85 protein-coding genes and 1 tRNA gene are annotated in these 102,431 nt (G+C 63.9%); 23 read left to right on the forward strand and 63 right to left on the reverse strand.

The window, feature by feature from the left end; genetic code table 11:
* Positions 1-143: 143 nt before the first annotated feature.
* The 17 genes from BN2476_RS17590 to ndk form a co-directional block, all read right to left on the reverse strand.
* Positions 144-728 (reverse strand): phosphoribosyltransferase, encoded by a 585-nt coding sequence (locus BN2476_RS17590; RefSeq protein ID WP_087735437.1) that lies wholly within the window; start codon positions 726-728, stop codon positions 144-146.
* A 3-nt stretch (positions 729-731) separates the two neighbouring features.
* Positions 732-2,078 carry an adenylosuccinate synthase gene (locus tag BN2476_RS17595; protein ID WP_087735438.1) on the reverse strand — a complete coding sequence of 449 codons (1,347 nt, stop codon included), beginning with the start codon at positions 2,076-2,078 and terminating at the stop codon, positions 732-734.
* 223 nt (positions 2,079-2,301) lie between these two features.
* A complete protein-coding gene (locus BN2476_RS17600; protein ID WP_087735439.1) occupies positions 2,302-3,453 on the reverse strand; it encodes an ATP phosphoribosyltransferase regulatory subunit in 1,152 nt (383 codons plus the stop codon).
* Positions 3,454-3,733: 280 nt separating this feature from the next.
* Positions 3,734-3,925: a DUF2065 domain-containing protein gene (locus BN2476_RS17605; protein ID WP_087735440.1), complete on the reverse strand. Its 192-nt coding sequence runs from the start codon at positions 3,923-3,925 to the stop codon at positions 3,734-3,736.
* Positions 3,926-3,968: 43 nt separating this feature from the next.
* Positions 3,969-4,889: a protease modulator HflC gene (gene hflC, locus BN2476_RS17610; RefSeq protein ID WP_087735441.1), complete on the reverse strand. Its 921-nt coding sequence runs from the start codon at positions 4,887-4,889 to the stop codon at positions 3,969-3,971.
* 11 nt (positions 4,890-4,900) lie between these two features.
* A complete protein-coding gene (gene hflK, locus BN2476_RS17615) occupies positions 4,901-6,307 on the reverse strand; it encodes an FtsH protease activity modulator HflK (RefSeq protein WP_087735442.1) in 1,407 nt (468 codons plus the stop codon).
* Between the two features lie 30 nt (positions 6,308-6,337).
* Positions 6,338-7,567 carry a GTPase HflX gene (gene hflX, locus BN2476_RS17620; RefSeq protein WP_173819636.1) on the reverse strand — a complete coding sequence of 410 codons (1,230 nt, stop codon included), beginning with the start codon at positions 7,565-7,567 and terminating at the stop codon, positions 6,338-6,340.
* 73 nt (positions 7,568-7,640) lie between these two features.
* Entirely contained in the window at positions 7,641-7,877 is a 237-nt protein-coding gene (gene hfq, locus BN2476_RS17625) for an RNA chaperone Hfq (RefSeq protein ID WP_007580427.1), read from the reverse strand.
* Between the two features lie 166 nt (positions 7,878-8,043).
* Positions 8,044-9,381 (reverse strand): ribosome biogenesis GTPase Der, encoded by a 1,338-nt coding sequence (gene der / locus BN2476_RS17630; protein ID WP_087735444.1) that lies wholly within the window; start codon positions 9,379-9,381, stop codon positions 8,044-8,046.
* Positions 9,381-9,566, reverse strand: a complete 186-nt coding sequence (locus BN2476_RS45560; RefSeq protein ID WP_143810983.1) for a hypothetical protein — start codon at positions 9,564-9,566, stop codon at positions 9,381-9,383. Before BN2476_RS45560 ends, der begins: the two co-directional genes overlap by 1 nt.
* Positions 9,567-9,891: 325 nt before the next feature.
* Positions 9,892-11,037 carry an outer membrane protein assembly factor BamB gene (gene bamB / locus BN2476_RS17635; protein WP_087735445.1) on the reverse strand — a complete coding sequence of 382 codons (1,146 nt, stop codon included), beginning with the start codon at positions 11,035-11,037 and terminating at the stop codon, positions 9,892-9,894.
* Positions 11,038-11,105: 68 nt separating this feature from the next.
* Positions 11,106-11,735 (reverse strand): YfgM family protein, encoded by a 630-nt coding sequence (locus BN2476_RS17640; protein ID WP_087735446.1) that lies wholly within the window; start codon positions 11,733-11,735, stop codon positions 11,106-11,108.
* Between the two features lie 88 nt (positions 11,736-11,823).
* Positions 11,824-13,164, reverse strand: coding sequence for a histidine--tRNA ligase (gene hisS / locus BN2476_RS17645; RefSeq protein WP_087735447.1), 1,341 nt, complete (start codon positions 13,162-13,164; stop codon positions 11,824-11,826).
* A 33-nt stretch (positions 13,165-13,197) separates the two neighbouring features.
* Positions 13,198-14,511: a flavodoxin-dependent (E)-4-hydroxy-3-methylbut-2-enyl-diphosphate synthase gene (gene ispG, locus BN2476_RS17650; protein WP_087735448.1), complete on the reverse strand. Its 1,314-nt coding sequence runs from the start codon at positions 14,509-14,511 to the stop codon at positions 13,198-13,200.
* Positions 14,512-14,635: 124 nt separating this feature from the next.
* Complete coding sequence (locus tag BN2476_RS17655) at positions 14,636-15,742, reverse strand: helix-turn-helix domain-containing protein (protein ID WP_087735449.1); 1,107 nt, start codon at positions 15,740-15,742, stop codon at positions 14,636-14,638.
* A 210-nt stretch (positions 15,743-15,952) separates the two neighbouring features.
* Positions 15,953-17,101, reverse strand: coding sequence for a dual-specificity RNA methyltransferase RlmN (gene rlmN, locus BN2476_RS17660; RefSeq protein ID WP_087735528.1), 1,149 nt, complete (start codon positions 17,099-17,101; stop codon positions 15,953-15,955).
* 115 nt (positions 17,102-17,216) lie between these two features.
* Entirely contained in the window at positions 17,217-17,642 is a 426-nt protein-coding gene (ndk, locus tag BN2476_RS17665) for a nucleoside-diphosphate kinase (protein ID WP_087735450.1), read from the reverse strand.
* A 300-nt stretch (positions 17,643-17,942) separates the two neighbouring features.
* Between ndk and BN2476_RS17670 the strand changes: the two genes are divergently transcribed.
* Positions 17,943-18,641 carry a Bax inhibitor-1/YccA family protein gene (locus tag BN2476_RS17670; protein ID WP_087735451.1) on the forward strand — a complete coding sequence of 233 codons (699 nt, stop codon included), beginning with the start codon at positions 17,943-17,945 and terminating at the stop codon, positions 18,639-18,641.
* Positions 18,642-18,750: 109 nt separating this feature from the next.
* On the opposite strand, the gene BN2476_RS17675 is transcribed toward BN2476_RS17670, so the two are convergent.
* The 10 genes from BN2476_RS17675 to BN2476_RS17720 form a co-directional block, all read right to left on the reverse strand.
* Positions 18,751-19,524, reverse strand: coding sequence for an MBL fold metallo-hydrolase (locus tag BN2476_RS17675; protein WP_087735452.1), 774 nt, complete (start codon positions 19,522-19,524; stop codon positions 18,751-18,753).
* 8 nt (positions 19,525-19,532) lie between these two features.
* Positions 19,533-20,681, reverse strand: coding sequence for an NlpB/DapX family lipoprotein (gene bamC / locus BN2476_RS17680; protein ID WP_087735453.1), 1,149 nt, complete (start codon positions 20,679-20,681; stop codon positions 19,533-19,535).
* 105 nt (positions 20,682-20,786) lie between these two features.
* The gene (gene dapA, locus BN2476_RS17685) at positions 20,787-21,695 is read right to left on the reverse strand and encodes a 4-hydroxy-tetrahydrodipicolinate synthase (protein ID WP_087735454.1); all 909 of its coding nucleotides are present in this window, start codon (positions 21,693-21,695) and stop codon (positions 20,787-20,789) included.
* A 42-nt stretch (positions 21,696-21,737) separates the two neighbouring features.
* A complete protein-coding gene (locus tag BN2476_RS17690) occupies positions 21,738-22,352 on the reverse strand; it encodes a class I SAM-dependent methyltransferase (protein ID WP_087735455.1) in 615 nt (204 codons plus the stop codon).
* A gap of 19 nt (positions 22,353-22,371) precedes the next feature.
* Complete coding sequence (locus BN2476_RS17695; protein WP_087735456.1) at positions 22,372-23,574, reverse strand: tryptophan--tRNA ligase; 1,203 nt, start codon at positions 23,572-23,574, stop codon at positions 22,372-22,374.
* A gap of 9 nt (positions 23,575-23,583) precedes the next feature.
* Entirely contained in the window at positions 23,584-24,246 is a 663-nt protein-coding gene (locus BN2476_RS17700; protein ID WP_087735457.1) for a site-2 protease family protein, read from the reverse strand.
* A gap of 58 nt (positions 24,247-24,304) precedes the next feature.
* Complete coding sequence (locus BN2476_RS17705; RefSeq protein WP_087735529.1) at positions 24,305-24,940, reverse strand: L-threonylcarbamoyladenylate synthase; 636 nt, start codon at positions 24,938-24,940, stop codon at positions 24,305-24,307.
* A 79-nt stretch (positions 24,941-25,019) separates the two neighbouring features.
* Positions 25,020-25,850, reverse strand: a complete 831-nt coding sequence (locus BN2476_RS17710) for a 3',5'-nucleoside bisphosphate phosphatase (protein ID WP_087735458.1) — start codon at positions 25,848-25,850, stop codon at positions 25,020-25,022.
* Between the two features lie 86 nt (positions 25,851-25,936).
* Positions 25,937-26,821, reverse strand: a complete 885-nt coding sequence (locus BN2476_RS17715) for an alpha/beta fold hydrolase (RefSeq protein ID WP_173819634.1) — start codon at positions 26,819-26,821, stop codon at positions 25,937-25,939.
* A gap of 90 nt (positions 26,822-26,911) precedes the next feature.
* Complete coding sequence (locus tag BN2476_RS17720) at positions 26,912-27,766, reverse strand: ferritin-like domain-containing protein (protein ID WP_087735460.1); 855 nt, start codon at positions 27,764-27,766, stop codon at positions 26,912-26,914.
* A 192-nt stretch (positions 27,767-27,958) separates the two neighbouring features.
* Here BN2476_RS17720 and BN2476_RS17725 point away from each other — a divergent pair, with 192 nt between their 5' ends.
* The 3 genes from BN2476_RS17725 (at position 27,959) to BN2476_RS17735 (ending at position 30,018) form a co-directional block, all read left to right on the forward strand.
* Positions 27,959-28,483 carry a gamma carbonic anhydrase family protein gene (locus tag BN2476_RS17725; RefSeq protein ID WP_087735530.1) on the forward strand — a complete coding sequence of 175 codons (525 nt, stop codon included), beginning with the start codon at positions 27,959-27,961 and terminating at the stop codon, positions 28,481-28,483.
* A gap of 62 nt (positions 28,484-28,545) precedes the next feature.
* Positions 28,546-29,496, forward strand: a complete 951-nt coding sequence (gene hslO / locus BN2476_RS17730) for an Hsp33 family molecular chaperone HslO (protein ID WP_087735461.1) — start codon at positions 28,546-28,548, stop codon at positions 29,494-29,496.
* A gap of 132 nt (positions 29,497-29,628) precedes the next feature.
* On the forward strand, positions 29,629-30,018 hold the full coding sequence (locus tag BN2476_RS17735; protein ID WP_087735531.1) for a hypothetical protein: 390 nt from the start codon (positions 29,629-29,631) through the stop codon (positions 30,016-30,018).
* 149 nt (positions 30,019-30,167) lie between these two features.
* On the opposite strand, the gene ftsB is transcribed toward BN2476_RS17735, so the two are convergent.
* The 9 genes from ftsB to BN2476_RS17780 all read right to left on the reverse strand — a co-directional run bounded on the left by ftsB (position 30,168) and on the right by BN2476_RS17780 (position 41,250).
* Positions 30,168-30,596, reverse strand: coding sequence for a cell division protein FtsB (gene ftsB / locus BN2476_RS17740; protein WP_087735462.1), 429 nt, complete (start codon positions 30,594-30,596; stop codon positions 30,168-30,170).
* 169 nt (positions 30,597-30,765) lie between these two features.
* On the reverse strand, positions 30,766-32,049 hold the full coding sequence (gene eno / locus BN2476_RS17745; RefSeq protein WP_087735463.1) for a phosphopyruvate hydratase: 1,284 nt from the start codon (positions 32,047-32,049) through the stop codon (positions 30,766-30,768).
* A gap of 139 nt (positions 32,050-32,188) precedes the next feature.
* Complete coding sequence (gene kdsA / locus BN2476_RS17750) at positions 32,189-33,043, reverse strand: 3-deoxy-8-phosphooctulonate synthase (RefSeq protein ID WP_087735464.1); 855 nt, start codon at positions 33,041-33,043, stop codon at positions 32,189-32,191.
* Positions 33,040-34,701 carry a CTP synthase gene (gene pyrG, locus BN2476_RS17755; RefSeq protein ID WP_087735465.1) on the reverse strand — a complete coding sequence of 554 codons (1,662 nt, stop codon included), beginning with the start codon at positions 34,699-34,701 and terminating at the stop codon, positions 33,040-33,042. The genes kdsA and pyrG overlap by 4 nt, the downstream gene beginning before the upstream one ends.
* Positions 34,702-34,936: 235 nt before the next feature.
* Positions 34,937-35,731, reverse strand: a complete 795-nt coding sequence (locus BN2476_RS17760) for an alpha/beta fold hydrolase (protein WP_087735466.1) — start codon at positions 35,729-35,731, stop codon at positions 34,937-34,939.
* A gap of 50 nt (positions 35,732-35,781) precedes the next feature.
* On the reverse strand, positions 35,782-38,316 hold the full coding sequence (locus BN2476_RS17765; protein WP_087735467.1) for a DNA internalization-related competence protein ComEC/Rec2: 2,535 nt from the start codon (positions 38,314-38,316) through the stop codon (positions 35,782-35,784).
* 89 nt (positions 38,317-38,405) lie between these two features.
* A complete protein-coding gene (locus tag BN2476_RS17770; protein ID WP_087735468.1) occupies positions 38,406-39,194 on the reverse strand; it encodes a TatD family hydrolase in 789 nt (262 codons plus the stop codon).
* Between the two features lie 54 nt (positions 39,195-39,248).
* Positions 39,249-40,004, reverse strand: coding sequence for a lipoprotein-releasing ABC transporter ATP-binding protein LolD (gene lolD, locus BN2476_RS17775; RefSeq protein WP_087735469.1), 756 nt, complete (start codon positions 40,002-40,004; stop codon positions 39,249-39,251).
* Positions 39,997-41,250, reverse strand: coding sequence for a lipoprotein-releasing ABC transporter permease subunit (locus BN2476_RS17780; RefSeq protein ID WP_087735532.1), 1,254 nt, complete (start codon positions 41,248-41,250; stop codon positions 39,997-39,999). The genes lolD and BN2476_RS17780 overlap by 8 nt, the downstream gene beginning before the upstream one ends.
* A gap of 309 nt (positions 41,251-41,559) precedes the next feature.
* Between BN2476_RS17780 and BN2476_RS17790 the strand changes: the two genes are divergently transcribed.
* The 5 genes from BN2476_RS17790 to BN2476_RS17815 all read left to right on the forward strand — a co-directional run bounded on the left by BN2476_RS17790 (position 41,560) and on the right by BN2476_RS17815 (position 49,133).
* Positions 41,560-42,660 (forward strand): regulator, encoded by a 1,101-nt coding sequence (locus BN2476_RS17790; protein WP_087735471.1) that lies wholly within the window; start codon positions 41,560-41,562, stop codon positions 42,658-42,660.
* A gap of 46 nt (positions 42,661-42,706) precedes the next feature.
* A complete protein-coding gene (gene recJ / locus BN2476_RS17795; RefSeq protein WP_087735472.1) occupies positions 42,707-44,413 on the forward strand; it encodes a single-stranded-DNA-specific exonuclease RecJ in 1,707 nt (568 codons plus the stop codon).
* Positions 44,414-45,233: 820 nt separating this feature from the next.
* Positions 45,234-46,338, forward strand: a protein-coding gene (gene prfB, locus BN2476_RS17805) for a peptide chain release factor 2 (protein WP_143810984.1) whose coding sequence is annotated in 2 segments (ribosomal slippage) — positions 45,234-45,314 and positions 45,316-46,338 — 1,104 coding nt in all. Because the reading frame shifts where the segments join, the coding sequence is not laid out codon by codon here.
* Positions 46,339-46,441: 103 nt separating this feature from the next.
* Complete coding sequence (gene lysS / locus BN2476_RS17810) at positions 46,442-47,983, forward strand: lysine--tRNA ligase (protein WP_087735474.1); 1,542 nt, start codon at positions 46,442-46,444, stop codon at positions 47,981-47,983.
* Positions 47,984-48,359: 376 nt separating this feature from the next.
* Positions 48,360-49,133 carry a glycine zipper 2TM domain-containing protein gene (locus BN2476_RS17815; protein WP_087735475.1) on the forward strand — a complete coding sequence of 258 codons (774 nt, stop codon included), beginning with the start codon at positions 48,360-48,362 and terminating at the stop codon, positions 49,131-49,133.
* 113 nt (positions 49,134-49,246) lie between these two features.
* On the opposite strand, the gene iscX is transcribed toward BN2476_RS17815, so the two are convergent.
* The 10 genes from iscX to BN2476_RS17865 all read right to left on the reverse strand — a co-directional run bounded on the left by iscX (position 49,247) and on the right by BN2476_RS17865 (position 56,337).
* A complete protein-coding gene (iscX, locus tag BN2476_RS17820; RefSeq protein ID WP_087735476.1) occupies positions 49,247-49,444 on the reverse strand; it encodes a Fe-S cluster assembly protein IscX in 198 nt (65 codons plus the stop codon).
* Positions 49,445-49,459: 15 nt separating this feature from the next.
* Positions 49,460-49,801: an ISC system 2Fe-2S type ferredoxin gene (fdx, locus tag BN2476_RS17825; RefSeq protein ID WP_087735477.1), complete on the reverse strand. Its 342-nt coding sequence runs from the start codon at positions 49,799-49,801 to the stop codon at positions 49,460-49,462.
* Positions 49,802-49,988: 187 nt separating this feature from the next.
* The gene (hscA, locus tag BN2476_RS17830; protein ID WP_087735478.1) at positions 49,989-51,860 is read right to left on the reverse strand and encodes a Fe-S protein assembly chaperone HscA; all 1,872 of its coding nucleotides are present in this window, start codon (positions 51,858-51,860) and stop codon (positions 49,989-49,991) included.
* Between the two features lie 91 nt (positions 51,861-51,951).
* Entirely contained in the window at positions 51,952-52,479 is a 528-nt protein-coding gene (gene hscB / locus BN2476_RS17835) for a Fe-S protein assembly co-chaperone HscB (RefSeq protein WP_087735479.1), read from the reverse strand.
* Positions 52,480-52,594: 115 nt separating this feature from the next.
* Positions 52,595-52,918, reverse strand: a complete 324-nt coding sequence (iscA, locus tag BN2476_RS17840) for an iron-sulfur cluster assembly protein IscA (RefSeq protein ID WP_013588922.1) — start codon at positions 52,916-52,918, stop codon at positions 52,595-52,597.
* A gap of 149 nt (positions 52,919-53,067) precedes the next feature.
* A complete protein-coding gene (gene iscU, locus BN2476_RS17845; protein WP_087735480.1) occupies positions 53,068-53,484 on the reverse strand; it encodes a Fe-S cluster assembly scaffold IscU in 417 nt (138 codons plus the stop codon).
* A gap of 57 nt (positions 53,485-53,541) precedes the next feature.
* Positions 53,542-54,765 (reverse strand): IscS subfamily cysteine desulfurase, encoded by a 1,224-nt coding sequence (locus BN2476_RS17850; protein WP_087735481.1) that lies wholly within the window; start codon positions 54,763-54,765, stop codon positions 53,542-53,544.
* A gap of 69 nt (positions 54,766-54,834) precedes the next feature.
* Positions 54,835-55,359 carry a Fe-S cluster assembly transcriptional regulator IscR gene (gene iscR / locus BN2476_RS17855; protein ID WP_054924799.1) on the reverse strand — a complete coding sequence of 175 codons (525 nt, stop codon included), beginning with the start codon at positions 55,357-55,359 and terminating at the stop codon, positions 54,835-54,837.
* 110 nt (positions 55,360-55,469) lie between these two features.
* Positions 55,470-55,997: a low molecular weight protein-tyrosine-phosphatase gene (locus BN2476_RS17860; RefSeq protein WP_087735482.1), complete on the reverse strand. Its 528-nt coding sequence runs from the start codon at positions 55,995-55,997 to the stop codon at positions 55,470-55,472.
* Positions 55,998-56,100: 103 nt separating this feature from the next.
* Entirely contained in the window at positions 56,101-56,337 is a 237-nt protein-coding gene (locus BN2476_RS17865) for a hypothetical protein (RefSeq protein ID WP_087735483.1), read from the reverse strand.
* A 271-nt stretch (positions 56,338-56,608) separates the two neighbouring features.
* Between BN2476_RS17865 and BN2476_RS17870 the strand changes: the two genes are divergently transcribed.
* The gene (locus tag BN2476_RS17870) at positions 56,609-57,085 is read left to right on the forward strand and encodes a hypothetical protein (RefSeq protein WP_087735484.1); all 477 of its coding nucleotides are present in this window, start codon (positions 56,609-56,611) and stop codon (positions 57,083-57,085) included.
* Positions 57,086-57,212: 127 nt separating this feature from the next.
* Here the strand turns inward: BN2476_RS17870 and BN2476_RS17875 are convergent, their stop codons facing one another.
* Both BN2476_RS17875 and BN2476_RS17880 read right to left on the reverse strand, forming a co-directional pair.
* Positions 57,213-58,625: a lactate utilization protein B gene (locus BN2476_RS17875; protein WP_087735485.1), complete on the reverse strand. Its 1,413-nt coding sequence runs from the start codon at positions 58,623-58,625 to the stop codon at positions 57,213-57,215.
* 83 nt (positions 58,626-58,708) lie between these two features.
* Positions 58,709-59,431 carry a (Fe-S)-binding protein gene (locus tag BN2476_RS17880; protein WP_087735486.1) on the reverse strand — a complete coding sequence of 241 codons (723 nt, stop codon included), beginning with the start codon at positions 59,429-59,431 and terminating at the stop codon, positions 58,709-58,711.
* A gap of 200 nt (positions 59,432-59,631) precedes the next feature.
* Between BN2476_RS17880 and BN2476_RS17885 the strand changes: the two genes are divergently transcribed.
* Positions 59,632-60,441, forward strand: a complete 810-nt coding sequence (locus tag BN2476_RS17885; RefSeq protein WP_087735487.1) for an IclR family transcriptional regulator — start codon at positions 59,632-59,634, stop codon at positions 60,439-60,441.
* Positions 60,442-60,539: 98 nt separating this feature from the next.
* On the opposite strand, the gene pbpG is transcribed toward BN2476_RS17885, so the two are convergent.
* Positions 60,540-61,706 carry a D-alanyl-D-alanine endopeptidase gene (pbpG, locus tag BN2476_RS17890; protein WP_143810985.1) on the reverse strand — a complete coding sequence of 389 codons (1,167 nt, stop codon included), beginning with the start codon at positions 61,704-61,706 and terminating at the stop codon, positions 60,540-60,542.
* A 769-nt stretch (positions 61,707-62,475) separates the two neighbouring features.
* Between pbpG and BN2476_RS17895 the strand changes: the two genes are divergently transcribed.
* Positions 62,476-63,060: a phasin family protein gene (locus BN2476_RS17895; RefSeq protein ID WP_012400861.1), complete on the forward strand. Its 585-nt coding sequence runs from the start codon at positions 62,476-62,478 to the stop codon at positions 63,058-63,060.
* A 387-nt stretch (positions 63,061-63,447) separates the two neighbouring features.
* On the opposite strand, the gene lpdA is transcribed toward BN2476_RS17895, so the two are convergent.
* From lpdA to aceE, 3 genes are all read right to left on the reverse strand, one after another.
* Positions 63,448-65,496 carry a dihydrolipoyl dehydrogenase gene (gene lpdA, locus BN2476_RS17905; protein ID WP_087735490.1) on the reverse strand — a complete coding sequence of 683 codons (2,049 nt, stop codon included), beginning with the start codon at positions 65,494-65,496 and terminating at the stop codon, positions 63,448-63,450.
* Between the two features lie 180 nt (positions 65,497-65,676).
* On the reverse strand, positions 65,677-67,317 hold the full coding sequence (gene aceF, locus BN2476_RS17910; RefSeq protein WP_087735491.1) for a dihydrolipoyllysine-residue acetyltransferase: 1,641 nt from the start codon (positions 67,315-67,317) through the stop codon (positions 65,677-65,679).
* Positions 67,318-67,402: 85 nt separating this feature from the next.
* On the reverse strand, positions 67,403-70,102 hold the full coding sequence (gene aceE, locus BN2476_RS17915) for a pyruvate dehydrogenase (acetyl-transferring), homodimeric type (RefSeq protein WP_087735492.1): 2,700 nt from the start codon (positions 70,100-70,102) through the stop codon (positions 67,403-67,405).
* 275 nt (positions 70,103-70,377) lie between these two features.
* On the opposite strand from aceE, the gene fixL reads away from it, so the two are divergent.
* The 6 genes from fixL (at position 70,378) to BN2476_RS17950 (ending at position 80,315) form a co-directional block, all read left to right on the forward strand.
* A complete protein-coding gene (gene fixL / locus BN2476_RS17920; RefSeq protein ID WP_087735493.1) occupies positions 70,378-72,894 on the forward strand; it encodes an oxygen sensor histidine kinase FixL in 2,517 nt (838 codons plus the stop codon).
* A complete protein-coding gene (gene fixJ / locus BN2476_RS17925; protein ID WP_087735494.1) occupies positions 72,891-73,535 on the forward strand; it encodes an oxygen response regulator transcription factor FixJ in 645 nt (214 codons plus the stop codon). Before fixL ends, fixJ begins: the two co-directional genes overlap by 4 nt.
* 510 nt (positions 73,536-74,045) lie before the next feature.
* Complete coding sequence (locus BN2476_RS17930) at positions 74,046-75,389, forward strand: DUF3300 domain-containing protein (protein ID WP_438942885.1); 1,344 nt, start codon at positions 74,046-74,048, stop codon at positions 75,387-75,389.
* A 34-nt stretch (positions 75,390-75,423) separates the two neighbouring features.
* Entirely contained in the window at positions 75,424-76,422 is a 999-nt protein-coding gene (locus BN2476_RS17935) for a DUF2950 domain-containing protein (protein WP_087735533.1), read from the forward strand.
* A gap of 348 nt (positions 76,423-76,770) precedes the next feature.
* Positions 76,771-77,628, forward strand: a complete 858-nt coding sequence (gene folD / locus BN2476_RS17945) for a bifunctional methylenetetrahydrofolate dehydrogenase/methenyltetrahydrofolate cyclohydrolase FolD (RefSeq protein ID WP_087735534.1) — start codon at positions 76,771-76,773, stop codon at positions 77,626-77,628.
* A gap of 572 nt (positions 77,629-78,200) precedes the next feature.
* On the forward strand, positions 78,201-80,315 hold the full coding sequence (locus BN2476_RS17950) for a M3 family metallopeptidase (RefSeq protein WP_087735497.1): 2,115 nt from the start codon (positions 78,201-78,203) through the stop codon (positions 80,313-80,315).
* 125 nt (positions 80,316-80,440) lie between these two features.
* Here the strand turns inward: BN2476_RS17950 and xth are convergent, their stop codons facing one another.
* The 3 genes from xth to BN2476_RS17965 form a co-directional block, all read right to left on the reverse strand.
* Positions 80,441-81,217 (reverse strand): exodeoxyribonuclease III, encoded by a 777-nt coding sequence (gene xth / locus BN2476_RS17955; RefSeq protein WP_087735498.1) that lies wholly within the window; start codon positions 81,215-81,217, stop codon positions 80,441-80,443.
* A 166-nt stretch (positions 81,218-81,383) separates the two neighbouring features.
* Positions 81,384-81,460 (reverse strand) — tRNA-Met (locus BN2476_RS17960).
* A gap of 104 nt (positions 81,461-81,564) precedes the next feature.
* Positions 81,565-82,269: an aspartate/glutamate racemase family protein gene (locus BN2476_RS17965; RefSeq protein ID WP_087735535.1), complete on the reverse strand. Its 705-nt coding sequence runs from the start codon at positions 82,267-82,269 to the stop codon at positions 81,565-81,567.
* Positions 82,270-82,467: 198 nt separating this feature from the next.
* On the opposite strand from BN2476_RS17965, the gene BN2476_RS17970 reads away from it, so the two are divergent.
* Positions 82,468-83,757 (forward strand): amidohydrolase family protein, encoded by a 1,290-nt coding sequence (locus BN2476_RS17970; protein ID WP_087735499.1) that lies wholly within the window; start codon positions 82,468-82,470, stop codon positions 83,755-83,757.
* A gap of 77 nt (positions 83,758-83,834) precedes the next feature.
* Here the strand turns inward: BN2476_RS17970 and ntrC are convergent, their stop codons facing one another.
* The 3 genes from ntrC to glnA all read right to left on the reverse strand — a co-directional run bounded on the left by ntrC (position 83,835) and on the right by glnA (position 88,184).
* Complete coding sequence (gene ntrC / locus BN2476_RS17975) at positions 83,835-85,349, reverse strand: nitrogen regulation protein NR(I) (RefSeq protein WP_087735500.1); 1,515 nt, start codon at positions 85,347-85,349, stop codon at positions 83,835-83,837.
* Between the two features lie 35 nt (positions 85,350-85,384).
* Positions 85,385-86,527, reverse strand: a complete 1,143-nt coding sequence (gene glnL / locus BN2476_RS17980; protein ID WP_087735536.1) for a nitrogen regulation protein NR(II) — start codon at positions 86,525-86,527, stop codon at positions 85,385-85,387.
* 241 nt (positions 86,528-86,768) lie between these two features.
* Complete coding sequence (gene glnA, locus BN2476_RS17985; RefSeq protein WP_087735501.1) at positions 86,769-88,184, reverse strand: type I glutamate--ammonia ligase; 1,416 nt, start codon at positions 88,182-88,184, stop codon at positions 86,769-86,771.
* Positions 88,185-88,631: 447 nt separating this feature from the next.
* On the opposite strand from glnA, the gene BN2476_RS17990 reads away from it, so the two are divergent.
* Positions 88,632-89,096, forward strand: a complete 465-nt coding sequence (locus BN2476_RS17990; protein WP_087735502.1) for a rhodanese-like domain-containing protein — start codon at positions 88,632-88,634, stop codon at positions 89,094-89,096.
* A gap of 192 nt (positions 89,097-89,288) precedes the next feature.
* On the opposite strand, the gene BN2476_RS17995 is transcribed toward BN2476_RS17990, so the two are convergent.
* From BN2476_RS17995 to BN2476_RS18015, 4 genes are all read right to left on the reverse strand, one after another.
* On the reverse strand, positions 89,289-90,125 hold the full coding sequence (locus tag BN2476_RS17995) for a competence/damage-inducible protein A (protein WP_087735503.1): 837 nt from the start codon (positions 90,123-90,125) through the stop codon (positions 89,289-89,291).
* Between the two features lie 19 nt (positions 90,126-90,144).
* Complete coding sequence (locus BN2476_RS18000; RefSeq protein WP_087735504.1) at positions 90,145-91,023, reverse strand: EI24 domain-containing protein; 879 nt, start codon at positions 91,021-91,023, stop codon at positions 90,145-90,147.
* Positions 91,024-91,238: 215 nt separating this feature from the next.
* The gene (locus tag BN2476_RS18010) at positions 91,239-92,222 is read right to left on the reverse strand and encodes a sterol desaturase family protein (protein ID WP_087735506.1); all 984 of its coding nucleotides are present in this window, start codon (positions 92,220-92,222) and stop codon (positions 91,239-91,241) included.
* A 102-nt stretch (positions 92,223-92,324) separates the two neighbouring features.
* Positions 92,325-93,338, reverse strand: a complete 1,014-nt coding sequence (locus BN2476_RS18015; protein WP_087735507.1) for a YVTN family beta-propeller repeat protein — start codon at positions 93,336-93,338, stop codon at positions 92,325-92,327.
* Between the two features lie 542 nt (positions 93,339-93,880).
* On the opposite strand from BN2476_RS18015, the gene BN2476_RS18020 reads away from it, so the two are divergent.
* The gene (locus BN2476_RS18020) at positions 93,881-95,332 is read left to right on the forward strand and encodes a YadA family autotransporter adhesin (protein WP_087735508.1); all 1,452 of its coding nucleotides are present in this window, start codon (positions 93,881-93,883) and stop codon (positions 95,330-95,332) included.
* A gap of 156 nt (positions 95,333-95,488) precedes the next feature.
* Here BN2476_RS18020 and hrpA read toward each other — a convergent pair whose 3' ends face one another.
* Positions 95,489-99,844 (reverse strand): ATP-dependent RNA helicase HrpA, encoded by a 4,356-nt coding sequence (hrpA, locus tag BN2476_RS18025; RefSeq protein WP_087735509.1) that lies wholly within the window; start codon positions 99,842-99,844, stop codon positions 95,489-95,491.
* Between the two features lie 23 nt (positions 99,845-99,867).
* On the opposite strand from hrpA, the gene argA reads away from it, so the two are divergent.
* Both argA and BN2476_RS18035 read left to right on the forward strand, forming a co-directional pair.
* Positions 99,868-101,247, forward strand: coding sequence for an amino-acid N-acetyltransferase (gene argA / locus BN2476_RS18030; RefSeq protein ID WP_087735510.1), 1,380 nt, complete (start codon positions 99,868-99,870; stop codon positions 101,245-101,247).
* 62 nt (positions 101,248-101,309) lie between these two features.
* Positions 101,310-101,585, forward strand: coding sequence for an oxidative damage protection protein (locus BN2476_RS18035; protein WP_012400884.1), 276 nt, complete (start codon positions 101,310-101,312; stop codon positions 101,583-101,585).
* The last annotated feature ends 846 nt before the right edge of the window (positions 101,586-102,431 follow it).

A 102,431-nucleotide genomic window follows, 5' to 3' on the forward strand; every position in this document is an offset into this window, starting at 1 on the left:
CGCATGTCAATCACGTGATTGTTAAATCTTCCAGCCTCGCCTTCGCCCAGATTCCAGACGAAAAAAACGGAGCCACGAAGGGCTCCGCTCGATTCGCTGCCGATGATCGCCACAACGATGCGCGACGGCGTTCACAACGCTGGCTAGCTTGCGTCCGACGAACGCTCCTGGCCACGCTTGATCCACGCTCCGAGGTTGTGCGGACGCACCGTGTCCCACTCCTCGAACGGCTGATGGATCCACGGGTTCGTCGCGAGATACTGGACGTGATAGTCCGGCTTCACCTTCGAGCACGCCTTCCACCACAGCACGGCCGAACGCACCGACGTAATGGCGGGATAACGTTCCTTCAGATGCTGCTGCACGCGCGCGAGCGTGACGCCCGAGTCGACCAGATCGTCGACGAGCAGCACGTTGCCCGACAGTTCGCCGCGCGTCATCGTGATGTATTGCGCGATGTCGAGTTCGCCCTGCTCCGTGCCCGCCGCTTCGCGATACGAACTGGTCGCGAGAATGGCCAGCGGCAGATCGTAGATGCGCGAGAGCTGGTCGCCGACACGCAGGCCGCCGCGCGCGAGGCACAGGATCTTGTCGAACTTCCAGCCGGATTCGTGAACGTTCAGTGCGAGCATTTCGATCAGCCGGTGATATTCGTCCCAGCCGACCCACAGATTGCGGTCATCGTTACGGGGGTCTTTCATCGCAATCATCGGTACACCCTGCGTCATGTATTAAGCCTTGAACGGGTGACGGAGGAGGATGGTTTCGTCGCGGTCCGGACCCGTCGACACCATGTCGATCGGCACGCCCGCCACTTCCTGCACACGCGCCAGATACGCCTGGGCATTTGCGGGCAGCTTGTCCCATTCCTTGATACCGACGGTGCTTTCCTTCCAGCCGCCGAACGTCTCGTAGACGGGCTCGCAGCGCGACACTTCATACGCGCCGCGCGGCAGGATGTCGGCATCCTTGCCGTCGACCGTGTAGCCGACGCACAGCTTCACTTCATCGAGACCATCGAGAACGTCCAGCTTCGTCATGCACAGGCCCGACACGCCGTTGATCTGAATCGAGCGGCGCAGCGCGGCGGCGTCGAGCCAGCCGGTGCGGCGCGGACGGCCCGTGACCGAGCCGAATTCCTTGCCGACCTTCGCGAGCGTCAGGCCGACTTCTTCCTGGCGGCTTGCATTGTCCGCGTCGTACAGCTCGCTCGGGAACGGGCCCGAACCGACGCGCGTGCAGTACGCCTTCGTGATGCCGAGGATGTAGTCCAGCTTCTGCGGACCGATGCCCGCGCCCGACGTGGCCGCGCCCGCGACGCAGTTGCTCGACGTGACGAACGGATACGTGCCGTGGTCGATATCGAGCAGCGTGCCCTGCGCGCCTTCGAACAGCAGGTTGTGGCCTGCGTGGTTCTCGTCGTACAGACGGCGGGAAACGTCCGTGACCATCGGCCTCAGACGGTCGGCGTAGCCGAGCATCATGTCGAGCGTCTGCTGATAATCGACAGCAGGCGCGCCGAGGTATTGCGTCAGCACGAAGTTGTGGAAGTCGAGATTCGCGCGCAGACGTTCCGCGAATGCCTTCGGTTCGAACAGGTCCTGCACGCGCAGACCGCGGCGCGCGACCTTGTCCTCATACGCCGGGCCGATGCCGCGACCCGTCGTGCCGATCTTGCCGGCGCCGCTGCGTGCTTCGCGGGCCTGGTCGATGGCGACGTGATACGGGAGGATCAGCGTGGTGGCTTCGGAAATGAAGAGACGCTTCTGGACGTCGATGCCGGCGGATTCCAGCTCTTCGATTTCCTTGAAGAGTGCCTCCGGGGACAACACGACGCCATTGCCGATGTAGCAGGCGACGCCCGGGCGCATGATGCCCGACGGAATCAGACGCAAGATGGTTTTCTTGCCGCCGATGATGAGCGTATGTCCGGCGTTGTGACCGCCCTGGAAACGAACGACGCCTTGCGCGTGGTCCGTCAGCCAGTCAACGATCTTGCCCTTGCCTTCATCACCCCACTGGGTACCCACGACGACGACATTGCGCCCAGGGTTCACATTCACTGCGCTGGCAGACATGTTGATTCTTAAGCTGGTTAAAAACGTATTTTACCTATGTTCGACGACGGTTCCCGATTTTTTCACCGACTGATCGCGGGATTTTTCCGTTTCGGCTCAAAGGCATGGATGCGCCGACGCGCTTTGGCGCTGTCGAGCGCGGCTCGCGGCGGCACACGTCCCGATGGTTGCGGCGTCACGTTTCATATGACGCAGTGCGGATTCACCACACTGAGCACCACACTCAAGGCTTCGCTTCGACGACCCACTGGCCGTCGCGCTCGACCAGCACGCGGTCGCACGCGAATTCGTCGAGCGCATGATCGTGGCCCGGCAGCGCCTGGATCACGACCTCGCCCGCATCGCGCAGCGCGGCGACGCTCGTGCGCAGCGCGTCGTCGTGCTGCCACGGCGCGAGAATGGCGCTGCTGCGCGCCTCGATGGGCGAAATGCGCGCGACTTCGCGCAGGTCCAGCGAAAAGCCTGTTGCCGCGCGGGCGCGGCCATACGCCTGACCGACCTTGTCGTAACGGCCGCCGCGCGCGACGGCATTCGGCACCCCGTCGACATAGGCCGAGAACATCACGCCGCTGTGGTACGCGTAGCCACGCAGATCAGCGAGATCGATCATCACTTCCGCGCCGCCAACCTGTTGCGCGAGGAACGCGAGATCGTCGAGCGCGCGCGAGATTTCCGGCGCGTTCGGCAGTCGAGCGCGCGCTTCTTCGAGCACCGACGCATCGCCATAGAGCGTGGGCAGCGCGCGCAGCGCGTCGCGCGTGACGGACGTGAGATGCGCCGTCAGTTCGTTCAGCAGCGGCACGTCCTTGCCCGCGAGCGCTTCGAACAGCGATTCGCCGAGCGACGCGGCAGCCGGCTCGTTGTCGATCAGCGCAGCGAGCACGGCCGCGTGACACAGATCGAGACGCACCTTGCCGAGACCGGCGAGATGCAGCGCATCGAGCATCAATTGCTGGATCTCCAGATCCGCTTCGAGGCCCGCATGGCCGTAAATTTCAGCGCCGATCTGGATCTGCTCGCGCGTCGCGTGCAGGCCGCGCGGACGCGTGTGCAGCACGTTGCCCGCATAGCACAGCCGCGTCACGCCCTGGCGGTTCAGCAGGTGCGCATCGATGCGCGCGACTTGCGGCGTGATGTCGGCGCGCAAGCCCAAGGTGCGGCCCGACAGCTGATCGACGAGCTTGAAGGTGCGCAGGTTCAGATCGCTGCCGCCGCCCGTCAGCAGCGACTCCAGGTATTCGAGCAACGGCGGCATGACCATCTCGTAGCCGTATGCACGAAAACGGTCGAGCAGCCGGCGGCGCAGTTCTTCGATCTTTCGTGCCTCCGACGGCAGCACGTCGGCAATGTTTTCGGGAAGTAACCAGGTCGACATCGATACAGTCCTACGACGGTGAATCCGGCGTCATGACAAACGCCGTTTGAAATTTGAATGGCGCGCGGTGCATCTCGACACGAAGCTTCGTCCCGTCGTTGCGCGTTGCGTTCGGCCAGCGGCGGCGAATTGCTGGCCGATCGATGCTGCCCGGAAGGCGCCGCAGCGCTCAGCGCGCGATCGGAACTGGCAACGGCGCGCGATGCCGCAAACTCAATGCGTGAAGCTCATGTACGAACCGCGCCTCATGAGCGCCGTTCGAAGCCGCATGGACCCTTCGTCACGTCGCGACCATCAGCAGCAACAGCCCAAGCACCATGACGATCAGTCCGCCGATCCGGATATGGTGCGGCGGGCGCTCCGCTATTTTACGAAACGTGTCGCGCCAGGCGCTCGGAAATACGAACGGGAACATCCCCTCGATGATCAGCATCAGTGCGATCGCGAGCAAAAACGAGCCGGCTATGTCCATGCAATGAGGCCGCCGCGATGCGTTTGCCGCGGCGCTCCCGTAATCAGTGTTTGTTGTGCGCGCCCGTCGACGCGCCGGAAGTCGGTTGAGCAGCGGCTCCTGCGCCGTCCGGGCTGCGCATGAAGCGGAAGAACTCGCTGCTCGAGTCGACGACCATCACGTCGCCCGGCTTGAAGCTGTTCTTGTAGGCCTGCATGCTTTGGTAGAACTGATAGAACTGCGGGTCGCGGCTGAATGCGTCGGCGGCAATCGACGCGGCCTTGCCATCGCCGTCGCCCTTGATCGACTGCGCCTGCTTGTACGCGTCCGCGAGAATCGCCTGCTGCTGATGGCCGGCATCCGCCTTGATCTGATCCGCTTCCGCCGCGCCTTGCGCGCGCTCCTTGCTGGCCGCCTCTTCGCGCGCAGCGATCATCCGCTTGTAGACCGTGTCCGCCATCGCAGCGGGGAAATCGATGCGAGTAAGCTGCACGTCGACGACATCGACGCCCAGCGACGCCGCGCCCTTCTGCATGCCGTCGCGCGCCTCGGTTGCAATCGCGTCCTGCTTCGCGAGCGCGTCGGGCAGCGAGTACTTCGCGAACGCGTCGCCGAGCGCGCCGCGCGTAAGCAGCGCGAGACGATCGGGCAGGCTCTGCAAGTCGCCCTTCGTTTCCGCGATCAGCTTCACGGGATCGGACACACGGAACTTCACGACGGGATTCACGAGCACTTCCGTCTTGTCGGACGTCGCGTAGTGGTCCTCCTCGGGCGAATCGAGCGACTGGATGCGCGTATCCACCGACGTCACCGTCTGCAACGGCGGCGGCAGCTTCACGTGCAAACCGGGACCAGCAAGCGTCGGCACGGCATCACCGCGCGCGGAGACGACGGCCATATGCCGCTGATCGACGACGAACACCATTGACGATGCCGCGAACAGCACGATCACAATGGCTACGACGAGCGCAACGATTTTGTTCATGTTCGCGCTCCTTATTGCAGATCGTCTTCGCGTCCGCGACTGCGGAACGAATCGCGCGAACGGAACGCGTCGCTCGCGGCAGCGGCCTGGCTTGCGCTGCTCACGGGCGCGGCGGGCGGCGCGACGATGGTCGGCGGGTTGCCACCCTGGGTTGCCGGCTGCGCGTTCGACGGATTCGACGCGCCCGGTGCATTGGCTGCGGACGGCGAGGCCTGGGCACCCGGTGCCGGGCCAGCCGCAGCCGCTTCGGCCGCACGCTGACGCGTCTGTTCGACCAGCTTGTCGAGCGGCAGATAGAGCACGTTGCTGCCCGACTTGCTGTCGACGAACACCTTCGTCGTATTCGAATAGATCTGCTGCATCGTTTCGAGGTACATTCGCTCGCGGATCACGGCGGGCGCCTTCGAGTACTGTGCGTACACTTCCTTGAAGCGCTCGGCGTCGCCTTCCGCCTGCGCGACCACGCGGTCGCTATAAGTCTTGGCCTCATCGATCATGCGCGTGGCTTCCGCCTGCGCGCGTGGCAGCAGATCGCTCGCATAGGCCTGTGCATCGCGCTTCGCCCGCTCGCGGTCCTGATGCGCTTTCGCGGCGTCTTCGAATGCTGCCTGCACCTGATCGGGTGCCTGCACGCTCTGGATCGTCACGCCCGTGACGGCGAGACCCGTGCGGTATTCATCCAGGGAATGCTGGATCGCTTCCGTCAGTTGCGCGCGGATGGCTTCGCGGTCCTGAGAGAGGATGTCGTTCGTGCTGCGCGAGCCGACGACCCGGCGCACGGCCGCCTGCGCCGCCTGCATCACGCTGAGGTCGGGGTCGGCGCTGCGGAACAGGTAGTCGGTCGGCTTGCGGATCTGGTATTGAACGGCAAAGCGCACATCGACGATATCTGTGTCGTGCGTGAGCATCGACGCGTCCTTCACGTTCGCGAGCCGCACGACGTTTTTCCGGCCGATTTCGACGGACCGCACCTGGCCGACGTTGACGACTTCATGTGATTCGAACGGATACGGCAGGCGCCAGTGCACGCCCTGCGCAGCCGTGCCGCGCAACTGGCCGAAGCGCAGCACCACGGCCTCCTGGCCGTCCTGCACGACGAACACGCCACTGCCGAGATAGATCGCGATCAACACACCGATGATGATGCCGACGCCGATGCGCGCGCCGCGTCCGTTGTCGGGACGACGGTCGCCGCCTCCGCCCTTGCGGCCGAACATGCGTGACAGGCGCCGGTTGAAGTCGCGCCACATTTCGTCCAGATCGGGCGGGCCTTCGTTTTCCTTGCCGTTGGGCGGACGCTTCGAATCGTTCAGACGTTGGCGGTCGCCATTGCTATCGCCCCGGCCCCACCGCGGGTCGTTCAGCGACAAGATGGCGCGCAGACGCAGCCAGATACTCCGCTCGTTGTAATCGTTCACCTGTGTTCGTTCACCAGAGTAGACAGCGGGTCAATGCAATTGAAACGGGTCGATGCCCGTGTCTGGGATCTTGCGGTCTTCGCGGTGGTCTTCGCCCGCATCATCGCGCTGATCTTGTTGAAATGCCGCCGCTCTCGGGTCTCCCTGCGACAGTAGACCGTCAGATTCCGAAAGATGTTCGGCCGTTGCGATTTCGGCGATGGCAGCGCGCAGTGTGTCCAGCCCTTGCCCCGTGCGCGCGCTCAAAAAGACGCGCGAAATATTACCATACTCGTCCCGCTCGACCGCGTCGCCTCGGGCCGCCAGTTCTGGCACAGCGTCGATTTTGTTGAACACGAGCACTTGCCGGATCGTGTCCGCGCCGATCTCGCGCAAGACGTCATTGACCTGATCGATCTGATCGAGCCGAACCGCACTCGATGCATCCACAACATGCAGCAGCAGATCGGCGTGAATGGTTTCTTCGAGTGTCGCGCGAAATGCGGCCACCAGTTGGTGAGGCAGTTCGCGGATAAATCCTACGGTGTCCGATACGACGATCTGCCCCGCTTCCTCGCCGAGATAGACGCGGCGGGAAGTCGTATCGAGTGTCGCGAACAGCTGGTCGGCGGCATACGCTTGCGCTTTCGTCAGCGCATTGAACAGCGTGGACTTGCCTGCGTTCGTATAGCCGACGAGCGACACCGACATCGTCTGGTTGCGGGCGCGCGCGCGGCGCTGCGTACCGTGCTGGCGACGCAGCTTTTCGAGCCGCCCCTTGAGCATCTTGATGCGATCGCCGATCAGCCGGCGGTCGGTTTCGAGCTGCGTCTCACCGGGGCCGCGCAGGCCGATACCGCCCTTTTGCCGTTCCAGGTGAGTCCACGCGCGAACCAGCCGCGTCGCGAGGTATTGCAGCTGCGCGAGTTCGACCTGCAGCTTGCCTTCGTGACTGCGCGCGCGTTGCGCGAAGATGTCGAGAATGAGGCTCGTGCGGTCGACGACGCGTCTGTTAAGCGCACGCTCCAGATTGCGCTGCTGAGCCGGCGCGAGTGCGTGATTGAAGATGACGATTTCGATGTCGTTCGCCTCGCACGCGACGCGCAATTCCTCGGCCTTGCCGCTGCCGACGAACATGGCGGCATCGGGGCTCGAACGGCGTCCGGTGAGGGTGACGGCAGGATGGGCGCCCGCACTTTGCGCGAGCAGGCTGAGTTCTTCGAGACTGGCTTCGAAATCGATTTTGCCGAAGTCGATGCCGACAAGCGCTGCGTTGATCAAATTGGTGGATGTCAAAATGAAGCGGCCGGTCAGTGTCGCCAGCCGACGACGCTCGACCGGCCGCGACGAGAGGTTAGGACGATTCGGAATCAGGGTGGAAATTGACCGGACGGGCAGGCACGACGGTCGAGATTGCGTGCTTGTACACCATCTGGGTCACCGTATTCCGGAGCAACACGACGTACTGGTCGAACGATTCAATGTTCCCTTGAAGCTTGATGCCGTTGACGAGATAGATCGAGACCGGCACGTGCTCTTTTCGCAGTGCGTTCAAAAACGGGTCTTGTAACAATTGCCCTTTGTTGCTCATAGCAAACTCCGTATTTTTTTGCAGGTTGACTTAATTGCCGGCGAAGAAAAAGAAATCCGCCGTCAATCGCTACACTATAGCCGATTTTTATTGACCGGCGCTCCGCCTGGTCATTCGGCCAGGAGCCAGTCTACATGCGGGTTTCGGGCCCGGTCGCCAGCGCGTTTCAGCCCTTGTCCGCGTAGGGGTTCGTCGACGACCGGAACTCTATCCGCAATGGAGTGCCCGTCAGCGCGAAAGTTTCCCGGAAGCGGTTTTCGAGGTAGCGCTTGTACGTGTCGGTGACGGCATCGAGCGCGTTGCCGTGGATCACGATGATCGGCGGATTCTGTCCCCCCTGGTGCGCGTAGCGCAGTTTCGGACGCACGGGGCCGCGGCGGCGCGGCTGCTGGAACTCGACGGCTTCGATCAGCGCGCGCGTGAGCTTCGGCGTCGGCAGCTTGGACATCGCGGCCTTGTACGCGTCGTCGACGGAGCGCATCAACGGGCCGATTCCCGTCTTTTCGGCTGCGGAAATGAAATGGAACTTCGCGAACTCGAGGAATTTTAGCTTGCGCTGAAGATCGTTTTTCGTGCGCTCACGCACATGCGGATCGAGCCCGTCCCACTTGTTCACGCCGACCACGAGCGCCCGCCCCTGCTCGACGACGAAGCCCGCAATATGCGCGTCCTGCTCCGAAATGTCCTGGCGCGCGTCGAGCAGCAGGATCACGACGTTGGCGTCGGAGATCGATTGCAGCGTCTTCACGACCGAGAACTTCTCGATCGCCTCGAACACCTTGCCGCGCTTGCGCAGGCCGGCCGTGTCGATCAGCGTGTATTTTTTGCCTTGCCGCTCGAAGTCGACGTAGATCGAATCGCGCGTCGTGCCGGGCATGTCGAACGCGATCACGCGGTCTTCGCCGATCAGCGTGTTCACGAGCGTCGATTTGCCGACGTTCGGCCGCCCGACGATCGCGATCTTGATGCCGTGCGCCTGCTTCTCTTCGTCGCTCTCTTCCGGCTGGTCGGCGTACGCTGCGTCGAGCGCCTCGTTGATCATCTCCGCGACGCCGTCGCCGTGCGCAGCGGAAATCGCGCGCGGATCGCCGAGGCCGAGCTCGTAGAAGTCAGCGGCCACGGCCGAATAGCGCATCCCCTCGGACTTGTTGACGACGAGGTAAATCGGCCGGCCCGTCTTGCGCAGATAGTCGGCGATCGACTTGTCCTGCGGCGCGAGGCCGTTGCGGCCGTCGACGATGAAGACGACGATGTCCGATTCTTCGACGGCCTGGCGCGTCTGGCGCGCCATCTCGTGCAGAATGCCGTCCTTCGCGACGGGTTCGAAGCCGCCCGTATCGACGACGAGATACGGCCGGTCGCCGACTCGCCCTTCGCCATAGTGACGGTCGCGCGTGAGACCCGGCAGATCGGCGACGAGCGCATCGCGCGAACGCGTGAGCCGGTTGAACAGCGTGGATTTCCCCACATTGGGGCGCCCGACGAGGGCAATAACGGGTTTCATCAGATGTTGTTCACAGTGAAGCGCGGCGTCGAAAACCCGACCTTCCGCACTGGCAACGCCATGCGGCCGTTGCACGGCTGCGTTTGACGAAAATTATCACGAATTTGACCCGTTTCGGACGCGCGGAGCTTGCGCATACGAACGGATTTCAGGTTGGCTGCCTGGGTGGCTGCGTCGAGTGTCAAGCACAAGGCTCGGCACGCATTGCGTCGAATGCACGCCGCGGCGATTGCGCCGCCGCCTCGTTGCAATCGTTCGCCAACGACAGCAGCACAACGCGCACTGAACGATCGCCGGCACAGCCCGACTGACGATCTCGAATTTTCGACGGCATTGAAGGCGGTCCCCCTGGTCCCGTCCGACGGGACTCGGGCAGCAACCATTTGCCGAGTCATCAGGCGCCATCGACGACCCGTTGGCACCAACAAAATGCATGCGGCCGGCAAAGCCGGCCCACATGTCACCGCGCAACGCGCTGGGAATCAGGCGCGCCGCACAGCCCAACAGCCTTTAACGCGGACGGAAACCGTACAGGTCGCCGTCATGCGTCTGCACGACCAGCGTATCGCCGGCCAGGACCGGCGCAGCCGTGATTGCGCTGCCATCCGTCTTCGCGCGTGCGACGAACGTGCCGTCGTCGCGCGACAGGAAGTGAACGAAGCCCTTGTAGTCGCCGACCACGGCGGCATGGCCGAGCAGCAGCGGCACGCTGACGTCGCGGCTCTTCAACTGGTCGTTGCGCCACAACTGCTGGCCCGTCGTCGCGTCGAACGCCGAGACGATCGCCCAGTCATCGCCCGCCACCACGACGCGGTCATCCTGTGCGAGGCCGCTCGTGCTCGAGAACACCTTTTCCCACAGCGCGCGGCCTGAGTTCGCGTCGAAGCAGCCGAGCTGCCCCTGGAACGTCACCGCGCAGGTTTCGGCGCCAACCAGCGTCGGCGGGCCCGTCACGTCATTGATGCGCTCGACTTCCGTCACGCCCTTCGGATACGACACGGGCGTCGTCCAGTAAGCGTCGCCCGTCTGCAGGTTGATCGCCGCGAACTGGCCGCCCGGGAAGCCTGCCAGCACGGCCGCGTCGCCCGCGAACGTCATGCCCGACGACACGCGCAGATTGAGCGGCACCGCGCGGTTGCGATAGTTCCACTTCTGCTCGCCCGTTTGCGCATTGAACGCGGTGATCTGGCCGTCGACGGTACGCACGACCACGAGGCCGTTGCCGACGAGCGGCGGCGACAGGATTTCGCCCGGCGCCGTGCCTTTCCATGACAGCTTGCCGTTCTGGTCGAGCACGAACACTTCGCCCTTCAGGCCGCCGACAGCCGTGAGCGTGCCATCCGTTCCGACGCCCGCCGACAGGTCGCCGTCGAGCTTCGTGCGCCAGACGTCCTTGCCCGTCTTCGCGTCGATCTTCGCGACGGAGCCGTTCGCACCCGCCGCATACACGGCGTCGCCGACGGCAACGGGCGAGAACATATAGCGCCCGGCCTTGCCGACGCTAGCCGTCCACGTCTGCTGGACATCGAGCACGGGCTTGAACTCGGTGAGCGGCGTGGGCACGCGGCGTTCGTCTTTCGACGATGAGCAGGCCGTCAGAGCGAGCACGGTCATCGCACAGGCAACGGGCACGGCGTAACGTTTCAGCAGATTCATCGGTGAGCGAAGCATGTAGGTTCTAGTGATCAAAAGGAAACGGCAGACGCTGCAACAGCCAGCAACGCTCAGCCGCCCAGCGCGTCGAGCTTGAACTGGATCAGCTGACGGGCGGAAGCATCGTTCTTCGACAGCGAGTCGAGCGCGAGCTTATACGCTGCGCGCGCGTCGTCGCGTTTGCCTGCGGCGGCGAGCAGATCGCCACGGCGGTCGGCGACCACGCCCTTGAACGCATCCGATTGCGGCTCGCTGAGCAACGCGAGACCGGCGTCATAGGCCTTCTCGTCGAGCAGCAGCGACGCGAGACGCAGCTTGGCGATCTGCTTGAATTCGTCGTCCTTCGCGTGGTCGACGGCCCATTGGAGCTGCGCTTTCGCGCCCGGCTCGTCGCCCGCTGCGTACAGCGCCTTCGCGGCCGTGAGCGCCGTCATCTGCGCATACGCGGTGCTGCCGAACTTGTCTTCCATGTCGGTGGCGACGCGCGTAATGATCGCCTTGTCGGTGCCCGCTGCCGCTTGCTGGACCTGGTCGTACAGCACGGCCGCTTCCGCCGCCTGATGACGCTGCCAGTAATTCCAGCCGTTCCAGCCCGCCGCGGCCACGAGCGCCACCAGCACGATCCACGTGGTCGCGTTACCCCATTGCGCCCACCATGCCTTCAGGCTCTCAATCGATTCTTGTTCGTCGTGGTAACTCATCGCGACGCGATTTCCTCTTTCCTGGTGCCTTGTCTGATTGGGGCCGCAGCGCGTGCGGCCCGTTTAACGACGATGCGCGACCTCGCGATCAGTCGTCGCCGTCTTCGGTGGACGCAACCATCGCATTGATTAGATGTTCGGTCAAGTTTTCTAGCGGCACCGTTTGCTGCTCGCTCTTCGCGCCGCTTTGCACCGTGTCGCGCAGCGCCTTGACGCCTGCCGTGCCGTTCGCGATCTCGTCTTCGCCGAGAATCACCGCGAATGCGGCGCCGCTCGCATCGGCGCGCTTCATCTGCGACTTGAAGCTCGCTGCCTGACCGTCAGGACTGCAATGCAGAATCACGTCGAGCCCCGTATCTCGCAGTCGCTCGGCGACGATGAACGCCTGCTCGCGAGCCGCCTCGCCCTGATGCGCGACGTACACATCGCAGCCTTCCGCTTCGGGCACCAGATTTTCTTCCTTCAGCAGCTCGAGAATGCGCTCGATGCCCATCGCCCAGCCGCATGCAGCCGTCGGTTTGCCGCCGAGCTGCTCGATCAGCGGATCGTAACGGCCGCCCGCCGCGACCGTGCCTTGTGCGCCGAGCTTGTCCGTGACCCATTCGAACACGGTCAGATTGTAGTAATCGAGGCCGCGCACCAGACGCGGGTTGATCGTGAACGGAATGTTGTTCGCCTTGAGAAGGCGCTGCAGTCCTTCGATGTGCGCGCGCGATTCCTCGCCGAGAAAATCGATCAGCTTCGGCGCGTTCTGCACGACTTCCTGCATGGCCGGATTCTTCGTGTCCAGCACGCGCAGCGGGTTCGTGTACAGGCGGCGCTGCGCGTCGTCGTCGAGCACGTCTACGTGCTTCTCGAGATACGCGATCAGTTCGACGCGATGCTTCGCGCGCTCTTCCGCCAGACCCAGCGAGTTGATTTCGAGCTTGATGCCAGTCAGGCCGAGGTCGTCCCACAGACGCTGGCACATCAGGATGATTTCCGCGTCCGCATCGGGGCCGGCGAAACCGAGCGCCTCGACGCCCACCTGATGGAACTGGCGATAACGGCCACGCTGCGGGCGCTCGTGACGGAACATCGGCCCGATGTACCACAGGCGCTTCGGGCCGTCGTACAGCATGTTGTGCTCGATCGACGCGCGCACGACGGCGGCCGTGTTCTCCGGACGCATCGTCAGATTCTCGCCGTTCAGCGCATCGGTGAAGCTGTACATCTCCTTCTCGACGATGTCGGTCACTTCGCCGATGCCGCGCGTGAAGAGCTGCGTGTGCTCGACGATCGGCGTGCGGATATTCTGGTATCCGTACGAACGCAGCATCGACTTGACGGTCGTTTCAAAAAATTCCCACAAGCCGGCGTCCTGCGGAAGGATGTCGTTCATGCCCTTCACGCCGGACAACTTTTCAAGCCGTTTCTTCTGTTCAGTCATCTGTCTTCGGTTGACGAATTGGGGTGGCGCGAATCAGTTCGTCGCTTCGGCGCGGACCGCATTGGGACCATAACTGCGCTCGACGTAATCGCTCACGATCTGCTGGAATTCTTGCGCGATGTTTTCGCCGCGCAGCGTCTTGACCTTCACGCCGTCGATAAAAACAGGCGCGGCCGGATTCTCACCCGAGCCAGGCAGGCTGATGCCGATGTTCGCGTGCTTCGATTCGCCCGGGCCGTTGACGATGCAACCCATCACGGCAACATGCATCTTCTCGACGCCCGGATATGTGCCGCGCCAAACGGGCATCTGCGTGCGCAGATACGTCTGGATTTGCGACGCGAGCTCCTGGAACAGCGTGCTCGTCGTGCGGCCGCAGCCCGGGCACGCGATGACCATCGGCGTGAACGAGCGCAGGCCCATCGTCTGCAGGATTTCCTGGCCGACGATCACTTCGCCCGTACGCGACGCACCCGGCTCCGGCGTCAGCGAAATGCGGATCGTGTCGCCGATGCCCTGCTGCAGCAGCACCGACAACGCGGCCGTCGACGCGACGATGCCCTTCGAGCCCATGCCCGCTTCCGTCAGGCCCAGGTGCAGCGCGAAGTCGCAACGGCGAGCGAGTTCCTGGTACACGGCGATCAGGTCCTGCACGCCGCTCACCTTGCACGACAGAATGATCTTGTCGCGGCCGAGACCGAGTTCGACAGCGCGTTCCGCCGAACCGATCGCCGACTGGATCAGCGCCTCATACATCACGCTTTGCGCTTCCCACGGCTCGGCGCGCGCGGCGTTCTCGTCCATCATCTTCGCGAGCAGGTCCTGATCGAGGCTGCCCCAGTTCACACCGATGCGCACCGGCTTGTCGTACTTCGCAGCGGCTTCGATCATCTGCGCGAACTGCGTGTCACGCTTCGCGCCCTGGCCGACGTTGCCCGGGTTGATCCGGTACTTCGACAGCGACTCCGCGCAGCCCGGATAGTCACGCAGCAGCAGATGGCCGTTGTAGTGAAAATCGCCGACGAGCGGCACCGTCACACCCATGCGGTCGAGCTGCTCGCGAATCGCGGGCACGGCCGCCGCCGCTTCCGGCGTGTTCACGGTGATCCGCACGAGCTCCGAACCCGCCTGCGCCAGTTCCTTCACCTGGATCGCGGTGCCGATCGCGTCAGCCGTATCCGTGTTCGTCATCGATTGAACGCGCACGGGCGCGTCGCCGCCGATCGTCACGAGCTGGCCGCCCCAACGGACGTCAACGGCATTCGACCGACGACGCGGTGCGTGACCGCCGAACACCGGCACGTTCGAAACAATCTGACTGCTGGATTTCACTTGATCGGAGTGCATCGATAAACCCGCTTACGCCGCCTGCTTTTGGCCCGGAAAGCGTCCCGGCCAGTCGCTGAATACGACGCATGAATTGAGAAAGCGTCGCGGCCCTAATAGCCGCGACGCACACGATTGGGCTGCGTCAGGGCAACGCGAAGCGTGCCACATTGCCCTTCGCCGACGCATATTTGGCCGGGTCGACCGGCTGGCCGTCCAGCGTGATCGACTCCAGACCCGCCTTGTTGCCGACCGTCACCTTGAGCGGCGGCAACCCGCTTACCTCTTTCGTCTCGCCCGCGTGCACGAGGCCCGAGAACATTTCCTTGCCGTCCTTCTGACGCACGCTGAACCAGCTGTCCTGCTTGACGGCCAGCGCGACGGTCGACGAACCCGCCGGGGCGACCGACGGCTCGCTCGCAGCGGACGCCGACGCAGCAGCCGCGACTGCCGGCGCGGCGCTCGCCGCTTTTGGCGCGGCCGCAGCCGGCGTGGACGCCGACCCGGCCGATCCAGCCGTCGAAGCCGGCGCTGCGCCTGTCATTGGCAGCGGCGCGGGCATCGGCGTGGCCGACGCGCCCTCGGCTGCTGTCGCCTGCGTGTCCGTCTGCGCCTGCGACGCGGCCGTCTCGCCCGTCACGGCTGCACCGCCGGCAGACTCGCCCACGGCCGCCGACGCCTTGTCGGTTGTCGCAGCGGAACCGCCCGCGATTCCCTTCAGCCGTGCGAGCCACGCGGTCGACTCGCCATTGTTCGTATGCCACATGGCCAACGCGATCAGAACGACAATCGCGAGCGCCACGCCCCAGATCCACGAACGGCGGCGCGGCGCGCTGCCGCCCAGCGACAGCGATACTTTCCCGCGCGGCAAGTCCGTGCCCGCGGACGCCGGCATCGTCAGCGCCGGCTCGGGTACGCCTTTTTCGCGGCGCAGCGCCTGGGTCATCGGGGTGGGATCGGCGCCGACGATCTTCGCGTAGCTGCGCACGACGCCGAGGGCGAACGTGGTATCCGGAAACTGGCTGAGATCGCCCGTTTCGAGTCCCCGCAGTTTGCCCGGCGCGACCTTCAGACGCGCCGACACATCCTCTACCGACATGCCCTTCGATTCGCGCAACTGCGCGAGCCTTGCCCCGACGGCAGCCAGCGAGTCAAACCCGGCCGGCTGCGCCGCTGCCGGTGCGGCCGCCGACAGCGGGCGACCCGAATGCGTATCCTCGTCGTGCGGTTGCGGGTGCTGCGGCTCACTCATCCCAAATCCTTTCGCGTCGATTCTTTTTTCACTCGTGCGAACCGGTGGCACCTGGCTTCGTCCGGTTTCGCAGACCGTTTATAACAAAATGCGCGGCTGTGCGTGCCGCTTCCGATCGCTTTTGCAAATTTTCTTTTCACTTCGCGAGACGAGACCCATCCAGACATGCCGGCTGGCTAACGTCTCGGCCCGATGCGGCTGTCACGCGCCTTACACCGCGCGAACTTCGATGACTTTCGCTTTCCCCGTGCGCTCCGCAAGGCGCGTGCGGTCCTTGACCGCGCCGGCAAGCTGGCCGCAGGCGGCGTCGATGTCATCGCCGCGAGTCTTGCGCACTGTCGTGACGACCCCTGCGTCGATCAACACCTGCGCGAACCGTTTGATCTGCTCGTTCTTCGAGCGCAACAGACCCGATTCCGGAAACGGATTGAACGGAATCAGGTTGAACTTGCACGGCACATCACGCGTAACGGCCAGCAACTCGCGTGCATGCGCCTCGCTGTCGTTCACGCCGTCGAGCATGCAGTACTCGAAGGTGATGAAATCGCGCGGCGCGACCTTCAGATATCGCTGGCATGCGGCCATCAGCTCGCGCAGCGGATGTTTCTTGTTGAGCGGCACGAGCATGTCGCGCAACGCATCATTCGGCGCGTGCAGCGAGACGGCGAGCGCCACGGGCAAATCGGCGCCGAGCCGGTCCATCATCGGCACCACGCCCGAGGTGGACAACGTGACGCGCCGGCGCGACAGGCCGTAGGCGTTGTCGTCGAGCATCAGGCGCATCGCCGGCACGACGGCGTCGTAATTGAGCAGCGGCTCGCCCATGCCCATCATCACAACGTTCGTGACGACGCGCTCGCCCTTGCCCTCACCGCCCGTCGCGCGGCCGCCAGCCTCGCCGAGCGACGCACGCAGCGCAAATTCGGCCATGCGAAGCTGGCCGATGATTTCGCCCGTGGTGAGATTGCGTGAGAACCCTTGCTTGCCGGTCGAACAGAACCGGCAGTTGACCGCGCATCCCGCTTGCGACGACACGCACAGCGTGCCCCGCGTCTCTTCCGGAATGAAGACGGTTTCGACGGCGTTGCCGTTGCCGACGTCGACGAGCCACTTGCGCGTGCCGTCGGCGGAAATATGGTCGCTGACGATGCCGGGCATCGCGATCGATGCCCGGCCCTTCAGCTTTTCGCGCAGCGACTTCGCGAGATCGGTCATCCCGTCGAAGTCGGCAGCGTTGTACTGGTGAATCCAGCGCTGCAATTGCTTGGCGCGAAACGGCTTCTCGCCGAGGCTGTCGCAATACGCGACAAGGCCTGCGGCGTCGAGATCGAGAAGGTTGACGGTTGGGCTGCTCGTCATATCGAATCCTGCCATTCAGTGCGAGACTGCGTTCATGCAACAAGCTGCATGAACGCGGATAACGCTCGCGCCCGCTCCTGCTGCTGTTACTGCTGTCCTACTGGAGCCTGTCTGCTTAGCGCGAGTAGACGTTGACTTCCGGGAAGAAGAACGCGACTTCGACGCGAGCCGTTTCTGCTGCGTCCGAACCGTGGACTGCGTTCGCGTCGATGCTGTCGGCGAAGTCAGCACGGATCGTGCCTTTCTCGGCCTTCTTCGGATCCGTTGCACCCATCAGATCACGGTTTTTCAGGATGGCGCTTTCGCCTTCCAGAACCTGAACCTGCACCGGGCCGGAGATCATGAATTCGACCAGATCCTTGAAGAACGGACGCTCTGCGTGCACAGCGTAGAACTTCTCAGCGTCGGCGCGCGACAGTTGAACCATGCGCGATGCCACGACCTTCAGGCCAGCGTTTTCGAAGCGGCTGTAGATCTGGCCGATCACGTTCTTGGCCACTGCGTCCGGCTTGATAATCGACAGGGTGCGTTCGATCGCCATAAAAACTCCAGAAAATTAAGAGGTTACGGATTTAAATGAATCCGCTATTGTAGCATGTTCCCGTGTATGATTGCGATTGAACCCTTACGGCACTGTAAGGGTTGAGGTTCCAATCCCGAAGATTCGGGCCGGCGGGTAACAAAACGTAATAGCGGGTGAATTCCCCAGAGTTGAAACTCCTCGTCCTGGCGTTAATCTTAGGGTTGTGGATTCGCGTGCCGTGGGCAACCCGCCTGTCGGCAGCGTACGAAAACCGTTGCAAGCCACTGAGCAACACTGCGTCCGACGCAAGGAGAGACCATGAACGAATATCCCTATAACTTCGGCCGGGGCGGTTCCGTCACCACGGCCGAAACCCGCAACCGCGTACTGCGCAACACCTATTGGCTGCTCGCGCTGTCGATGGTGCCGACGGTAATCGGCGCGTGGGTGGGCGTCGCGACCGGCTTCTCGCTGTTCGCCGCGACCAGCCCGGCCATGAGCATGCTCGCGTTCTTCGCGATCGCCTTTGGCTTCATGTTCGCGATCCAGAAGACGAAAGACAGCGCCGCCGGCGTATTCGTGCTGCTCGGCTTCACGTTCTTCATGGGCCTGATGCTGTCGCGGCTGCTCAGCTTCATTCTCGGCTTCACGAACGGGCCGTCGCTGATCATGCTCGCGTTCGGTGGCACTGGTGTGATCTTCGCCGCCATGGCGACGGTCGCCACAGTCAGCAAGCGTGACTTCTCGGGCCTCGGCAAATGGCTGTTCGTCGGCGTGATCGTGCTGCTGCTGGCGATGGTCGCGAACCTGTTTCTGCAACTGCCCGCGTTGATGCTGACGGTGTCGGTGCTCGCGATCGTCATCTTCTCGGCTTACATGCTGTTCGACGTGCAGCGCGTCGTGAACGGCGGCGAGACGAACTACATCACGGCCACGCTGGCGATTTACCTCGACCTGTACAACGTGTTCGTGAATCTGCTCGCGATCCTCGGCATCTTCGGCGGCAACCGTAACTGATTGCCTCGGCGCCTGAGCCAAAACGAAACGCCCGTGACGAGCAATCGTCACGGGCGCTTTGCTGTCTACGTATCGAAGACCGCGAGCGCTGCGGCAACGACCCGGATTATCAGAGACTCAGCCAGCCGAACCCTTCGCTTTGCGTCGCGACCACCACTTCCGTCGCCGCCGCGCCGAGCACGGTCGCCATTGCCGCTTGCGCGAGCTCCGGCAGATTGTTCTGCTGACTCAGGTGCGCCGCAACCAGATGCCGCAGCTTCGAGCGATCCAGTGATGCAAGGATTTCCGCCGCCGCGTCATTGTTCAGATGCCCATGATTGCCGCCGATCCGCGCTTTCAGCGATGGCGGATAACGCGAAGCCGCAAGCATTTGCACATCGTGATTGCATTCGAGCACGAGCCCGTCGCAGCCGCTCAGCACGGCGCTGATATGCGGCGTCGACGTACCGACGTCCGTCAGCACGCCCAGGCGCGACGCGCCATCCGAAAACACGTATTGCAACGGCTCGCGCGCATCGTGCGGAACGGTGTACGGCAACACGCTCAGATCGCCGATCGCGACGCTTTCGTCGCTCCACATCACATGCAGATCGACATTGGCTTCGTCCGCGCCGACGGCGCGCGCGGTGCCCCAGCTCATGTAGAGCGGAATCGACAGCTTGCGGGCGAGCGTCAGCGCGCCGCCGATGTGGTCGCTGTGTTCGTGGGTGATGAGAATGGCGTCGACTTCATCGACGCCCGCTCCCAGCCGCTCCAGCCGCCGGGCGATTTCCTTCGCCGAGAAGCCGCAGTCCAGCAGAACCCGCGTGGTGGTCGCCCCGCTTCGGGCCTCGACCAGCAATGCATTGCCTTCACTGCCGCTTCCCAGACTGGCGAATCGCACGACCCGCCTTAGTTCAGTTGCGCGTGCAGCAGCGACACGATGCGCTGCGCGTCCGACGACGTATCCACCTGGCCGTTTGCATCGACGACGGCGACCTGCGTCAACATGTCGCTCTTCGAGCGCACGTTCACGAGAAACTCGTGGGCATCTTTCTTCGTGCTCTTGTCGCTGTAGAACAGCTTGCCGAAAATGCCGTCGCGCTTGAGTTCCTGCATCGAATCCGCGTAACGCACGTAGTAAATGCCCTTTTCGCGATCGCGGTTGTCGACAGTGAAGTTCGTGCGATCGAGCGCGAGGCCCACACGCAGCCAGGCGCGATCGAACGATTCGGGCAGATCCAGCGTCGCGCCGCCCGCGCTGCTGCCGAGCTGCGCCTGTGCCGTCGACGGACGCGCGTCCGTCAGCAATTGCTTCGATTGCACGTCGGTGAGGCCGAACTTCTGCATCAGCTTGGCGAGGAACTCGGCTTCCAGCGCCGGATCGCGCGGACGCTCGACCCAGCGCGACGACGTCTTGTCCTGTCCCGTCAGCACCTCTTCCATCGCGGCGTGTGTGATCGAAATGTCGCTCGCGCCTGTCGCGTCGCGCGAGACCAGCGTGCGGAAGCTGTCGCGCGTACCCGACGAGTACGCGAAATCGATCACCTTGCCAACCGTGCGGCGGAACCAGTCGTCCGGAATATTCGCGCGGTTCTCGGCCCAGTCGGTGGCCATGATGCCCGTCGTCGGCGCGTCGGTCTTCAGCGAGAAGCCGTTCTCCGTCCAGAATTCCTTCAGCTGCGGCCACAGCTGTTCCGGCGTACGGCCGTCGACGACCAGCCAGCGGCGATCGCCGTCGCGCTCGACGTGCATGCCGAGCGGGTCTTGCGCGTTCGGCACGCCTTCCGTCAGATTGCCCGCCTGCGTCTTCGCCCGCTGCGGCGCGCCGCCGAGCGCCGTGCCCACGGGCGGCGCCACGTAACGCTGGTCGATCTGCGCAGCCGTCAGATCGCTCGGCACGGCGAGCGGCGGCGCGCTCGTCGTGTCCTTGTAATTCACGCGGTCCGACGCGAGCACGTCGTTCAGCGATTCGCAGCCAGAAAGCGACACAACCGTGCCAGCCGCAAGCGTCAACGCCGCCAGGCGCGTTGCGTGGAGGGAAAGTGCGGAACGTTTCATGGGGTCCTTCGTGAAGCTAAACGCGCTGCCTGGTTCGGTGCGGGACCGGGGGCGATATCGACGTCAGTTGAAAAAATGCCGGGAGGCGCCTGAAACCTCAGGCGCTCAGCCGAGCAGCCCCGCCTCGCGCAGCGCGGCGCGAACTACGTCGTGGTAGCGTGCGTCGAGCGGCGTGAGGGGCAGACGAATGCCGCCCTTGACGCGGCCCAGTTGCTGCAAGGCCCACTTCGCCGGAATCGGGTTCGATTCGATGAAGAGGTTCTTGTGCAGCGAGAGAAGTTTCAGATGAATCTCGCGCGCCGTCTTCGCGTCGGCAGCAAGCGCGGCCTTGCACAGCTCGCTCATCAGACGCGGCGCGACGTTCGCCGTCACCGAGATGTTGCCATGGCCGCCAAGCAGCATCAGCGCGATCGCCGTCGGATCGTCGCCGCTGTAAATGCCGAAGTGCGCCGGCGCCGCCTTGATCAGGTGCGCGGCGCGGTCGATGTTGCCCGTCGCTTCCTTCACGCCGACGATGCCCGGCACGTTCGCGAGGCGCAGGATCGTTTCGTTCGACATGTCCGCGACGGTGCGGCCCGGCACGTTGTAGAGGATCACGGGCAGATCGACGGCTTCGGCGATCTTCGCGAAATGCCGGTAGATGCCTTCCTGCGTCGGCTTGTTGTAGTACGGCACGACCTGCAGCGTCGCATCGGCACCCACTTTCTTCGACTGCTCGGTCAGTTCGATCGCTTCCGACGTCGAATTGGCGCCCGCGCCCGCGATCACGGGAATGCGGCCGTCCGCCTGTTCGACGGCCGTCTTGACCATCAGCACGTGCTCTTCGACCGACAACGTCGCCGATTCGCCGCTCGTGCCGACCACGACCAGCGCGTTCGTGCCCTCTTCGATATGCCAGTCGATCAGTTTGCGGAAGGCCGGCAGATCGAGACTGCCGTCTTCGAGCATCGGGGTGATGATGGCGGGAATGCTGCCGCGAATCGCGACGCCGTCTTGCTGAGTGCCGTTAGCCATGAAACGCCATGAATTTGTTCAATAAACTGCGATTGTAGCGGATTAACCGGCCAAATCGTAACGCGGGGGAAGACCCGTATTATCCCTTTTGACCGATCCGTCGTGCTCGCGAATCGCGCAGATCCGCTGGATGTAGGCGGGGCGCGGTTCCGCGAGGAAACCGTCCTGAAATGCAACGACACGTAACTTTCCGCGCACCGCGTCGAGCAGTTCGCCGGGCGCGAGCAGAAATGCCGGGTTCGACGGCTTGCCGACGGTTTCGTTGCCCCGCGCGAAGGTTTCGTAGATCAGCACGCCGGCGGGCGCCAGCGCGTCCAGCAATTGGGGAAAGAGCGGACGATGCAGATAGTTGGTCACGATGACGGCCGCGAAGCGCGCATCGGCGGCAAGCGGCCATGGGCCGTTTTCGATGTCGGCGGCGAGCGTCGTGATGCCGCAAACGCCGTCCATCGACGCCAATGCGGCCGCATCTCGGTCGATGGCTGTCACGGGATGGCCGCGCGACGCGAAAAACCGCGCATGGCGCCCTGCGCCCGACGCCACGTCGAGCACCGCGCCGCCGCCTTCTACCAGATGCGCCCAGCGCTTCACCCAGCGCGACGGCTCGCCGATGGCCACATGGCTTGCGCTATGCACGCCGGGAAGCTCGCCGCTCATCGTCCGCCTGTCGCTGGCATCAGGTGTACGCGAGGCCCATCGCCTCGCGCACGTCGCGCATCGTCTCCGATGCGAAACGGCGCGCCTTGTCGCAGCCGTCGGCGACGATCGCGCGCAACAGGGACGGATCATCCATGTACTTCTGTGCGCGTTCGAGCATCGGCTGCTGCTCGCGCAGGATACCCTCGATCACCGGCTGCTTGCATTCGAGGCAGCCGATGCCCGCCGAGCGACAGCCCTTCTGCACCCAATCATGCGTGTCCTTGTCGGTGTAGACCTGATGCAACTGCCACACCGGGCACTTGTCGGGATCGCCCGGATCGGTGCGGCGCACGCGCGCCGGGTCGGTCGGCATCGTGCGGACTTTCTTCGTGATCGTCTCCGCGTCCTCGCGCAGACCGATCGTGTTGCCGTACGACTTCGACATCTTCTGGCCGTCGAGGCCCGGCATCCGCGACGCTTCCGTCAGCAGCACCTGCGGCTCGACCAGGATGATCTTGCGCGAGCCTTCGAGATAGCCGAACAGGCGCTCGCGATCGCTCATCGACAGGCTCTGCGACTCCTGCAACATCGCGCGCGCCTGTTCGAGCGCTTCGTCGTCGCCTTCCTGTTGATACGCGTTCCGCAGTTCGTGATACAGCTTCGAGCGCTTGCCGCCGAGCTTCTTCGCCGCTTCCATCGCCTTCTCTTCGAAGCCCGGCTCGCGGCCGTACAGATGGTTGAAGCGGCGCGCGATTTCGCGCGTCATTTCGACGTGCGGCACCTGGTCTTCGCCGACGGGCACGAGCGACGCGCGGTATAGCAGAATGTCGGCTGCCATCAGCACGGGATAGCCGAGGAAGCCGTAGGTCGACAGATCCTTGTCCTTCAGCTTCTCGATCTGCTCCTTGTACGTCGGCACGCGTTCGAGCCAGCCGAGCGGCGCGCTCATGCCGAGCAGCAGCGACAGCTCCGCATGCTCGGGCACGCGGCTCTGGATGAAGAGCGTTGCCTGCGCCGGATCGATGCCCGACGCGAGCCAGTCGATCAGCACTTCCCACACGTTCTTTTCAATCACCTCGGGCGTTTCGTAGTGGGTCGTCAGCGCATGCCAGTCGACCACGCAGAAAAAGCACGGATACTCGGACTGCAGACGCACCCAGTTTTTCAGCACGCCGTGATAGTGGCCGAGGTGCAGCGAGCCGGTAGGCCGCATGCCGGAGAAGATACGGTCGGGGTACATGGTTTTGATTTAGAAAAGCGAAACGAGAGGAGTCAGGATAGCCGTGACGGCTTCATAGCCGATATTCACGAGCGGACGCAGCCAGAAGCGCGTCAACGTGCCCGTCATCACAAGCGCCATCACGATGAAAAAGCCATAGGGCTCGAGGCGCGCCAGCATCATCGCCGGACGCACGGGCAGCAGCGCCGTCAGCACGCGTCCGCCGTCGAGCGGCGGCAGCGGAAAGAGATTGAGCACGCCGAGCACGAGATTCACGCCGACGCCCGCGGCCGCCATGCGCGTGAAGAACGGCTCATCGAAGTGCATGAGGGCGAGCGACACGCCGAACACGCCCCACACGAGCGCCTGAACGAAGTTGCACACCGGGCCCGCGAGCGCGACCCACAGCGAACCCCAGCGCGGATTGCGCAGATTGCCGAATGCGACGGGCACGGGCTTCGCGTAGCCGAACATGAACGCGCCGCTCGTGGCGAAGTAAAGCAGCAGCGGAATGAAGATCGTGCCGAGCGGGTCGATGTGCCGCATCGGATTGAACGAAACGCGCCCGAGCACGTAAGCGGTGTTGTCGCCGAGCATGCGCGCGACGTAGCCGTGCGCAGCCTCATGCAGCGTGATCGCGAAGATCACGGGCAGTGCGTAGACGACAATGGTTTGTATCAGGGAGGAATCCATATTGCTCTATTGTAACAACGCCGCCTTGCGGCCCTGTCGGCTTTCGCTCATGTCGCGATCACGCCGTCTCTTCGAGACCGAACGGCGCGAGCGAGCCGCGGCCCGCACGCACCAGCACGGGCTCTTCGCCCGTCAGGTCGATCACCGTCGACGGCTCGCACGGACACGCGCCGCCGTCGATCACCAGATCGAGCTGTTTTTCGAGCCTTTCGCGGATTTCTTCCGGATCGTTCAGTGGCTGCGTTTCGCCCGGCATGATCAGCGTCGTGCCGAGCAGCGGCTGGCCGAGTTCTTCGAGTATCGCCAGCGTGATTGCATGGTCCGGCACGCGCAGGCCGATCGTCTTGCGCGACGGATGCGACAGGCGGCGCGGCACTTCCTTGGTCGCCTGCAGCACGAACACGTAGGGGCCGGGCGTCACCGATTTGATCAGACGGTATTGGCGGTTGTCGACGATCGCGAAGTTCGCCAGCTCGGACAGATCGCGCACGAGGAGCGACAGCAGCTGCCGCTCGTCGATGCCGCGGATGCGCCGCACGCGGTCGACGGCGTTCTTGTTGTCGAGCTGGCACGCGAGCGCGTAGCTCGAATCGGTCGGCAGCGCGACCACGCCGCCGCTTTCGATGATCTGGGCTGCCTGCTTGATCAGACGCGGCTGCGGATTGTCCGGATGAAGCCGAAAGTATTGGGACATGATGTCGGTCAGGAAGTCGGGGAACAGCGACAGCGTACCCACGCAGCGCGCGTGCCCGCGCGCCGGCGCGATTCAGAGCTTACAGCCAACGTTCCCAGACTGGCTTCAGATCGGACGGCAGCGGCGGCAGGCTGCCCAGTTCGACGCGGCCTTCACCCGCCGCGTGGAAATCGGACCCGCGCGATGCCTCGAAGCCGAAGCGACGCGCGACGTCCGCATATTCGCGGTATTGATCGGGCGTGTGGCTGCCCGTGACGACTTCGATCGCCTTGCCGCCGAGATCGATGAACTCGGCGAACAACGCGTCGAATTCGGTCGGCGTGTACGCGTAGCGGCCCGGGTGCGCGATCACCGCTTCGCCGCCCGCAGCCTTGATCCACGTGATCGCATCGGCGAGCTTCGACCAGCGATGCGGCACATAGCCCGGCTTGCCTTCACCGAGAAAACGCGAGAACACGTCCTGCGTATCCTTCGCGTAGCCATGCTCGACCATGAAGCGCGCGAAATGCGTGCGCGAGATCATGTCGGGATTCGACACGTATTTCAGAGCGCCTTCATACGCATCGGGAATGCCGAGCGTGGCCAGCTGCGCGCCAATCGCTTCGGCCCGCGCGGCGCGGCCGTTGCGCGTGCGATAGAGCCCGTCGAGCAATTCCTTGCAGGTGGGATCGACATGCAGGCCGACGATGTGAATCGTGCGCGACGCCCACGTCACCGAAATCTCGACGCCGTCCAGATACTGCATGCCGAGCGCCTCGGCGGCCTCGCGCGCCTCCGCCTGACCGCCTACTTCGTCGTGATCGGTCAGCGCCCACAGCGTCACGCCGCCCGTATGCGCGCGGCGCGCGACGTCGGCGGGCACAAACGCGCCGTCGGACACAGTGGAATGGCAATGCAAGTCGGCGTTCATCGTCGTCTGGATAAGCTGAACGTCTCATTCTACTGCAACGCAGTAAGCAAACGCAGAGGAATCACCGGCCCAATCGGCGACGCGCGCTACGTGCAAAAGCCTTCGATCAGCGCGGCGACGTGCTCGGGCTGATCGTGATGAACCATGTGGCCCGCTTCGTCGATGAACGCTTCGCGCCAGTCGGCAAACGCGCTGAAGCGCGCCTTGAATTCGTCGAGCGGAATGTCGCCCGCCAGCATCGAGAGCGTCGGCGATGCCGTCGCTTCCACGTGCAGCACCTTCGCGCGCACGTTCGCCCAGACGGCCATCACTTCGTCGAGCCGGTACAGCAGCGGCCCGCGGATCTTGTGCGCCGGGTCGGCGAGCAGGACGTAGCCACCCTCGCCGTCCGGCTTCGACCAGTGCTGCGCGAGAAAGCCCGCGCGCTGCGGGGCCAGCCGCGCATTGGTCTTGATCAGGCGCGCGGCAACATCGTCGAGCGTCGCGTATGAACGCAGCGACGGCGGCTCGCGCAATTCGTCGAGCCACGTCGCGAGCCGCCGCGGCAGTTGCGATGGCTTCGACGGCGCGAGCCCGAACCCTTCCAGGTCGACCACGCGACGCACCCGCTCCGGCCGCACGCCCGCGTATAGACAGACGACGTTCGCGCCCATGCTGTGCCCGACGAGGTTCACTTCGCCCGTCGGCGCGTAGTGGTCGACCAGCGCGTCGAGGTCGGCCAGGTACTCCTGGAACCAGTAGTGGCCGCCGCCTCTCTCCGCGACGGGCCAGTCGGACAGCCCAAAGCCGCGCGCATCGGGCGCGATCACCTGCCAGTCGCCGGCGAGCGCATCGACGACGAACTGAAACGATGCGGCGACATCCATCCAGCCATGCAGCATGAAGAGCGTCGGCGCATCGGGGTTGCCCCAGCGGCGCACGTGCAGGCGCACGCCGCGCACGGTGACGAATTCGGAAACGGAGGGATTCAAATGACGATCCATGGCACGGCCTGAAAAGAATGATCGTTCGATTATATAGAGATAGCCACGCCGCCGTGCGTGGGCGGGTGGAAGTCCGCTTCAGTCGTCGATGCGCGGCTGCGTTTCGAGGCCGGCCAGCGCCGCCAGTTCCTCCTCTTCAAAACCGGCGCTGCGCCGCGCTTCGAAATTGAAGGGCCCGCGCAACTTCGGCGCGCGATAGTCATCGGACAGACGCAGATAGGTCTGATGCGCGTCGACGCCCGCCTCGTCGCACAGATGTCGGAACCAGCGGTTGCCGATCAGCACATGGCCGATCTCGTCGCGCAGGATCACGTCCAGGATCGCCGCCGACGCATGATCGCCCGCCTGTTGCAGCCGCGCGCGGATCGGCGGCGACGCATCGAGGCCGCGCGCCTCCAGCGTGCGCGGCACGAGCGCCATGCGGGCGAGCACGTCGCCGCGCGTGCGCTCGCACATGTCCCACAGGCCGTCGTGCGCAGGAAAGTCGCCATACGCGTGGCCGAACTCCGCAAGCCTCGCGGATAGGAGCGAAAAGTGATGCGCTTCCTCCGACGCGACCTTCATCCAGTCGACGTAAAACGCCTCCGGCATGCCGCCGAAGCGCCACACGGCGTCGAGCGCCAGATTGATCGCGTTGAACTCGATATGCGCGAGCGCGTGCAGCAGCACCGCGCGCCCTTCCGGCGACTGCATGCTGCGCCGCCCGAGCTTGCGAGGCTCGACGAGTTCGGGACGCGCGGGACGCCCAGGCAGCCCGGCAGGCTCATCCAGCACCCGTCCCGGCGACACGGCCGACGTACCGCCCTGCACGCGCGCATAGAGGGCCTGCGCCGCTGCGACCTTCGTCGCGGGCACGCGCTCGCCCAGCACGGCCAGCGCTTCGGTGCGGGCGCAAATCGGGGCGTCGGAACGGGGGGAATCGGGAGAATGCATGGTGCGTTACGGAGCGATACGTGAAAAAGGGCAGACAGTGATGCCGCCACGGCCTGGCGCGCGCGCGCTTATTGCACAACCGTTTACAATACGCGATCCGACCATGCAGCGCGGGATGCCGCCATCGCGCGCAACGTGCCGCACCGGCCGCCGATGCGCGCCGGCAAGGCGTCCGACGACCGAGGAGACACTGTGGCAATCTACAAGCTGGGCGACGCAGCCCCGACCATTCACGAAAGCGTGTTCGTCGCGGACACGGCGACCATCATCGGCAAAGTAACGATCGAAGAGAACGCGAGCGTCTGGTTCGGCGCTTCGATCCGCGGCGACAACGAGCCGATCACCATCGGCACGGGCACCAACATTCAGGAAGGCGCCGTGCTGCACGCCGATCCGGGCTTTCCGCTGACGCTCGAAGCGAATGTGACGGTCGGCCATCAGGCGATGTTGCACGGTTGCACGGTCAAGGAAGGCGCGTTGATCGGCATCCAGGCTGTGGTCTTGAACGGAGCGGTGATCGGCCGCAATTGTCTGGTCGGAGCGGGCGCCGTCGTTACTGAAGGCAAGGTTTTTCCCGACAATTCTCTGATTCTCGGTGCACCCGCAAAGGTCGTCCGAGAATTGACTGAAGCAGATATCAAAGGCCTGCAGCGCGTCGCCAATAATTATGTCGAGCGCAGGGACTATTTCAAGGCGCAACTCGTCCGCATCGGCTAAGGCCGGCGGCACGACGCGTCAAGCGCGGGCTTCGCACCGCGCGGTTCGACCGAGGAAAAGTTGTGAGTGATCAGTTGCAAAAATTCATGTTCAGCGCGGCGCCCGTTCGCGGCGAGATCGTGTCGCTGGCCAATACGTGGCAGGAAGTGCTGACGCGCCGGAGCTATCCCGCGCCCGTGCGGAACATGCTCGGCGAAATGATGGCCGCGTGCGCGCTGCTGTCGGCGAATCTGAAATTCGACGGCACGCTGATCATGCAGATTTTCGGCGACGGGCCCGTGAAGATGCTCGTCGTGCAATGCAATTCGGATCTGTCGATGCGCGCGACCGCGAAGTTCGCCGGCGACGTCGCGCACACGATCGCCGACGATCTCACGCTCGTCGATCTCGTCAATGCGGGCGGCCATGGCCGCTGCGTGATCACGCTCGATCCGAAGAGCAAGGCTCCCGGCCAGCAGCCGTATCAGGGCATCGTGCCGCTGTCGGGTGTGGATGGGCCGCTGAAGTCGATGGCGGAAGTGCTCGAGCACTACATGCGCCACTCGGAGCAACTCGACACGCGTCTGTGGCTCGCGGCGAATGACCAGCGCGCGGTCGGCATGCTGCTGCAGAAGCTGCCCGGCGACGGCGGCATCGTCCCGCATCCGAGCGAAATCGACGCCGATACGTGGAATCGTCTCTGCACGCTCGGCGGCACGCTGTCGACCGACGAACTGCTGAGCGAAGAACCGACCACGCTGTTCAGGCGCCTGTTCTGGCAGGAGAACGTCCAGCATTTCGAGCCGGCGAGAACGCGATTCGAGTGCACGTGCTCGCGCGAAAAAGTCGGCGGCATGCTGAAGATGCTGGGGCGCGAGGAAGTGGACAGCGTGATCGAAGAGCGCGGTCACGTCGAAATTCACTGCGAGTTCTGCAATCAGCGGTATGAGTTCGACCCCGTCGACGTGGCGCAACTTTTCGTCGCCAGCGGGCTCTCACAGGGTGTGGCGCCGGCCGCCGACCAGCGGCATTGAGCCGGAACAGACTGCGTCGCCGTGAGCCGCTCCCGCCGGCGGGCGGCGCGTATCATCGGACATCGGCGGTTGCCTGATTTTCGAAAGCGCCGATGGCGGAATTGCTTAGGCATCCGATCGATGGAGGTCGAAATGAATACCCCTGCCCTGTTGCTCACCGCTCGTCCAGTCCGGATGTCCGCGCTTGCGCTCGTTGCCGGCGCTGCCGCTTTATCCGGCTGCATGATGGACCCGCCCGGTCCGTCGCCGATCTACAGCCGCTTGCCCGCCGACCAGTCGGGCATCGCGGCGACTGCGCGTCCGCTCACGCCGGAAGAGCGCGCGCGTTACGACGCAATCGACAAGCAGGTGATGGTCGAGCAAAACGAGGCCATGGCCGCCGATGCCGCAGCGCAGGCCTGGTCGCGCTACGCCGCGCCGCCCGTCACAGTCTACGGCAGCTACTCCAGCGGCGGCTGGGGACATGGCTGGGGGACGGGCATCGGCTATGGGTACGCGCCGGGCTGGGGTTGGGGCTGGTAGTACGCCCCTCGATCCGGCAGCTTGCATGAACGGGCGCGGCCCGCATCGTTCGATCGTCCCACACGATCAAAAACAAAAGGCGCGGTTCATCATGAACCGCGCCTTTTTCGTTGCAACCACACCGGCTTCTCGCCACGCCGCGCAGGACATCAACCCGGCTTCTTCTCCTTCGCATCCTTTTTCGAGTGCTTGCGATCCGGCTTCGTTCGCGACTCCGGATTCGGCACCACGCGCAACGGTGCGCCCGTGATCTGCCCACGCGTCGACGTATTCGATTGCGCGGCACTCGAAGCGGACAGCGGCGCGTTCGGCGACACGAACTGCACGAACACTTCGCTGTCCTTGACCATACCCATCTCGTAGCGGGCACGCTCTTCGACGGCGGCCGAGCCGTTCTGCAGATCCTGCACTTCGCCCTGGATGCGCTCGTTGCGCGTCTTATCGTCGGCGTTCTTTTTCAGCTGCTGCGCAAGTTCCTGTTGCAGCTCGTGAACGCGCAGCCAGCCGCCATGGCCCCACCACAGCGGATATTGGATCAGCACCAGCAGGACGAGCAGAACGACGGTGACGAGCCGCATGAATTGAATTGCAGGGTGGAATACGCGCCGCCCTGCGCTGTACGCAGGGCGGCAAGGGTGAGTCAGTAGCGAAGCATAACCGTTTTAACGGTTATTGAGACAAATTGTTGACGGCAAGCGTCACTCTCGCGCGTCGACCTGTCTCGAAGGGTGCCGGTAAGGGCGTCGTTCAACGCAGGTTGTAGAACGCCGACTTGCCCGGGTAGCTGGCGATATCGCCCAGATCTTCCTCGATGCGCAACAGCTGGTTGTACTTCGAGATACGGTCGCTGCGCGACAGCGAGCCCGTCTTGATCTGACCGGCGTTCAGGCCGACCGCGATGTCCGCGATCGTCGAATCTTCGGTTTCGCCAGAGCGGTGCGAAATCACGGCCGTGTAGCCCGCGCGCTTGGCCATTTCGATCGCCGCGAAGGTTTCCGTCAGCGTGCCGATCTGGTTGATCTTGATGAGGATCGAATTCGCGATGCCCTTCTCGATGCCTTCCTTCAGGATTCGCGTGTTCGTCACGAACAGGTCGTCGCCGACCAGCTGGATCTTCCTGCCAAGCTTGTCGGTGAGCAGCTTCCAGCCTTCCCAGTCGCTTTCGTGCATGCCGTCTTCGATCGAGACGATTGGGAACTTGTCGGCCAGAGTGGACAGATAGTCGGTGAATTCCGCCGACGACAGTTGCAGCCCCTCGCCCGCCAGCTGGTACTTGCCGTCGTGGTAGAACTCGCTGGCCGCGCAGTCGAGCGCGAGCAGCACGTCTTCACCGGCGCGGTAGCCGGCCTTCTCGATCGCCTGCAGGATGGTCGACAGGCACTCGTCGTTGCTGCCGAAGTTCGGCGCGAAGCCGCCTTCGTCGCCGACGGCCGTGCTCATGCCGCGATCCGACAGGATCTTCTTCAGCGCGTGGAACACTTCGGCGCCGCAGCGCAGCGCTTCGCGGAACGTCGGCTGGCTGACGGGGACGATCATGAATTCCTGGATGTCCAGGCTGTTGTTCGCGTGCGCGCCGCCGTTGACGATGTTCATCATCGGTACGGGCAACTGCATCGCGCCCGAGCCGCCGAAGTAGCGGTACAGCGGCAGGCCGGCTTCTTCAGCGGCGGCCTTCGCGACGGCCATCGACACGGCCAGCATCGCGTTCGCGCCCAGACGCGACTTGTTGTCGGTGCCATCCAGCTCCAGCAGCGTCTTGTCGAGGAATGCCTGCTCGGAAGCGTCGAGACCCATGATCGCTTCGGAGATCTCAGTGTTGATGTGCTCGACGGCCTTCAGCACGCCCTTGCCGCTGTAGCGGCCGGCTTCGCCGTCGCGCAGTTCGATCGCTTCGCGCGAGCCCGTCGATGCGCCCGACGGAACGGCCGCGCGGCCCATCGTGCCCGATTCGAGCAGCACGTCGCATTCGACGGTGGGATTGCCTCGCGAATCGAGAATTTCGCGACCGATGATATCTACGATAGCACTCATGGTTTCCTCTGAAATGACGATGAATTCTTAAGGTGAGACGTCCGGTTCAGTTGGACTACACGCGTCCGGACGCGTTCGACGACCATCGGGTTGGTGCGCGCGGGCCACGCCGGAATGGCGAAGCTCGCGCGCCCGCGCATCAGTTGAAGTCGCTCTCGAGGAACGGCGTGCGCTTCACGGCCTGATCGAGCGTCATCAGCGTCTCGAGCAGGTCGGCCATGCGATGCAGCGGCACGGCATTGGGACCGTCCGACTTCGCTTCGGCCGGCCTCGGATGCGTTTCCATGAACAGACCGGCGACGCCAGTCGCGACGGCCGCGCGCGCCAGCACCGGGACGAACTCGCGCTGGCCGCCCGAACTCGTGCCCTGCCCGCCCGGCAGCTGCACCGAATGCGTTGCGTCGAACACGACGGGCGCGCCCGTCTCGCGCATGATCGCGAGCGAGCGCATGTCCGAGACGAGGTTGTTATAGCCGAACGACACGCCGCGCTCGCACGCCATGAAACGGTCCTCCGACAGACCCGCTTCACGCGCCGCGTCGCGCGCCTTGTCGATCACGTTCTTCATGTCGTGTGGCGCGAGAAACTGGCCCTTCTTGATGTTGACGGGCTTACCCGAACGCGCGCACGCATGGATGAAATCAGTCTGACGGCACAGGAACGCGGGCGTTTGCAGCACATCGACCACCGATGCGACTGGTTCGATTTCTTCTTCCGAGTGAACGTCGGTCAGAACGGGCACGCCGAGCTGACGCTTCACTTCGGACAGAATGCGCAAACCCTCATCCATTCCAAGACCGCGAAACGATTTGCCGCTGCTGCGGTTGGCCTTGTCATAAGAGGACTTGTAGATGAACGGAATCTTCAGCTTCGCGCAGATTTCCTTCAGCTTGCCGGCCGTGTCGATCGTCATCTGTTCGGATTCGACGACACAGGTGCCCGCGATCAGGAAAAACGGCTTGTCGAGGCCGATTTCGAAATCGCCCAGTTTCATACTTTCTCCTCGACGCTCGCTTCGCGATGAGCGCGCGCCGCTTCGACGAATGCCTTGAAGAGCGGATGGCCGTCGCGCGGCGTCGACGTGAATTCAGGGTGGAACTGGACGCCGACGAACCACGGGTGCATCGAACGCGGCAACTCCATCATTTCCGGCAGATCTTCGCTCGGGGTATGCGCGCTGATGATAAGGCCGCCGGTTTCGAGCTGGGGCACGTAGCGGTTATTGACCTCATAACGGTGACGGTGGCGCTCGTTCACGTCCTTGCCGTAGATCTCTTCGGCCATCGTGCCCGGCTTGATCGGGCAGCGCTGCGAACCGAGACGCATCGTGCCGCCAAGATCGGATTCTTCCGTACGCTTCTCAACCTTGCCTTCGCGGTCATACCACTCGGTGATCAGCGCGACGACGCGATGCGGCGTAGCCGGGTCGAACTCCGTGCTGTTCGCATCCTTCAGGCCCACGACGTCGCGCGCGAATTCGATCACGGCCAGCTGCATGCCGAGGCAGATGCCGAGATACGGCACCTTCGCTTCGCGTGCGTAACGGATTGCCTTGATCTTGCCTTCGGTGCCGCGACGGCCGAAGCCGCCCGGCACGAGCACGGCATCCAGATGCCGGAGACCGTCGACGCCGTTTTCTTCCAGCTCTTCGGAGTCGATGTATTCGATGTTGACCTTCGTCGACGTATGGATCGACGCATGGCGCAGCGCTTCGATCAGCGACTTGTACGACTCCGTCAGTTCGACGTACTTGCCGACCATGCCGATCGTCACTTCGCTCTTCGGGTTTTCGAGCTTCTCGACCATTTCCGACCAGATCGACAGATCCGCCGGCTTGGCCGACAGCTTCAGCTCTTCGCAGATCAGTTCGTCGAGGCCCTGGTCGTGCAGCATCTGCGGAATCTTGTAGATGCTGTCGACGTCCCACACCGAGATCACGGCGTCTTCCGGCACGTTCGAGAACATCGAGATCTTCGCACGCTCGTCGTCGGGAATGCGGCGGTCGGCGCGGCACAGCAGCACGTTCGGATAGATACCGATTTCGCGCAGCTTTTGCACGCTGTGCTGCGTGGGCTTGGTTTTCAGTTCGCCCGCGGTGGCGATGAACGGGACCAGTGTGAGGTGCACGAAGCATGCGCTGTTGCGGCCGAGGCGCAGGCTCATCTGACGCGCGGCTTCGAGGAACGGCAGCGACTCGATGTCGCCGACCGTGCCGCCCACTTCGACGATCGCGACATCCGGCTCGCCGCACGTCGCGGATGCCGCGCCGCGCTCGACGAATGCCTGGATTTCGTTCGTGATGTGGGGGATGACCTGAACCGTCTTGCCGAGATAGTCACCGCGGCGTTCCTTGCGGATCACCGACTCGTAGATCTGGCCCGTCGTGAAGTTATTGGCCTTGCGCATCTTCGTGCTGATGAAGCGCTCGTAATGGCCGAGGTCGAGGTCCGTCTCAGCGCCGTCTTCCGTCACGAACACTTCGCCGTGCTGAAACGGGCTCATCGTGCCGGGGTCGACGTTGATGTAGGGATCTAGCTTGAGGAGGGTGACTTTCAGACCGCGCGATTCGAGGATCGCGGCGAGGGAAGCGGCGGCAATACCCTTGCCGAGGGAAGAAACTACGCCGCCGGTGACAAAAACATATTTGGTCATCGCTGGATGCTCGCGGGAAAAACGGATTATACCCGAACGTGCCGTTTCAGCCCAGTCTGAGGCGGCTCCCTGGCGCCGATCGAACGTGCTTTTTGACGCATCCGCGGCATCGCTCCCGATATGCCGATCGAGACTTCGCGCTTCGCCCGCTTTTTGGTTTTTCTTGCTTTTTCGTGAGCCTGCCGCGCGGTTGTTTCGGCAACGCTCGACAAGCTTCTGCAATGTTCAGCAGCCCTCAGTCCAGCTCGCGCAGCAGCCGCTGCACGGCGCGCGCCGTCTCCAGCGGCCGCTCCATCGGGAACAGATGGCTCCCTTCGATCCACTCGAAATGGTCGCCCGTCAGCCGCCGCGTCGCATGCAGGCCGGCCTGGCGCACCTCCAGCGAGCGAGTCCCGGCGACGAACCCGACGGGCACGGGCGTGCCCCGCGCGAGGCGGCTTCCGGACGTGTGCGGCAACGTCCGATAGATCAGGTATTCCGTCTGCCTGTCGAAGGCCAGTTCGCGCGTGCCGTCCGCGGACACCTGCGGAATGCCGAACTCGATGTAGTCGGACAGCACCCGCTCGTCCCACCGCGCGAACGCCTGCTTCGCGTGGAAGTGGCGCCACGCTTCCTCGCGGCTCGCCCAGCGCGTGCGCCGCTTGCGCGTCGCCGCAGCCGGCGACAGCCTTTCGTCGAGCCCCGTCCACTGCGACATGCGCAGCATGCTGCTCTGCCAACCCGCTATCACGGGCGAATCGAGCATCACCACGCCCCGCACCCACTGCGGCTTTTTCAGCGCCGCCTTCAGCGAGAGATAACCACCCAGAGAATGCCCGACCAGCCACACCGGATTCTCATAAGAACGCTCGATGTCATCCAGCAACTCTTCGACGAGATGCGGCCAGTCGCGCGTCACGGGATAGCGCGCGTCGTGTCCGATCCGCTCGATGAAACGCAACTCGTAGTCGTCGGCCAGCTCCGCGAAGATCGTCCGATAGGTGGACGCCGGAAACCCGTTTGCATGTGAGAAATGGATGATGTTTTTCAAGCGCCGCCGCCTCCGTTCCAGTTCGTTCTAGTTCGTTCTCAATCGTGCCGTCATGGGTCGGTCATCGCGTCCATCCAGTACCGGCGATGCGACTGCCGGTAACGCTCCAGCGACAACGTCGCACCGTCCGCCTCGATACGCGCGGCGCCGTCGTCGTCGCTGCGCGAGAGTTCGATGCGTCGCGCGCGATACCGCTCGTAGACGCCCAGCTGGGGATGATGAAACCGGTTGCGATAGCCTACCTGAAATACCGCAATGGACGGCTCGATAGAGTCGAGGAATGGCTCGGTAGACGAAGTCCTGCTGCCATGATGCGGCACGAGCAGAATCTGGGCGCGCAACGCCGCGCGGTCGCGCGCGAGCAGCGTGCGTTCGGCGGGCGCTTCGATGTCAGCGGCCAGCAAGGCCGTCATCGGCATTCTTGCGGCGACGGGCGCTTGAACGCGCGCGCCGTCATGAAGAGCGCCGGGCACGCTCACACGCAGCACGCAGCAATGCGCGTTCGGCTTGCCTTGCAACGGTCCTGGATCGGGCCACAGTATCGCGAAGTCGACGCCGTCCCATCGCCAGTGCTGGCCTGCCGCGCAGCGCACGGTTTGCGCCCCCGCCTGGCGCGCCTGAATCCAGAGCGGATTGTCGGGGACGAGACCGGCCAGTAGTTGCCGCACTGCGATTGCGTCGAGCACGGCGGGCGCACCGCCCGAGTGATCGGAGTCCGCGTGGCTGATGATCAGCGCATCGAGCGTCGAGATGCCCGCCGACTGCAGATACGGCACGACGATGCGCTCGCCCGCGTGCGTCGATTCCGGACCGGGCCCGGCGTCGAAAAGCAGCGTATGACGCGCCGTTTCGACGACGATCGACGAGCCCTGGCCGATATCGAGCGCAGTCAGGCGGAAGGTTCCGTCGGCGGGCGCGGACGACGCGGGCGCGAGCAGCGGCAGCCACGTGAGCGGCGCGGCCCAGCGCAACGGCCAGCCGGAAGGCGCGAGACACCACGCGACGCCGACGGCCGCCGACGCCATCGCCCAAACGCCCGGCTGCGGCAATTGCCAGATCGTCCACGCCGGCCCCGACAGCATGTGCAATGCGCTCGCGAGCCATTCGAGCAACCGATGCGCGAAGCGAAACGCGAACGCGTCGAGCGGCGCCGGCAACGCAACGCCCGCGATCACAGCCGGCGTCACGAAGACGCTGACCCAGGGAATCGCGAACGCATTCGCGACGGGGCCGATCAACGGAATCTGCGAGAAGAAGATGACCGTCAATGGCGCGAGCGCGACCGTCACCGCGAACTGCACGCGAGCGCCGCTGCGTATCCGTTCGATTATCGCGCCGAGCCGCGAGCGCATGAAATCGGCGCAACGCGCGGCGTTCGAACGCTTGCGCGCTTCCTCCTGGCGCGGATCAGGTGAATCGTTTCGAACGACTCGCGTGCGTGACGACATCGCGAACAGAATCGCGCCGACTGCGCAGAACGACAGCCAGAATCCCGCCGATACCACCGCCCACGGATCGACGAGCAGCACAAGCCCGAGCGCCCACGCGAGCACCATCGACGGCGCTGCGCGCCTTCCGCCGACATATGCGAGCGCAACGACGCACGCCATCCATAGCGAGCGCTGCGCGGGCACGTTGAAGCCCGCGAGCGCCGCATGAAACGCGGCGAACAAGGCTCCGCTCGCGATGGCGACTTTCTGCGCGGGCACGAAGAGAGGCCAGCTTCGCCCGATGAAAAACGAGCGGCGCCATAACGCACCCATCAGCCAACCCGCGAGTCCCGCGACAAAGCCGATATGCAAGCCCGAGATCGCGACCAGGTGGCTCGTTCCCGTGCGGCGCATCAAGAGCCAGTCGGCGGTGCTGACGGCATCCTGGGCGCCGATCGCGAGCGCGACGACGATGCCGTAATGCGGCGCATCGCCCAACACGGCGGCGATGCGCTCGCGAATCGCCCATCGCCAGCGATCGATTATGACAGCCGCGCTGGTCGACATGCCCCGCAGCCGCACAACTTGCGATGGCGCGCTCACGTAGCCCGACGCCCGAACGTCGCGCGCCAGCAGGACTGCTTCGCCATCGCGCACGCCCCAGTTCGCGTTGCCATGCGGACGCTTGAGCCGCACGTTCAGGCGCCAGCGCGAGCCGGGCTCGAGCGCGGGAGGCGGCGCGTCGTCCGCGATCCATGACAGTTGCAGCGTGCGGGGAAAGCGTTCGACGCGTGCATCTGCCGATTCGACCGAGAAGAGAAAACGCGTGCCGTCAGCGCTGCGGGCCGGCAAGCCTTTGATCGATCCGCTCACGACGATGTCGCGCCCTTCCCACGCACGCGGCAGCTCGAACGCGAGGCGCGTCTGCGCGCGCCACGACGCGTAGCCGAAGCCGACGCATCCGGCAGCGCAAAACACCGCGCACCAGCCCGCACGGATCGCCCACGCGCCGCCGCGCCGAAAGCAGAGGCACGCGATAACGATCAGCGCGCCAATGACGATCCAAAGCCCCAGCAATCCGAACCATCCCGGCAGCGACGCCTGCTGCTGCAGCCACACGACGCCCAACGCAAATCCGCACCACACTGCCCGCATGCCACCTCCGCGCCCGATGCTCGCACGGGATATTCATCAGGAAGCCGAATCATCAAGGACGGCACTGCCCGACGCGAGCCAAACAGTGATTATGCAGAGTAAAGCGCGAGCCGCGGCAATGCGGCGTGCGCATTGGCCGTTGTGCCTATCGCAAGCTCGTTTTTGTCGATGCCGCGCTGCTCGGCGAGGATCGCACCGATGGCCGGAATCTGGTCCGGCGTGTTGCGCTGCCTGTAGAGCCATGCGGGCGCGATATCGGGCGCATCGGTTTCGACGACGAGCGCATCGAGCGGCAATTGCGCCGCGAGCCGGCGGATCTGCAACGCGCGCTCGAACGTCACGTTGCCGCCGAAACCGAGATGCATGCCGTGATCGATGAACGCCTGCGCCTGCTGGAAGCTGCCGTTGAACGCATGCGCAATGCCGCGATGCACCTGGTTGCGCCGCAAGCCCTTCAGTACCTGATCCTGCGACTTGCGCACATGGCAGATCACGGGCAGATCGAACTCGCACGCGAGCTTCAGCTGCTCGTTGTAGTAGAACTGCTGGGTCTCGTCGTCGAGTCCGGGCACGAAGTAGTCGAGCCCGATTTCGCCCAGCCCGACGAACAGCGGATCGCCGAGACTCGCCTCGATTTCCATGCGCAGCACGTCGAGATCGGATGGCTGCGCCTGCGGCGTAAAGAGGGGATGAATGCCGAGCGCATACGCCCCGCCCTTCACGCGATGCGCGAGTTCGCGCACCGTCGAGAAATTGCTGCGCGCAATGCCCGGAATCACGAGCCGGCTCACGCCCGCTTCGAGCGCCGCGTCCGCGACGGCGTCGCGGTCAGCGTCGAATTCCGAAGCGTCGAGATGACAGTGCGTATCGATCCACATGCGCGCAGCCTCGTGCCGATCGTGTCGGCCAATGTCGAATGGAAACGCCGGGCGTCAGACGGGAACGGTCGGCTCCTCGTACAGCACGCCGTCGCGCAGACGCAAGGTCCGGTCGCAGCGCGCGGCCAGATCGGGATCGTGCGTGACGATCACGAAGCTCGTCGATAGCGTGTTCGACAGTTCCAGCATCAGGTTGAACACGGTATCCGCCGTGCCGCCGTCGAGGTTGCCCGTCGGCTCGTCGGCGAGCACGCAGGCGGGCTTCGTCACCAGCGCGCGAGCAATCGCGACGCGCTGGCGCTCGCCGCCCGACAGTTCGCCCGGACGATGCTTCGCCCGATGCGCGAGCCCCACGCGCTCGAGCATGCCAAGTGCCTGTGCACGCGCGTCCTCCGTCGTCATGCGGCGAATGCGCAGCGGCATCGCGACGTTGTCGAGCGCGCTGAACTCCGGCAGCAGGTGATGGAACTGATAGACGAAACCGAGCGCGCGGTTGCGCAGATCGTTGCGCTCGCGCTCGGAGAGCTTCGTGAACGGCTTGCCCATCACTTCGACGTGGCCCGCGCTCGGGTCGTCGAGTCCGCCGAGCACATGCAGCAGCGTGCTCTTGCCGGAGCCGGAAGCGCCGACGATCGCGAGCTTCTCGCCGCGCCGCACCGACAGCTGCGTGTTGTTCAACACGGGTACGTTCAGGCCGCCCTGGATGAACGCTTTCGAAATGCCCGTCGCTTCGAGCACGTAAGGGTGCAAACCCGGGTGCAGACCCGTCTCGTCAGTAGCCATCAGATTCTTGTCGGGACGATCATTCATAGCGCAGCGCCTCCGCCGGACGGACCTTGGCGCCACGCCAGCTCGGATACAGCGTCGCGAGACACGACAGCACGAACGCGATCACGCCGATCTTGACGACATCGCCGGGGACCAGCTCGGACGGCAGTTCGCTGATGAAGTACACGGACGGCGGCAGGAATTGCACGCCGAGCACGTGCTCGATCATCGGTACGAGCCACGGGATGCTCCACGCGATCAGACAGCCGAGCGCAACGCCGATGCCCGTGCCGACGAAACCGATCGTCATGCCCTGCACGACGAAAATCTTCATGATCGAGCCTGGCTGCGCGCCGAGCGTGCGCAGAATCGCGATATCGGCCTGCTTGTTCGTCACCGTCATCACCAGCGACGAGACGAGGTTGAACGCCGCCACCGCGATGATTAGCGTGAGGATGATGAACATCATGCGCTTTTCGATCTGCACCGCCGAGAACCACGTCTTGTTCTGCTGGGTCCAGTCGCGGATGTAGAGATCGCCGGACAGCGTGCGCGCCAGCTGATGCGCGACTTCCGGCGCGCGCTGCATGTCCTTGAGCCGCAGCCGCACGCCTGTCGGCGCGGGCAGACGGAAGAGCGCCTGCGCGTCCTTGATGTCGACGAGCGCGAGCGTGCTGTCGTACTCGTAGTGACCGGACTCGAAGATGCCGACCACAGTGAACTGCTTCAGGCGTGGCAGCATGCCCGCCGGCGTCATCGAGCCTTCGGGCGCGACGAGCGTGATCTTGTCGCCCGTCATCACGCCGAGGTTCGCCGCGAGATCCGCGCCGAGCACGATGCCGAATTCGCCGGGCTTCAGTTCGTTCAGGCTGCCCGCCTTCATCTCCTTGCCGATGTCCGACACTTCCGGTTCCAGCGACGGCTCGACGCCGCGCAGCGCGACGCCGCTCACGGCGTCCTGGCGCGTCAGCAGCGCCTGCGCCTCGACATAGGGCGCGGCGCCGATCACTTCCTTGTTCAGCTTCGCCTCCTTCGCGGTCAGTTGCCAGTCCGGCATCGAGCCGGTCGGCGAAAAGATTTCGACGTGCGCGAGCACCGACAGCATGCGGTCGCGCACCTCCCTCTGGAAGCCGTTCATCACCGACAACACGACGATCAGCGCGGCCACGCCGAGCGCGATGCCCGACATCGACACGAGCGCGATGAACGAGATGAAGCCGTTACCCGTGGTGCGTTTGCCGGCGCGCGTGTAGCGCCAGCCAATCTGCCATTCGTATGGAAGTTTCAAGCGAGTCCTTTTCAGCGCGCTTGCGCTGTTCTGCATGGGCGAGGCCTTCGTGCGCCGTGCGGAAAATCCGCTGTGCAAGCGCGAAAGCCGTGTCGATTGGGCGCGAATGACGGCCGATGGTTCCAGAACGAGGCTTGCGGCCGCTTCCTCATGCGACGCATGCACGGTGCCGGATTGTGCCGGGTCGTGCCCGATTCCAACGCCACGCGCCGGGTCGCCCAATCATTGCGCGAATCGTACGCATTGGCGCACAAGTCGCCGTTTCCGTTCCCCGCCATCGCGGATCAACGGGGCGAAGTTTGCCATACAATGCGCAGCATCATGAACGCCAACCGACTGCACCTCCTCCTGCCCTTCGCGCTGCCCGCCGCGGCCGATGCCTCCACCGCGCTGCATTCCCTCGACATCCGGGCTCTCGACAAACTGGTCGCCCGCGCGACGCTCGTCGAGCGCGTGATCGGCGAGGACTTCCAGCGCACGCTGCCGCACGAGCGCTGGGTCGCGCGCAGCTTCGGCGCGGTGCCCGCGGGAACGGCCGCGGCCGACGAGGCGCCGCTCGCGCCGTACATGCTGCTCGCCGACGGCGGCAATCCGGGTGACGCGACGTGGGCCTGCGTGCAGCCCGTGCATGTGAGGATCGCGCACGACCATCTGGTGCTGATCGACCCCGCGTCGCTGGAACTGACCGACGACGACGCGCGCACGCTGCTCGGCGTCGCGCGACCGCTGATCGAGGAACTCGGCGTGCGCATCGAAGCGCCGCAGCCGTCGCGCTGGTATTTGTCGAGCGAGGCGTTCGGCACGCTGGCGGGCGCGTCGCCGCTGCGCGCGAGCGGCCGCAACATCGAAATCTGGCTGCCGCACGAAGCGCACACGGGCGAGCGCTCGCGCGCGTGGATGAAACTGCAGAACGAAGTGCAGATGGCCTGGTTCGAGCACCCGGTGAACGAAGCGCGCGAGGCGCGCGGGCTGCCCGCCGTCAACTCGATCTGGTTCCATGCGCAGGGTGCGGCGCAGCCGGTCAAGAGCGGCTTTACGCGCGTGCTGTCGGATGCGGCGGCGACGCGCGGCCTCGCGCTCGCGGCAAAAGCGGTGACCGACGCGCCGCCCGCATCCTTCGACGCCTGGCGCGCAAATGGCGCCAACGGCAGTGCAGCCGCCACGCTGATCGAACTCGATCCGTTCTCCGCGCCGTTCATCGAGCAGGACTGGGGTCGCTGGAACGACGTATTCGCCACGCTAGAGCGCGACTGGTTCGCGCCCGCGCTGAATGCGCTGCAAGCAGGCCAACTCGGCGAACTCGGTCTCACGCTGTGCGGCGACACCGGCTCGGTGACGCTCGCGATCACGCGCGGCGATCTGCGCAAATTCTGGCGGCGGCGTCTTTTCGCGTCGCTCTTTATCGAATGAACCGTTTTTTTGCGTACTCTTCTGCGCTTCTTCCTGGTCTTGCCGCATGACTCGAATCGTTACGCGCGCCTGCTCTCCCGCCGACGCCGAAGCCCTGATCCGCCACGGCCTGCATCCCGTCCTCGCGCGCCTGTACGCGTCGCGCGGCGTGTGCCTGCCCGATGAAATCGAAACCGGCCTCGCCCGCCTCACGCCGCCCGCGTCGCTCAAAGGCTGCGACACGGCGGCGACGCTGCTCGCCGATGCGCTCGAAGGCAAGCGCCGCATGCTGGTCGTCGCCGATTACGACTGCGACGGCGCGACGGCCTGCGCCGTCGCTGTGCGCGGCTTGCGGATGTTCGGCGCGCAGATCGACTACCTCGTGCCGAACCGCTTCGAATACGGCTACGGCCTCACGCCGGAGATCGTCGCGCTGGCGGCGCAACGTCCAAGCGGCAAGCCCGACCTGCTGATCACCGTCGACAACGGCATTGCGAGCGTGGATGGCGTCGAAGCGGCGAACGCGCTCGGCATCGACGTGCTCGTCACCGATCACCACCTGCCCGGCGACGAACTGCCACCCGCGCGCGCAATCGTCAATCCGAACCAGCCGGGCTGCACGTTTCCGAGCAAGTGCATGGCGGGCGTCGGCGTGATGTTCTATGTGCTGCTCGCGCTGCGCGCGGAACTGCGCCGGCGCGGCGCGTTCGGCGACGCGCGCCCGGAGCCGCGCCTCGACGGCCTGCTCGATCTCGTCGCGCTCGGCACGGTCGCCGATGTCGTGAAGCTCGACGGCAACAATCGCGTGCTGGTCGCGCAAGGCTTGCAGCGCATCCGCAACGGACGCATGCAGCCGGGCATCGCCGCCCTCTTTCGAGCGGCAGGCCGCGATGCGCGCAGCGCGTCGGGCTTCGATCTCGGCTTCGCGCTCGGGCCGCGTCTGAATGCGGCGGGACGGCTGTCGGATATGTCGCTGGGCATCGAATGCCTGTCCACGGACGACGTCGGACGCGCGTGGGAACTCGCGCAGCAGCTCGACGCAATGAACCGCGAGCGGCGCGAAATCGAAGCGGGCATGCAGCAGCAGGCGCTCGACGATCTGTCGACGGTCGATCCCGCCGGCTCGACGACGATCACGCTCTTCAACGCGGCCTGGCACCAGGGCGTGATCGGCATCGTCGCGGGACGGCTGAAGGAAAAATTCCATCGGCCGTCTTTCACGTTCGCGCCCGCCGACGATAGCGGCGAAACCGTCAAAGGCTCGGGCCGCTCGATTCCGGGCTTCCATCTGCGCGACGCGCTCGATCTCGTCTCGAAGCGCGAACCGGGGCTGATCCTGAAGTTCGGCGGCCACGCGATGGCGGCGGGCCTGACGATCGCGGCAATGGATGTCCCACGCTTCACGGCGGCCTTCGAGCAGGTCGGTCGCGAATGGCTGACGGAAGAAGTGCTTGCGCGCACGGTCGAGACGGACGGCGATCTCGAAGATGCGTACTTCACGCCGCAATTCGTCGAGATGCTCGATGCAGCCGTCTGGGGACAGGGCTTTCCGGCGCCCGTTTTCTCGGGCGAGTTCGATGTGATGTCGCAGGCGCTGGTGAAGGACAAGCACCTGAAGCTGCAACTGATGCGCGGCCGGCAGCGCTTCAGCGCGATCTGGTTCAACCATACGCAGCCGTTGCCTGCGCGGACGACGGTCGCCTATCGGCTGTCGGCGGATACGTGGAATGGGGTATCGCGGGTGCAGTTGATCGTTGAGCACGCGGTGTTGTAGGCGGATGGCGCCGTCTCTGGCGCGATGATCCGTTATAATTTCGGTTTTGGCGGAAAGGTCTGCGACGGCCTTTCTTTTGTGGTTTGCCTGGCTTGCCGCTAGCATCCGCATTGCGCCTCGCGGCGCGGGCGTTGCCCCTGTGCGGGGCGGCACTCACTTTCTTTGCCGCCGCAAAGAAAGTAAGCAAAGAAAGCGGGCTCACACCGCCAGTGCTTGACGTTTACCCACGGGCTCTCAACGTCCCCGTGTTTCACGCGGCAGTGTGCTGGCCTATGTTCGTCGCCAACGCTCCGGCTAAACGCCTCACCCGCTTCATGCACGTGTGGCACGGCCAAGGGTATCGAACGTTCCAGAGCCGCATGCCGGTAGTGAATGCGGTTGCTGTGTCGTACAGGACGCCGCCCGCACTTGTAGCGGCATTGCGTAGCGACGGTGTCCCGTGTGGCGCGAAGGCCTACACAAAGTTTGCCGCAAAGGGGCGCGGGAACGTTCGATGTCGCGGGCCGCGACGCGTGTTTATGAAGCGGGTGAGGCGTTTGATCAGTACGCTGGCAACGAAGGCGGACCAGCGAGCTGCCGCGCGAAGTGTGGGGACGCTGAGAGCCCGTGGGTAAAGGTCAAGCACTGGCGGTGCGAGCGGCTTTCTTTTGCCTACTTTTCTTTGCCGCTGCAAAGAAAAGTAGGTGCCGCCCCGCACAGGGGCAACGCCCGCGCCGCGAGGCGCATCGCGGATGCCAGCGCAGGGCAAAGCAAACCGGCACAAAGGCTGTCGCAAACCTCAACCCTATAATTTCTCCTTTTTACGAAGTAGAACACCGACATGGAAGCGGAACGTCTCAACGCGATCGAAGCCTCTCTGGCCGACCTGCGCACGCGCGCGGGCGAGCTACGGGGGTATCTTTGACTACGATGCCAAGGCAGTACGGCTGATCGAAGTCAACAAGGAACTCGAAGACCCGAACGTCTGGAACGACTCGCAGCACGCGCAGGCGCTCGGTAAGGAAAAGAAGCTGCTCGAAGGCGTCGTCGAGGTGCTGGGCTCGCTCGATAACGACCTGCGCGACACGAAGGATCTCTTCGACATGGCGCGCGAGGAAAACGACGAGGACACGCTCGTCGCGTGCGAAGAAGACGCCACGAAGCTGACGGCGCGCATCGAAGACATGGAGTTCCGCCGGATGTTCTCGAATCCGGCCGACCCGAACAACGCGTTCATCGACATCCAGGCAGGCGCCGGCGGCACGGAAGCGTGCGACTGGGCGTCGATGCTGCTGCGCCAGTATCTGCGCTACTGCGAACGCAAGGGCTTCAAGGCCGAAGTGCTCGAAGAATCGGAAGGCGACGTCGCCGGCATCAAGAGCGCGACGATCAAGGTCGAAGGCGAATACGCATACGGCTTCCTGCGCACTGAAACAGGCATTCACCGCCTCGTGCGCAAATCGCCGTTCGACTCGTCGGGCGGCCGTCACACGTCGTTCTCGTCGGTGTTCGTGTATCCGGAAATCGACGAGTCGTTCGAGATCGAAGTCAATCCGGCCGATCTGCGCATCGACACATACCGCGCTTCGGGTGCAGGCGGTCAGCACATCAACAAGACCGACTCCGCCGTGCGTATCACGCACATCCCGTCGGGCATCGTCGTGCAGTGCCAGAACGACCGCTCGCAGCACCGCAACCGCGCCGAAGCGATGGCGATGCTGAAGTCGCGCCTGTACGAAGCCGAAATGCGCAAGCGTCAGTCGGAGCAGGACAAGCTCGAAGCGGGCAAGTCGGACGTGGGCTGGGGCCACCAGATCCGTTCGTACGTGCTCGACAACAGCCGCATCAAGGATCTGCGCACCAACGTCGAAATCAGCAACACGAAGAGCGTGCTCGACGGCGATCTTGACGCGTTCATCAGCGCGAGCCTGAAACAGGGCATCTGAGCGCAACGGGCGCGGCGCATTCCGCCGCGCCAGATTTTTTGACCGCCCGTGCGCCCACGCCATGAAGGCGCGCACGAGGCACCGAACACCGACCATCATCACCATGACCGAACCGACCCAGCCGAATGCGGCCCCGCTGAACGCCGTCGCCGAGTTGGACGACAACCAGATCATCGCCGAGCGCCGCGAAAAGCTGCGCGCGCTGCGCGAACAAGGCGTCGCCTATCCGAACGACTTCCGTCCGACCCATCACGCCGCCGATCTGCAATCCAGATTCGCGGACACCGACAAGGACGCGCTCGAAGCGCAGGCGCTGCAAGTCGCGCTGGCCGGCCGCATGATGCTCAAACGCGTGATGGGCAAGGCGAGCTTCGCGACGGTGCGCGACGGTTCGGGCCAGATCCAGTTCTTCATCACGCCCGCCGACGTCGGCGAAGCGACGTACGAAGCCTTCAAGAAATGGGACCTGGGCGACATCGTCGCGGCGAAGGGCGTGCTGTTCCGCACGAACAAGGGCGAGCTGTCCGTGCGCTGCACGGAACTGCGTCTGCTGTCGAAGGCGCTTCGCCCGCTGCCGGACAAGTTCCACGGTCTCGCGGACCAGGAAATGCGCTATCGCCAGCGCTACGTCGATCTGATCGTCACGCCGGAAGCGCGCAAGACCTTCGTCGCGCGCACGAAGGCGGTGTCGTCGATCCGCAAATTCATGTCCGACGCGAACTTCATGGAAGTCGAAACGCCGATGCTGCACCCGATTCCGGGCGGCGCGGCGGCAAAGCCGTTCGTCACGCACCACAATGCGCTCGACATGCAGATGTTCCTGCGCATCGCGCCCGAACTGTACCTGAAGCGGCTGGTGGTCGGCGGCTTCGAGCGCGTGTTCGAGATCAACCGGAATTTCCGTAACGAGGGCGTGTCGCCGCGTCACAATCCGGAATTCACGATGATGGAGTTCTACGCCGCTTACACCGACTACAAGTGGCTGATGGATTTCACCGAGCAACTGATCCGCCAGGCCGCCGTCGACGCGCTCGGCACCGCGACGATCGCGTATCAGGGCCGCGAGCTGGATCTGTCGAAGCCGTTCCATCGGCTGACGATCACGCAGGCAATCCAGAAATACGCGCCGCAGTACACGGACGCGCAACTGACGGACGGCGCGTTCCTGCGCACGGAACTGAAGAAGTTCGGTGTCGACACGAAGCAGCCGCAATTCCTGAATGCGGGCACGGGCGCGCTGCAACTGGCGCTCTTCGAGGAAACGGCGGAATCGCAACTGTGGGAGCCGACGTTCATCATCGATTACCCCATCGAAGTGTCGCCGCTCGCGCGCGCATCGGATAGCGTCGAAGGCATCACCGAGCGTTTCGAGCTGTTCGTCACGGGCCGCGAAATCGCCAACGGCTTCTCGGAACTGAACGATCCGGAAGACCAGGCTGCGCGCTTCAAGAAGCAGGTCGACCAGAAGGACGCCGGCGACGAGGAAGCCATGTACTACGACGCCGACTATATCCGCGCGCTCGAATACGGCATGCCGCCCGCGGGTGGCTGCGGCATCGGCATCGACCGTCTGGTGATGCTGCTCACCGACAGCCCGAGCATCCGCGACGTCATTCTCTTCCCGCATCTGCGCCGCGAAGACTGATCGCGACGCTATCTCGCCCTTGTCCCGCATAGCGGCATTCGCGCACGGCCAGTGTTCTCTGGCCGTGCGCGCTCCCCTCGCCTCACTACCCTTTCTTGCCGACGCCGACCGGTCGTTTGTAACCATCGGTAAAAGCTGCGCGACGCCAGCGTTCGCCCGTTTCTTCAGAGCCTGCTGAAACGCACGGACGACGCCGATGGCGCCGCTCGGTGCACTTCTTGCATGTCATGCGCGCAAATACTGCGCGCTTCTAACGTTACAAATTGAAACCCCGGCACGAATGGCGTGTCCGACACTTAGGGCTGGGCCTTTTGGCGCATCCTATGCCTCACCTGAGTCTCGAAGGGCAACTCTGTCCGGACGGAGGCCAATCACCATGAACAATCCGAACAACCCGCAAACTTCCCCGCGCCGTCTTCACCCGCTCATTGCGGTGGCGGCGGGCGCCGTCATCATCGCCAGTCTCGCTGCCACGGCAGCCGTGACGGGATTGTTCCCGAAGGCGTCGAGCAACGGCGCGGTCAACGATCAGACGCAATCGGCTGCCGTCACGCAGCAGCAGCAACCTGTCGTCGATACCGCGCAGCCGGCCCGTCTGCCCGCGCAGCCACAGCCGCAAGCCGCCGCTCAACAACAGGCGGCTGAGCAGCAAGCCGCTGAACAGCAGGCGGCCCAGCAACAAGCCCAGCAGGCGCAACAGGCCGAGCAGGCCCCGCGCGCGCCGGCGCCGACGAGCCCGCAATACGCGCAACAGCCGCAGTACGCGCAGCAACCGCAGCAGCAATATGCGCCGCAACAGCCAGCGCAACCGGCCCATTGCTCGACTTGCGGCACGGTCGTCGCTATCTCGGCCGTGCGTCAGGAAGGGCATGGCACGGGCCTTGGTGCCGTCGGCGGCGCGGTAGCGGGCGGTGTCGTCGGCAACCAGTTCGGCAGCGGCAACGGCCGCACGGCGATGACGCTGCTCGGCGCGCTCGGCGGCGGACTCGCCGGCAATTCGGTCGAAAAACATCTGCGCAGCACGACCAGCTACTCAGTGCGCGTACGCATGGAGAACGGCAAGACGCGCTACTTCACCTATCACGAGGCGCCGCCGTTCCAGCAAGGCCAGCGCGTGCGCGTGCAGAACGGCACGCTGGTGGCCGGCTAGGCGAGACGATCCGCGCGCCCTATTCGCGTGCCGCATACGAAAAAAGGCGACTCACACGTGAGTCGCCTTTTCTTTTGCCGCGCCTGAGACGGCAAGCAACGGACAGAACGCGTTCAGTAATCCGCGTCTTCGATCCATGCTGCCTGAATCGCTTCGAGGATCTTTTCGCTCGAGCGGTTTGGATCGTCGTCGAAGCCGTCCAGCTCCATCACCCAGCGGTGAAGATCGGTGAAGCGCACCTGTTGCGGGTCGATTTCCGGATGCTTGTCCGTCAAGGCCATCGCGATGTCTTGCGTGTCGGTCCACTTCATGGCTGCATGCTCCTGTTAGTGATTTTCCTTCGCGTGGTTGATCGAATAACGCGGAATCTCGACAACGAGATCGTCGTCCCCCGGCATGATCGCCTGGCACGACAACCGCGACTCGCGCTCGAGACCCCATGCCTTGTCGAGCAGATCGTCCTCGTCTTCTTCCGACGGTTCCAGCGCGTTGAAGCCCTCACGCACGATCACGTGACACGTCGTGCACGCGCAGGACTTCTCGCACGCATGCTCGATCTCGATGCCGTTGTCGAGCAGATTGTCGCAGACACTCTTACCCGGCACGGCGTCGATGACCGCGCCGTCCGGACACAGTTCGACGTGAGGCAGCACAACGATTTGAGGCATACAAATTCCGTTTGGTCTGTGGGGCACGGACGCCGCCCTTCAGGCACCGTACCATTTTACTAATCGCGCGGCCGTTTTTGGCACGCACTGCGTGATTCTGCGGCGATGCGTGAATCGCGTTTTCACTGCATCGCACTCATTGCGCCAAGCGCGTATCGATGCCTCGCCTTGCCGTCAATACGCGATGTCAAATCTCGTCGAGCTTGCGGCCCGCGAGAGCGCGGCGAATGCTCTTGTCCATCCGTCGCGCGGCGAATTCGTCGGTGCCCTCGGCGAGCGTCTTCGTCGCCGTTTCGATCGCGTCGACGTCATCGCCCGGCGCGACCTTGCGCAGCGCCTCGACGAGGCCGACGAGCGTCGCGCGCTCGTCGGCGTCGAGCAACTCGCCGTCGGCGGCAAGCGCCACTTCCGTCGCTTCGATCAGACGCTGCGCTTCGACCTGCGCCTCGCGCAACGCACGGGCACGCATATCGACTTCCGCCGTCTGGAAGCTGTCTTCGAGCATGCGAGCGACGTCGTCGTCGGCAAGACCGTACGACGGCTTCACGACCACCGACGCCTCCACGCCCGAATGCTGCTCGCGCGCGAACACGGACAGCAGCCCGTCAGCATCCACCTGATAGGTGACGCGGATGCGCGCCGCGCCCGCCGCCATCGGCGGAATGCCGCGCAGCTCGAAGCGCGCGAGCGAACGGCAATCCGACACGAGTTCGCGTTCGCCCTGGACGACGTGAATCGCCATCGCCGTCTGGCCGTCCTTGAAGGTCGTGAATTCCTGCGCACGCGCGGTCGGAATCGTCGAGTTGCGCGGAATGATTTTCTCGGCGAGCCCGCCCATCGTTTCGACGCCCAGCGACAGCGGGATCACGTCGAGCAGCAGCCAGTCGTCGCCGTCGGCGCCACGGTTGCCCGCGAGCAGATCGGCCTGAATCGCGGCGCCGAGCGCCACGACCTGGTCGGGGTCGAGATTCGTCAATGGCGGCTGACCGAAGAAGCTTTCGACGGCGCGGCGAATCACGGGCATGCGCGTCGCGCCGCCGACCAGCACGACACCCTTGATGTCGGCGGGCGTCACTTTCGCATCGCGCAGCGCTTTTTTCGTGGGCCCGAGCGTGCGCTGCACGAGCGCCTGCGTGATCGTTTCGAACGTCGCCTCGTCGACCGCGACGTCGATCTTCGCACCGCTCGCGAGCGTGACCTGGACGGTCGTGCCCGGCGCCGACGACAGCGCCTCCTTCGCTTCGCGCACCGTGTCGAGCAACTGGCGCACGTCTTCGGGCGTCAGCGACTTCGCCGCGACATTAGCCTTTTCCAGCACGTGGCGATACAACGCGTGATCGAAGTCGTCGCCACCGAGCGCCGAATCGCCGCCCGCCGCGAGCACTTCGAAAACGCCCTTTGTCAGCTTCAGGATCGACAGATCGAACGTGCCGCCGCCGAGGTCATACACCGCGTACAGGCCTTCGGCGCCGTTATCGAGACCGTACGCAATCGCGGCCGCCGTCGGCTCGTTCAAGAGACGCAGCACGTTGAGACCGGCAAGACGCGCGGCATCCTTGGTCGCCTGGCGCTGCGCTTCGTCGAAATACGCGGGCACCGTGATGACGGCACCGACGAGTTCGTCGCCGAGCGTGTCTTCGGCGCGATAGCGCAGCGTCGCGAGAATTTCCGCCGACACTTCGACGGGACTCTTCACGCCGTCGACAGTGCGGATCTGCACCATGCCCGGCGCGTCGACGAAATCGTACGGCGCGTTTTCCGCGTGCTCGACTTCGCTCTTGCCGCGACCCATGAAGCGCTTGACGGAGACGATCGTGTTGCGCGGATCGGTGACGGCTTCCGCTTTCGCCACGCGCCCGATGCGCCGGCCGCCCTTCTCCAGATACCGCACGACGGAGGGCAGCAGATAGTGGCCGTCGTCATCGGGCAAAACGTCGGGCACGCCGCTGCGCACCGCCGCGACGAGAGAGTTGGTGGTGCCGAGGTCGATGCCGACGGCGAGTCGCCGCTGATGCGGCGCGGGCGCCATGCCGGGTTCGGAAATTTGCAGTAAGGCCATCTGGAATCTTCTTCGGGTCCGTCGGGGTCGATCGTGATCGATCATGCCCCAGTCCTGATCATGTCGGTTCGCGTGTTGTCTACGCGCCGCGCTAGTTTTCGAGTCGTTCGATCTGCGTGCCGATCTCCGACGCCACGCGCTCGATGAACATCAGTTGTCGCACCGCTTCGCCTGCCGCCTGGTTCGAGCCGCTGTCGAGCAACGCGGCCAGCTTCGCGAAGCGCACCTTCTCTTCGTCGCGCAGTTCCGCGAGCAGCGCGTCGAGCGCATCGACATTCTTCGCCGCCGACGCGTCCTCGATGCTCTCGCGCCATTCCATCTGCTGCATCAGGAATGCCGGCTCCATCGCCGTGTTGTTCTCCGCGCCGACGTCGACGCCGCGCAGCGACAGCAGATAGCGCGCGCGCCTGAGCGGATCACGCAGCGTCTGATACGCCTCGTTCGTGCGCGTCGCCCATTGCATCGCGATGCGCTTCTGCGCGTCGCCCGCCGCGGCGAAGCGGTCGGGATGCACCTGCGCCTGCACCGTGCGGTACGCGTGGTCGAGCGCGGAAGCGTCGAGCACGAACTGCTCGGGCAGATCGAAGAGTTTGAAGTGACTGTCGTTCAGCGAGGCCATCAGTTTGGTTTGTCCGTCGAAAGCGCGTGGCGAAGGTCAGGCAGGCATCTTGCGATGTTCATGGCGAAATTGAAAAAAGGCGGCACAGGCCGCCTTTTCCGCGTAATCCGCGCGCTTACACGCGGAACGATTCGCCGCAGCCGCATTCGTCCTTCACGTTCGGATTGTTGAACTTGAAGCCTTCATTCAGCCCTTCGCGCGCGAAGTCGAGCTCGGTCCCGTCGATATAGGCGAGGCTCTTCGGGTCGACCACGATCTTCACGCCATTGCATTCGAACACCTGGTCTTCAGGTGCGAGTTCATCGACGTACTCGAGCTTGTATGCGAGGCCCGAGCAACCCGTCGTGCGCACACCGAGCCGCAGTCCGACGCCCTTGCCGCGTCGGGTCAGATATTTCTGGACGTGTTGTGCTGCCTTTTCGGTCAACGTAATTGCCATAGCGTTTCTCTATGTGCGGCACGCCGTCGTTTCTCACGACCCGTGTCGCGACCCTGCCTGCATCTCAAATCGTTCCGGCGGGCGACGATTTCAAGGATCGATCGCCACGCCGCGCCACTATCGCGCTCAAAGCCACGCGCAATGCGTGCTTACGCCGACTGCTCGGCGCTCGCTGCGCCAGCCGTTTCGCCATGACGCTGCTTGTAGTCGGCAACCGCTGCCTTGATCGCGTCTTCCGCGAGAATCGAGCAGTGGATCTTTACCGGAGGCAGCGCCAGTTCTTCGGCGATCTGCGTGTTCTTGATCGTGAGCGCCTGATCGAGCGTCTTGCCCTTCACCCATTCCGTGACGAGCGAGCTCGACGCGATGGCCGAACCGCAGCCGTACGTCTTGAACTTCGCGTCCTCGATGACGCCGTCCGCGCCAACGCGGATCTGCAGCTTCATCACGTCGCCACAAGCCGGCGCGCCGACCATGCCCGTACCGACGGTATCGTCGTCTTTCGCGAACGAGCCGACGTTGCGCGGGTTTTCGTAGTGGTCCAGAACCTTGTCGCTATATGCCATGTTGTCACTCCTTGATTCGATTCAACCTGCGTTCGTGATCGACTGATTCGGGCGCGCTCAGTGCGCGGCCCACTGGATCGTCGACAGATCGATGCCGTCCTTGTGCATTTCCCACAGCGGCGACAGATCGCGCAGCTTCGCGATCTTGCTCTTCAGCAGGTTGATCACATAATCGACGTCCTGTTCCGTCGTGAAGCGGCCAACCGTGAAGCGGATCGAGCTGTGAGCCAGCTCGTCGTTGCGGCCGAGCGCGCGCAACACATACGACGGCTCCAGCGAAGCCGACGTGCACGCCGAGCCCGACGACACCGCGACATCCTTCACCGCCATGATCAGCGACTCGCCTTCGACGAAGTTGAAGCTGATGTTCAGGTTGTGCGGCACACGCTGTTCCATGTCGCCGTTCACATACGTTTCCTCGATCTCTTGCAGCCCGCGCAGCAGCTTGTCGCGCAGCATGCGGACGCGTTCGTTTTCGGTCGCCATTTCTTCGCGCGCGATGCGGAACGCTTCACCCATACCGACGATCTGGTGCGTCGCCAGCGTGCCCGAGCGCATGCCACGCTCGTGGCCGCCGCCGTGCATCTGCGCTTCGATGCGCACGCGCGGCTTGCGGCGCACATACAGCGCGCCGATGCCCTTCGGGCCATACGTCTTGTGCGCCGAGAACGACATCAGGTCGACCTTCAGCTTCTGCAGGTCGATTTCGACCTTGCCCGTCGCCTGCGCTGCGTCGACGTGGAAAATGATGCCCTTCTCGCGGCAGATCTCGCCGATCGTCTCGATCTCCTGAATGACGCCGATCTCGTTGTTCACGTGCATCACCGACACCAGAATCGTGTCCGGGCGCAGCGCTGCCTTGAACACTTCCAGATCGACCAGGCCGTCGTCCTTCACGTCCAGATACGTCACTTCGAAGCCTTCGCGCTCGAGCTCGCGGCAGGTGTCGAGCACGGCCTTGTGCTCGGTCTTCACCGTGATCACATGCTTGCCCTTCGTCTTGTAGAAGTGCGCAGCGCCCTTGATCGCGAGGTTGTCCGATTCCGTCGCGCCCGACGTCCAGATGATTTCGCGCGGGTCGGCGTTGACGAGCGCCGCGACGTTCTCGCGCGCTTCCTCGACGGCACGCTCCGCGTCCCAGCCGTACGCGTGGCTGCGCGACGCCGGGTTGCCGAACTGCTCGCGCAGATACGGAATCATCTTGTCCACCACGCGCGGATCGACAGGCGTCGTCGCGCTGTAGTCCATGTAAATGGGCAGGTGGGGAATGTCGTTATTCATCAATCGCTCCGGGGACATCAGTGCATTTGGCTTTGCGGGTCTGGCGTGCGCGTCTGATTGCGCGCACTGTCAGCCGGCCATATTGAAAACGGAATTCGGACCTTTCGGCACCACGCGCGGCTCGACGGCGGGCGCTTCGGTGCGCCGGTCGCGCAGCACGGCCGTCGCACCTTCGCGCGAGCGCTGCTGGTCGACCAGGTCTTTCAGGGAAACGGAGTCGAGATACTCGACCATCTTCTGGTTCAGCGTCGACCACAGTTCGTGCGTCATGCAGTGGCCGTCGTGATGCTTCGTGCCCTCGCACGAGCCCTTGCCGCCGCACTGCGTGGCATCGAGCGGCTCGTCGACGGCGATGATGATGTCCGCCACCGTCACATCCTCGGCGCGGCGCGCGAGGTTGTAGCCGCCGCCCGGCCCGCGCACGGATTCGACGATCTCGTGCCGGCGCAGCTTGCCGAACAGCTGCTCGAGGTAGGACAAGGAGATGTGTTGGCGCTGGCTGATACCCGCAAGCGTCACCGGGCCCTGCTCCTGGCGCAAAGCCAGGTCGATCATCGCCGTGACGGCGAAACGGCCTTTCGTGGTGAGTCTCATATGTGGTGGGAACCGCAATTCTCGACAAGTTTGGTCAAGTATAAATACATGACGAATTTAGTCAAGTATCCCCGGCGTGATTTGGGTCATTCGCTTAACGAAAACTTTTGTTACACGGTCAATTGGGGCCGAAGTGCCGCGATGAGACCACGACAGGCGGCTTCGCATTGGTCCAGCACGATTTCGAAGCCCTCGCCGCCCCCGAAGTAGGGGTCGACGACTTCGCGTGTATCGAAACCTGGCGCAACTTTTTCCACTTCACGCGCGGCCGGCGCGTCCGTGTCCGTCGCAAATTCCATCAGCAGACGAATCTTGTCCTGCTGCGCTGGCGGACAGATCTGTTTGAGCGCCGCGACATTCTTGTCGTCCATCGCGATCATCAGATCGAAGCGCTCGAAATCGGCGGCGGTGATCTGCCGTCCACGAAATGTCGACAAATCGTAACCGCGGCTTTTGGCTGCACGCTGCGCGCGCTCGTCCGGCGCTTCGCCGATGTGCCAGTCGCCCGTGCCCGCCGAATCGACGATCACGTGATCAGTCAGCTTCGCCTCGGCCAGCATGTGCCGCATGACGCCTTCCGCAGTCGGGGAACGGCAGATGTTCCCAAGGCAAACGAAGCAGATGGCGACGGTATTCATCGATGGCTGAGCGGCCCAGCCGCATATGTCATAAAAGGTGAAACGGTGCCGCGATTATACAAAGCCGTGCAAAATCACGCCGGCGTCTTGCCAGCCTTGCCGATCAGAGCGGCTGTGCAGGCATGCGGGCGGCCGGGTGCATCGGAGCAACGGGCATCGACGCTTCGCCGCCGACGAATCCGTAAGACACCGTGCGCGCGAGTTCCGCCGACACGCGCTCGGCAGCGAGCGGCGACTGCGACGATTGCGCACCCGCGTCGTTGTACAGATGCAGGTACGCAGCGACCGCGAGCGGCACGATGATTGCCCAAGGCCAATACACCGATATTTTCTTTTTCATGATGTCGTTCTCTCAAAGCGGGCCGAGGTGCACAGGCGCACTTTGCCCAGTGGAAATGATAGATGAGGGCGCAATCCGGAAAAACCCACCCCAGGACAACGCTGCGTTGCAATTGGATGAACAGTCGGACCACTGACCAATTTGCAGCTGCCGGCTTGCGCCTTTCGGGAGCCGAAAGAAATCCTTACAAAAGCACACACAGGTAATACTCAGCTGGCGCTACAAATGACGTATGGGCAATGTGCCTCTTGTCTGTCTGTCTAACACTCAAATGAAACGTCTTATTCCTTCTCTCGCACCCATTGCCGCAGTTGTCTGCGTGGCCGCCGCACTCGGTGGCTGTGCCGCCTATCCGTATGGCGGAGCGCCCGCCTATGGCTACAGCGATGGCTACTACGACCCGTACGGCGCGCCAGTGTACGGCTATGCCGAGCCGCCCGTGCAATCGAGCCTGTTCCTCGGCTTCGGCGGTGGCGGTTATTCACGCGACTACGATCACCGTCACTGGGGCGGCTGGGGCGATCGTGGCCATGATCACGATCGAGGAAACGGGAACGATCACCGTGGACCGAACGGCGGCGGCGCGCCGCATGGGCCGCCACCGCAAGCGAACAACCCGCCGATGAACGCGGGCGGCGGCGGGCACGGCGCCCGGCCACCCGTTCAGGCGGGTGGGGGGCAACCGCAAGGTGGCAGCCGGGGTGGAGGAGATCGCAGAGCAGGCGGCCAAACCAGCACCTGGCACTGACGGACGCCTGCCAACAGGCTTCCATCCACGGCCAAAGAACAAGAGGCTGCATCGCTCAGGCGATGCAGCCTCTCTCTGTTGATGCCTTCGATGCCAGTGGCGATGCCTTCGACAAGCAGGCAGCCCGCTATCCGATATGCGTCTTGCTCGCGGCATACAGCTCGCGGAACGTGCGCCCGACGGGCGCGGGCATCTCGCGCGTATTCGTCCAGCCTGCGCCGAGCGGCAACTTCGCGATCGACTTCCTGCTGCCGCCCATCCGCTCCAGGATTCGCACGCCGAGCTTCGTGAACAGTCCATAAGCGGTCGGGTGCATCGCGAGATAGCCCCAGACGGCGAGCCCGAACCGCTCCTGCCACGGCCGCAGGTGACGCTCCATCTGCCGCTCGCGCAGCTTGCGCAGCAGGTCCGACAGCGGGATGCCGACGGGACACACGCTATTGCATTCGCCGCAGAGCGTCGCGGCCTGCGGCAGGTCGAGCGCCTTCTCGATGCCCACGTAGCTCGGCGTCAGCACCGAGCCCATCGGCCCCGGATAGACCCAGCCGTACGTGTGGCCGCCGACCTTCTGATACACCGGGCAGTGGTTCATGCACGCGCCGCATCGGATACAGCGCAGCATCTCCTGAAAGTCGCCGCCGATCAGCCCGGTGCGCCCGCCATCGACGAGCACCACGTACATATGCTCCGGCCCGTCCTGATCGTCCGCGGCGCGCGGCCCCGTCAGCACGGAGAAATAATTGGAGATGTCCTGACCCGTCGCCGAGCGCGGCAGCAGACGCATGGCCGTTGCGAGATCCTCGAGCGTCGGCAGCACTTTCTCGATGCCCGTGACCGCGACGTGCACGCGCGGCATCACCGTGCACATACCCTCGTTGCCCTCGTTGGTCACGAGCGCGACCGAGCCCGTTTCCGCGATCACGAAGTTGCCGCCCGTCACGCCCATGTCGGCCGTCATGAAATGAGGACGCAGCATCTCGCGCGCTTCGCGCGTCATGTCGGGAATTTCGGTCAGGCGCGGCCGCTGGTGCGTTTTCGCGAAAAGATCGGCGATCTCTTCCTTGTCCTTGTGGACGACGGGCGCAATGATGTGGCTCGGCGGCTCGTTGTCGTTGATCTGCAGGATGTATTCGCCGAGATCGGTTTCGATCGACTGCACGCCCATCTGTCCGAGCACCTCGTTCAGGCGCATTTCCTCGGACACCATCGACTTCGTCTTGATCACCTTCTTCACATCGTGCTTGCGCGCGATATCGGCGACGAGCTTCGCGGCGTCCTGTGTCGTCTCGGCGAACAGAACCGTGACACCGCGCCGCGTCGCCTCGCGCTCGAACGTTTCGAGCCAGACGTCGAGGTTCTCCAGCGCGCGGTCGCGGCGCTCCTTGAGCGCGGCGCGCGTCGCCGGAAAGTCGATCGCGGTCATCGCCGACGCACGCGCCGACACGAATTTCGTCGACAGCTTGGTCAGATTCTGCTGAAGGCGCTGGTCGGCGAGTTTCTGGCCCGCGCGCGCCTTGAACTGCATCGTTTGGACTTGCATGACGGCCTTGGGGATCGGGTTATCGATGTTGACTGCCAGCTGCTGACTGCCTTGACTGCATGGCTCTGGCCAGAATGCGTGGCTTACGCGTCGCCCGCCAGCACCTGCGCGATGTGCAGCACGCGCGTGGTCGTATCGCCCGTGCGGCGCAGGCGCCCTTCGATGTTCAGCATGCAGCCGAGGTCGCCGAGCACGACAGTATTCGCGCCGCTTGCCTGGATGTTGCCGCATTTCTCGTCGACGATCGCCGTCGAGATATCGCCGAACTTCAGCGCGAAGGTGCCGCCGAAGCCGCAGCAGTGCTCGCAGTTCTTCATCTCGGTCACGGCGACGCCCGCCTGCGCGAGCAGCGCACGCGGCTGCTGCTTGACGCCCAGTTCGCGCAGCCCCGAACACGAATCGTGGTACGTGACAGGCCCCCTGAACTCACCTGGCGTCAGCTCGACCTTCGCGACGGTGGCTAGAAAATCGGTCAGCTCGTAGACCTTCGGACGCAGACGCCCGAAGCGGCCCATCAACTCGGGATCGTCCGCGAAAAGATCGCCGTAGTGCGTGCGGATCATGCCGCCGCACGACCCCGACGGCACGACCACGTAATCGTACTGCTCGAACTCGCGCAGCGTCTTTTCCGCGAGATCGCGCGCAATGCGGCGGTCCCCGGAGTTGTACGCCGGCTGCCCGCAACACGTTTGCGCCGGCGGCACGAAGACTTCGAAGCCTGCGCGCTCGATCAGCTTGATCGCGGAAAAGCCGATTTCGGGGCGCATCAGATCGATCAGGCAGGTGACGAAAAAACCGACTCGCATGAGTGCTCCTCCGGGTAAACGTCCCTGATTATCCGCTGTTTGGCGCGCAATACCAACGCGTGACGGCCCCTACGCGCAATGAACCCGCAATGCGCCACACGACGCCGCGACCCGACGACAATTTCGACCGGCGTTCGCTTTTTTCACAATACGAGATACAATCGGTTTTCCGCTGTTTGACGCGTCAACCGTCTAGTCTTATGAGCGACACGAACCCGGACCCCAAAACCTCGATCCAGGTGATCGAGCGCATGATGCGCCTGCTGGACGCCCTCGCCGCGCACAGCGATCCCGTCAGTCTGAAGGAGCTCGCGCAGCGCACCGATCTTCACCCCTCCACTGCCCACCGAATCCTGAACGACATGGTGACGTGCAGGCTCGTGGACCGTTCGGACCCCGGCACTTACCGCCTCGGCATGCGGCTGCTGGAACTCGGCAATCTCGTGAAAGCGCGCCTGTCGGTGCGCGACGCCGCGCTGATGCCGATGCGCGAGCTGCATCGGCTGACGGGGCAGACCGTGAACCTGTCGGTGCGCCAAGGCGACGAGATCGTCTATATCGAACGCGCCTACTCCGAACGCTCGGGCATGCAGGTCGTGCGCGCGATCGGCGGCCGCGCGCCGCTGCATCTGACCTCTGTCGGCAAGCTCTTCCTCGCCGCGGACGAATCGACCCGCGTGCGCGCGTATGCGACGCGCACGGGTCTGTCCGGCCATACGCAGAACAGCATCACCGATCTCGCGAAGCTCGAACGCGAGCTGTTGCACGTGCGCCAGCAGGCGTGCGCGCGCGACAACGAGGAACTGGAACTGGGCGTGCGCTGCATCGCGGCGGGCATCTACGACGATACGGGCAAGCTGGTCGCGGGCCTGTCGCTTTCCGCGCCCGCAGACCGGCTACAGGATTCGTGGCTCGGTCAGTTGAGCAAGACGGCGCTTGTGATTTCCGAATCGCTCGGCTATCACCCACAGGAGCAACAGGCGGCTGCATCGTCGGCGCAGTCCGCGTAATTTACGTCTTGCGGCGTCAAGCTCTCTGAATCGACGCAATCAAAAAGCCCCGCATCAGCGGGGCTTTTTGTCGTGTTTCGTCGGAAGGAGGCCTGCGCTCAGGTGCCCGCGCCGTTGGCATCCGCGCTCGTGATGCGCTGTTCGCCGCCGTTGTCGAGCCACGTGCGCAGACGCTGCGCATCGGCGAAACGCGAGTACTTGCCCGACGAGTCGAGCAGCACCAGGATCATCGGGCGATCGTGAATGGTCGCCTGCATCACGAGGCACTCGCCCGCTTCGTTGATGAAGCCCGTCTTCTGCAGGCCGATATCCCACGACGAGTTGCGCACCAGCGCATTCGTGCTGTTGTACGCGATCGTGCGCTTGCCCGTGTACACGTCGTAGCTGCGATCCGTCGAGAACCTGCGGATCATCGGGTACTGATACGCGGCATTGACCATCTTCACGAGATCGCGGGCGCTCGCCACGTTCTGGCTCGTCAGGCCCGTCGGGTTCTCGAAGTGCGTGTCGGTCATGCCGAGCGCCTTCGCCTTCGCGTTCATCGCCGCCATGAAAGCGGGACGGCCGCCCGGGAAATAGCGCGACAACGCGGCCGCGGCGCGGTTTTCCGACGCCATCAGCGCGATATGCAACATGTCTTCACGCGAGAGCACAGAGCCGACGGACAGACGCGAGCCCGTGTTCTTCTCGTAGTCGCGGTCTTCGTCCGTGACTTCGATCTGCTCGGTCATCGGCGCCTTCGAATCGAGCACGACCATCGCCGTCATCAGCTTCGTGATCGACGCGATGGGCACGACCGCGCGCGAGTTCTTGTCGAACAGCGTCTCAGACGTGTTCTGGTCGACGACGTAAGCGACACTCGAGCGCAGCATCAGCGCGTCCGGCGTGTCGTGCAACCCGAACGCCGTGCCGACGGACGGCTGACGCGGCTCGAACGCGACACGGCGAACGGCCGTGTGATGCCGGCCGTTCATCGTGTACGCGACACGGCGCTTCTTCGCAACGGGACGGGATTCTTCGTCGTTAGAGACGGCCGCCGCCTTCACGGCTTTCGACGACTGGCTGGAGACCTTCTCGGCAGCCGCCTTTTTGGACGACTTCTTGCCTGCTTTCGCGGCTTTGGCGGGCGCCGTGGCGGACGCGGCGAACGCGTCGACGGGTGCGGCAAAGGCCGCTGCGATGACCACCGAGGCAGCCACCGACAGAGCGGTGCCGAGCGCCGCGCCGTGCATCACTTTTAGTGACGAAAACATGTCGGTTTTCATTGGTGTTCTGGTTGGGAGCGGCGAGAGAGTTTTCGCCAGTGTAGTAAAACAGTTAAAAATTAGCAATATTAAGCACTTATCGCCCTTCCTTAAACCAAGTTGTCAGGCTCCGTTAAGAAAGACAATAAGCCAAGGGTGCGCCATCGAAAATGCCAATGACACACCGGCACGTCGCCACTGCCTTGCCACTGAACGGGACTCACTCGATCAGCATATCGGCATATTTGACACAAACTTGATCAGGGGAAGTACGGTCGCGTACGGTAGAGAATCAATCGACCCGCAAACGTCCCGGAACGTGTTGCCTACCGCACCCGATGCGCGTTTCGCAGACACCGCAAGCCGCTCGATTTTTAAGCGCCTACTGGGAACAGCACATCGCGCTTTCGACCGGAATGGACTTTTAACGTTCCGCTACGGTTTTCGGTTTACCTGAGAATTTTACCTTTTCGACCAAAAATGCGCCGCTGGCACGCCACCGCCTTTCGCGGCTTGGGAGAGCGCGTATTTTGCGGCACCACATCAGTGCAAACCCTAGTGTGCGGGCGCTTCACCAGAATGTCATAAACGCTACATAACCTGCTGTTTTAGCGGCAATTTTTATGCGTTGTGCGTTGCACAAAATAGTTCTTGACTTCCATCAGAGCCGTCCTAAAATGGGAACCGTTGCTGCGACGCACAACGCACTGCGGACCAGCGAACCCATCACGATCTGCAGTTAACCCAACTCGGTCCGCGATAGACGGGCCGGAAATCCAGGAGCGTAAACATGACTCTGCTGACCCCTGAGCAATTCGCCGCAGCGCAGAAGGCCAATCTTGAAACCCTGTTCGGCCTGACCTCGAAGGCATTCGAAGGCGTCGAAAAGCTGGTCGAGCTGAATCTGCAAGTCGTCAAGTCGACGATCGCTGAAAGCCAGGAAAACGCACAACGCGCGCTGTCGGTGAAGGACGCGCAAGAACTGCTCGCGCTGCAAGCGGGCCTGACGCAGCCGGTGGCAGAGAAGGTTCTGTCGTATGGCCGTCACCTGTACGAAATCGCATCGGCTACGCAAGCTGAATTCGCACGCGTCGCTGAAGCTCAATACGAAGAGCAGAACAAGAAGGTGCAAGCGCTCGTCGAGAACGTCGCGAAGAACGCACCGGCTGGTTCGGAAACGGCTGTCGCCGTGATCAAGTCGGCCATCACGGCCGCTAATACGACGTACGAAACGGTTCACAAGGCAACGAAGCAGGCTGTCGAAATCGCTGAAAGCAACTTCAACGCGGCTGCAACGGCTGCATCGAAGGCCGCTTCGCAAGCTGCCGCTCAGGCTTCGCGTACGGCAGCATCGGCCAAGAAGGCTGCTGTCTAAGAATCAACGAAACGGTTTCAACGGATCGGGCCTCACCCGCGCCTGACGGATGCCCCATCATCCGTCGAGGCGCAGCCGCGAGAGACACTGTCGAAGTGACTGGCGGAACGGAATGGCGCCGCACGGTCAACGCTTCGGCGACCAGGCGGCCAGACGCTCCGATACGTTAAACAGCGTATCGTTTCCCCGGCTCAGGCCGGGATTTTTTTGCCCGCTCGCTGGGCGTTCGCTTCACCATCTGCTTCGTTTCGTGCAAATTCGCGACGGCGAAAATCGCGACACCGATGCGATACTCATGAAAAACGGCGCGCCCCTCTTTCGAGGGACGCGCCGTTGTCACATGCGCTGATCGCGAAAGCGGCGTGACGAACTCACGCCGCCCGCCACTTACTTCTTCTTCTGCGGCGGCAGATCCGTACAAACGCCTTCATACAGCTCGGCGGCCATGCCGATCGATTCGCCAAGCGTCGGGTGCGGATGGATCGTCTTGCCGATATCCGTTGCGTCGGCACCCATTTCGATCGCAAGACACACTTCGCTGATCAGGTCGCCCGCATTGAGGCCGACGATGCCGCCGCCGATCACGCGATGCGTCTCTTCGTCGAAGATCAGCTTCGTGAAACCTTCGTCGCGGCCGTTGGCGATCGCGCGGCCCGACGCGGCCCACGGGAACACTGCCTTGCCATACTTGATGCCTTCGGCCTTGCACTGGTCTTCCGTCTTGCCCGCCCACGCCACTTCCGGATCGGTGTAGGCCACCGACGGAATCTGCAGCGCGTCGAAGTACGCCTTCTCGCCGTGCGCCGCTTCCGCTGCCACGTGGCCTTCATGCACGGCCTTGTGCGCGAGCATCGGCTGGCCGATGACGTCGCCGATCGCGAAGATGTGCGGCACGTTGGTGCGCTGCTGCTTGTCGACTTCGATGAAGCCGCGATCCGTCACGGCCACGCCCGCCTTGTCCGCGCCGATCTTCTTGCCGTTCGGGCTGCGGCCCACGGCGACGAGCACGAGGTCGTAGCGTTGCGGTTCGGCGGGCGCCTTCTCGCCCTCGAACGACACATAGATGCCGTCGGCCTTCGCTTCGGCGGCCGTGGTCTTCGTCTTCAGCATGACGTTGGCGAAACGCTGGCTGTTGAACTTCTCCCAGACCTTCACGAGATCGCGGTCAGCGCCCAGCATCAGGCCGTCGAGCATTTCGACGACGTCGATCTGCGCGCCGAGCGTCGCATAGACGGTCGCCATTTCCAGCCCGATGATGCCGCCGCCGATCACGAGCATGCGCTTCGGAATCTGGGGCAGTTCGAGCGCGCCCGTCGAATCGACGACGCGCGGATCTTCCGGAATGAACGGCAGCTTCACGGCTTGCGAACCGGCCGCGATGATCGCCTGCTTGAAGCGGACGACCTTCTTGCCGCCCTCGCCCTGCACTTCCATATGATGCGGATCGACGAACGTGCCAACGCCCGTGACGACTTCGACCTTGCGCGCCTTCGCCATGCCGGCGAGACCGCCCGTCAGCTTCTTGACGACGCCCGACTTGAAATCGCGCAGCTTGTCGAGATCGATCTGCGGCTTGCCGAACGAGATGCCGTGGGCGGCGAGTTCGTCCACTTCGTCCATGACGAGCGCCGTGTGCAAGAGCGCCTTCGACGGAATGCAGCCGACGTTCAGACACACGCCGCCGAGCGTCGGGTAGCGCTCGACGAGCACCGTCTTCATGCCGAGGTCGGCCGAGCGGAACGCGGCCGAGTAGCCGCCAGGACCCGCGCCGAGCACGAGCATGTCGCACTCGATGTCGGCCGCGCCGGAATAGCTGCCCGCTTGCGGTGCGGGCGCCGATGCAGCGGCAGGAGCCGGCGCGGGAGCCGCTGCCTTCGGTGCAGCCGCAGCCGCGCCGCCTGCGCCTTCCAGCAGCACGATCACCGTGCCTTCGGAGACGGTATCGCCAACCTTGACCTTCACTTCCTTGACCACGCCAGCCGCGGGGCTGGGTACGTCCATCGTCGCCTTGTCCGATTCGAGCGTGATGAGCGACTGCTCCTTCTCGACGCGATCGCCGGCCTTCACGGCGATTTCGATGACGGGCACATCCTTGTAGTCGCCGATATCCGGCACCTTGATTTCCTGCACGCCGCCGCCCGCCGTCGATGCAGCAGCGGGCGCGGCCTTCTCCGGTTCCTTGCTGGCTTTGGCTTCGGCGGACGTTTCAACGAGGGCGATGACGGTGCCCTGCGAGACCTTGTCGCCGGCCTTGACGCGGACTTCCTTGACGGAGCCGGCCGTGTCGCTCGGCACTTCCATCGATGCCTTATCCGATTCGAGCGTCAACAGCGACTGCTCTTTTTCGATCGTGTCACCCGGCTTGATATTGACTTCGATGACATCGACGTCCTTGAAATCGCCGATGTCCGGCACCTTCACTTCGACGAGACTCATAGTGTCCCCTTCTCTTATTGACCGTGTTGAAAGAAGGCCGCGAAAACGCTGAACCCGCGACAAGAAGCGCAGGCCCGATGCCGTTCGCCAGCAAGGCGACACGGCAAAGCGGGTTCAGCGAAGGCGCATGAACGAACGCATCGACGCGACGTTCAGGCGCCGGCGGCCGTCACTCAACAATCAAAGAATCACACGCCGGAAATCGGCAAGAATCGACCCAAGATACGCATTGAAGCGCGCGGCTTCGGCGCCATCGATCACGCGATGGTCATACGACAGCGACAGCGGCAGCGTCAGGCGCGGCACGAACTGCTTGCCGTCCCAGACCGGCTTCATCGCGCTGCGGGACAGGCCCAGGATCGCGACTTCAGGTGCATTGATGATCGGCGTGAAGTTCGTGCCGCCGATGCCGCCGAGCGACGAGATCGAGAAGCAGCCGCCTTGCATCTGATCGGGCTTGAGCTTGCCCTCGCGAGCGAGCTTTGACAGCTCCGCCATTTCCTTGGCGATATCGACGAGACCCTTCTTGTCCGCATCGCGGATCACGGGCACGACGAGGCCGTTCGGCGTATCGGCGGCAAACCCGACGTGGTAGTACTGCTTGAACACGAGGTTGTCGCCATCGAGGCTCGCATTGAACGTCGGGAACTTCTTGAGCGCCCCGACGACGGCTTTGATCACGAACGCGAGCATCGTGAACTTCACGCCTGCCTTTTCGTGCTCCTTGTTCAGTTGCACGCGCAGCGCTTCGAGGTCGGTGATGTCCGCTTCGTCGTTGTTCGTGACATGCGGAATCATCACCCAGTTGCGATGCAGGTTCGCGCCGGAAATCTTCTTGATGCGCGACAGCGGCTTCGGATCGATCGGGCCGAACTTCGTGAAGTCGATCTTCGGCCACGGCAGCAGGCCGAGTTCGCCGCCACCCGCGGCAGCCGGCGCTGCAGCCCCGGCGGGCGCCGCGCGCTGGCCCGTCATCACGCCCTTGACGAACGCGGTGACGTCGTCCTGCGTAATGCGTCCCTTCGGACCCGTGCCTTGCACGCGCGACACGTCGACGCCCAATTCGCGCGCGAACTTGCGCACCGACGGCGACGCATGGCTCGCGCGATACGCGCCGCCTTCGCCTGCCGGAATGACGGGCGCCTGTGCAAGCGCGGAGGGCTGTGCGGGAGCCGGCGACGGCGCGACGGGCGCGTCGGACGGCGCTTCTTCGTGCTTCGCGGCAGCGGGAGCGGGCGCAGCCGCGCCACCCTCGGCTTCGAGCAGCACGATCAGCGTGCCCTCGGAGACGGCATCCCCGACCTTGACCTTCACTTCCTTGACGACGCCGGCGGCCGGGCTCGGCACGTCCATCGTCGCCTTGTCCGATTCGAGCGTGACGAGCGACTGCTCCTTCTCGACGCGATCGCCGACTTTCACGGCGACTTCAATCACGGGCACGTCCTTGTAGTCGCCGATATCCGGCACCTTCACTTCCTGCACGCCGCCACCCTTCGCTGCGGGAGCCGGAGCAGGCGCCGCGGCAGGCGCGGGCGCGGCCGCTCCGTTGCCTTGCGCGGGCTTCGCGGCAGCTGCGCCGCCTTCGCCGTCGAGCAGCACGATCAGCGTGCCTTCCGACACCGTATCGCCAAGCTTGACCTTCACTTCCTTCACCGTGCCCGACGCCGGGCTCGGCACATCCATCGTCGCCTTATCGGACTCCAGCGTGACGAGCGACTGCTCTTTCTCGACGGTATCACCCGCCTTCACCAGCACCTCGATTACAGGAATGTCCTTGTAATCGCCGATGTCCGGTACCTTGACTTCGATCGCTTGGCTCATTGTTTTCTGTCTCCAGGGCCGCGCGCACCTCGCCCGCCCGCTTCGGGCGACGAGGTGCGCGTCAGGGGCTCGCGGGGGCGATGCCTTAGACGGTCATCGGGTTGGGTTTGGACGGATCGAGGTTGTACTTCTTCAGCGCGTCGGCTACGACCTTGCGCTCGATCGTACCCTCGTCGGCCAGCGCATTCAGCGCAGCGACCGTGGTCCAGTAGCGGTCGACTTCGAAGAAGTGACGCAGCTTCTCGCGCGTATCCGAGCGGCCGAAGCCGTCCGTGCCCAGCACGACGAAGCGTTGCGGCACGAATGCGCGGATCTGCTCGACGAGCGCGCGGACATAGTCGGTCGAGGCGACGACGGGGCCCTTCGCGTCCTTCAGCAGCTTCTCGACGTGCGACAGCTTCTTTTCGGCCAGCGGGTTCAGCAGGTTCTGACGCTGCACTTCGTGGCCTTCGCGAGCGAGCTCCGTGAAGCTCGGCACGCTCCACAGGTCGGCCTCGACACCCCAGTCGTTCTTCAGCAGGTCGGCGGCGGCGATCACTTCATTGAAGATCGTGCCCGCGCCCATCAGCTGCACGCGCGGCGCCTTCGCGTTGTCCGCGCCCTTGCGGAACGCGTACATGCCCTTGATGATGTCCTTCGCCACGCTCTCGCCCTGCGGGATCGCCGGGTGCTCGTAGTTCTCGTTCATCACCGTGACGTAGTAGAACACGTCTTCCTGCTCCTGCACCATGCGGCGCAGACCGTCCTGCATGATGACGGCAAGTTCGTAGCCGAACGTCGGGTCATAGCTGATGCAGTTCGGCACCGATGCCGCCCACAGCAGCGAGTGGCCGTCTTCGTGCTGCAGGCCTTCGCCGTTGAGCGTCGTGCGCCCCGCCGTGCCGCCCAGCAGGAAGCCGCGCGAACGCATGTCACCCGCGGCCCAGGCCAGATCGCCGATGCGCTGGAAGCCGAACATCGAGTAGAAGATGTAGAACGGGATCATGATCTCGCCGTGCGTCGAGTACGACGTCGCCGCAGCGATCCAGTCCGACATGCCGCCCGCTTCGTTGATGCCTTCCTGCAGGATCTGGCCCGTCGTCGATTCCTTGTAGAACATCAGCTGGTCGGAGTCTTCAGGCACGTACTTCTGGCCGTCCTGATTCCAGATGCCGATCTGGCGGAACAGACCCTCCATGCCGAACGTGCGCGACTCGTCCGGCACGATGGGCACGACGCGCTTGCCGATCGCCTTGTCCTTCAACAGGATGTTGAGGATGCGGACGAACGCCATCGTCGTCGAAATCTCGCGGCCTTCGCCCGTGCCCTTCAGAAGCGGCTCGAATGCGTCGAGCGCCGGGACGGGCAGCGATTCCGCCTTCTGGCGGCGCGCCGGCAGATAGCCGCCCAGTTCCTGACGGCGGGCGCGCATGTATTCGAGTTCCTTCGAGCCTTCCTCGAACGTGAGGTACGGCACGTGTGCGATCTCGTCATCCGAGATGGGCAGACGGAACTGGTCGCGGAAGTGCTTGAGCGCCTCCACCTGCATCTTCTTCTGCTGGTGGGTGATGTTCATCGCCTGGCCGGCTTCGCCCATGCCGTAGCCCTTGATCGTCTTCGCGAGGATCACGGTCGGCTGGCCCTTTTTCTGCGTCGCGGCGTCGAATGCCGCGTAGATCTTGTGCGGATCGTGGCCGCCGCGATTCAGGTTCCAGATGTCGTCGTCGGACCAGTCGGCGACGAGCGCCTTCAGCTCCGGCGTGTTGAAGAAGTGCTCGCGGACATACGCGCCCGACTCCGACTTGTACGTCTGGTATTCGCCGTCGACGACTTCCATCATCCGGCGCATCAGCGCGCCCGACTTGTCGCGCGCGAAGAGGGCATCCCAGCGGCTGCCCCAGATTACCTTGATGACGTTCCAGCCCGCGCCGCGGAATTCGCTTTCCAGTTCCTGGATGATCTTGCCGTTGCCGCGCACGGGACCGTCGAGACGCTGCAGGTTGCAGTTGATCACGAACACGAGGTTGTCGAGACGCTCGCGGCCGGCCATGCCGATCGCGCCGAGCGACTCCGGCTCATCCGTTTCGCCGTCGCCGAGGAACGCCCATACCTTGCGGCCGTCCGTCTTCGCGATGCCGCGCGCCTGCAGGTACTTCATGAAGCGCGCCTGGTAGATCGCCATGATCGGGCCGAGGCCCATCGATACCGTCGGGAACTGCCAGAAGTCGGGCATCAGCCACGGGTGCGGATACGACGAGATGCCCTCGCCGCCCACTTCCTGGCGGAAGTTGTCGAGTTGCTTGTCGGACAGGCGGCCGAGCAGGAACGCGCGGGAGTAGACGCCCGGCGACGAGTGGCCCTGGACGAACACGAGGTCGCCGCCGTGATCTTTGGACGGCGCGTGCCAGAAGTGGTTGAAGCCGACGTCGTACAGCGTCGCTGCCGACGCGAACGATGCGATGTGGCCGCCGACGTTGGTTTCCTTGCCGGCGCGCAGCACCATCGCCATCGCGTTCCAACGCGTGTACGAGCGGATGCGGTGCTCGACGTCCTGGTCGCCGGGGATCTTCGCCTGATTCGCGACGGGGATCGTGTTGATGTACGGAGTGTTGGCGGAGAACGGCAGATGCTCGCCATGCACGCGGGCAAATTCGATCTGCTTCTCGATGAGGTAGTGAGCGCGGTCGGGACCGACAGCAGAAATCACGCCATCTAGCGCTTCGAGCCATTCGGCGGTTTCTTGCGGATCGCCATCGTCTTTGGCGTCGGCGACGTACTTCATGACTTCGTCGGGTACAGCGGACATGCTCGTCTCCTGGATATGGGGAACGCACTGTGAACATGCGACGCGGACGAACCTCGACCGCGGCAGCTTCCGGCCGATTGTAATAAGGCCCACAACGCCTGCGCAAGGAAATTTTCAGATTACGAGAGCGTTTCTCATAATGCGGAAAATTGTTGCGGCGCACCCTGGTTTGACTGCCCATCAGCGAGTACGTCGGCTAGTTTGCGCCGAATTGCGCGACTTTCATCGCTTTTTTGCGGCAATTACGTGTCAGCCGCTGCGCTACAATGCGAGCCATGTTGACCGATCGGCTTTTCGCACGCTCGGCGCGCTCCGCCGGTTCGTCGGCGGACTCGTCGCCCTCTCGCTGGCACCACGGACCCTGGTGGTCGAATTCCTATTTGCTCACGCCGCTCCTGTCGATCCTCGTTTTCCTGGTCGTCATGAGCCTGATTTTGTGGAGTCTGAACCGGCGCGAACAGCAGCAGCAGGAAGACACGCTCTACCGCAATGTCGCGTGGGCGCAGCAGCAGATCCGCCTGTCGATGACGGGCGCGCAGGAGCAGTTGCAGGCGCTCTCGCGCGATCTCGTCTCCGGTCACGCCGACCCGCATTCTTTCCAAGTGTCGACGGCCGATATCATGCAGGGGCATCCCGAGATCCTCTACATGAACTGGTACACGAGCGCGCAGCAGCCGCGCTGGCCGAACAACGCGCTGCCCGGGCTGGGCCAGCGCCTCGCCAAGCCCAATGACCAGCAGATGGACGAGGCCGTCAAGGCCGCGTTCGCCGAAGCGCGCAACACGCGCCGCCAGGTCTACTCGCCGCTGATGTACGACGATGTGGGCAACGGCTACATCACGCTGCAAACGCCCGTCTATCGCGACCGCGATTTCCTCGGCACGATCGCGGCCGTGTTCTCGATCGAAGGGATACTAAAGCGCGACATCCCGCCCGAGCTGTCGGCGAAGTACAAGATCTCGATCATCGACATCAACAACCGCGAGCTGGCCACGACCTCGACGCGCCCGCGCCTGCCGCGCGACGCGTACTACGACCTGCCGCTCGATCCGCCCGGCCAGGGCGTGTCTGTGCGTGTCTATGCGTATCCGCAGATGACCAACTTCACGAACAACACGCTCGTGTGGCTGGTCGCGGGGCTGTCGTGCTTCGTGCTGTGGAGTCTGTGGAGCCTGTGGAAGCACACGCGTCAGCGCTTCGAGGCGCAACAGGCGCTGTACGCCGAAGCGTTCTTCAGGCGCGCGATGGAAAACTCCGTGCTGATCGGCATGCGCGTGCTCGACATGCACGGCCGCATCACGCACGTGAACCCCGCGTTCTGCCGGATGACGGGCTGGGACGAAAGCGATCTCGTCGGCAAGAACGCGCCGTTTCCGTACTGGCCGCGCGACTCGTACCCGGAGATGCAGCGGCAGCTCGACATGACGCTGCGCGGCAAGGCGCCCTCTTCCGGGTTCGAGCTGCGCGTGCGCCGCAAGGACGGCTCGTTGTTCCACGCGCGCCTGTATGTGTCGCCGCTGATCGACAGTTCGGGACGGCAAACGGGCTGGATGTCGTCGATGACGGACATCACGGAGCCGAAGCGCGCGCGCGAAGAACTGGCCGCTGCGCACGAACGCTTCACGACGGTGCTCGAAAGCCTCGATGCCGCCGTCTCCGTGCTCGCCGCCGACGAAGCCGAACTGCTGTTCGCGAACCGCTATTACCGGCATCTGTTCGGCATCCGGCCCGACGGTCATCTGGAACTCGCGGGCGGCGGCAGCTTCGACAGCTCCGCTGCGTCGTCGGACTCGATCGACATGGTCGACGCGTTCGCCGGCCTGCCCGCCGCCGCGCTCACCGAAAGCACCGCCGACGCGCAGGAAGTCTACGTGCAGGGCATCCAGAAATGGTTCGAAGTGCGCCGCCAGTACATCCAGTGGGTCGACGGCCACCTGGCGCAGATGCAGATCGCGACCGACATCACCACCCGCAAGCAGGCGCAGGAACTCGCGCGCCAACAGGACGAAAAGCTGCAGTTCACGAGCCGCCTGATGACGATGGGCGAAATGGCGTCGTCGCTCGCGCACGAGTTGAACCAGCCTCTCGCGGCCATCAATAACTATTGCTCTGGGACCGTGGCGCTGGTTAAATCTGGTCGGACAACTCCCGACAACCTGTTACCAGTCCTCGAAAAGACCGCGCAGCAGGCAGTTCGGGCCGGCATGATCATCAAGCGCATCCGCGAATTCGTGAAACGCAGCGAACCGAAACGACAGGCCACCCGCGTCGCCGATATCGTCGCCGACGCCGTGGGTCTCGCCGAGATCGAGGCACGCAAGCGCCGCATCCGCATCGTGACGGACATGCGCTCGCGCCTGCCCGTCATCTATGTCGATCCCGTGCTGATCGAGCAGGTGCTCGTGAACCTGCTGAAGAACGCTGCCGAAGCGATGCACGACGCGCGCCCCGATGCCGTCGATCCCGTGATTCGCGTCGTCGTGCGGCTCGACGCCGGCTTCGTGTGCATCAGCGTCGTCGACCAGGGTCCGGGCGTCGACGAAGCCACGGCCGAGCGTCTCTTCGAACCGTTTTACAGCACCAAGTCCGATGGCATGGGCATGGGGCTGAACATTTGCCGTTCGATCATCGAATCGCATCGCGGACGCCTGTGGGTGGTGAACAACGTCGAGTCCGACGGCCACATCACGGGCGCCACTTTCCATTGCAGTCTGCCTATTGGAGAGCCTGACGGCCCGAGCAACGGCGGGTCCGAGGCGCCGACACCACAAACCGTTACGGGAGAGCTATGAACACCCCAGTTACCACACAGGAAACCGTGTTTGTCGTCGACGACGACGAAGCGGTGCGAGATTCGCTGCGCTGGCTGCTGGAGGCGAACGGCTATCGCGTTCAATGCTTCTCCGCCGCCGAGCAGTTCCTCGACGCATGGCAGCCGCATCAGCATCCTGGCCAGATCGCGTGCCTGATTCTCGACGTGCGGATGTCGGGCATGAGCGGCCTCGAATTGCAGGAGCGCCTGATCGCCGACAACACGCTGCTGCCCATCATCTTCGTGACGGGTCACGGCGACGTGCCGATGGCCGTGTCGACGATGAAGAAAGGCGCGATGGACTTCATCGAGAAGCCGTTCGACGAAGCCGAATTGCGCAAGCTCGTCGAGCGCATGCTCGACAAGGCGCGTAGCGAAAGCAGCAGCGTCCAGCAGCAGCGCGCCGCCGCCGAGCGCCTCGGCAAGCTCACCGCGCGCGAGCATCAGGTGCTCGAGCGCATCATCGCGGGCCGCCTGAACAAGCAGATCGCCGACGATCTCGGCATCAGCATCAAGACGGTCGAAGCGCACCGCGCGAACATCATGGAAAAGCTCAACGTGAACACAGTGGCCGACCTGCTGCGTCTCGCGTTGTCTAACAAGCCGCAGCAGGCGCAGTAACGCCAGCGCGCCATGCGGGCGTCATCAAGTGATGGCGGCCCCGGAGCCCTCGCCCGCGGTTTGTCTTGCGTGTTGCGCGGGCGTCCGAAGCATCGTTGAGGCCATCACGTGGCGCCGCTTTCGCGGCGTCCTTCGTCGATTCGTCGCGTCCCCTCTTTACACCGCTTCACGCGTCTTCGCGCTTCGCCTCCATCGGCTCCCGTCTCGCGCGCACGCCGCCTTTCATTAGTCATCCAGATTAAGTCGCATCGCGCGACGAGCCGCGTTTTCATACGTCGCCCTCACTCTGTCGCCGTTTCCGCCATCAACGCTACTGCGATGCACGCGACATACAGCGCTCACATCGCGCATATCGCCGGTTCACGTAGCGCTTGCGCGCGCACCTCACTTCCATTATCAGTCGATTTACACCCTCGCTCCCCCATCGCTCCATTGCCACAACACGCGTCGCGGCACGTCGGATTCGACTGACACCCGCCGCGCTCACAACGCAGCAAGGAGGTTCTCACCGTGAATCGATATGAACGCTACCGGCCCCGCACATGGCTGCTTTGCGCGGCGCTTGCGGGCATGCCGCTCGCCGCGGGCATCGTCGCACCCGTTGACGCCGTTGCGCAGACACCCGCGAAAATCACGAACCAGCAACTCGATTCGCTGACGGCGCCCATCGCCCTCTATCCGGATGCGCTGCTCGCGCAGGTGCTGATGGCGTCGACCTTTCCGCAGGACGTGGATGCGGCCGCCGCGTGGTCGAAGTCGAACACGCAGTACAAGGGCGACGATGCCGTCAAAGCCGTCGCATCGGAACCGTGGGACCCGAGCGTGCAATCGCTCGTCGCGTTCCCGCAGGTGCTCGCGACGATGGCCTCGAAGCCCGACTGGGTCACGCAGCTCGGCAACGCGTTTCTCGCGCAGCCGAACGATGTGATGGACTCCGTGCAGCGGCTGCGCAAGCAGGCGCAGTCGGCGGGCAATCTGAAGACGACCGAACAGCAGAAGGTGATCGTCGAGCAGAACACGATCCAGATCCAGCCGGCCAATCCGCAAGTGGTCTACGTGCCGACGTACAACCCGACCGTCGTGTATGGCGCATGGCCTTATCCCGCCTATCCGCCCGTGTATGTGCCGCCCCCTCCCGGTTACGCGATCGCGTCGGGCTTCGCGGCGGGGCTTGCATTCGGCGCGGGCGTGGCCGTCGTCAATTCGCTGTGGGGCGGATTCAACTGGAACAACCATGACGTCAATATCAACGTCAATCGTTACAACAACGTCAACGTCAACAACCGGATCAATTCGAACACCGCAACCTCGAACTGGAATCGCAACGCGAATGTCAACCGCAACAACGCGAACATCAATCGCAACAATGCCAACATCAACAACAATCTGGCCGCGCAACGCGATCAATATCGCGGACGCGACGCATCGCGCACACAGGCGCAACAAACGCTGCAGAACCGCACCGGTCAGAACCTGAGCGGCAACGCGAGCCAGCGCGTGCAGAACATCCATCAAGGCGGCGCGAACGCGGGCGAGATCCGCAACAGCGCGCAGAACATGAACCGCGACAACGCATTGCGCGGCGCCGGCGATGGCGCGGGCTCGCGGCAGGATTTGCAGCGCGGACAGGCAAGCCGCCAGTCGCTCGCGAGCAACGGTGGCGCGAGCAACCGTGTCGGCGCGGGCGGCGGCGGTCAGCAGCTCGGCGGCGGCGAGGCGGGAGGCAGCCGGCCCGGGGCCGGCGGCGCAGGACAGGCAGGCGGCGGCTTCAGCGGCGGAGGCGGAGCCCGGGGCGGTGGCGGCTTTGGCGGCGGCGCAGGCGGTGGTGGCGGACGCCAGTTCCATCGCCGCTGAGCGAACGATCACGAACGATCGACAGGAGGCACACATGATCCGCATTTCGACCCGCCGCGCGCTGCGCACGCTGCTTTGCGCGCGCCAGATTGCGCCGAGCGCTGCCCTTTCACACGTTCCACCCGATTCAACCGTCTTGCCGTTTGCGCGCGCATCGAATGCGCTCGCGGCCGTCGTCGCCGTGACGATATTCGCCGTCGCGCAACCCGCCGCTGCACAAGCCTTCTATCCGACGCCCGACGCCGCCGCCAGCGCGTTTGCCGACGCCCTCGCAACGAACGACCATCCGGCGATGGAGAAAGTGCTCGGCAAGAACTACGGCCGCTACATCCCGACCACCAACATCGGCGAGGACGACATCTATGCGTTCCTCGGGCAATGGGCGAATGGCCATCAGATCGTCGACGATCCGGCGCCGCGCCACGGCCGCAAGAGCGTGCATCTGGCCGTCGGCGCGAATGGATGGACGCTGCCGATTCCGATCGTGCAGAGCGCGCGCGGCTGGCAGTTCGACACGCCCGCCGCCACCGACGAAATGCTCACGCGCCGCATCGGCCGCAACGAGCGCGCGGCAATTCTCACGTCGCTCGCGTACGTCGATGCGCAAAACGACTATCGAAGCCAGATGCAGCACTACGCGCAGAAGTTCATCAGTTCGCCCGGCCAGCGCGACGGACTCTACTGGCCCACGGCGCCCGGCGAGGCCGAAAGCCCGCTCGGGCCGCTCGCCGCGACGATGCCGCATCAGGTCGCGCCGGGCGAGGCGTACAACGGCTATCACTACCGCATCCTCACGTCGCAGGGCGCGAACGCCGAGGGCGGCGCACAGAACTACGTGCAGGACGGCGCGCTGTCGAAAGGCTTCGGCCTCGTCGCGTGGCCGGCGGAATACGGCAAGACGGGCGTGATGAGTTTCATCGTCAACCAGAAGGGGCAGGTCTACGAGAAGAATCTCGGCGCGCAGACGTCACGCGCGGCGAGCGCGATCACGTCGTTCAATCCCGATTCGTCGTGGACGGCGACGCAGCCCTGAACGCGCGCTGATCGTACCTTGACCGCGCGTTGAAATCTTCGCGATGACCGCGCGTCGCACTGGCCGCCTGCCCCGGCGGCGGCCAGTGTGCTGATCCGCGAAGCCAACCGATCCCATCCCCGACGGTATAATGTCGAACTTCGCTGCGGCGCGGTTTTCGCGCCGTGCGCTTTTCGGCACGCGACCTGTTCCTGCCTTCGAGCGCCATCCGTGCGATTCGCGACGGCCGCGCGAGAGCGCACATGTCGCGAACGCGCGCGCAGCACGCGCTGCATGCGCGGCAACGTGATCAAACGCCCCGCGCCTGCCCGCCCCGCCCGCATTCCGAACTCCGTATCTCGACCGACCATGACAGCCAAACTGATCGACGGCATCGCCCTTTCCAAGACCTTGCGCGCCGACGTCGCCACGCGCGCCGCCGCCCTCACCGCCCGTGGACATCAGCCCGGTCTTGCCGTCGTGCTCGTCGGCGACAATCCCGCCAGCGAGGTTTACGTCCGCAACAAGGTCAAAGCCTGCGAGGACAACGGACTCTTCTCGTCGTACGACCGCTATCCCGCCGGCATGACGGAGGCGGAACTGCTCGCGCACATCGACGAACTCAACCGCGATCCGAAGATTCACGGCATCCTCGTGCAGCTGCCGCTGCCCGCGCATATCGACAGCCACAAGGTGATCGAAGCGATCGCACCCGAGAAAGACGTCGACGGCTTTCACGTCGCGAACGCGGGCGCGTTGATGACGGGCAAGCCGCTCTTTCGCCCGTGCACGCCGTATGGCGTGATGAAGATGTTCGAAGCGTATGGCATCGAATTGAAGGGCGAGAACGCCGTCGTGATCGGCCGCTCGAACATCGTCGGCAAGCCGATGGCGCTGCTGCTGCTCCAGGCAAACGCGACAGTCACGGTCTGCCACAGCAAGACTCGCGATATCGCCGCGTACACCCGCAATGCGGATATCGTCGTGGTCGCGACGGGCCTGCGCAACACGCTGACCGCCGACATGGTGAAGCCCGGCGCAACCGTGATCGACGTCGGCATGAATCGCGACGATCTCGGCAAGCTGTGCGGCGACGTCGACTTCGCGAACGTGAAGGAAGTGGCCGGCCATATCACGCCCGTGCCGGGCGGCGTCGGCCCGATGACGATCACGATGCTGCTCGTCAACACGATCGAAGCGGCCGAGCGCGCGGCAGGCAAGGCCTGAACGGTCCTCGGGACAACCGCCCTCTTGGTCGGATCGCGCGGATTGCATAGCCGTCCGCGCGCGTGCCATCAGCGGATCAGCGCATCATCTGAAAGGCGGCCAGCGGACGGTCAGATCCGCTGCCGTCGTCGGCGCGCTTTCGGACCGCTGAGTCATCGGGACGCTACCTGCTGCGAAGCGGCCGCCGCGCCACGACGAGCGGCAATTTTGAAGGATGCGAAATCCGCGCGAACGACAGGTACGCACGAGAAACGTGCAAGACCCACGCGAGACGCGCGCGCCGACCGTTCAACGATCCGCGAAATTCCCTGTTGCGACCGTCCGCTTGCCGCTTTCCCGTTCTGGTACAAATATGCGTGAACCCGCAGCTTCTGCGCGCGGGCGGCAGTTCTGATAATTTGTGCTGCAACCGATCGATCCCGGCTGGAAATGGCGAATGGCGCCCCAATATGCTCCACAGGACGCCAGACGGCGGCCCGCACGCGCGCGGGCCGTGCCATGTGCGCCGCTCCGTTTCGGGCCCGGCTGACCGTCATCCGGGCCTTCACTCAACGCGTCAGACAGGAAGCAACATGTCCACATCCCAATCGACATCCGACAATCCGCTCCTCGATTTCTCCGACCTGCCGCGCTTTGGCGAGATCCGCCCCGAACACGTGACGCCTGCCCTCGACGTGCTGCTCGCGGATGCGAACGCCGCCGTCGACCGCGCGAGCGAGCCGTCGACGCCCGCGTCGTGGGCCGACATCGTCGAGCCCGTCGAACGCGCGACGGAACCGCTGTCGCGCGCATGGGGCGTGATCGGCCATCTGAACGCCGTCGCCGATACGCCCGAGTTGCGCGCCGTCTATGGCGAGAACCTGCCGCGCGTCACCGAGTTCTGGTCGAGCGTCGGGCAGAATCTCGCGCTCTACGACAAGTACAAGGCGATCGCCGCGGCCAGCGATTTCGAATCGCTGACGGGCGAGCGCAAGAAGATCCTGAACAACGCGCTGCGCGACTTCCGACTGTCGGGCGCCGAACTGCCCGAAGACCAGAAGCCACGTTTCGCGGAACTGCAGGAACGTCAGGCCGCGCTGTCGAAGGCGTTTTCGGATCACGTGCTCGACGCGACCAATGCATATGCGTATATCGCCGAAAGCCAGGACGAGCTGGCCGGGCTGCCCGAAGACGTGATCGCAGGCGCCCGCGAAGCGGCCGGGCGCGACGGCAAGAGCGGCTGGAAGTTCACGCTGCATTTCCCGTCGTACTTCCCGGTGATGCAGTACTCGGAAAACCGCGCGATGCGCGAGACGATGTACCGCGCCTACGTCACGCGCGCATCGGAGCTCGGGCCGCAATACGGCAAGGGCAACACCGACTGGGACAACACCGCGAACATCGCCGAAAGCCTGAAGCTGCGCGAAGAAGAAGCGCATATGCTCGGCTACAAAAATTTCGCTGAAGTTTCGCTCACGCCGAAGATGGCCGAGTCGCCCAAGCAGGTGATGACGTTCCTCGAAGACCTCGCGACGCGCGCGCGTCCGCACGCCGAGCACGACTGGCAGGAGCTGCGCGAGTTCGCCGCGAACGAGCTGGGCCTTGACGAATTGCAGCCGTGGGATGTCGCGTTCGCCGCCGAGCGTCTGCGTCAGAAGCGCTACTCGTTTTCCGAAAACGAAGTAAAGCAGTATTTCCCGGAAGACACGGTGCTCAAGGGCCTGTTCAAGGTCACTGAGACGCTCTTCGGCGTGAAGATCCGCCGCGACGAAGCAGCGACGTGGCATCCGGACGTGCGCTTCTTCCGCGTCGAGAATCAGGACGGCGGCCTCGTCGCGCAGTTCTATCTCGACCTGTACGCGCGCGAAGGCAAGCGCGGCGGCGCATGGATGGACGATGCGCGCTCGCGCCGCAAGCCCGTCGACGGCGCGGTGCAAACGCCCGTCGCGTATCTGACGTGCAACTTCTCGGCTCCCGTCGGCGGCAAGCCCGCGTGCTTCACGCACGATGAAGTGATCACCCTCTTCCACGAGTTCGGGCACGGGCTGCATCACATGCTGACGCGCGTCGACGAACTGGGCGTGTCGGGCATCAACGGCGTCGAATGGGATGCCGTCGAGCTGCCGTCGCAGTTCATGGAGAACTTCTGCTGGGAGTGGGACGTGCTGAGCGACATGACTTCGCACGTCGATACCGCGAAGCCGCTGCCGCGCGAGCTGTTCGACAAGATGCTCGCCGCGAAGAACTTCCAGAGCGGCCTGGGCACGCTGCGTCAGATCGTGTTCTCGATGTTCGACATGAAGCTGCACGTCGACTTCGATACGTCCGGTGTGAAGAGCGCGAACGATCTCGCGCGCGAAATCAACGAGCGCTTCCACGTGATTCCGCAGGCTGCGTTCTCGCGCTGGCCGAATACGTTCAGCCATATCTTCGCGGGCGGTTATGCGGCGGGCTACTACAGCTACAAGTGGGCTGAAGTGCTGTCCGCCGATGCGTATGCGGCATTCGAAGAAGCGGCGCAGTCGGGCACCGGCAGCGTGCTCGATGCGGCGACGGGCACGAGGTATCGCAAGGAGATTCTCGAAGTGGGCGGCAGCCGTCCCGCGATGGAATCGTTCAAGGCATTCCGCGGCCGCGAGCCGAATATCGACGCACTGTTGCGTCACAACGGCATGGCGCCTGGCGCGGTGCCTGGGGCTGCGCATTGATGTTGCTGCGTGCACGGGCGCGCAACCTGTGCGCCCGTGAATAGCGCTTTAACGTAGCCGCTCGCGCGTTCTGCCACAAGGCGGGTTCGGGACAACCGGACCCGCTTTTTTATTCGCGCGTGCGCTTATTCCGTCAACGCGATGACGGGCGCGTGATCCGAAGGCTGATCCCACTTGCGCGGCGTCTTGTCGACGTCGCAATGCGTGCAACTCGCCGCGAGCGGCTTCGACAACAGAATGTGGTCGATGCGCAGACCCGCATTGCGGCGGAACGCGAGCATCCGGTAGTCCCACCACGTGAAGGTTTTCTCAGGCTGCTCGAAGAGCCGGAACGAATCGACGAGGCCGAGTTCGATGAGACGCTGGAACTGCGCGCGCTCTTCCGGCGACACGAGGTTCTGCCCTTCCCACGCCTTCGGATCATGCACGTCGCGGTCTTCGGGTGCGATGTTGTAGTCGCCGAGCAGCGCGAGCTTCGGATACTGCGCCAGTTCGCCGACAATCCAATCGTGCAGCGCATCGAGCCAGCGCAGCTTGTACGCGAACTTGTCGGTGCCGGGCGCCTGGCCATTCGGGAAGTAAGCGGAGATCACGCGCACGCCATCGATGGTTGCGGCGATCACGCGCTGCTGCGGGTCGTCGAAGCCCGGAATGTTGCGCACGATGTTGCTTTCATCGACGCTCACGCCGTCGCGCACGAGAATGCCGACGCCGTTATAGGTCTTCTGTCCCGCGAACCAGCTGCGGTAGCCCTTGGCTTCGAGTTCGGCGCGCGGAAATTTTTCGTCGGGCAGCTTCAGTTCCTGAAGACACAGCACGTCGGTCTGGCTGAGTTCGAGCCAGTCGATCACATGCTGCTGACGAACCTTCAGGGAGTTCACGTTCCACGTGGCTAATTTCATCGCTCGTTCTCGTTCTCTCGGGTGCAGGATGGAATCTTACCGCGATCGCGCAACGCGGCTCGGTGCCGCAACGTGCGCAAGTAAAAAAGCAAAAGCCCGCAACGCTTGCAGCGATGCGGGCTTCGAATGCTGGGGCCGTGTGGAGCAGAACACGATGCCATGAAACTGGTTGCGGGGACAGGATTTGAACCTGTGACCTTCGGGTTATGAGCCCGACGAGCTGCCAGACTGCTCCACCCCGCGTCAGAGGAAGCGAATTGTACTGACACCTGCTTCACGCGTCAAACACTTGAGCGAATTTTTTTAACTATCCTCTGCTAGAGGCCGGCGATGATGGCGTATCAGGCTCACTTCGGGTCCGCGTCGATCGCCCAGTCGACGGCCCGTTGCGCATGCAGCGCTGTAGTATCGAAGACAGGCAGCGCGGAGTCTTCCTGTTCGATCAGCAGCGTGATCTCCGTGCAGCCAAGAATGACGGCTTGCGCACCGCGCGCTTTCAAAGCCTCGATCACGTTCCGATAGATCGCGCGCGAATGCGGCTCGATCACGCCATGGCACAACTCGTCGTAGATGATTCGGTGCACGTTCGCGCGGCCTTCGTCATTGGGGACCAGCGTGTCGAGCCCGAAACGCTCGCGCAGGCGCCCGGCGTAGAACGTCTGCTCCATCGTATAGCGCGTGCCGAGCAAGCCGACACGCTCGATGCCTGCCGCGCGCAGCGCTTCGCCCGTCGGGTCGGCGATGTGCAGGAAAGGCACGGTGATCGCCGTCTCGATCGCTTCGTACACGCGGTGCATCGTATTCGTCGCGAGCAGCACGAGATCGGCGCCGCCGCGCTCCAGTTGCCGCGCGGCATCGGCCATCTGCGCGCCGAGCGCATGCCAGTCGCCTGCGCGCTGATTTGCTTCGACGGGTGCGAAATCGACGGTCAGCATCAGGCTGCGCGCGTTGTGATGGCCGCCGAGGCGCGCCTTCGCTTGACGGTTCATCAGCCGGTAGTACTCGGCCGACGATTCCCAGCTCATCCCGCCGATCACGCCTATCGTCTTCATCTCGTTTCCGTGCCCGTTCATGTTGGTTGTGTCCCGTCCGCCGAGTATAGGACGGCGGCGCACGCGCGAGCGGTACGCATCGCGTGCTGCCAGCCGGTACAGCATGGTCGTTTGTCCTATGCCGTCGGGACGATGCGGGATCAGCGCCACACGCCTTTGTTCCGCCGATAGAATCGGTGTCATGCAAAGGAGCCGCCAATGGACCTGATCATCCGTCGTGCCGTATTGCCGCGCAGCGCGGCGCAATCGAATGGCCCCGTCGACATCGGTATCGAGGGCGGCCGAATTGCCGCCGTCGAGCCCGCGCTCGCAGCCACCGCGCGCGAAGAAATCGACGCGGACGGTTCGCTCGTCGCGCCGCCGTTCGTCGATGCGCACTTCCATATGGACGCGACGCTCTCGTATGGTTTGCCGCGCGTGAACGCGTCGGGCACCTTGCTCGAAGGCATCGCGCTATGGGGCGAACTGAAGCCGCATCTGACACAGGAAGCGCTCGTCGCGCGCGCGTTGCAGTATTGCGATTGGGCCGTCGCGCGCGGGCTGCTGGCCATCCGCACGCACGTCGATGTGTGCGACGAGCGCCTGCTCGCCGTCGAAGCGCTGCTCGAAGTGAAGCGCCGCGTCGCGCGTTATATGGATCTGCAACTGGTCGCGTTTCCGCAAGACGGACTGCTGCGCAGCGCGGGCGCGTTCGACAACCTCAAGCGCGCGATCGCGATGGGCGTCGACGTGGTCGGCGGCATTCCGCATTTCGAGCGCACGATGGCGGACGGCGCGGAGTCGGTGCGCCTGCTATGCGAGTTCGCGGCCAAGAAAGGCTTGCGCGTCGACATGCATTGCGACGAATCGGACGACCCGATGTCGCGTCATATCGAAACGCTCGCCGCGCAGACTTACCGTCTCGGCATGCAAGGCCGCGTGACGGGCTCGCATCTGACGTCGATGCATTCGATGGACAACTACTACGTCAGCAAGCTGCTGCCGCTGATGCGCGAGGCAGGCGTCGCGGCCATCGCGAACCCGCTGATCAACATCACGCTGCAAGGGCGTTCTGATACGTATCCGAAGCGGCGCGGCATGACACGCGTGCCGGAGATGATGGCGGCGGGCATCGACGTCGCATTCGGTCACGATTGCGTGATGGACCCGTGGTACAGCCTCGGTTCCGGCGACATGCTCGAAGTGGCGCATATGGGTCTGCACGTCGCCCAGATGACGGGCATCGACGCGATGCATGCGTGCTTCGATGCCGTCACGGCGAACGCGGCGCGTATCCTCGGGCTCGAAGGTTACGGCATCGAGCCGGGTTGCGATGCGAACCTCGTCGTGCTCGATGCGCGCGATGCCGTCGAAGCGATACGCTTGCGCGCGGCGCGGCTCGCCGTCGTGAGTCGAGGGAAAGTGGTGAGCCGCGCGCCGGCGGCGCGGGCGCACCTGTCGCTCGAAGGGCGGCCAGAGGAAGTGGATTTCAAGCTGCATCGCGAATAAAAAACGGCTCGATGGCGCGTGGCGCCGTCGAGCCGCTTTGGTTTCCATCACCTGAACGAAGTCGGATACATCAGAGCTCAGGATTCGAGGTTCAACTCCTGAATCTTGCGCGTGATCGTATTGCGTCCGATGCCAAGACGCTCCGCCGCTTCCACCTTGCGTCCGCGCGTGAAGTCGAGCGCTTCGCGGATCACGGCCGCCTCGAACCGGCGCGACAGCTCGTCCATCACATCGGAGGCGTTCTCGCGCAGGAGCTTCGCGACTTCGGTGCGCAGTCCGCTCTCCCATGCGGCGACAGGCGACGGTGTCGCCGCGCCGCCCTGCACGGCGGGCGTGCTTGGCAGAGGCGGCGCCGTGCCGTTTGCTAAGCCTGTGCCCGCCACGGCATCGATCGGCACCACCCCGCCGGGCGACATGAGCTCCGCGCCGGCCTGTTGCGTCGATACGAGATCGGGCGGCAAGTCCTTGACCTCGATCGTCTGCGCGGGCGCCATCACGGTGAGCCAGTTCGCGAGGTTTTCGAGCTGGCGCACATTGCCCGGAAACGGCAGCGACGAGAGATACGCCAATGCCTCATCGGATACGCGCTTCGGCTCGACGCCGAGATCGCGCGCGCTTTTCTGCAGGAAGTGACGCGTCAGCAGCGGAATGTCTTCGCTTCGCTCGCGCAACGCGGGAAGACGCAAGCGGATCACATTCAGCCGGTGATACAGGTCCTCGCGGAACAGACCCTGACGCACGCGCGATTCGAGATTCTGATGCGTCGCGGCGATCACGCGCACGTTCGCGCGCAGCGGGTTGTGTCCGCCGACGCGATAGAACTGACCATCGGACAGCACGCGCAACAGACGCGTCTGCAAGTCGAAGGGCATATCGCCGATTTCATCGAGAAACAGTGTGCCGTTCTCAGCCTGCTCGAACCGGCCCTGGCGCATCGCCTGCGCGCCAGTGAACGCGCCTCGCTCATGACCAAACAGTTCGGATTCCAGCAGATCTTTCGGAATCGCTGCCGTGTTGAGCGCGATGAACGGACCGTTCGCGCGTGGGCTATGTCGGTGCAAGGCGCGCGCGACAAGTTCCTTACCAGTGCCTGATTCGCCCGTAATGAGCACGGTCGCCGCCGAATGCGACAGGCGGCCGATCGCGCGGAACATGTCCTGCATCGCGGGTGCCTGGCCGAGCATCTCCGGCGCTTCGGCTACACGGTCGTCCCATGTATGCTCGCCGCGCACGCTTTCGTCGACGGCGCGACGAATCAGTTCGACGGCCTTGTCGATATCGAACGGCTTCGCGAGGTATTCGAATGCGCCGCCCTGGAATGCGGCGACCGCGCTGTCGAGGTCCGAGAACGCCGTCATGATGATGACGGGCAGCCCCGGCACCCGGTCGCGCACGGTCTGCAGCAGTTCGAGCCCGGAGCCGCCTGGCATCCTGATATCGGAGACGAGCACTTGCGGGCTGTCGTGTTCCAGCGCGCCCGCGGCTTCGCGGACGTTCGCGAAGCTGCGCGTCGCGAAGTTCTCGCGTGCGAGTGCTTTTTCGAGCACCCAGCGGATCGATTGATCGTCGTCTACTATCCAGATCGGCTTCATATAGGTCCGTCAGAAGTCTTGTATTGCGTGTCGTGTCAGCAGTTGAGCGGCAGCAGAATCTGAAACTCGGTGTGACCCGGACGGCTCTCCACTTCGATCATCCCTTCGTGCTGTTGCACGAATGTCTGCGCGAGCGTGAGGCCAAGACCGCTGCCATCGTCGCGCCCCGATACGAGCGGATAGAAAATGCGCTCGCGTATCTCTTCGGGAATGCCGGGCCCGTTGTCGACGATATGCAAGTCCAGTGCCAGCTTGCAAAGGCGCTTCGCGATCGTCACCTTGCGCGCGACACGCGTACGCAACTCGATGCGCGCATCGCCTTGCGAGATGCGTTCCCGCAATGCTTCGGCCGCGTTGCGCACGATGTTCAGCAGCGCCTGGATCAGTTGCTCCTTGTCGCCGCGCAGATCGGGCACGCTCACGTCGTAGTCGCGCTCGATCGTGAGGCCGCGAGGAAACTCCGCGAGAATCACCGCGCGCACGCGCTCGCACACTTCGTGAATGTTCACGTCGCCGACGATATGCGGATGACGATGCGGTTCGAGCAGCCGGTCGACAAGCGTCTGCAGCCGGTCCGATTCCTTGATGACGACCTGCGTGTACTCGCGCAACTCGTCGCGTTCGCGCGCGCCGAGTTCGAACTCGAGCAATTGCGCCGCGCCGCGAATGCCGCCGAGCGGATTCTTGATCTCATGCGCGAGATTGCGGATCAGCTGCTTGTTGACGGCCGTCAGATCGTGAATGCGTTCTTCGCGATCGGAGCGCAGGTGGCGCTCGTTCTCGAAGAGTTCGAGCAGCACATAGTCCTGCACGCTCTCCAGAAATCCGACGACGGCATGCACGTGCAGCGGCTCGTGGCCGGGACGCTCGAGCACGGCATCGAGATGCGTCGCGTGAAAACGGTGCGCGGCGATCGCGGCGATGGTCGCCGTCAGTTCCTCGCCGTTCGTGAAGATGTCGGGCCATGCCATCTGCGTCAGTTGCCGGCGCGACATTTCGAGCATCGATTCCGCCGACGGGTTTGCGAACGCGACACGCAGCGTTCGCTTGTCGAGCACGAGCACGACGGTGGGCAACGCCTCGAAGCCCGGCAGCAAACCGGACTCGACGAGCTGCACATCGTCCGACAGCGCGTCGGTATGCCCTTTTCTGGCCTTGATCAGGTTCTTCAGTACCATCTTGCAGTCGGGTAGATAGCGTTGCATGAGGCTGGAGCAAGCGCTAGAGCGCCAACTCCGGCCGACAGCGATGGTGAAGCGGGCTTCAGCGCACGCGGTTCAATACGGCAACATCAATCTGCAATAGAACAGTCATCGCCTCGATCCAACGAAAAAGGGACGGCGCCGCCGTCCCTTCATGACCGATCGCAGCGTCAGGGCTACGCCTGCCCGCAAACGTGCGAACAGGGCGCAGCGCCTCTTACAGCGAGTAGTACAGTTCGAATTCGACCGGGTGCGTGGTCATACGCACGCGTTGCAGTTCGCTTTCCTTCAGTTCGATGTAAGCGTCGAGCATCGCATCCGTGAACACGCCACCGCGCGTCAGGAACTCGCGATCCTTGTCGAGTGCTTCCAGCGCCTGATCGAGGCCGGCACACACGGTCGGGATCTTTGCATCCTCTTCCGGCGGCAGGTCGTATAGGTTCTTGTCCGCAGCTTCGCCCGGATGGATCTTGTTCTGCACGCCGTCCAGACCTGCCATCATCAGCGCCGAGAAGCACAGGTACGGATTCGCGAGCGGGTCCGGGAAGCGCGTTTCGATACGGCGGCCCTTCGGATTCGGGACGTGCGGAATACGGATCGATGCCGAACGGTTACGTGCCGAGTAAGCGAGCTTCACGGGTGCTTCGAAGTGCGGCACGAGACGCTTGTACGAGTTCGTACCCGGGTTCGTGATCGCGTTCAGCGCGCGAGCGTGCTTGATGATGCCGCCGATGTAGAACAGCGCGAATTCCGACAGGCCAGCATAGCCGTTGCCTGCGAACATGTTCTGGCCGTCCTTCCAGATCGACTGGTGAACGTGCATGCCCGAACCGTTGTCGCCGACGACAGGCTTCGGCATGAACGTCGCCGTCTTGCCGTACGTGTGCGCGACGTTGTGGACGATGTATTTCAGTTGCTGCGTCCAGTCAGCGCGCTGAACCAGCGTCGAGAACTTCGTGCCGATCTCGTTCTGGCCCTGGCCCGCCACTTCGTGGTGGTGAACTTCAACGGGAATGCCGATCTGTTCGAGCAGCAGGCACATTTCCGAGCGGATGTCCTGGAACGTGTCGACGGGGGCAACGGGGAAATAGCCGCCCTTCGTGCCCGGACGATGGCCCGTGTTGCCGCCATCGAATTCCTTGCCCGACGACCACGGTGCTTCTTCCGAGCCGATCTTGACGAAGCAGCCCGACTGGTCCGTGTTCCACTGGACCGAGTCGAAAATGAAGAATTCCGGTTCCGGACCGAAGAAGGCCGTGTCGCCGAGACCTGTGCTCTTCAGGTACGCTTCGGCGCGCTTCGCGAGCGAGCGCGGATCGCGCTCGTAGCCCTTGCCGTCAGCCGGTTCGACGACGTCGCAGGTCAGCACGAGGGTCGACTCTTCGTAGAACGGGTCGATGTAGGCAGTGTTCGCATCCGGCACGAGCAGCATGTCCGATGCTTCGATGCCCTTCCAGCCGGCAATCGAAGAACCGTCAAATGCATGGCCGCTTTCAAACTTGTCTTCGTCGAATGCCGACACCGGCACCGAAACGTGTTGCTCTTTGCCGCGCGTGTCGGTGAAACGGAAGTCGACAAACTTGACGTCCTCGTCCTTGACGAGTTGCATGACGTCGGCCACGGATTTACTCATAACCTATCTCCTGATTAACGAATTCGGCGGGTTGAGCCGCCGCCCAATCTAGCTGACCAGCCCCGACGCGTCCACCCCTCGAATACCGGCATATTGGGGTCGACCGTTTCTGGCGTCGGGCCAGTTCGATCGGGACCAATAAAGCAGCTTCCATGCCATATTTTGGTCGAACATGCGCCGACTCGTCGCAGCGCCAACGCTGACGCGCCTTTGCGGGGAACCGGCGCACACCGTTTGCGGGAATTGCGCGGCTTAAAGCCGCCTTGTTGCACCATCGACGTGCATCATAAAAATCCGCACCTGCTTAATATTCCATTCTGGTGCATGAAGCCCATTTTGCACCAGAATGAAGCACGCCGCGTACCGTCGACTTTCGCTTTCGATTGTGCGGCCCGGCATGCGCGTGCTTGCTAGAATGATTTTTTGGCTCCGAGGAGATCTGCTGTCATGAGTACGCTCGAACAGTTGTACAGCCAGGCTGAAAAGCGCCGTGTCGAAAACCAGCTTCCGTATGCGGGCGCCGTCACGCCTGCCGAAGCGTTCGAGCTTCTGCAACTCGACCCGCGCGCCCGCCTCGTCGACGTCCGCACGCGCGCCGAGCTCGATTGGGTCGGCCGCCCCGTCGTCGGCGATGGCCAGTATGCGCATGTCGAATGGACGCGCTATCCGGGCGGCGTGCCGAATGTCGAGTTCATCGACCAGCTGCGCCAGATCGCGACACCCGATACGCCCGTGCTGCTCCTGTGCCGCAGCGCCGCGCGCTCCAAGCTCGCCGCGATTGCCGCGACGCAGGCCGGATTCACGAAGGCGCTGGATCTGCTCGAAGGCTTCGAAGGCGACAAGGATGGCCAAGGGCATCGCAAGACGGTTTCGGGCTGGTGTTTCCGCGGCTTGCCTTGGATCGGCGCGTAAGACGCAACGACTCAAACACGACGAACGGAAGCCCAGGGCTTTCCAGAATCACGCGGCGCACGGTGTGAACCGTGCGCCGCTTTCGTTTGCGCTTCCAGTTGAATCGTCCGCGCGCGATATGACACGCGGATGATGTTCTTCGGACGGCGCGCGTTGTATGCCCTCCTGCGCAGCGCCGACAACTCGCCGCGATCAGCCGCGCGACCGGGCTTGCGCCATCACCGCTTCCGGCTCGACGATATCCCCGCCGAGCAGATGCACGCCTTCGCGCAACTTGACGAACGCCGCCGCGACGGCCTCGGGCTCGCCCTTCACGCCGAGATCGATATGACGGCGCGCGTAAATGCCGCCCCGCTCGGCATCGCCGACGCTCGGCAGGCTGAACACGCGCACGCCCGGGAAGTCGTGCTCGATCTTTTCCATCAACGGCGTCAGCGTCGACTCGGGCAGTTCGAACACCAGCAAAGACTTCTCCGCATGCGGCGTCGAGTGATGCAGATGCGCATACTTCGTATCCAGCACCCACTCGATCATCGGCCAGGCCATCACCGGGAAGCCGGGCACGAAATGATGATCGCCGACAGAGAAGCCAGGAATCTTGTTGTAGCCATTCGGAATGATCGACGCGCCGCGCGGAAACGTGCCCATGTTCAGACGATGCAGGTTCTCGGGCGAATAGAAATCGACGGGTGCCGGCGCATTGGCCGGATGCATCTCGCGGATGCGCTCCTGGATCAGCACTTTCGCTTCCGGATGCAGTTCGAGCGGCACGGCGAGCGCGGCGGCCGCGCATTGGCGCGTGTGATCGTCCGGCGTCGCGCCGATGCCGCCCGTCGAGAACACGACATCGCCCGATGCGAACGAGCGGTGCAACGTCGCCGTGATGCGCGCGGGATCGTCGCCGATATATTCGGCCCATGAGAGCGACAGCCCGCGCGCGCTCAGAAGCTGGATAACTTTAGGCAGATGCTTGTCGACGCGCCTGCCCGACAGGATTTCATCGCCGATGATGATGACGCCAAATGCCATTGCAGCCTCGTGTCGAATGTCAGTAGGAAATGCGCGCCGGGTCCCGCGCACCGTATGGACCATCATGCGGGCCATCCCGACCGTGATGACCATTCGCGCCGTGCTCGTCGGCGCGCATCCGCTGCAGCGCGCGCAGGCAGTAGAAGCCGAACCACAGCGCCGTAAACACCAGGATGAAAGCATAGATCCAGATGGTCGCCGCGGTCATGACAGGGAACAGCACGATCAGCCAGACGGACGACGCCCAGATGAGCGTCGGCAGCGAGCCGAGCAGCCCGCTCGCCACGCCGATCAGCAGCAGCGGCAAACGGTGTCGGCTCACGAGCGCGCGCCGCTCTTCGCTGCTCGCGTGCAGCGCGAGCGCGTCATACGTCATCACGCGATATGTGAGCCAGCCCCACAGCAGCGGCGGGATCAGCGCGAAAAAAGGCGGAATCAGCCACAGAGGCAGCGTGACCACGAGTACCACCAGGCATACGAGCGTCGTCCAGAGCGAGTGAACGAGACTGCCGTACCACGTGCCGCCGCGCCGCATCTCCAGCCCGGCGAACTGACGCGCGGACAGATGCCGGATCACGGCGGGCATCGACAGCGTCGCGATCAGCAGCAGCACCGTCACGACGATGAGGGGTATCGCGACCGCGATCACGATGAACGGCGCAACGGCCGCATGCAGCGATGAAAACCCGAGCCAGTCGAACAGCCTGTAGAGCGTCGTCGTGAGCGGCCAGCCTTCGAGCCAGCTGCGCGTCGCGCCGATCAGCGTCTGCCAGGAAAACCAGAGGACCACGCCCCAGACAATCGCCGCCGCCGCAAACGGCATGAACGTCAGCCAGAGCATGCGCGGATGCAGCACGGAAGAAAGCGCGCGCCCAAACGAGCGCAAGAGGTCATTCATGCGAAGTCAATGACAGTAGCCGGAACGCAGGGAAAAGAAGGAAACGTGGACAGGATAAACCACGTCGAGTTCGGACGGCGAATGCAGGACTTGCGGCGTGGATAGCAATGTGCGTGCGCCGCCGCGCCGGCCTGATCCACGAGCGCGAAGCCGGCGATCGCCGGGCGCGCGTGCGCTTGTGAAAAAGGCAATGGAGAAAGTACGTCGACAGTGCGTCAGGCCGCGCGCCGCTGCTTCTTGCCGCCGATGCGCTGCGCGATGCGCACGAACGCCAGCCAGTGTTGCTCCCAGAAGCCTTCGCCGTAGTGCCGGCCGCTGAGCTGATCGCGGATGCCTGTCGGCTCCATCTCGCGGCTCCACGATGCGCTGCCGAACATCATGTCCCACCACGGAAACAGCACGCCGAAATTGCAGCCGTACTTCAACCCTTCGTGGCCGTAACCGATCGCGTGATGACGGCGATGGAACGTCGGGCTGACGAGCAGGCGCTCGCCGAACCAACCGAAGTACATGCGAATGTTCGCGTGCTGCACGCTCTGCGCAAGATTCGTGACGGCGACCAACACGACGAACTGCGACGGCGGCACGCCGATGAAGAGCGCGATAACCGCAAAGAAGCACGCTTGCAGCAGATCGTCGAGCAGATGGTTGCGGTCGTCGGCCCAGAGCGACATCTGCTGCTGGCTGTGATGCACCGCGTGCAGTTCCCACCAGACGCCGATCCCGTGCTGCCCGCGGTGATACCAGTAGCCGGCGAAATCGAGCACCAGCAGATACATGATGAACGTGACGATCGGCTGGGTCGTCACGCCGGGCCACAGATTGTCTAGCTCGATATTCGCGATGCCATGCAGGCGCAGCCAGCCTTGCACCGAGTCGAAAAACGGCTGCAGCGCGAAAAAGAAAAACAGGTTGAGAATGCCGAGCTTCGCGATCCACGTGTACAGCACATCGACGCGCACCGCCTTGCGGTCCTTCCACTGCTCCACCGGCCGCAGCGCTTCGAGCGGCCGCAGCAGCGCGTACATCGCGAGCACTTCCAGCACGCCGACGATCAACCAGTAGAGGCTGTCGTACGTGTCTTCGTCGTAGTCCATCAGGTCGAAGCGAAACAGCAGCGGCTGCACGACATCGACGTACAGAAGCGTCTGGATCGACGAGATGAAGCTATCGAGATTGGAAACGATCAGATGGAACATCGTGCTCTTCGTCGTTCGGCGTTACCCATGACTTTACCGCTTGGCTTCGCGGCTCGCAGGCGGGCGCTCAGGCAACGCGCGCCGCCTGCGTCATACGTCGCATTACGCTCCGTTCGGCGCGGTGACGGGCGCGCGATCGAAGAAATAGATGCCGTGCGGCGAGCGGCCCACGGCGATCGTCTGGATCAGCTTGCGCGTGCTCAGGTCGATCACGCCGACATGCTTCGCGAAACGGAACGTCACCCACAGATACCGTTTGTCCGCGGAAAGTTCCATGTCGTCCGGTCCAGGCATCAGGCCCGTGATGTCGCCGACGTTGGTGAGCGTGTCTTCGTCGATGATGCTGATCGTGCTTGCCACCCGGTTCGACACCGCGACGTGCTTGCCGTCCGCGAGCGAGCGGAAGTTGTGCGCGCCCTTGCCCGTCGTGATCGTTTTCACGACCTTCTGGTTCCTCCAGTCGACGACAGCCACATAGTCCGCGCCCGTCATGCCGACGAGCAGGTACTTGTCACCGGGTGTCATCCACAGGCCGGCCGGCACCTTGCCGACTTTCATCTTCCACTTGACCGTCTGCGTGGCGAGATCGACGGCCGCCAGTTCGCCCGACACCTGCAGCGTGATAAACACCGTCTTGCTGTCGTTCGTGAACGCGATGTGGCTCGGCATCACCGCGAGCGGCAGACGGCTCGCCAGCGTCATGTTGTGGCCGTCGTAGTGGTAAATGTCGAGCCGGTCGAGGCGCAGGCCCGTCGTCACGAGCCACTTGCGATCCGGCGAAAAACCGATCTGATAGGGATCTTCGATGTTTTCGATCCAGCGCTGCAGCTTGCCTGTTTTCGGGTCGACGAACATCAGATTGTTCGACACCGAATTCGCGACGATCAGCGAGGAATTATCCGGCGTCGCCATCAGGTGATGCGGCTCCTTGCCGGTCGGCACGGTATCGACAACCTGACGCGTGGCCTCGTCTATCAGGCTCAGCGTGGCTTCGCCGGAATTGAGCACGATCACGTTGTTCGCATGAACCGCCGGGGAGAAGAAGCTTGCTGCCGCGACGAGCGCAGCGCCGGCTGCAAACGTGCTGGTCAAGCCGGGAAGGGAAAATTTGCGCATGAAAACTCACATCAGGGGACAGTCGCCATTGTAGAACGTTTGCACGGCCCAACGGTTGACCCGGATCGCGGAAAAACAGGCCCTTGCGGCGCGTTGACGCAAGGGCTTTGCGCGATCCGACGCGGGCATTTTTGCCGTTGGTGCGCTGGCCCGAACATCGACGTTCGCATAGCCCGATCAATCCAATTTCTGCCTTTGAAATTCCAATGCCGATCGCTAATCCGGCTCATAAATCCGCAAATAAAACTGGATTAATCACCACCCGTTTTCACTGATTGCAGACGGAAAATTCAGATCGTTATTAATTAAGAATTACCTCATATCGACGCTTTGTCATCCGCCAAAAAATCCGTGGATGCAATACCCGTTTTGACGCTTGCCAGCAAAACGGATGCGAGCCGGCCAGCGCGGCTTGAACGAGCCCGCGCCTTCACAAGCATCTTCTCCATTCCAGCAAAGCGGGTCTTGCCATAACCGATGCTTGTCCAGCCGCGAGGCGTATCCGAGTCATTGCTGTTCTGCTTTATCCGGAGTTTTGAGGCATGAAAATGACGATTGAAATGGCGCAAACTCACTTCGCACCCTATTGCGCCGCCTTGAACGAAGTCGAAATACAGCCGGCGACACGCTCGCGCCGGCGCGCGCAACTGATGCTTGCGTGCCTGGCGCTGTCGTCCGCAGTGGCAAACGCCAACGCCCAGGTGTTGATTGGCAATGGTTCGGTCGCTGTCGACACGACGGGCGTCGCGCTAGGCAATACCGCGTATTCCGGCGGTGTGAATGCGGTGGCCGTCGGCGACACCTCGACGGCATCCGGCAACAATGCGACGGCGATCGGCGCGCATGCGGGCGCGATGGCAGGCGCGTCAACCGCGCTGGGCGACACCGCCCAGGCGAACGCGTTCCAGTCACTCGCGCTCGGCGCGAATTCGATGGCAACCTTCAGCAACAGCATCGCGCTGGGTTCGGGCTCGGTCACCCTGTTCGGCACGCAGATCGGCTATACGGCTTTCGGGTTGACTGGGCCGCAGTCATCGTCTGGTGAAGTCAACGTCGGCAACCGTACGATCAGCACCGTCGCGCCGGGACGCGCCGATCAGGACGCCGTCAATGTCGCGCAACTGAAGTCCGTCACGAACAGGTTCGACGGCGAATTGTCGGCGGTCAGGAGCCGGCTCGACGACGAATTGGGCGCTGTGACAAGGCGATCTGACGGCGCTGTGATGTACGACCGCAACCCCGACGGCACGGTCAACCACGACAGCGTCACGCTGCAAGGCGACCCGGCGAACGGCGGCACCCGCATCCGCAACGTCGCGGATGCCGTCGACGCCCATGATGCCGTCAACCTCGGCCAGCTTTCCGCGCTGCTCGACAGCGCAGTCGGCAACATCACGGTGAACACGTCGAATCCGATGTTCAGCGCCGAAGGCTCGCCTGCCACTGAACCGGCAGTGGCCAGCGGCACACACTCCATCGCCGCGGGCGCCAATGCGCAGGCGAGCGGCGCAAACGCGGTGGCGCTGGGCGCAGGCTCGAACGCGAGCGCGGATAATTCGGTCGCGCTCGGCCAGGGCTCGGTCGCCGATCGCGCGAATACCGTATCGGTCGGTGCGCCTGGCGAGGAGCGGCAAATCACGAACGTCGCGGCAGGCGTGCAGGGCACGGACGCCGTCAACGTCAACCAGTTGAACCAGAGCGTGAGCGGCGCAGTCGGCCAGGCAAAGAGCTATACCGACGACAAGGTGCGCTCGGTTCGCAAGGACGGCTACGGCGGCACAGCCGCGGCGATCGCGATGGCGGGCCTTCCGCAAGCGGTGCTGCCGGGTCGCGGCCTGGTCGCGCTGGCAGCGGGCACGTACGGCGGACAGTCTGCGATGGCGGTCGGCGTGTCGCAACTGTCGGACACGGGCAAGTGGGTGTACAAGCTCCAGGGCACGGCAAGCTCGCGCGGCGAAGTCGGCGCGTCGATTGGCGCGGGGATGCACTGGTGAGACGCATGTCTCCTCGCGAGTGAGCGAACGACGAAAATCACAGGGTGTGATTTTGCCCTCGTGATTTTCGTCCGCTTTCGCAAGGCCACGCCACACTGCGCAACAAGCGCTCCAATGCACACCATCCGGTGAACCGAACGGGAGGCACCGAATTCGTCACCGCTGCATCGATTCCCAGACCTTGTAGAGCCGCTTGACGGAAACGGGCATCGGCGTGCGCAGTTCCTGCGCGAAGAGCGACACGCGCAACTCTTCGAGCAGCCAGCGGAACTCGGCGAGCCGCGCATCGGGCACGCCGCCGCGCTGCGCGAGCGCGCGCTGGTAATGCTGCGCGAGCGGCTGCAATTCCGCGGACTGACGCGCGTCGCGCGCCGGATCGGCTTTCAGCTTGTCGATGCGCAGCGCGATGCCCTTCAGGTAGCGCGGGAAATGGGTCAGCTGCGTGTAGGGCGTATCGACGACAAAGCGCTTGCCGATCAGCGCATCCAACTGGTTCTGCATGTCCGCATAAGGCGCGGCGAACGGCTTCGCCTGCGCCAGCTTTTTGACGACAGCCGCGTACTCGCCAAGAATCAGTCCGCCGAGGCGTGCAATCTCTTGCGCGAGCAGCGTCAACCGGCTGCGGCCCTCGTCCTTGCGCGCGTGGAAGCTCGTGTCGTCGTCGGGCAGCGGGTCTTGCAGGCACGCGCGGTCGAGCGCCGTGTCGATCAGTTGATCGCGCAGCTCTTCCTGCGTGCCGCGCGGCATGAACTGCATCGCCATTTCGCGCAAGCCCGGCAGGTTCTTTTCGAGGTACTTGATCGGCTCGCGCAACTGCAACGCGAAGAGCCGCCGCAGCCCCGCGCGATGGATGCGCGCGGCCTCGTCGGGCGAATCGAACACTTCGACGTCGCAATGCGTGCCGCGATCGACAAGCGCCGGATAGCCGAACAACGTCTGCCCGCCCCGGCGGATTTCGAGCAGCTCGGGCAGCTTGCCGAAATTCCACGTCGTCAGGTTTTCGTAGAGCGCGGTCGCGGATGCCGCGGCGGCTTCGGCCTTCGACGGCGTGTGCGGCGCGCTCGAAGCGCTTCGCGCGGCAGCGCTGTTCGCACCACGCGAGCCGTCGCCCGTCGCGCTGCGCGCAGACGCGCCGCCGCCACCCGATGTGGCATTGGCGAGCGCCGCGCCTGCCGCGCTCGCCGCGATTTTCTGAAAATGCTGTTGCGCCTGGCCGCCGAGTTCGGCGCGCAGTTGCGCGAGGTTGCGGCCCATCGCGAGTTGACGGCCGTGCTCGTCGATGACCTTGAAGTTCATGAACAGATGCGGCGCGAGCGTTTCGAGCTTGAAGTCCGACTGCTTCATCGCGACCTGCTTCTGCTCGCGGACATCGGCGACCAGCGCATCGAGCAGACCGCCCGTGCCGAAGCGCGTGCCGCCATGACGCTCAACGAAGCCCGCCGCGTACTCCGGCAGCGGCACGCAGTGGCGGCGCAGCTTCTGCGGCAACGACTTGAGCAGCAGTTGCGTCTTCTCTTTCAGCATGCCCGGCACGAGCCACTCGACGCGCCGCGCATCCACCTGGTTGAGCGCGAAGAGCGGCACGGCGAGCGTCACGCCATCGCGCGGCGAGCCAGGTTCGAAGTGATACGTCAGCGCCATTTCGACGCCCGACATCGTCATCCGTTTCGGGAACAGATCGGTGGTGACGCCGGCCGCTTCGTGACGCATCAGGTCGTCGCGCGACAGGTACAGCAGACGCAGCTTGTCTTCCTGCTGCCCGCTCTTCTTCACTTCGTCGCGATACCAGCGCTCGAACGCGGCGCCCGTATAGATGCCGTTCGGAATCGCGTGATCGTAGAACGCGTAGATGAGTTCGTCGTCGACCAGCACGTCCTGCCGGCGCGACTTGTGTTCAAGCTGCTCGATTTCGCCGAGCAGCTTGCGGTTGTGCGCGAAGAACGCGAGCTTCGTATCGAACTCGCCTTCGACGAGCGCGCCACGAATGAACAGCTCCCGCGCGCGCGCCGGGTCCTGCTTGCCGAAGCTCACGCGCCGCCGGTGATAGACGGGCAAGCCGTACAGCATCGCGCGCTCGAACGCCGACACCTGTGCGGCGCGCTTTTCCCAATGCGGCTCCGAGAGCGACTTCTTCAACAGATGCGCGCCCACCCGCTCGACCCATTCCGGCTCGATCTTCGCGATACAGCGCGCGTACAGCCGGCTCGTCTCGACCAGTTCCGCCGCCATCGCCCACTTGCCCGCCTTCTTCACGAGCGCCGAGCCCGGCCACAGATAGAACTTGATGCCGCGCGCGCCGAGATAATACGGCTCGTCGTCGGCTTTCAGGCCAATGTTGCCGAGCAGGCCCGTCAGCAGCGCGAGATGGATCTGCTCGAAGGTCGCGTCGCTTTCGTTCAGACGCCAGCCATGCTCGCGCACCACCGTCAGCAGTTGCGAATGCACATCGCGCCATTCGCGCAGACGCAGATGCGAAAGGAAGTTCTGCCGGCATGCATCGGTTAGCTGTTTGTTCGACTTCTTGTGCGCGACGGCTTCTTCGAACCACGCCCAGATCTTCAGCCATTGCAGGAACTCCGAGCGCTCGTCGGCAAACTTGCGATGCGCCTGATCCGCCTGCTCCTGCGCGTCGATCGGGCGATCGCGCGGGTCCTGCACCGACAGCGCGCTCGCGATGATCAGCAGTTCGCGCAGCGACTGCTGGTCGCGCGCGGCGAGAATCATCCGGCCGACGCGCGGATCGAGCGGCAGGCGCGCGAGTTCGCGGCCGAGCGGCGTCAGCGCGTTGTCGTCGTCGACGGCGCCGAGTTCGTTGAGCAACTGATATCCGTCGGCGATTGCGCGGCCCGGCGGCGGCTCGATGAACGGGAACGTTTCGATAGCCGTCAGATGCAGCGACTTCATCCGCAAGATAACGGCGGCGAGCGACGAACGCAGAATCTCGGGGTCCGTGAAGCGCGCTCGCGCCTGGAAATCGGTTTCGTCGTAGAGACGAATGCAGATGCCGTCGGCGACGCGGCCGCAGCGCCCTGCCCGCTGGTTCGCGGCCGCCTGCGAAATCGACTCGACCTGCAACTGCTCGACCTTGTTGCGGTACGAGTAGCGCTTCACGCGCGCGAGGCCCGTGTCGATCACGTAACGGATGCCGGGCACCGTCAGCGACGTTTCGGCGACGTTGGTCGCGAGCACGATGCGCCGCGCGTTCGACGGACGGAACACGCGCTCCTGTTCCGCCGCGGAAAGCCGCGCGAACAGCGGCAGGATTTCCGTATGCGGTGGATGGTGCTTGCGCAGCGCCTCCGCCGCATCGCGAATTTCGCGCTCGCCGGGCAGGAACACGAGCACGTCGCCGGGGCCTTCGCGGCACAGTTCGTCGGCGGCTTCGACGATCGCGTCCATCAGATCGCGATCCGTTTCGCGCTGCGTTCTCGGACGATCCGGCCGTTCGGAACGATCGCCGCGCTCGCGGCCTGCATGGCCTTCCGCCGCTTTCACAGCCGGCGAATCTTCGGCGACGGGGCGATAGCGCACTTCGACGGGATAGAGCCGCCCGCTCACTTCGATCACGGGCGCGGGCTTTTCTTCGCTGCCGAAATGGCGCGCGAAACGGTCGGCATCGATGGTCGCGGACGTCACGACCAGCTTCAGATCGGGACGCCTCGGCAGGATTTCCTTCAGATAGCCGAGCAGAAAATCGATGTTGAGACTGCGCTCGTGCGCTTCGTCGATGATCAGCGTGTCGTACGCCTTGAGCAGCGGATCGGTCTGCGTTTCCGCGAGCAGAATGCCGTCCGTCATCAGCTTGACGGAGGCGCCCGGCGCGAGATTGTCGGTGAAGCGCACCTTGTAGCCGACCACTTCGCCGAACGGCGTGCCGAGTTCCTCGGCGATGCGCCGGCCCGTCGCCGATGCCGCGATCCGGCGCGGCTGTGTGTGGCCGATCAGGCCGCTGCCGCCCGCGCCGAGCCCGCGTCCCAGCGCGAGACAGATTTTCGGCAGCTGGGTCGTCTTGCCCGAACCCGTCTCGCCGCTGACGATCACGACCTGATGACCCGCGATCGCGCGTGCGATTTCGTCGCGTCTGCCCGAGACGGGCAACGCTTCGGGGAACGTGATGGGCGGGATCGGATTCGGTTCGATGATGCGTGCGGGCTTGTGCGGTTCGCGCGGGCCCGTGCGGGGCTTTTCGCGAGGCTTTTCATTTTCGCGAGGCTTTTTATTTTGCTGGCCGTCTTGTTTGCCGCCCTGAGCGCGCGGCTGGCCATGCGCACCGCCTTTCGCGCGTTCGCGAGCGGCGCCTGCGTCTTTTGTGCCCGCGTCACCGGACGCGGAATCGTCCGAGCGCGGCGCATTCGCAACGTCCACGGAAAGGTCACGTCGCGAAGCTTCGCCGCGAGCGTCGCGCGGTGCATTGTGACGCTCGCGTGGCGTCGCCTTCGCGGCGTCCTTCGAAGCAGCGTCAGCCGCGTTTTTCGTATCGGCTCCAGCGGAGCTTTTGGGTACATTCGACATGGGGGCGCATTATAATCCGGGGCATGAATTCCCAAACCGACCTCGTCCCCTCGCCCGCCAGCTCGCCGGCATCGTCCAGCGACGCGGAAATCCTGTTGCAGCACGCGCAATTCGTCGACTGGATGCGATCGGTCGCGCCGTATATTCACGCGTTCCGAAACAAGACGTTCGTCGTCGGGTTTGGCGGCGAAGTCGTGCATCAGGGGCTACTCAACGCGCTCGTCTCCGATATCGCGCTGTTGCAGGCCATGGGTATCCAGATCGTGCTCGTGCACGGGTCTCGACCGCAAGTCGAAGAGCAGATGAGCCTGCACGGCGTCGAATCCGAGTTTTCGCACGGCATGCGCATCACCGATGCGCGCGCGCTCGAATCCGCGAAGGAAGCGGCGGGCGAAGTGCGTCTCGACATCGAGGCCGCGATCAGCCAGGGCTTGCCGAACACGCCGATGGCGCACGCGCACATCAGCGTGGTGTCGGGCAACTTCGTGACGGCGCGCCCGGTCGGCATTCTGGACGGGGTCGATTTCCAGCACACGGGTGTCGTGCGCAAGATCGATGCCGACTCCATCCGTCATTCGCTCGCGAGCCGCAAGCTCGTGCTGCTGTCGCCGCTCGGCTTCTCGCCGACGGGCGAGGCGTTCAATCTGGCGATGGAAGATGTCGCGTCGGCGGCCGCGATTGCGCTGCGCGCGGACAAGATCGTGTTTCTCACGGAAACGGAAGGCCTGCTCGACGAAGAAGGCGCGCTGGTCCGCGAAATGTCGCTGGACGACGCTTACCGGCTGCACGAAAGCGGCGCGGTGACGGGCGACCCGGCTTTCTATCTGAAGCACTCGATCCGCGCATGCCGCGGCGGCGTGGCGCGCGCGCACATCATTCCATACGCGCTCGACGGCAGCCTGCTGCTGGAACTGTTCTTGCACGATGGCGTCGGCACGATGATCTCGTACGAGAACCTCGAGAGCCTGCGTGAAGCGACGCCCGACGACGTCGGCGGCATTCTCACGCTGATCGAGCCGCTGGAGTCGGACGGCACGCTCGTGCGGCGCGGACGTCACCAGATCGAGCGCGACATCGACCATTTCTCGGTGATCGAGCACGACGGCGTGCTGTTCGGCTGCGCGGCGCTGTATCCGTACCCGCAGGAGCGCATCGGCGAAATGGCATGTCTGACGGTCTCGCCCGAAGCGCAGGGCTCAGGAGACGGCGAGCGGCTCCTGAAGCGCATCGAGCAGCGCGCGCGGGCACGCGGCCTCACGCGCATCTTCGTGCTGACGACGCGCACCGAACACTGGTTCCTCAAGCGGGGCTTCGTGAAGGTCACCGTCGACGATCTGCCCGAAGATCGCCGCCGTCTCTACAACTGGCAGCGCAAGTCGCTCGTGCTGATGAAACAGCTCTGAAGCTCAACATAACACCCTATCGCGCGACGCCGTCCCCATATCGATTACAGGAGAAGCACAGCATGACTCGCATGGTTCAATGCACGAAGCTCGGCAAGGAAGCCGAAGGTCTCGATTTCCCGCCGCTGCCGGGCGAACTCGGCAAGCGGATCTACGAGAGCATTTCGAAAGAAGCGTGGCAGCAATGGCTGAAGCAACAGACGATGCTGATCAACGAAAACCGGCTGAACATGGCCGATCCGCGCGCGCGTCAGTACCTGATGAAGCAGACAGAGAAGTTCTTCTTCGGCGAAGGTGCCGACCAGGCTTCGGGCTACGTGCCGCCGGCGCAAGGCTGAGCGGTCGCCGCGAACTCAACGGAAAAAATCCGCGCCGGGGGCGCGGATTTTTTTCGCCTGTGCCTGTTTGTACCTGTTTGTACCCTTGTACGCGCGCATGGCGAAAATTGAACGAAACAGTTAATCCCACCCCACTTCTCCAGCCGCAGCCGAATTCCCGCAATCCTCCGTCTGACAAAGGGTTGCGCGCGTTCCGGCTCCCTTGCCGGATGAGGGATTTGCGCGATCCTCGCTCATCGTGCTAACATGTGCGTCGTTCTAACAGCATTAACCCTTCATTCGCGTTCAGCTCACGACCCAGCCGGGCACAACCCAGCCGTGCGTGGGTTCGGATTGAACTGTTTTTTATACAAGAAGGCTTGTCGGTTGTTTCGTTGCAAGTCGCGCCGGACTGAACTGACGCGATCCAGAGCGACGCCTCGCCGGCCTTTTTCGTTTCAAGCCTTTCAAGCGACATGAGCGCACTGCGTGCGTGAATGTCCTCCGGTATCTGTCCCCTGCAAGGCCACGCGGATACCAACGTTTAGCAGCAACCCCACGAGTGCAATTTCGCGACGACCTTCGCGCTGCACGGGCGTCATTTTTTCTGCGCGAGTGCCCCGCACGTCTGCGCAGTGCGCCCTTGCGCGGTCCAAGCCGGCAAGATGCCTTTGGCCGCTCGCGAAACCGTACTTCCAGCAATCCGTGGCGGAGCGCTTTAGCGTTCGGCCGCAGTCATAGGAGTTTTAACCTTGACCGCTTCCAGCAACGGCTTCTGGCGACACAAGACCAACGACAACAGCCTCACCCTCGACGACATCACGGTCGTCGACAACACCCTTCTCAAGCGTGCCGTCGGCGCGATGG

Source organism: Paraburkholderia piptadeniae (assembly GCF_900007165.1).
Classification (GTDB): Bacteria; Pseudomonadota; Gammaproteobacteria; order Burkholderiales; family Burkholderiaceae; genus Paraburkholderia; species Paraburkholderia piptadeniae.

What these genes read in the sequence shown, in the direction of transcription:
- BN2476_RS17590 (WP_087735437.1), bottom strand. Translation starts at nt 728, where the DNA reads ATGACGCAGGGTGTACCGATGATTGCGATGAAAGACCCCCGTAACGAT.
- BN2476_RS17595 (WP_087735438.1), bottom strand. Translation starts at nt 2,078, where the DNA reads ATGTCTGCCAGCGCAGTGAATGTGAACCCTGGGCGCAATGTCGTCGTC.
- BN2476_RS17600 (WP_087735439.1), bottom strand. Translation starts at nt 3,453, where the DNA reads ATGTCGACCTGGTTACTTCCCGAAAACATTGCCGACGTGCTGCCGTCG.
- BN2476_RS17605 (WP_087735440.1), bottom strand. Translation starts at nt 3,925, where the DNA reads ATGGACATAGCCGGCTCGTTTTTGCTCGCGATCGCACTGATGCTGATC.
- hflC (WP_087735441.1), bottom strand. Translation starts at nt 4,889, where the DNA reads ATGAACAAAATCGTTGCGCTCGTCGTAGCCATTGTGATCGTGCTGTTC.
- hfq (WP_007580427.1), bottom strand. Translation starts at nt 7,877, where the DNA reads ATGAGCAACAAAGGGCAATTGTTACAAGACCCGTTTTTGAACGCACTG.
- der (WP_087735444.1), bottom strand. Translation starts at nt 9,381, where the DNA reads ATGAAACCCGTTATTGCCCTCGTCGGGCGCCCCAATGTGGGGAAATCC.
- bamB (WP_087735445.1), bottom strand. Translation starts at nt 11,037, where the DNA reads ATGAATCTGCTGAAACGTTACGCCGTGCCCGTTGCCTGTGCGATGACC.
- BN2476_RS17640 (WP_087735446.1), bottom strand. Translation starts at nt 11,735, where the DNA reads ATGAGTTACCACGACGAACAAGAATCGATTGAGAGCCTGAAGGCATGG.
- hisS (WP_087735447.1), bottom strand. Translation starts at nt 13,164, where the DNA reads ATGACTGAACAGAAGAAACGGCTTGAAAAGTTGTCCGGCGTGAAGGGC.
- ispG (WP_087735448.1), bottom strand. Translation starts at nt 14,511, where the DNA reads ATGCACTCCGATCAAGTGAAATCCAGCAGTCAGATTGTTTCGAACGTG.
- BN2476_RS17655 (WP_087735449.1), bottom strand. Translation starts at nt 15,742, where the DNA reads ATGAGTGAGCCGCAGCACCCGCAACCGCACGACGAGGATACGCATTCG.
- rlmN (WP_087735528.1), bottom strand. Translation starts at nt 17,101, where the DNA reads ATGACGAGCAGCCCAACCGTCAACCTTCTCGATCTCGACGCCGCAGGC.
- ndk (WP_087735450.1), bottom strand. Translation starts at nt 17,642, where the DNA reads ATGGCGATCGAACGCACCCTGTCGATTATCAAGCCGGACGCAGTGGCC.
- BN2476_RS17670 (WP_087735451.1), top strand. Translation starts at nt 17,943, where the DNA reads ATGAACGAATATCCCTATAACTTCGGCCGGGGCGGTTCCGTCACCACG.
- bamC (WP_087735453.1), bottom strand. Translation starts at nt 20,681, where the DNA reads ATGAAACGTTCCGCACTTTCCCTCCACGCAACGCGCCTGGCGGCGTTG.
- dapA (WP_087735454.1), bottom strand. Translation starts at nt 21,695, where the DNA reads ATGGCTAACGGCACTCAGCAAGACGGCGTCGCGATTCGCGGCAGCATT.
- BN2476_RS17690 (WP_087735455.1), bottom strand. Translation starts at nt 22,352, where the DNA reads ATGAGCGGCGAGCTTCCCGGCGTGCATAGCGCAAGCCATGTGGCCATC.
- BN2476_RS17695 (WP_087735456.1), bottom strand. Translation starts at nt 23,574, where the DNA reads ATGTACCCCGACCGTATCTTCTCCGGCATGCGGCCTACCGGCTCGCTG.
- BN2476_RS17700 (WP_087735457.1), bottom strand. Translation starts at nt 24,246, where the DNA reads ATGGATTCCTCCCTGATACAAACCATTGTCGTCTACGCACTGCCCGTG.
- BN2476_RS17705 (WP_087735529.1), bottom strand. Translation starts at nt 24,940, where the DNA reads ATGTCCCAATACTTTCGGCTTCATCCGGACAATCCGCAGCCGCGTCTG.
- BN2476_RS17710 (WP_087735458.1), bottom strand. Translation starts at nt 25,850, where the DNA reads ATGAACGCCGACTTGCATTGCCATTCCACTGTGTCCGACGGCGCGTTT.
- BN2476_RS17720 (WP_087735460.1), bottom strand. Translation starts at nt 27,766, where the DNA reads ATGCATTCTCCCGATTCCCCCCGTTCCGACGCCCCGATTTGCGCCCGC.
- BN2476_RS17735 (WP_087735531.1), top strand. Translation starts at nt 29,629, where the DNA reads ATGAATACCCCTGCCCTGTTGCTCACCGCTCGTCCAGTCCGGATGTCC.
- ftsB (WP_087735462.1), bottom strand. Translation starts at nt 30,596, where the DNA reads ATGCGGCTCGTCACCGTCGTTCTGCTCGTCCTGCTGGTGCTGATCCAA.
- eno (WP_087735463.1), bottom strand. Translation starts at nt 32,049, where the DNA reads ATGAGTGCTATCGTAGATATCATCGGTCGCGAAATTCTCGATTCGCGA.
- kdsA (WP_087735464.1), bottom strand. Translation starts at nt 33,043, where the DNA reads ATGAAACTGGGCGATTTCGAAATCGGCCTCGACAAGCCGTTTTTCCTG.
- pyrG (WP_087735465.1), bottom strand. Translation starts at nt 34,701, where the DNA reads ATGACCAAATATGTTTTTGTCACCGGCGGCGTAGTTTCTTCCCTCGGC.
- BN2476_RS17765 (WP_087735467.1), bottom strand. Translation starts at nt 38,316, where the DNA reads ATGCGGGCAGTGTGGTGCGGATTTGCGTTGGGCGTCGTGTGGCTGCAG.
- BN2476_RS17770 (WP_087735468.1), bottom strand. Translation starts at nt 39,194, where the DNA reads ATGTGGATCGATACGCACTGTCATCTCGACGCTTCGGAATTCGACGCT.
- lolD (WP_087735469.1), bottom strand. Translation starts at nt 40,004, where the DNA reads ATGAATGATCGTCCCGACAAGAATCTGATGGCTACTGACGAGACGGGT.
- BN2476_RS17790 (WP_087735471.1), top strand. Translation starts at nt 41,560, where the DNA reads ATGCGCAGCATCATGAACGCCAACCGACTGCACCTCCTCCTGCCCTTC.
- recJ (WP_087735472.1), top strand. Translation starts at nt 42,707, where the DNA reads ATGACTCGAATCGTTACGCGCGCCTGCTCTCCCGCCGACGCCGAAGCC.
- lysS (WP_087735474.1), top strand. Translation starts at nt 46,442, where the DNA reads ATGACCGAACCGACCCAGCCGAATGCGGCCCCGCTGAACGCCGTCGCC.
- BN2476_RS17815 (WP_087735475.1), top strand. Translation starts at nt 48,360, where the DNA reads ATGAACAATCCGAACAACCCGCAAACTTCCCCGCGCCGTCTTCACCCG.
- iscX (WP_087735476.1), bottom strand. Translation starts at nt 49,444, where the DNA reads ATGAAGTGGACCGACACGCAAGACATCGCGATGGCCTTGACGGACAAG.
- fdx (WP_087735477.1), bottom strand. Translation starts at nt 49,801, where the DNA reads ATGCCTCAAATCGTTGTGCTGCCTCACGTCGAACTGTGTCCGGACGGC.
- hscA (WP_087735478.1), bottom strand. Translation starts at nt 51,860, where the DNA reads ATGGCCTTACTGCAAATTTCCGAACCCGGCATGGCGCCCGCGCCGCAT.
- hscB (WP_087735479.1), bottom strand. Translation starts at nt 52,479, where the DNA reads ATGGCCTCGCTGAACGACAGTCACTTCAAACTCTTCGATCTGCCCGAG.
- iscA (WP_013588922.1), bottom strand. Translation starts at nt 52,918, where the DNA reads ATGGCAATTACGTTGACCGAAAAGGCAGCACAACACGTCCAGAAATAT.
- iscU (WP_087735480.1), bottom strand. Translation starts at nt 53,484, where the DNA reads ATGGCATATAGCGACAAGGTTCTGGACCACTACGAAAACCCGCGCAAC.
- BN2476_RS17850 (WP_087735481.1), bottom strand. Translation starts at nt 54,765, where the DNA reads ATGAATAACGACATTCCCCACCTGCCCATTTACATGGACTACAGCGCG.
- iscR (WP_054924799.1), bottom strand. Translation starts at nt 55,359, where the DNA reads ATGAGACTCACCACGAAAGGCCGTTTCGCCGTCACGGCGATGATCGAC.
- BN2476_RS17860 (WP_087735482.1), bottom strand. Translation starts at nt 55,997, where the DNA reads ATGAATACCGTCGCCATCTGCTTCGTTTGCCTTGGGAACATCTGCCGT.
- BN2476_RS17865 (WP_087735483.1), bottom strand. Translation starts at nt 56,337, where the DNA reads ATGAAAAAGAAAATATCGGTGTATTGGCCTTGGGCAATCATCGTGCCG.
- BN2476_RS17870 (WP_087735484.1), top strand. Translation starts at nt 56,609, where the DNA reads ATGAAACGTCTTATTCCTTCTCTCGCACCCATTGCCGCAGTTGTCTGC.
- BN2476_RS17875 (WP_087735485.1), bottom strand. Translation starts at nt 58,625, where the DNA reads ATGCAAGTCCAAACGATGCAGTTCAAGGCGCGCGCGGGCCAGAAACTC.
- BN2476_RS17880 (WP_087735486.1), bottom strand. Translation starts at nt 59,431, where the DNA reads ATGCGAGTCGGTTTTTTCGTCACCTGCCTGATCGATCTGATGCGCCCC.
- BN2476_RS17885 (WP_087735487.1), top strand. Translation starts at nt 59,632, where the DNA reads ATGAGCGACACGAACCCGGACCCCAAAACCTCGATCCAGGTGATCGAG.
- pbpG (WP_143810985.1), bottom strand. Translation starts at nt 61,706, where the DNA reads ATGAAAACCGACATGTTTTCGTCACTAAAAGTGATGCACGGCGCGGCG.
- BN2476_RS17895 (WP_012400861.1), top strand. Translation starts at nt 62,476, where the DNA reads ATGACTCTGCTGACCCCTGAGCAATTCGCCGCAGCGCAGAAGGCCAAT.
- lpdA (WP_087735490.1), bottom strand. Translation starts at nt 65,496, where the DNA reads ATGAGTCTCGTCGAAGTGAAGGTGCCGGACATCGGCGATTTCAAGGAC.
- aceF (WP_087735491.1), bottom strand. Translation starts at nt 67,317, where the DNA reads ATGAGCCAAGCGATCGAAGTCAAGGTACCGGACATCGGCGATTACAAG.
- aceE (WP_087735492.1), bottom strand. Translation starts at nt 70,102, where the DNA reads ATGTCCGCTGTACCCGACGAAGTCATGAAGTACGTCGCCGACGCCAAA.
- fixL (WP_087735493.1), top strand. Translation starts at nt 70,378, where the DNA reads ATGTTGACCGATCGGCTTTTCGCACGCTCGGCGCGCTCCGCCGGTTCG.
- fixJ (WP_087735494.1), top strand. Translation starts at nt 72,891, where the DNA reads ATGAACACCCCAGTTACCACACAGGAAACCGTGTTTGTCGTCGACGAC.
- BN2476_RS17935 (WP_087735533.1), top strand. Translation starts at nt 75,424, where the DNA reads ATGATCCGCATTTCGACCCGCCGCGCGCTGCGCACGCTGCTTTGCGCG.
- folD (WP_087735534.1), top strand. Translation starts at nt 76,771, where the DNA reads ATGACAGCCAAACTGATCGACGGCATCGCCCTTTCCAAGACCTTGCGC.
- BN2476_RS17950 (WP_087735497.1), top strand. Translation starts at nt 78,201, where the DNA reads ATGTCCACATCCCAATCGACATCCGACAATCCGCTCCTCGATTTCTCC.
- xth (WP_087735498.1), bottom strand. Translation starts at nt 81,217, where the DNA reads ATGAAATTAGCCACGTGGAACGTGAACTCCCTGAAGGTTCGTCAGCAG.
- BN2476_RS17965 (WP_087735535.1), bottom strand. Translation starts at nt 82,269, where the DNA reads ATGAAGACGATAGGCGTGATCGGCGGGATGAGCTGGGAATCGTCGGCC.
- BN2476_RS17970 (WP_087735499.1), top strand. Translation starts at nt 82,468, where the DNA reads ATGGACCTGATCATCCGTCGTGCCGTATTGCCGCGCAGCGCGGCGCAA.
- ntrC (WP_087735500.1), bottom strand. Translation starts at nt 85,349, where the DNA reads ATGAAGCCGATCTGGATAGTAGACGACGATCAATCGATCCGCTGGGTG.
- glnL (WP_087735536.1), bottom strand. Translation starts at nt 86,527, where the DNA reads ATGGTACTGAAGAACCTGATCAAGGCCAGAAAAGGGCATACCGACGCG.
- glnA (WP_087735501.1), bottom strand. Translation starts at nt 88,184, where the DNA reads ATGAGTAAATCCGTGGCCGACGTCATGCAACTCGTCAAGGACGAGGAC.
- BN2476_RS17990 (WP_087735502.1), top strand. Translation starts at nt 88,632, where the DNA reads ATGAGTACGCTCGAACAGTTGTACAGCCAGGCTGAAAAGCGCCGTGTC.
- BN2476_RS17995 (WP_087735503.1), bottom strand. Translation starts at nt 90,125, where the DNA reads ATGGCATTTGGCGTCATCATCATCGGCGATGAAATCCTGTCGGGCAGG.
- BN2476_RS18000 (WP_087735504.1), bottom strand. Translation starts at nt 91,023, where the DNA reads ATGAATGACCTCTTGCGCTCGTTTGGGCGCGCGCTTTCTTCCGTGCTG.
- BN2476_RS18010 (WP_087735506.1), bottom strand. Translation starts at nt 92,222, where the DNA reads ATGTTCCATCTGATCGTTTCCAATCTCGATAGCTTCATCTCGTCGATC.
- BN2476_RS18015 (WP_087735507.1), bottom strand. Translation starts at nt 93,338, where the DNA reads ATGCGCAAATTTTCCCTTCCCGGCTTGACCAGCACGTTTGCAGCCGGC.
- BN2476_RS18020 (WP_087735508.1), top strand. Translation starts at nt 93,881, where the DNA reads ATGAAAATGACGATTGAAATGGCGCAAACTCACTTCGCACCCTATTGC.
- hrpA (WP_087735509.1), bottom strand. Translation starts at nt 99,844, where the DNA reads ATGTCGAATGTACCCAAAAGCTCCGCTGGAGCCGATACGAAAAACGCG.
- argA (WP_087735510.1), top strand. Translation starts at nt 99,868, where the DNA reads ATGAATTCCCAAACCGACCTCGTCCCCTCGCCCGCCAGCTCGCCGGCA.
- BN2476_RS18035 (WP_012400884.1), top strand. Translation starts at nt 101,310, where the DNA reads ATGACTCGCATGGTTCAATGCACGAAGCTCGGCAAGGAAGCCGAAGGT.